Below are 112,729 nucleotides of genomic sequence, written 5' to 3'. Positions count from 1 at the left end.
AGCAACAACATATCTGAAACCTCGTCCATGATTTCATCTTGTACTTTCATGGTGTGATAACAGGTCAAAAACACCAGCAACATAAAAGCAATTACGCCTGCAATCACGCCACTCCATAGCGTTGTTTTGATCAGTTTCGACTGTAATGACAAAGATACGGGACGATTCATTATTTACTCACCCATTCGATAGCCCAAACCACGAATGGTTTTAATCAAAGTCGCACCGATTTTTTTACGCAACTGATAAATATAGACTTCAATGGCGTTACTTTCGATTTCCTCGCCCCATGCATAAAGCGATTCTTCAAGTTGTTCACGCCTTACAATCCGTTCAGGGTATTGCATTAATTTATATAAAATCTGGAATTCTTTCGCGGTTAAATCCACAATATGCTGATCTAGCAATACCGTTTTAGCATGGGTATCTAGTTTGAGTTGTTTCCATTCTAAAATATGGCTATTGGCACGTTGCTGAGAACGCAACTGGGCGCGTACGCGGGCAGAAAGTTCATCCAGACTAAAAGGCTTAACTAGATAGTCATTTGCCCCCAAATCCAACCCTGTCACCCGATCTTCAATCGTATCTTTGGCAGTGATAAAAATAACAGGCGTGATCGGCTGATGCTTGCGTAAAGCCACTAATACATCATCCCCTGTCGCTTTAGGTAAACCTCGATCTAGCAAAATACAGTCGTACTGGTGTTGTTCAATGGCGGCAATCGCATAATCGCCACGTTCAACCCAATCCACACGATAGCCATCCATTTCGAGCCATGATTTGATACTTTCTGCTTGGGAACAATCATCTTCTGCTATTAATATGCGCATGTGCGATCTCAAGTGCTTTATCATTAAATAGATCTGTTTTCACTATAAAGTAAAAAAACCGCAAATCTAAAATCAGACATGCGGTTTCTCTGGAGAAGAACGTTTAGGGTTTACTGTTAAAATTGAACGCTATCCACATCAATTTCAACACGTTTTGTCGGGATACGGTCAATATCAACTTCACCGATCAACGTTACGGTTGTAGTGGGAGAAATTGCACGACCTTGCCATAATTCATCATCAATATCGACTGTAATCGTACCAGTAGTATCTCTGAATTGATATTTTTCATCTCCCAAAGATTTAACCACCTGCCCTTTAAGCATTACAGGTGCATCATCTTTCATGGTCAAAGCTTGCTTCACACTTGTCACTTTTGTTGGCGCTAAAGCAGACTGATTAACAGGTGTCTGTGCAGATACATAACCCGTGGTTGCTAAAGTTGCAGCTAATAAGATATTACGCATCATATTCATTTTAATGACCTCATTGGTGTCGGTGTATCGAGTTGATTCATTCAATACGCATAAATTAAACAAACAAGATGAGGTGAATCTTAGGAAAATTTGCGCTTAGGCTATTTAGCTGAGTGGAACAACACGCAAAACCTCTTCTAACGTGGTAACGCCTTCAATCACTTTACGCGCACCTGCAATCCGCAATGGCTCTACACCTTCTTTTTTAGTTTGGGCGCGTAATTCATTTAAGGTCGCATGGGCACTAATTAAATGTTTAACTTCAGTACTTACAGGCATAAACTCATAAATACCAACACGTCCTTTGTAACCCGTGTTACGACATGCTTCACAGCCCACTGCACAATAGACAGTTTCAGGCATATCCATAATGTAATCAAAAGTCAGGTGTTCCCACTCCTGTTCATTAATCTGGGTTTGCACTTTGCAATGCGGGCATAACTTTCTGACTAGACGTTGTGCCAATACACCCAAAATGGTTGCGGCAGTCAGAAATGGCTGGACACCAAGATCATGCAATCGAGTTAAACTGGAGGGTGCATCATTGGTATGTAAGGTAGAAAGTACCAAATGACCTGTTAATGCTGCTTGTATCGCCATATTGGCGGTATCCTGATCACGTACCTCACCCACCATGATGATATCGGGATCCTGACGCATTAAAGCTCGGACACCATCGGCAAAACCAAGTTCAATGGCAGGATTAACCTGCATCTGATTAAAACTGGGTTCCAACATTTCAATCGGGTCTTCAATGGTACAGACATTAACCTGTTCAGTTGCCAATTGTTTTAACGATGAATAAAGTGTCGTGGTTTTACCTGAACCTGTCGGTCCCGTAACTAAAATGATGCCGTGACTATGCTGAGTGAGTGTATTCCAGTCATTGAGTAAACGTCCTTCAAATCCAAGTTGTTGGAAACTACGCACCAAAACTTCTGGATCAAAAATACGCATCACCATTTTTTCACCAAACGCAGTCGGCAAAGTCGAAAGACGTAGCTCTGTTTCTTGTCCTTTAGGTGTTCGGGTTTTTAATCGTCCATCCTGTGGTTTACGCTTTTCTGCAACATTGAGTCGTCCCAAAATTTTAATCCGCGCAATCACCGCAGTTAAAGTATTTGCAGGCATGTTATAAATGGTGTGCAAAACACCATCAATACGGAAACGAACCTTGCCTGTATCTTTACGTGGTTCAAGGTGGATATCACTTGCACCCTGTTCAAAAGCAAACTGTAACACCCAATCGACTAACTTGACGATGTGTTGATCATTGGCATCAGGGGTTTGCGTATCGCCTAATTGTAAAAGTGCTTCGACGCCTTTATTTTCCCGATCATAACTACCCGAATTTTGCGATGAATTGACCGCGCGACTGACCTGATAATATTCAACCAAATAGCGATGTAACTGTTCAGGATTCAAAATCACCCGTTCAATTTTTTTCGGACTCAAGCTACGCTCAAGATTGACCAACCAGTCTGTCATAAACGGTTGGTCTGTCCCAATTAAAACTGAATCTGCTGTCACACCTACCGCTAAGATTTTATTGCGTAAAGCAAACTCTTGTGACATCACCGACGTTAATTTACCAACATCAGCTTTTAGTGGATCAATCACATAAAATGCCAGCCCTGATTTTTCCGCAAGCCATTGACTTAAACGCGTGCTGTTTAATACTTTATCTGGTGATTGTTGGTCTTTAAGATTGAATTGGGCAATCCATTGAATCGGGTGCCATTTCAACTGATCTTTCTGACGATGTGTGGTTTGAATCAATAATTTATCACGCTCAGTGATGCGCCCATCTTTTAATAATTGTTCTAAACACCAAACCGTATCTATTTCAAAATTAAACTTCATTGTTATACCCCGAACACTCTACACAATATAGCAGAGTTCATTTGCAATGTATTTTTTAGTCTTTAAATTAGGGATATGCAGCCGCCCAAAATTGTTTTAAAGTGCCATAAAAAGCACCAATAAAATATCCAGATCATAGGCGGCTAAATGAGTTCAATTGCATTTAAAAACTTTCATGACGCAGGACAAGCAGTACTGCATTTTTTACGTCAAAAATTTGGCTTTGATTTATGGATGATCACACGTGTAGAAGGCAATGACTGGATCGTATTACAGGCCGAAGATCATGGTTATGATGTCAAACCTGGCCGCGTTTTTAATTGGGCAGATTCGTTTTGCTCACATATGGTACAAGGACACGCACCACGGATTGCGCCACGTTCTGAAGATGTTCCACTTTACGCTTCTGCACCTATTGCCCAACAAGTCAATATTAAAGCCTATATCGGACAACCTCTGGTTAAAGAAGATGGCAGTCTATTTGGCACTTTGTGCGCGATTGATCCAGAACCAAAGTCTGAAAAAATTATTGAAGATGGTGGTTTGGTTGAATTATTTGGTAATTTACTCAGCCATATTTTACAGCGTGAAATCCGCGAAAATGAACAAATTCGTTTACATGAACGCCTGCAAAATGAAGCTGTCATTGATGCCATGACGGGTGTCTATAACCGCCGCGGCTGGAATCAATTCATTTGTACAGAAGAAGAACGTTGTAAAACCTATGGACATCCTGCTGCTGTTTTCATGATTGATTTGAACGGCTTAAAAGCAATCAATGACCAACAAGGACATGCCGAGGGCGATCGTTTTATTGAACAAGCTGCTTTTATTTTAAGAAATTCACTACGTCAGGAAGATTTACTGGCACGTTTAGGCGGCGATGAATTTGGAATCCTGATACTGGGTTATGACCATGATCATCTGGAACAATTAAAACAACGCTTACTGGAACATTTGGCAGATGCTAAAATCAGTGCTGCAATTGGTTACGCGATGCGCCATCCAAGTCAGGGGCTGGAAGACGCATGTAAACACGCTGATCAGCAAATGTATATCCATAAGCAACAGTGTAAAGCAGACTAAAATAATGCTGCTCATTCAGTAAAATCAACAATCTCAATGTATTGTTCATTCACACTGAAACTAACATCAAACTGAGCAAATTTCATTTTATAAATCCGCTCAGGATCATCCTGATACGCAGGTCGTGGGTCAAGAGACAATACTTGTTCAAGCTCATCCACAATCTGAACCGTCAGTTTTTTCTCACCTAAATATTTTTGTCGTAGCGCATCAGCATCCGTTGTCCACATGACTTTTTTTCTCGCGGGTTCATGCTGTGCATAGCCACTTTGCGCATTTTCGATGGCATCTGAATAATGAATATAAGGTTTAATATCTAAAATAGGCGTTCCATTCAGTAAATCACTGCCTGTCACATAAATACGAAGTGTTTTGTCTATTTTTTCAATTGATTTAAATTGCACCACAGATAACCCAATCGGCGCAGGTCGATACATACTACGGGTCGCAAATACACCGATTTTTTTATTACCACCCAAACGCGGTGGGCGCACTTGCGGACGAAATTTTTCAAGCTCCTGCTGATGTTTATTGTCATGAAACTGCCAAATCAGCCATAAATGACTAAATTCCTCGATACCTTCAAATGCCAATGGATCATTATAGGGTTCATACATTTCAATATACGATTCGACTTGCACCAGATTAGGCTGGCGCGGAATACCAAACTTTTCACGGTAAGGCGAATGCATGCTGCCGATGATTGGCAAATTTACAGAATTCATCATCACTTTTTCTTATAAACACAATTAAATATATTCAGTTTATCGAGAATGATTTTAGATTAGAATAGCAACCTGTTTTCTTTTGATCGTGATTGAGACCTTTAATGGCTGCTTTTAACGTTGAACGCATCACCCATGTTCACCACTGGAATGACACTCTTTTTAGTTTTAAAACCACACGCGACACCGCACTGCGTTTTAAAAATGGTCAGTTCGTCATGATCGGGCTTGAGGTCAATGGCAAACCATTAATGCGTGCCTACTCAATTGCCAGTGCTAATTATGAAGAAGAACTTGAGTTTTTCTCAATTAAGGTTCAAGACGGTCCACTGACTTCGATTTTACAAAAAGTACAAGTGGGCGATGAAATTTTGATTTCTAAAAAGCCAACAGGTACTTTGGTACATGATGATATTAATCCAGGTAAAAACCTGTATTTTCTTTCTTCAGGTACAGGTCTTGCACCATTCTTATCGTTAATTCGTGATCCTGAAACTTATGAAAAATTTGAAAAAGTGATTTTGGTTCATGGTACACGCTGGATTAGTGAATTGGCTTACCAAGATCTAATTTTGAATGAATTACCAAATAATGAATGGTTTGAAGAATTAGACATCAAAAACAAATTGATCTACTACCCAACTGTGACACGTGAACCCTTTGAAAATGAAGGTCGTGTCACCACTGCCATTGAAACGGGTGCATTATTTGAAAAAATTGGTTTACCACCATTTAACCCAGAAACTGACCGTGCGATGCTTTGTGGTAGCCCACATTTCTTAACTGATGTAGCTGCACTTTTAGACAAAGCTGGTCTTAAAGAATCTCCGCGTATGGGCGTTTTAGGCGATTACGTAATTGAACGTGCATTCGTTGAAAAATAATCTGCCTTCATGACCAAAAAAACCGAGAAAAATTTCTCGGTTTTTTTATATTCATTATTTTTGAAGCTTTTTATTTTGAAAGATATCCACTAGATTTGGCGACTTGGTATTTGGCTGTTCATCTAAAAAGCTCCGCGCATATTCACCTAAATGTGCTTCCATCAATTGAATGGCTTTTTGCTCATCACCTTGCTCAATCGCCTGCAAAATTGCCTCATGTTCTTCAACCGAACACTGATTTGGTTTGGTTTCATACATCCCGATTAACAAGGAAGTTCTGGCAATTAAAGTTTGCAAATATCCTGTCACGATCGGATTATGATTGGCTTCACATAAACAAATATGAAAATCACCAGAAAGCTTAATCCACTCTTTAATTCAATGAAAGTACCAAAAAAGTTGCTGTATCCACCACCGAAATTATTGCTTTTTTTCCAGATCAAAACAATTTTGTCTGTAAGACAATATCAAGATTATTCAATATTAAATAAAAAACCCAAATTCTTAGCGAGAATTTGGGCTCATGATTCTATCTATAATCAAATAAAATTAATTTATCTTATTGATATTTATCCAAGTTGGTTTCTGGACCATCGCGAACAACCGCTTGTGCTTTATCAAAGCTCTCCATTAAGCACTTGTATTCTGGACATACATGATCAGCAAGAATTCCTGCAAAACGAGAACCTTCAGGTCGATTCCAAGTACGCATTAACTCAGCCACAATCGCAAAGGTATCTGTTGGAATTGCACCAGCTTGAGTCACACGTGCAATGGTTGTGTCAGTTGCTAATTTACTCCAGTTACCTGAAGCATCAATCACACAATAAACATTATATCCTTCCTGACGGGCGCTCACTGCCGGAAAAGCCAAACATACGCTGGTAAGCGTACCTGCAATAATCAGTGTTTTTCTACCAGTCTTTTTAACTTCATCTACAAATAATGGATTATCCCATGTATTAATTTGACCTGTACGTGGTACATAGACAGCATGAGGAGCATAATGATGTATTTCTGGAATTAATGGCCCATTTGGCCCATCAGGTACAGATGCCGTTGTAATAACGGGGATATTTAATAAGGATGCAGCCTTTGCAATGGCAATGACGTAATTGCGTAAGTCTGGGACCGGAACATCTCTTACTGTATTGAATAAACCACTTTGATGATCGATCAGTAAAATAACTGAATCGTCTGGATCTAACATTCCATTTGTAGCAGCCATAGATCACTCCTTATTCTTACGAAATTAAAAATGAAAACAATTATTTAGATTAATAATTTTTCATTTGATGACACAGCCAACAGTCTAGAATTAGTGTGGCTATCAACTGATGGTAATGTCAAAAAAGAATGATAAAAACTTAATTTAAGCTTAATTTTGTAAAGAAATATCAATTTATTTTAGGTATTACATGAATCATCAACCAAAAAATAAAATAATGATAAGACGAACAAAAAAAGCGATCTGTTGAATTCTCCAGATCGCTTCTAACTAATTTAACTATGCTGATAAGATTCAAGACTAGATCAATACATTGAATCTATAATTTAAGCTCACCAAAAGCAAAATTGGAAACCGACAAACCGCCCATAAATTGCTCTTCGTGATAATTACGTGCGGCTAATTCCTGTTCTGCGGCACCTACAGCCACCATCAATGGCAATAAATGCTCCTCACGAGGATGCGCAACGCGCGCCGCAGGAGCATGTTCCCAATCGTTCAATAATGCATTACGTGCATTGCCCTGATGCTCAACCACTGTTTCAAACAACCACTGATCAAAGGCACGTGAAGGCTCTGCCGCATGAGCATTGAACATACGCAAGTTGTGATAGCTGAGTCCACTCGCCACAATCAACACATTTTCATCACGTAACTGCGCTAAAGCACGTCCCATCTCGATATGTTGTTGCGGATTTAGTCCTTTTTTCAAAGACAACTGTACCACTGGAATATCCGCCGCAGGGTTGATGATCTGCATTGGCGAAAACATGCCGTGATCGTAGCCACGTTGTGCATCGGTCGCCACTGAAATATTCGCTTGTTCTAGCAATTCCACAACACGTTCAGCCAGTTCTGGTGATCCAGATGATTCATAACGTACCTGATAGGTATGTGCAGGAAAACCACCATAATCATAAATCATATCGGGTTGCGATGCCGTCTGAACTGTAAATTCTGGCGCTTCCCAATGCGCAGAAATCATCAAAATGGCTTTAGGTCGTACTACTACAGAATCTAACAAATCACCCAGTGATTGGGCCAGATTGGCATAAACCGTATTCAGATAATCAGGCATCCACGGCCATGGTCCACCACCGTGCGAGATAAAAAATACAGGCTGTCGATGATTTGCAATTTTCATGGATATTCCCTCAGGTTTTATTCAATCATTGTCTAATATTTAATAAGCATTATCAATGCAACAACAATAATAAAAACAGAACAATCAGATGCATTTTTAGAACGATTAATCCTGACTAATTTGCTAGGTTGAGCAAAACACTGAGTAATTTTAAAATAATCACTTATATTTACTATGCCTTTTCAATTGCCATGAAAACTGAGTTGCTCTCTCCTGCTGGATCACTAAAAAATATGCGTTATGCTTTTGCCTATGGGGCAGATGCAGTTTACGCAGGTCAACCGCGCTATAGTTTACGTGTTCGTAATAATGAATTTGATCATGACAACTTGGCTATTGGAATTCATGAAGCACATGCTTTAGGCAAAAAGTTCTATGTGGTGGTCAATATTCAGCCACACAATAGTAAACTCAAGAATTTTATCGCTGATTTAGAGCCTATTATCAAGATGCAACCAGACGCACTGATTATGTCTGATGCGGGTTTAATCATGTTGGTTCGTGAACATTTTCCACAGATGCCCATTCATTTATCGGTACAAGCCAATGCCATCAATTGGGCAACGGTAAAATTCTGGAAAGATTACGGTCTTACTCGTGTCATTCTGTCACGCGAACTTTCGATTGAGGAAATTGCGGAAATACAAAAGCATGTTCCAGATATTGAACTCGAAGTGTTTGTACATGGCGCATTATGCATGGCTTATTCGGGCCGTTGTTTGCTTTCGGGTTATATGAATAAACGTGATGCCAATCAGGGCGCGTGTACCAATGCCTGTCGTTGGGAATATAAAATTCATGATGCCTTGGAAAATGAAACTGGAGATGTGATTCCTACCCAGCAACTCGCCTCCACACACAGTTGCTGTCGTCCACAAGATCATCAAGCTCCGTTCACGCAACCCGTTTTGGTACAACGCAATGATGAGGAAATGTTTGCTGCTGAGGAAGATGAACACGGCACTTATTTTATGAACTCGAAAGATCTACGTGCGGTACAGCATGTAGAGCGTTTAAGTCAGATGGGTATTCACTCCTTAAAAATTGAAGGTCGTACCAAATCTTATTTTTATTGTGCGCGTACAGCACAGATTTATCGTAAAGCCATTGATGACACATTGGCGGGCAAACCTTTTGATCCAAGTTTGATGAAACTGCTCGAAGGTTTAGCAAATCGCGGCTACACCGAAGGTTTCTTGCGTCGTCATGTGCATAGCGATTATCAAAATTATGCTGATGGTTCTTCACATTTTGATTATCAGCAATTTTGTGGTGAAGTTCTGGAACGTAATGGCAATTATATCAAGATCGATGTCAAAAACCGTTTTGATGTCGGTGATGCATTAGAGCTCATGACCCCACAAGGAAACCTAAGTTTTGTCCTCAGTGAAATTTTGGACAATAAAGGTCAGCAAATCGAGAGTGCCAAAGGCTCGGGATATGTGGTTGAAATTCCATTAGATCCGAGTATTGATATCAAATATGCACTCCTGATTCGAAACCTACCGCATGCCACAGAACAGATTTCATCTTCTGCTTTGACATATGCTGCGGAGTAATAATGGCTTTATTGATCACATCTGAATGCATTAATTGCGATATGTGTTTGCCAGAATGTCCAAACACTGCAATTTTTGAAGGAAAACAGGTCTATGAAATTGATGCAAATCGCTGTACAGAATGTGTCGGGTTTTACCCTGAACCCACTTGTATTGCAGTTTGTCCGATCAACTGCATCATAGTGGATCCTGCACATATTGAAGATCAAACACAGCTCATGGATAAGTTTAAACAACTCAATATAATTTCGCATTAATTGAAAAATAAAAAAAAGGAACTTGACTGTTAGAGGATCAAGTTCCTATAAAATGAATTTTAGAATAAATCTAAATCTGAAAGCTCTTAAATATGAATGCCTTTAAATTGACAAGCCGTTAAATGAGAAAGCAAAACAGTCGAAATTGCTTTGCTTTCCATTATTTTGAAAGGCGCGTTTAACTATTCCGAATAATATAATCAAACGCTGACAAAGAAGCTTTCGCCCCTTCACCTGTGGCAATAATGATCTGCTTATATGGCACAGTGGTACAGTCACCAGCAGCAAATACACCTGCTACATTGGTTTCGTTACGCTCGTTGATAATAATCTCACCGCGTGGACTTAACTCGACTGATCCTTTCAAGAAGTCTGTGTTCGGCAATAAACCAATCTGTACAAAAATTCCTGATAGTTCAATGCTGTGTTCTGTCTCTGTAGCACGGTCTTTGTATTTCAAAGCGGTCACCTGAGCACCATCACCGACGACTTCTGTTGAAAGCGCATGGGTGATGACGCTTGCATTCGGCAAGCTATTTAATTTGTCCTGTAACACTTGGTCTGCACGAAGTTTGGTATCAAATTCAACCAAAGTCACATGCTCCACAATACCTGCCAAATCAATTGCCGCTTCAACACCCGAGTTACCGCCACCAATCACCGCGACTTTTTTGCCTTTAAACAATGGACCATCACAGTGTGGACAATACGCTACACCACGAGTCGCATATTCCTGTTCACCCGGAACGCCCATCTTTCTCCAGCGCGCACCTGTCGATAAAATCACGGTTTTCGATTCAACTTTGGCGCCATTTTCCAATTCAACTTCAACCAGACCTGAAGCAGTTTGATCGGCACCGACAATTTTACTGACACGTTGCAGATTCATGATATCGACATCGTACTCACGTACATGTTTTTCCATATCCGCAGCAAACTGTGGACCTACAGTTTTTTGTACAGAAGTAAAGTTTTCAATGTCCATGGTGTCCATGACCTGACCACCAAAACGCTCTGCGATCATGCCTGTGCGAATGCCTTTACGGGCTGCATAAATCGCCGCAGTACCACCCGCAGGACCCGCACCCACCACTAATACATCAAAAGCCTGTTTGGCATTAATTGCCGCTGCATCTTTTTCAGCAGCACCACTGTCCAGTTTTGCCACAATTTCTTCTAAGGTCATACGACCTTGGCCAATATGATTGCCATCTTGGAACACCATTGGAACTGCCATGATTTTGCGTTGTTCCACTTCATCTTGGAAGAAGGCACCATCAATCATGGTCGCAGTGGTATTGGGGTTATAAATTGCAATCAGATTCAGTGCCTGAACCACATCTGGACAGTTGTGACAGCTTAAAGATACAAATACATCAAAGTCTGCTTTAAGATTCAAACCTTTAATCTGGTTGAGCAGTTCATCAGAGACTTTCGGTGCATAACCCGAAGTTTGTAACAAAGCTAAGATCAATGAAGTAAACTCATGACCCATCGGTAAGCCCGCAAAGAACACACGTGGTTGTTCACCGACTTTGGCAATACCAAAACTTGGACGGCGTGTATTTTGACCATCAAAACGGGCCGTGACTTGATCAGAGAGTTCCGCAATTTCAGTGACTAATTCTTTGATCTTGGCAGCTTTGTCTGAATCATCCAGAGCAGCGACCAATTCGATAGGACTTTCTAAACGTTCTAAATAGGCTTTTAACTGAGTTTTGATATTTTGATCTAACATAATCAAGCTCCAAAGGAGTAAATTTTTAACTTGTTGAGAATATTACGATAAAACTTTAAATAGGTGAAACAGTATGTTTTTATGATTTTAATCGGTTTTACCGAACATAAAATCATTATTCACTTTTTTGCTCAATCCGCTCTGCTCGATTCTTAAGATTTAAGGCTAAAGCATAGGTCATCATTGCAATAAGTGCAGCCAATAAACTGATTCCCCAACATAAGAGTTTCACCATTTCAGAAAGTTGTTGAGCTTGATCCGCTTGTTTTTGAACACTTTGTGCCAATGGCGTGACTGCTTTCCCATAAAGTTGCTGCTGCATGATCCAAAGCTGTTCAGGTTTAAAGCCATATTCCATAAAATGCGGATCCTGACGTTCTTCACGGATCAAATGTGAAACATAAGGTAATGCTGTCTCTTTATCCACTGGTCGGTGTAATAAAGCAGTTTGCGCTAAAAGATAATCTTTCACTGCATCAGGTGTATCCACATTTTTCAACTCATGCGCGATTTGGCTTTGCTGAATACTTTGATCATAAGCCACCAATTCAGCATAAGCTTTGGCTTGATCACTAGTACGGTCATATTGCCAGTAAGTCAAACCTGACCAGATGAGAATAAATCCAATTAACCACGCCACAAAGCGTAAAATCAGTGAACGAAAACGTAACTGAAAAAATTTAAATTTTTTTAAAATTCGGACAAAAATAAAAGCGCCAAAAAATGCAGCAAAAATTTTTAAAAACAGCCAGCCGAACCATGACAGTAGATTGCTAAAATAATCAGACTGTTGATCCAGCAATAACTGATCAGCCATCGCCACAGGAATATGTAATTGTTCGACTTGTTGGCTCAAATCAAAAAAACTATAGACCAACGCCTGTTGAGTAAATGATGCAACCAACGCAATGATAAAAATCCCTGTTACCGTTAGACTCAACAGCATCACACGATGTTGACGCTTTTTGAGTTGGGTCAATCGAGACTGTATCGACTGAATATTCATCGGAGCATTTTCGATGGGTGGCAACCTACTCTCCTCATACTGTTTGACCTAAGAGTACCAATTTATTTACTGCTTTAAAGCAGTATCATGACTCGACTCAATGACCAGTTGATTTAAATTTTGCTGAAGTGTACGTAATCTCGTTGCCGCTTCATCGCGCTTTTGCATACCTTCTTTTTGAACTTGAATCACATCGTTAACCGTTTTAATGAGGGTATTTTGCACATGTTCAAGGGTTTCAATATCAATCACCGAACGTTGATTGGCTTTAGCTGTATCAACTGAATTTTGATGTAATAAATCAGCATTTCGACGCAATAAATCATTGGTTGCATCATCAATACTCTTTGCCAATTGCACGCTGTTTTTTTGTTCCTGTAAAGAAATTGCCAAACTGATTTGATTTTTCCATGCAGGTAAAGTGATATTTTTAATCGCATAAAATTTATCCACCAACATTAAATTATTGGACTGAATAATACGAATCATCGGCAAAGTTTGCATGGCAGACTGCTGTAGAACTTGTAAATCACTGACCCGTTTTTCTAAATTATTCGCAAGATGGTTCAGATCATAGATCTGCTGAGTCATTTGTTGATTCTGTTCTTGCTGATTTAATTGAGCAATCTGTTGCTGAATTTCCTGCTGTTTGATCTTACCCGCAGCAACATGAACACCAAGTTGTTTATATTCGTCTTGCACCGCATCAAACATTTTATCCAAAGTATTCACACGGGACTTTAGTCCGTTTTGGGATTGCTCAATTTCTTTGACCAAAGCATCGATTTGTTCTTTCGTGGTATTAAAATGTTGATCAAAACTTTGTTTGGCACCCTTAATTTTATTCAACAAACCGCCTAAAATCGGAATAGATGAGCCTTTCGGTTTATTCAAGATGCTCGATGTATTGAGTTGCTGGGCAACTTGAACTACTTCATTTAATTTTTGTCCTGTCGTATCCAGATCTTTATTTTGAACCAGATTCAGGAGTTCATCGGTGTAGGTTGAAGTCTTGGTCGCAATATCCTTACCATATTCAGAAACACTACTGTGCGTCATATCAGTCAATGTCTGATGTGCATCCATCACCTGAGCAAAATCTTCAGGCTGTAAACCTAGCTCTTTTAAGTTTAAACGCTCAAACTCTTGCTGCTGAAGCTCTGTAGATTGTTCGACCAGTATATTTTTATGGTTAGATTCGGATTGTGACATTATTCCACCCTATTTTTCTCTAATGATTTTTTTAAAGTATTCATCAATATTTCACGACTATGATCCAGCTTTTGCAATTCTGCAACTGAATTGCCTTGCATGCTCTGTTTGAGGTGATATTGCCAAGCAGGAATCAAGACTTGTTGCGCCTCCTTAAAACGATCTAATAAGGTAAAAGAAAGTTGCTCGGCCAATTGCATTTGCGTAATAGCGATATCATTACTCGCTTGCAAAGTTTGTAAGGTGTTTATTTTTTTAGATAATCGTTCTGCAAAATTATCCAGTGGATGTCGCTGCTGAATAAAAGCAGGATATTCCTGCAAAAATTCTTGAGCCGCAATGATATATTTCGCCATCTGTTCACGTAAACCTAGTACCTGTTGGACACGCGCCTGTGATTTTTGAATTTCGATTTGCAAGCGTTGACTTAAAAAACTGGCTTGATCAATCAGACGTTCCAATTCAGTTAAGTAATTCAACTGCCCATGATCATATTCGATATCAATGCCTAACCATTTTTGTAATGCATTAAATTTACGTTTCTTGAGCACTTTGTTAGATTGCGCTAACTTCTCAATCAATTGAGAAATGACCTTGCTCAATTCTTGATTGAGCTTGGGATCAACCCCATTGAGCAATACCGACTGCGATTGAATCAGCTGATCGGCATAATGATTGAGCTGATATTGATTATCCAGTAAAGGCACCAGATCATTGCGTTTGATCGCCAAAATTGCTTTTGGATCAACTTCAATCCGATCTAGCGGAATCAATAAATTAAATTGAGTCATAATCAACCAATATATTTTGTCAATTCATCATAGGCACAAATCGATATAGTGCAAAGTCTATTTTTTATATCAACATGATGATTTTATGTTAAATCTTAAATTTTTCATCTCACCATTTTGCAAATAGACATTAGACGTCTTTCATCAGTCCTTTTTATTTCTCCCTATTGAGAGAAAAATAAAAAGAGTTTAAACCATGAGAAAGCAGTCTATTACAGATATTTTCCTTCTCATTCAGGCTGATAAATGACTTTTTCAATTTTAATTTTCATCAATTGACCATCAGGCTGTGGCCATTCAATACTCTGCCCTTCTGTCAGTCCCAAGATCGCCGCACCCACAGGTGCCAAAATATTAACCTGACTTTTATCACCTGTAAAATCATGTGGATAGACTAAAACAATCTCAACAGAATCTGTTGAAGGTGCAATGGTGATACTCACTCGGGAGTTCATGGTGACCACATTTTTTGGAATATTTTCAGGATCAACCACTTCTGCTCGCGCCAGTTCATTTTCTAAATGCTGCATGGTCGAGCTTTGAGTCGTTTGATGTTCAAGCATCGTTTCTAAACGATGTAGATCTTGCGAGGAAATAATAATATTAGGCTGAGACATGTTATAAACTCCTTAAATCTATCAATTTTCAAAACAAATGACTTAAATATAATTTTATTGTTATATCAGAGTTTAGTTCTGATGATTAAAATATTCACAGATAAAAAAAGCTCCCTTGAGGGAGCTTCTTCTCAAGCAATTTGCTTAGTTAGCATATACAGGGAATTTTGCACATACTGCTTCAACTTTTGCTTTAACATCAGCGATGACGCCTTCATCACCTTTGCTATCTAATACATCCGCAATCCAGCCCGCTAAATCACGAACTTCGGCTTCACCAAAACCGCGAGTCGTCACTGCTGGAGTACCAATACGAATACCAGAAGTCACAAATGGAGAACGTGGATCGTTTGGAACTGCATTTTTATTGACCGTAATATTGGCGTTGCCCAACCATGCGTCAGCATCTTTACCTGTAATGTCTTGTTTAATTAAAGACAATAAGAATAAATGATTATCTGTACCGCCTGAAACCACATCATAACCACGTGAAATTAATACTTCAGCCATGGCTTGAGCATTTTTAACCACTTGTTGTTGATACGTTTTATATTCAGGGGCCATTGCTTCTTTAAAACAAACTGCTTTAGCTGCAATTGCATGTACCAAAGGACCGCCCTGATTACCTGGGAACACCGCAGATTGAAGTTTTTTCTCAATTTCTTCGTTTGCTTTAGCAAGGATTAGACCAGAACGTGGGCCACGAAGTGTCTTATGCGTAGTAGTCGTTGTCACGTCTGCGATTTGAACCGGACTTGGATAAACACCTGCTGCAACCAAACCAGCAACATGCGCCATATCAACAAACAAATAAGCACCAACTTTATCCGCGATATCACGGAAACGCTGCCAATCCACCACACGGCTATATGCAGAAAAACCTGCCACGATCATGCGTGGTTTATGTTCCAAAGCTAAACGTTCAACTTCTTCGTAATCAATCTCGCCAGTTTCAGGATTTAAACCGTACTGAATGGCATTATAAGTTTTACCAGAGAAGTTTACTTTTGCACCGTGAGTCAAGTGACCGCCATGTGCAAGGCTCATACCCAATACTGTATCACCTGCATTTAATAATGCTAAGTATACCGCAGAGTTTGCCTGTGAACCTGCATGCGGCTGAACATTGGCATAATCAGCACCAAAAAGTTCTTTAGCACGGTCAATGGCTAATTGTTCAATCACATCGACATATTCGCAACCGCCATAATAGCGTTTGCCAGGATAACCTTCTGCATATTTATTAGTCAGTTTTGAACCTTGCGCTTCCATCACCGCAGGAGAGCAATAGTTTTCAGATGCAATCAGCTCAATATGCGCTTCTTGGCGCGCGTCTTCAGCGTCAATTGCTTTGGCCAATTCTGGATCAAATTCAGAAAGAGAAATGTTGGCAAACATTAGCGAGGGTCCTATGAATTAGGGCTTTTAAGCCGTGCTAAGATTGGGCGCTATTGTAGCATGAACTTTAGGATTAAGCAGAATGAACTTTACTCAGTTTTAAATAAAAATGGCTCATGTGATATACATGAGCCATACGGCAGAACCATCATGATTTATTTGGAAAGCATCGTTCCAACATCTTGCACAATATTTGGAATATTTAACACATAAGCAGTCCCGTGATCCCATTTCACTGCATTACCATCATCGGTAATGTATTGAATAGCTGTACCCTTTTGCTGGGCTGAACCGACCAGTGTATTGGTCGCAATTCGCGGTACAGTAGTGTCATTACTGCCCTGATAAATGGTAATTGGCGACGTCACTTTAACCGTTAAAGGCTGACCATCTTTAGAAGTAAAGTTTTTCACCACTGGAATATTCAGGAAATTATCCTGAGTACGCCCATAACCATTCAAACTTCCAGTAGATTGAGCATATAAACCCATACTGCCAGCAAAGGCATTACCAATATCACCTGAACATTCTGTTTCTGCGTAGGTTTGGGCAATCTGCGCAGTTGGATCTTTAAAAACCTGAGTATATTTAAAATCTGGATTTGGATTACGCAATCCTGCGGTAATCAGTGCAGTAAAGGTATCCAAACTTGCATATACAGGAATCTGTGTAGTTACAGGTTGATTTGCAACTGAGGCTTCGCCCAAAGTCAAAATCAAATCAAGGTTAGATGCAGGTGCAACAGCAACGGTTCCCTTATAATCGAGCTTGGCCCGTGATGCATATTGAGCAGCGCCTAAAGCTGCTTGTCCACCTTGTGAATGCCCAACGGTCGCCCATTTATTATTTACTTTCTCTGTACACGACAAAAATAGATAACTCATTGAAATAATGTCACAATAATTGTTTTCTAACGACGAATACTATGATACATCTCAATGAGTTATATCTTATCTTAAACAAATCTCTAAAATGGAACAAGTCACATTTAAAGTGCTTTGCGCTCATCATGCTTGTGATTATTTTAAAGCAAACATGTAATCTTTCTTCTGCATCTAAAGCCTTGCCCATCAAGTGCTTACCACAATCATTTTATCGACGTATGCAGCGCTTCTTTGCAGGTCAGTATTTTGATTATCGTCAAATTTCTCAGTTGATTTTCAATATGTTTTCATTCGACCAAGTGCAACTGACTTTAGATAGAACCAATTGGAAATGGGGAAAACGAAATATTAATATCCTGATGCTCGCAATCGTTTATCGTGGAATAGCGATACCTATCCTTTGGACATTGCTTAATAAACGTGGAAATTCAGATACGAAAGAGCGCATTGCTTTGATTCAACGCTTTATAGCCATTTTTGGTAAAGACCGTATTGTGAATGTGTTCGCAGACAGAGAGTTTATCGGTGAGCAGTGGTTTACATGGTTAATTGAACAAGACATCAACTTCTGCATTCGTGTTAAAAAAACTTCATTGTCACCAATCATTTAGGAAAGAATCATAAAATTAGTGATTTATTTCGCCATCTTAAAGTTGGTCAAATTGAATGTCGTAAACGACGGATTTTGGTTGGTCGGGTGAAACTATATATAAGTGCACTACAGTTAGAAAATGGAGAGCTTTTACTCGTCGTTTCTCCTCAGTTTAATGCCAATGCTATTCAGGATTATGCATTACGCTGGGAAATTGAAACCTTATTCAGTTGTCTCAAAGGACGCGGGTTTAATCTTGAAAATACGCGCTTGACAGACCCTAGACGAGTGAAAAAATTGATTGCGGTGTTAGCTATAAGCTTCTGTTGGTGTTACTTAACGGGTGAATGGCAACATGATCAAAAAAAAGCGATAAAAATAAAGAAGCATGGACGACTCTCAATGAGTTTATTTCGCTATGGTTTAGACTATGTTCAAATGGCGATTCAGCGTTTAATTGGTTTTGGGAAAAAAGAAGAGTTTAAGGAAATTTTGGCAATTTTAAGAAGGCAGAATCCTGATAGGATAAGGGTTCTGTGAAATTTGTCGTGTACAGAGATTTACTTTACTGCCCAAATAATTTCGTGCAGCAACGACCGCATCGGTTATAGAAAATGCTTCACTTTTTACATTTAAAAATGGATGCAATTCCTGTCCGCTTGGCTCTCCCAAACCTTCATAGTCAGGTGCTACCACCACATAGCCTTTGGCAAGTAGTGCAGCAATCATCCCTTTAATATAATCATTCATTGCCGTGCGGCTTGGTGCGCATTTATCCGCAACGCCTGTTGTGCCATGCGCCCACGCAACAATTGGCCAACCTCCAACGGGTGCCGCTCCTTTAGGCGTGAAAACTAGCGCTGTCGCCTGCACTTCTTTATTATTAATCCCCAACATCTTATAAGTCATTACCAGACTTTCACCAGCAATAGCGCTCATATCAGTTAGACCATAGCTATCCGTGCGAACAACAGGGTTTTGAATATTATTTTCAGGAATATCTGAGGGTGGTTTAAAAAAATCATCCCAGTCATTGTCATCATTACAGGCTGATAAAAATAGAGTTAAACTGAGCGTAGAGACTGCGAGCAACGTCTTTTTCATTTTTTCTTATCCTTTTGAAGGTATTCAACATTCTTGTTGTTTTGCACAGTAATGCAATTTATAAATTATGCCTTGTTTAACCGTATAAACAAGACAGTTATACAAAGTGAAACATAACATTCATGAATACAGTTGAATCTTTTCACGATTTATCAGAGATGCTACATTTAACTTTTGCTGTCGCATCGAGATTATTCATTTAATGACTGCCATTATTCTGGACACCGAAACCCATACCCTCAATGGTTTACCGATTGAAATTGCTTACGCACCTGTAGAAGTTCATGCAGGAAAACTCAGTCTGGATAAAAGTCAGCTATTTGATCAGCTATATCAAGTCAATCAACCAATCTCCTATGCGGCTATGGCGGTACATCATATTTTAGAGTCCGATCTCGTCGATCAACCTTTATATAGCTCTTTTGAGTTGCCTGCTGATACCACTTATATTATTGGGCATAATGTTGATTATGATATGGCTGCCATCGCGCGCTGCGGTGTAGAAACACAAGATATTAAAGCGATTTGTACCTTAGCACTGGCACGAAAAGTCTGGCCACAGGCAGATGCGCATAATATTTCTGCTTTAATTTATCTGATTTCTAAAGGCAGCGATAAAGCACGAGAACTACTAAAAGGTGCACATCGTGCCGACGCGGATATCATTTTAACTGCGAATATCCTGATGCATATTGTGCATCATTTGAATATTCACAATATTGATGATCTTTATCTGGCATCAGAACAAGCACGTATTCCCACTAAAATTAATTTCGGCAAACATAAAGGTAGCTTGATCCAAGACCTCCCCCATGACTATATCAATTGGTTACTTCGTCAAGATGATCTTGATCCTTATCTCAAAAAAGCGCTAGAGAACACTCTCGTTTGAAACTAATTTTTTGATTTATAAGTTATTTCATATTAATGTAATTTTCTCGTTTTATGGTATCACCAATTTATAACAAGGGATAAATTGGGGATGTCTCATTATTATAAAACTGCGCAAGGTCATACTGCGCTTGAAAACCGTCAATTTAATCTGAATGTAAGACAACGACGCTTATTACTATTAATCGGCACTGAAGACTTTAATAAGTTAAGTGATCAGTTCAGGCAAAAAATTGCATCTCCTGAATTGCTAGAGCAACTTGAAGCAATGGGACTCATCCAAGCTCAAACGTTTTCGAGCTCTATCACCACGCCTAAACCAGACACTGAAATTCCACCATCCAGCAGTAGCACAGTATCTCGCCAGAATGAAGTCGCCAATATTCAAGACGCTATCAATCATCCAACTCGTCCTAGTCAAGAATATCGAGTTTCGGATGACTTGATTCAGCACCAACAAGTTGAAATTACCCCAATGGCAATAATGGCCTTTGACGAAATCAAAACTTTAATGGCAGAAACCTTATCCCGCTATTGTGGTTTACTGGCAAGACAACTTTTAGAACAAATTAAAAATGCAAGCAATGTTAAGCAGCTTAAAATTTGTCAAATGCAATGGATTACCCATTTACAGGAAACCCGCATTCCTCCTCAGCAATTGAATCAACAATTACAACAAGTTAATTTTGCCTTACAACATCTTCAGCTTGAGCAATAAACAGATTAACGCATCAGATAAATCGAAAAATTTAAAAACTATACTGTTTTTTCTAAAACTTCGACTGTTGAATGCACGATGACTGTGCCGTTCATAATTTTGCTACGCCTACGACTAAAGATTAAACCTATTTGATCTAATCCAAAGTATTATAGATACATATAATAAATATGATATATTTCTCAGCGTTATATAAGACTCCTTTCTTAAGTCGCTTTTATTTCTCCTACGGGAGACAAATAAAGCGGGTTTAAACAATGATGAAAGAGGTCTATAGGTTTAGCCCTTTAGCTCACTTCGGTGGGCTTTTTTTTGTCAACAAATCAGGCTTAGAAAACTTAAGTGAAGTAAATCCATTTTTTAATAGAAAAATCACCTATTTTTACCAGATCTAGGCTTATCTTAATTTCTAATGCATTCAATATCACCCGCCAAATATTTTTTATTCTTTCGCTCAAGCTCTAAAGGTGAATGTTTTTTTCAATTGCAAAACATGCCTAGCATTAGTAAGAAAAGATTAATAAAAGAAAATCTAAAACTCATACGTTTTTAATATCACAATATTATAAAAATACGAATTTACATATTCAATATATTTAATTATTATGATTAATAATAGGAAAACCACATCCAAATATAACACTTAAATATCAAAATAAAATAATTTCGGTTTACAACGTTATCAAACTTCAGATTTAGATTAATTTTCAACAAATAGTTGATATAAAAGTAAATTTATAATTATAAAAGCATTGATATTTTAGTTTTCTTGAGTAATATGCTTTTTATTAGTGCAATTTTTATTAAAATGCACCATCAAATGACGACCAATTTTCATATAAAAGGATTTATTTTATGAGAAACTCATCAGACAAATTTATTTATTTCAAAAACCAACCTTATTTAAATATAATTCAGACTTATTAATTTTTTAGTTCCAATTTAATTAATTTGGCATATTCATTGCAACAAAATTATTTAGTGATACTTAATTTTAGATTTTAGTATTTAAATACTGCATCTTCCTTAGTCACATTTAATAATGATCCAAAGATAATTTTTTGAGATCGGAATTTACTTTCCAGTCCTGTAAGGACGAGATCCATCATTTTCCTTGGTGAGTTAAGGGCAAATTTTAGATTCATCGAAATGATCAGATGAAAAGTAAAGAAATTGAAAGTTAGCATGATAACTGAACGTTTTATTGTAGCGTGATTCCTCCTACCACCAGTTAAAACGACTTATGCCATCTTTAACAATTTCTTATGTTTTCAATGTCATCACGATCGGAGTCTTTGTAAAATATTGAGATTGATATGAAACAAAAACGAATTAGCATTGCATGGCAAATTCTGATTGCACTTATTTTAGGTATTATTGTTGGTAGCATTCTGCACAATCAGCCTGAATATCAAGACTATATCGTTACGAATATTCTAAAACCCGCAGGCCAAATTTTTATTAGCCTAATCAAAATGATTGTCGTGCCTATTGTTATTTCAACTTTAATTTTAGGCATTGCAGGAATTGGTGATACCAAAAAGCTTGGCAGTATTGGTTTAAAAACTATTATTTATTTTGAAGTCATTACCACGGTTGCGATTATTGTTGGACTTCTTGCTGCCAATATTTTTCAGCCAGGTGCAGGTGTGGACATGTCTATGCTGCACAAAGTCGACATCACCAAGTTTGAAGCTACTACACATGAATATCAATCGCATGCGCATGGTTTCCTACAAACAATTTTAGGTCTTATTCCGACCAATATTATTGACTCGATGGCTAAAGCCCAGATGTTACCGATTATTTTCTTTTCGGTGATTTTTGGTGTTGGCTTGGCAAGTTTGCCCCACGAAACCAAACAACCTTTGCTCAATGTATTTAATGCGATTGCAGAAACCATGTTTAAAGTTACACATATGGTGATGCTATATGCTCCAATTGGTGTGTTTGCCTTGATTGCCGCCACTGTTGCAACATTCGGTTTTTCATCGCTTGTGCCTTTGTTTAAATTGGTGGTACTGGTTTATACCGCTATTTTGTTCTTTGCCTTTGTTGTTCTTGGATCAGTTGCAAAATTTTGTGGTTTAAATATTTTTAATATCATTAAACTGCTTAAAGACGAACTGATCTTGGCATTTTCAACGGCAAGCTCTGAAACAGTATTACCTCGTATTATTCAAAAAACCGAAGCCTACGGCGCTCCTCGTGCGATTGCAAGTTTTGTGATTCCAACAGGTTATTCATTTAATCTGGATGGTTCGACACTTTATCAAAGTATTGCTGCAATCTTTATCGCCCAACTCTATGGAATCGATTTAACGATTACTCAACAGCTTATTTTGGTGTTAACGCTCATGGTCACGTCCAAAGGTGTTGCTGGCGTACCAGGTGCTTCGTTTGTCGTATTGCTTGCGACTTTAGGTGTGGTTGGTATTCCACTTGAAGGTCTGGCATTTATTGCAGGTGTAGATCGTATCTTGGATATGGCACGGACTGCACTGAATGTTGTGGGGAATGCTTTAGCTGCATTGGTCATCAGTAAATGGCAAAAACAATATGATGCTGAAAAAGCAGAGAATTACATGTTATCGCTGAAACAAGTCTAAGCCTTTATCAGCCCGAAAAATCAAAAGAGTAACTGAGATCATCAGTTACTCTTTTTTTCGCAATTTTGATTTAAAACTTAAATATGAGTCCTTATAAGCCTATTCCAGTACATTGTGGATTTTTGCTGGCATCTATAGTGGACGGATCAACCGTGATATTGGTTTTGGCTGGCATTTTCAATTGGATAAAATTATAGACTTGTAGATTTCGACAAACGATAGCCTGTGTATGTGACGCATTCAGGACTGGATCAAGTAGAATACTCGTTGAACCCAAACCTTTTAAATTCGCAACCAAGGCTTCTGTCACAGGGTAAGGAACGTTGGTATCAGCTGTACCTTGAACAATATAAACTGGTTTATCTATACGTTTAGTCCCTGGTTGATTCGCAGCTAAAAAGTTTTGAACCGTTTGATTGGTTTTAAAGTTATTGGTATCCAGACCAGGATAATCCATGACTTTCTTATCTGGGTTATCGGTCATAAATTTGATAATGTCGGTTTTAAATTTATCAATCAGACTTAAACTCGAATCATCACTATCTAAACAAAGTCCATTTTCTCCAGTGGTGCCTTCTGCAAATTCAGCCAGTGGTTTCGCTCTTTCCTGAAAGATATCCCGATAATTAAATTGTGTTTCATATGCTTTGATTCCAACGCCTGTAAGCGCAGCATAAGCCAGTAAAGTCGCATAAGAATCCACTGACACACGATTGCCTAATGGCACGTTCGCAGTTATTTCTTTTTTCTCAATATCTGCCAATGCCGTAGGTGCAACCTCTAAAATAATTTTACCCAAACTTGATGCTGGTGCACCCGCAACAGCACCTTGATAGGTTGCATCAGCATTTGCATATTCAGCAGTCCCTAGCGATGCCTGCCCACCTTGCGATTGCCCCACTGACATCCAAGCACCATTAAGCTGAACTCCATAGTGATCTTTCGCAGCTTTTACTGCGGCAAGTGCCGATTTCGCCTCACTGCCCAAATTTAGATACGGATGAATACCTGATGTACCCAAACCTTCATAGTCTGGAGCAATCACCACATAACCTGCTGCTAATAGGCTTTCAGCCAATATTCTAAAGCGTAGATTGATTTTATTATTACTTGGCGCACAACTATCTCCAACACCCACTGTTCCGTGCTCCCAAACCACAACACGATAACCATCTGCGGGTTGAGAGACTTTTGGAAACATCACCATTGCAGTCGCTTTGACTGTTTTACCTTGGACATTGACCATATTATAGGTCATTACTTTAATCGATTTGGCACCTGTCACTTGGTCTTTACTATACGTAGATTCTGAAATATAACTTTGATCAGGATTAACCCCAACATAATCATCATTACTGTCATTACATGCGCTTAGCAATAAAGTTGTTGTTGAAAATGCAAGTGCTAAAGCAATTTTTGACCGTTTCATAAAATATCCTTTTTATGTTTTTAAGTATTTAATCTGCATGGTCTTACATGCATCTTTATTTATGCACAAAAAAAGTGCTCTGCATAGAACACTCTTTTACTAGATGGTCAATTTTTTAAAATGAATAAGCCATAAAAATTCCTAAAAATAGGATAACCCCCACCCAACGGTTATGCCGAAACGCCCAAAAACACATTTGAGGATCGCGAGTTCTGGTTTTTGACCATTGATAGAAATAGTCTGCGGCAACCAAAAACAAAGCGACAAGTCCCCACGGAAATAGAATATCTGCAAGGTAAAAAGAAGCACCAATCAATACAATACTTAAAAACTGTAATAAGGAAATAATTTCAATATCATAGCGACCAAACAAAATTGCTGTGGACTTTACGCCGATTTTTAAATCATATTCACGATCGGTAATGGCATATTGAGTATCAAAAGCCACTGTCCAACATAAATTGCCAAAATATAGTAACCAGCATGTCCAATCTAGCGGCTTACCCATCGCAGTAAATGCCATCGGGATACCCCATGAAAATGCCATACCTAAAACCACTTGCGGTAAATGGGTATAACGCTTCATAAATGGATAAATAAAAGCGAGTCCTAATGCCCCGAAAGCGCAGTAAAATGTCTCAATAGGTAAGAAAAACAACATACAAGCACTGGCTGCGACTAAAACTAAAAACACAGCAATGGCTTCTTTAGGTTGGATAATTCCTGTCGCAAGTGGTCTGGTCTTGGTTCGTTCTACATGACCATCCACTTCACGGTCTGCGAAGTCATTAATGGCACATCCAGCAGCACGCATAAAAATGGTGCCGAACATAAATGGTAATAAAATATGTAATGGTGGAATTCCTTCAGCAGCAATCCAAAGTGCCCACATCATTGGCCAGAAAACCAATTCAGTTCCAATCGGCTTATCAAAACGACATAAATAATAATAGGCTTCTAACCGTTGTCGCCAAGTGATGGATTGTACTGCTGCCATGACTTACCCCTGCTCGTTTTGTTTCTTTATAAAATTTTCAAATGTGGTGAGAAATGTTTCTTGGACAATAAATTTACAGCCATGCCAGACATAACAACTTTGTCGAGTCCAGCCATCTTCTAAATATATCACTCGGCGTTCACAAGCTGGATTTGTACGCTGGAATAAAAACTTTCCTATCGGCTTTGTACCGATATGCTGAAAAATTCTGGCTTTTTTTTGTAAGCTTAAAATTGGGAAAATACTTTTCGCTTTCACCCATGGCTCTGCTTCACAACCATAAAGTAAACTTTCACGTACCCATGCAGTATGTGCATGTGGCATGTTCATCCATTGACTATCAATAAAACTTAAACGCTGAAAATGTTCTTTGGTGGGGTCAACCCGAAACTGACCAGACGCTAAATCTGTTAATTGTTGGGTCAAAGAGCCTGATGCATACAACCATTTTTTTAATTCAGGAGTTAATATTTTTTCCTGCTTAAGTTTAGATGGTATGTTCGGCATAACAGGCTCACTTCGATCAGAAAACCTAGTGTAACCGAATTTTTGTTTCAAAAATGCTGTGTTTTTAAGCAACATTCTTTTATTCACAAAATTGTAATAAATTTCACTATTTGAGAATATTTTAATATATCATATAGGGCATTTATCACAGGCATAGCTTAAGACCATTATGATGAATGACAAATTCAGATTTATTTTGCTCTACGGTGGAATATTCTGGGGCTGTGGTTTTACTATTTTAATGTTGCTTTATCGCTATTTCTTTTTGAATCAACCAAACTTACCGATTACTGCCTTTGCGGTTTATTTTAGTATTTGCTTTATTGCAGGTCTGGTATGGGGAAGTTTAGTTCATCATGATATTCAAAAGAAAATAGTGAGTTAATGATTGTTAAAGAAAGTGTAAAAGCCAGTTTTCAAACTGGCTTTTGTGTTTTTAACATTTTAAAGATTAGGAGGCTGGTGTAGCCACTTTAGCGGGCACTCCACTATGAAACCTAAAGACATCATCAGGCGTCAAGATTAGATTTTTCTCCACTTCACGAATATGTTGAATACGCTGCTGAATATCTTCTTCGGGATTTTTCATTTTAGCCGTGGTCGCGACTTCCATTGCCAAGGCCAAATAATCTTCAAAGTGACGAGATTCAGATTTCAACAAATAACGATAGTAGCGCCCAAGCTCATCATCCACCAAAGGTGCCAGTGCATGGAAACGCTCACAAGAGCGCGCTTCTACAAATGCCCCGACGATCATGACGTCAATCAATGCTTCAGGCTCATAAGTTCGGATTTCTTTACGTAAACCACCCGCATAACGACCTGCACTCACGGCTTTCCATTCCTGCCCACGTTTTTTCATAAACTCAAGCACTTGCTCATAGTGCAGCATTTCCTCGCGAACCAGTTGTGCCAATTTGACTTGTAAATCGGTAAAAAAACTGTACCGGAACATCAGATTCATGGCCGTGCCTGCGGCTTTTTTTTCACAATTGGCATGATCTTGCATCAACAAATCAAGATGATTGATGGCTTCATCTAACCATGCTTGAGGTGTTTTGCAGCCTAAAAATGCAATGACTGGCTGCATGAGTTCATCATAGTTGGGATTTGACATGTTCAAAACTCTTAGCGTGCAGACTGTATTGCGGCTTTCATTTGCTGTACCGCTTGCGTCAAACCAACAAAAATACTCTCTGCGATAATGGAATGACCAATATTTAACTCATGAATCTGTGGAATCGCTGCAATCGGCGCAACATTTTCAAGATTCAAGCCATGTCCAGCATTAACAATTAAACCCTTATTTGCAGCATACTCTGCGCCCTGAATAATTCGGGCAAGTTCAGCTTGTTGCTCATCATCATTGGCAGCATCAGCATAAGCTCCCGTATGTAGTTCGATGGTCGGCGCGCCACAGGCAATCGCAGCATCAATTTGCGCCAAATCAGCATCGATAAATAAAGAAACTTCACAGCCAATTTCAGCTAAGGCTTGAGTCGCAGCTTTGACTTTTTCAAATTGCCCCACGACATCCAGTCCGCCTTCTGTTGTGACTTCCTGTCGACGTTCAGGCACAAAACACACATGATGAGGTTGAATTTCTTTGGCAAACTCCACCATTTCATCGGTCACAGCCATTTCTAAATTCATATGCGTTTTTAATAATGGGCGCATACGACGCACATCATCATCTTGGATATGACGTCGATCTTCACGTAAATGCAAGGTAATGCCCTCTGCACCCGCCTGTTCACAGACCAACGCTGCCTGAACTGGATCTGGATAAGTCGTGCCTCGTGCCTGTCTTAAGGTCGCAACATGATCAATATTCACACCAAGCAAAGCAGCCATAGATAAGTCCTGAAAGAAAATTTAAGAATGTGATTGTGTACTTTGTATCCAAAGCTGACGACTTTTTAAAGGTCGATCACCTAACAAAGAACTAATCATTTGACGGTATAGTTTACCCAATAATTGTAACTGTTCGGCAGAAAATTCTGCACCTTCTACATAATTCTGCATACAGCAAACCAACTCACCCGAAAGATTTGCAGCACTGCGACTCGCAACAGGCAAAAAACCCTCAGTTGCCTGAAATTGATAAGACATCACCTTACTAATTGCTTGCTGATTACAATCTACATAAAAATCGACTGCATAGCCTAATTCTTGCAATAACGCATGTTCAAACTGACGTAAAATTTGTCTTAAAAATAAAGCAGGTTGAGGATGTGTCGATAAAAGCTGTAATTGCGCCAGCGTTTTTTGATATTGAAGAAAAGTTTGCGGCATGGCCTCTTCTAAAGGACACAAACGCAACAGGATTTCATTCAAATAAAACCCTGCAAAAAAAGCATCACCATGAAAGAAAACAGGATGATTTAAAATTTCAAGTTTAGTGAAATTTTTTAAATCGCCTTTACCTGTCGCTTGTAAGGTAATGGGTTGATATTGTGGAGGTGGCGTTTGTCTGAGAATACCGTCCATACGACCATATTCTTCAGTAAACAAATGCACGATATGGCTTTTTTCACGATATTTACGATGATGAACTAAATAGCCATGAATGACTTCATTACGCATAAACGAAGTTAATCATCCTTTTTTTTCTCATCTTTTTCATCGTCGCCATCTGGAATGGCAGCACCCACAACAGCTGCTGTCCCTTTTACAACAGCTTTAGTGGTGCCATAAGCAACTTTGACTGGAACAGTCACGACTTTAGTAATACACCCTTGTAGCATCAGTACACAAGCTAAAGCACCCAAACAACGTATCATGACTGTCATTGCTTATTCTCTTTTTTTAAATATCGCTATAGCCTAAACTTTTGAGCGCACGTTCATCATCAGACCAGCCACCTTTGACTTTCACCCATAGTGTCAGCATGATTTTCTGTTCAAACATTTTTTCCATGTCTGTACGCGCTTCCATACCAATGCGTTTGAGTTTAGCGCCTTTGTCACCAATCACAATGGCTTTTTGTCCCGCGCGTTCCACAAAAATCGTGGCATCAATATAGGTACAAGCAGGTTTTAATCGACCTGTTTTTTCACTGATCGTTTCTTCTTCAGTTTTAAAGGATTCAATTTGTACCGTTAAATCATAAGGCAATTCTTCACCCAACTGACGCATGATTTTTTCACGGATAATCTCACTGGCCAGAAAACGCTCAGAACGATCGGTAATTTGATCCATCGAATATAACGGCGGTTGAAATGGCAAATATTTTTCAATCGTGTCACGTAAATGATCCAAATTTGCACCACGTAATGCAGAAACAGGTACAATTTCAGCAAAGTTCATGAGTTTTGCACGTTCACGAATCAATGGTAAAGCTTCATTCTTATTTTCAAAGGTATCTAATTTATTGATGACCAAGATCACAGGCATTTCTGCATTTTTCAGCTTTTCCAAAACCAGTTCATCGTTTTGAGTCCACTTTTGCGCATCGACTACAAATAAAACCAGATTGACATCACGTAATGCTGAATGCGCTGCACGATTCATCATTTTATTAATCGCACGGACTTCTTTTTTATGCATACCCGGCGTATCGACAAAGACCGCCTGTGACTTTTCACGTGAATCAATTCCCACAATTTTATGACGTGTGGTTTGTGGTTTACGTGAAGTAATCGATAGCTTTTGACCCAATAAATGGTTCATCAATGTAGATTTACCTACATTTGGTCGCCCAACAATCGCAACAAAACCGCTTCTAAAGTCAGCAGGAATGGTGACACCTTCGTCACTAAAGAATTGATCAATCAGTTGATTAGCCTGATTTTCATTGTCACGAATTTCAGGATTTTCATTTGAATCTGGATTGACTTGATCAGAATGCATGGACATGCAGGCTATTGCTCCAATAACTTTAATATTTCTGCCGCCGCTGCCTGTTCGGCAAAACGTCGGCTTGATCCCTCACCTACAATATTGGGTAGCCCCGCTACCGAACATTGCACTTTAAAATGCTGATGAGGTGCATCACCTTGAATATCTACAACCTCGTAAACAGGGAGAGGTTTTTTACGTGCTTGTAGATACTCTTGTAAACGCGATTTAGGATCTTTGAGCTGATCACTTGGCTCGATATGATCCAGATAAGGCGTATACCATTTTAAAACGATACTTTTTAATAACTCTAAATCACCACTGTCGACATAAATTGCTCCAATAATCGCCTCTACAGTATCGGCTAATATGGATTCACGGTGATGACCACCCGATTTTAATTCACCTGTGCTTAATATTAAACACCGGCTAAGTTTCAAATCGTTTGCAATTTTGCCTAAAGCTTCCTGTCGTACCAGTGTAGCACGCATACGGGTAAGCCGACCCTCATTTTCATGCGGATAGGTCTGATATAAATAATTGGCAATGATCATGCCAAGTAATGAATCGCCTAAAAACTCCAGACGCTCATAATTATGTTTGTGACTGACAGATCGGTGTGTTAAAGCAAGCTGAAGTAAATCAGCTTGCTGAAACTGGTAACCAATCCTGCTCGGTAATCGAGGATCACTTAGCTTGGACTGACCTTTGATCAAAACTTTTCTCGAATGTTAGAACTAAATCAATATTTAATAAGAAAGGTTTTCTTATTTCGTACTTCTTGCTGACGTTTAAACCATTGTTTGTGGTCACTTTGGCAATATCCTTGAAGCGTAAATCACGGATATTATTCATGTCCAAACGCTGATCCATTTGCATATCGAATTTGGCAGGTGTGATATCTGAAGCGCTATTTTGGATGAGCTCCTCAATTTGACTATCAATCACTCGGTCATCCCAATAAGCTGGCCAGATTGCAACGGCAGCCTTGACTGCCAGTGCAAATAAAATTACCCCAAATAAAATGGCTAAATACGAAGCGCCTTGTTGAGACTTACGCATTTGTAATATTCCTAATCGTGTTTTTAGTCAATTTTCCCATTTCGACTGAACGATGGAATCTTAAAGCCTGGCTCTTTATGCATCCAGATATAAAAAGCTCGACCTGTTAAGTTTTCCTCAGGAACGAATCCCCAAAAACGGCTATCTGCACTTTGGTCTCGATTATCGCCCATTGCAAAATAATGCCCTTTTGGAACAGTCACTTCCCAATATAAACCATCTTGATTCGAATATTTACCATTTTCTATATAATTGATGAACGGCGCTTGACGAGCAATATTCACCCCTTCAAGTTCACGCATTAGATGGGTGTGAGTTCCCAAGGTTTCTTTGTGATAAATCGAGGTTGGTGTATCCAAAATATCTTTTTCACGATGAAATTCGGTCGCAACTTTTGGTACTTTTTGACCGTTAATCGTCAACTCACCGTGATCATAGACAATATGATCGCCTGGTAAACCGACCACACGTTTAATATAACTAATCGTTGGTTGTGGTGGATAACGGAATACAATGACATCACCACGTTCAGGCTCTCCGACATCAATAATTTTCTTATTGATGATCGGCAAACGCACACCATAGTCAAATTTGTTAACTAAGATGAAATCACCTGTTTCTAGTGTTGGTACCATCGAATCCGAAGGGATATTAAATGGCTCGTACAAAAAAGAGCGCAAAATGAGTACCACCCCCAGCACAGGCCAAAAGTCATATGCCCATGTGATCAGAAAATTTTCATTTTCACGTCCTTTCGTTGCGCGCTGTTTAAGCACCAATTTATCGAGTAACCATACGATAAAAAATAACAGCGTGACTGGAACGAGAATCAAATTAAAATCAAAATCCACAAAACCTCACTCGCAGCTCAGCTGCTCGTTTTTCGGCAAGATAAAGCAATGCTTTACCTCATCTTATCTATCGACTTTTAATACAGCTAAGAACGCTTCTTGTGGGATTTCAACACTACCCACCTGTTTCATGCGTTTCTTACCTTCTTTTTGTTTCGCAAGTAATTTCTTCTTACGCGATACGTCACCACCATAACATTTCGCCAAGACGTTTTTACGCATCGCTTTAACAGTAGAGCGAGCAATCACCTGCGCACCGATCGCCGCCTGAATCGCCACATCAAACATTTGACGTGGAATCAGATCTTTCATCTTTTCAACCAGTGCAATACCACGATGACGCGCATCCTGACGGTGACAGATCATGGCCAAAGCATCGACCTTTTCACCATTAATTAATACATCAACCTTAACCAGAGATGAACTTTCAAAACGCACAAAGTTATAATCCAACGATGCAAAACCACGCGAACACGATTTCAATTTATCAAAGAAATCCATCACCACTTCTGCCATCGGAATTTCAAAAGTCACTGAAACCTGATTGCCTAAAAATTTCATATCCTTTTGCACACCACGACGTTCGATACACAAGGTCATGACATTGCCCAGATATTCCTGAGGAACAAGAATATGACATTCTGCAATCGGTTCACGCAAATCTTCAACCAAACTCCCATCTGGCATTTTAGATGGGCTGTCGATATAGATGGTATCGCCTTTTTTAGTTACAGCTTCATATACCACCGTAGGTGCAGAGCTAATCAGATCTAGATCATACTCACGCTCTAAACGTTCTTGTACGATTTCCATGTGCAGCATACCCAAGAAGCCGCAACGGAAGCCAAAACCAAGCGCATCTGAACTTTCAGGTTCAAAGAACAAAGCAGAATCATTAATTTGTAGTTTTTGTAATGCTTCTCGGAATGGTTCAAAATCACTGGAATCAATCGGAAATAAGCCTGCGTACACCTGTGGTTTAACCTTTTTAAAACCTGGTAAAGTCGCAACTTCAGGTGTTGAAGATAAAGTGATAGTGTCACCCACTGGCGCACCAAAAATATCTTTAATCCCTGCAATCACGAAACCAACTTCACCCGCTTCAAGGATATCTGTTTCGGTATGTTTCGGATTAAACACCCCCACAGAAGTTACAGGATGGACCTGACCTGTGGATTTGACCAGCATTTTATCGCCTTTACGAATACGTCCTTGCTTGATCCGTACCAAAGACACCACGCCCAAATAGTTATCGAACCATGAGTCGATAATCAAGGCTTGTAGCGGTGCTTCACGATCACCTTCTGGAGGCGGGATTACATCGACTAAACGTTCGAGTACACCTTCAACACCTAAACCAGTTTTCGCTGAACAGGTGGGTGCATCTGTCGCTTCAATCCCGATGATTTCTTCAATTTCATGAATGACGCGTTCAGGTTCAGCCTGTGGTAAATCAATTTTGTTTAAAATGGGAAGAACTTCTAATCCCTGCTCAATCGCGGTGTAACAGTTTGCAACTGACTGTGCTTCTACACCCTGCGCAGCATCGACGACCAATAATGCACCTTCACAAGCAGCAAGTGAGCGAGAAACTTCATAAGAAAAGTCAACGTGCCCTGGTGTATCAATGAAGTTCAGTTGATATTCCTGACCATTTGGATGCGTATAATATAATGTGACCGATGCCGCTTTAATGGTAATCCCACGTTCGCGTTCAAGCTCCATTGAATCCAAGACCTGAGCCTGCATTTCACGGTCTTGTAAACCACCACACATCTGAATAAAACGGTCAGCCAAAGTTGACTTGCCGTGATCGATGTGAGCAATGATCGAAAAGTTACGAATATTTTTGATATCAACGGATTTTTTAGCCGACGCCATAGATTACTCTGAAAAAAAGTACATCTCTAAATGCAATACTTCATACAGTATGCAAGATGTAAAAGGACTGTCCTAAATTGCTGCACAGTATAAGCAACCCCAGATTAAAAATATAGTGCGATCATTCTGCTTTTAAAACTATTCATGTAATCCTCACAAAATGCGCTCTAAGTATTGATGAAACCCTTTGAAAAGATTGAAGCAAAAGCAGATGAATCCGTTCGCTTAGTCATAATTCACGGTAAAATCGATCGGATTGATCTCCTGAGCTAAAGGTTGGTAGGTTTGGGTAAAGGTGGGTGACATGCGTTTTGGCCGACCTGTACTGATTTCAACACAAGCCCATTTAGTTTTCCCAACGAATAAGACACTTTGGTCTTTAGGACGATAAAACACGTACTGGCGGGATAAATACAAACTATCAATCGCATCAAGCCATGTACGCAATATGATTTCCTCTCCTTCAAAGGCAGCTTTTCGATACTGTACGTGGTGTTCTACAGCCACCATAGCATGATTCATTTCCAAATATTGTTTGAGACCCAAGCCTAATCGCTCGATATGTGCTGTTGCGACATCCTGCATCCACTGGACATATCTGACATTGTTCACATGCCCCAATTGATCAATATGCTCAGGATTTACCGTTAATTTTAAATCAAAAATTGCACTCATTTGCCAAAAGCTATTTGCATAAAAAAGTTACGCACATTTTACGTTACTTCCCAATCTGATTCATCTAGGATTTTATACATGATCCCAGCCTAGGTTTTTATGATGAGTAGCCTGAATATTTCAAAACAACATGCAGATGATATGTTTTATAAAAACAATCCATTTAAACCTAAATCCAATTTTATTTCTAAAGCAATAAATCCTACAGACAAACTTAACTTTGAAGATGAAGTCCAACTATATTTAGAAAAAAATCCAAACACTCAACATGTTGATATTATTTTACATGATTTAAATGGACATATTCGCGGAAAAAGAATTGATATTCATACACTAAAACAACTTCATAAGGGTTGTTACTTCCCACTTTCAATTTATGCGATGGATTTAGATGGAAAAGTCGTTGAAGAAACTGGACTAGGTAAATATATCGGTGAACCTGATTATTTATGTCTTCCCATCTTGGGAAGTTTAAAGCCTTGTCCCATTCAGCCTGAATCAAATGCTCAGGTTTATTTGACGATGCGAGAACAAGACGGGACTGCATGTGGTTATGAACCGCGTAATATCTTAAGCAAACTTTTGACAGAATGTAATGAACAAGACTACTTTCCCATCATTTCAGCGGAACTTGAGTTTTATTTATACCCATCAGATGCAAAAGCTGATGGATATACTTTTGCCAGTCAATGCTTTGATATGAACGCACCCGATGATTATCAAGCTCTACTCGATGAAATAGAACATATTGCCAATTTGCAAGGCATTCAAATTGTTTCGATTGTTTCAGAGTCAGCCGCAGGTCAATATGAAATAAATATTCCACATAGTGCCGATGTTTTAAAGATCTGTGATCAAGTAATGTCGCTAAAACGTATCGTTAAGCAAGTCGCCAAACACCATCATCTCCACGCCAGTTTTTTAGCCAAACCAGACCTGAACCAAGCAGGGAGCGGCATGCACTTTCATGTGAGTTTATGCAACTCACTTTTAAATAACTATTTTAGTTCACATGACCTTCATCAACCCTCTCCAACGTTGTTAAAAGCGATAACGGGGTTGATTGAACTTATGCCAGCATCTATGGCGATTCTTGCACCAAATATTAATTCCTACCGTCGCTTTCAAATCGGACAACACGTGCCGCTTGAAGCAAACTGGAATATTAATAACCGTAATGTCGCCATACGTTTGCCCTGTTCTGATCAACAAAATCAGCGTTTTGAATACCGTGTCGCAGGTGCAGATTGCAATCCTTATTTAACTGTTGCAATCATTCTTACTGGACTCCTTTACGGTCTTAACCATAGCCTAGAAATAAAAAAACCATCCCACTTATTAAAATACCCAGATAATCATATTTTTTTACCACTTAACCAGCTGGATGCACTTAATCAATTTAAACATCAATCATTTATTCAAAAAACATTAGGCAAAGATTTTTGTGAACTGTGGCATACATTAAAATTAGCGGAACATCAGTGTATTTATAATAAGATGACTTTATCTGAAAAAAATTGGGATATTTAATTACTTTAAATTTTTAAAATCCCTTTACAGCTTTATATCGTAAAGGGATTTTATTTTAAGATGAAAATAAAATATTTCATCATTATTTAGATGCTTTATTGTTTAGATACTTTTTATTTTCTTCCACATAGAGAAATAAAAAACACTTATCAAAGCAGCCTAATGATTATTTAATTCTCAAGCCCAACATCGCACGTTGTCCCTGACGAATAATAGAGACTCGTACCACTGTATTTTTAGGTAACGCAGCAACAGCTTTACTAAAATCACCTGTATTTAAAATACTGGTATTATTAATTTGAGTAATCACATCACCTGAAATAATATTGGACTGCGCAGCCAAGCCGCCACGTGTCACATCTTCAACCAAAATACCGCCACGAACATCCAGACGTGATTGTTCAGCTGCTGTCAGGTTTCGAATTGCCATTCCTAATACTGGACCATTTTGTTGCGTCGCACGCTCTGAGGTTGCTGGCGTATCATCTGGCGCAGTGGTTAAAGTCGCAGAAATATTACGAGGTTTGCCATCACGCAGTATTTCTAACTGAATCGTCTGTTTTGGCATGGTGCGATTCAAATAGTTTAATAAATCTGAGGTGCGTGAAATTGGGGAACCATTATATTTCATAATGATATCACCCGCTTTTAATCCCGCTTTGGCAGCTGGTGAATCTGGGGCAACCTGATTGATGAGCGAACCTTCTGGTCGCGGTAAGTTATAGGCATCAGCTAGATTACGATCGATATCCTGTAACATTACGCCTAAATACGAACGTGTGACTTTTCCTGTAGTTTTAAGCTGTTGTACCACATCCATCGCCACATCAATCGGAATGGAAAATGATAAGCCCATATATCCTCCCGTACCACTAAAAATACGAGAATTCACACCGACGACTTCACCGCGTTGGTTAAATAATGGGCCGCCTGAGTTACCCGGATTTAAAGCCACATCGGTTTGAATGAATGGAACTGAGGTTTCACCCTGCATATTTCGTGATTTGGCACTGACAATACCTGCTGAAGCAGAATAATCAAAACCAAATGGTGAACCAATGGCAAGCACAGGCTCACCCACTTTCAATTGATCAACATTGCCTATTTTCAAGGAAGGATAATTAGTTCCATCGACTTTAAGTAATGCCACGTCAGTACGCTCATCACTTCCAATCACTTTTGCATCAATTTCACGTCGATCCTGCAAGGTCACGGTAATACGTGAAGCATCTTCAACGACGTGATGATTGGTAAGTAGATATCCATCCTTACTAATAAAAAAGGCACTCCCGTATCCTACTTTTTCTTGTGGAGCCTGTTGTTGTGGAATGACGACTTGATTACCAAAAAAACGACGTAAAATCTCGGGCACTTGTTGCTGTAACAACTCTTCCTGAGTCATTTTTTTTACAACATTGACACTGACCACTGCTGGGCTGGCTTGCTCGACCAGACTTGAAAAATCAACAGGGGTTGCAGCATCCGCTTGTACAGCCGCCATGGTAAAAACCATAGCATACATTCCATTTTGTAAAGAGCGACTATTCATGTAACACGAACTCACACACTAGTTTTAGGTTAGACCCAATTGTTTTAGCACAACTTTTTCTATATTTCCGTAATAATATGTTTATTATTTCCAGAATAAAAAAATTGCGATTATTCCATTAAATTTTCTCTATTTTGATCATTCAAATTTTTAAAAACTGAAAGTTTATTGAAAATTCGACTTAGATTTAAGCATATAGAGTCTTGCCTTTTCTTAAAAAAAAGCGTGTTATTAGCAAACTTTTTGTAAATTAGCTGATGGACATGTCTGATTCAAACACAACTCATCATTTTGATGTGATCATTGTGGGGAGTGGCGGCGCTGGGTTAAGCCTTGCTTTGTCATTACCAAGTCATTACAACATTGCGGTTTTAGCGAAATCCTCCCTGACTGAAGCCAGTACTTTTTATGCACAAGGCGGTGTTGCAGCGGTACTAGATGAAACTGATTCTATTCAACAGCATATTGATGACACGATGATTGCAGGTGCACATTTATGTGAACTTGATGCAGTTAAACAAACAGTTGAAGGTGGTCGATCATCGGTTGATTTTCTGTTAAATCATGGTGTTGAATTTACCCTTGATGAAGAAGATCAGCTTCATCTCACACGTGAAGGCGGACATTCACAGCGCCGAATTATTCATGCAGCAGATGCAACAGGCAAAGCAATTTCTACCACATTGGTACAACGTGCCAAAGAACAAAAAAATCTGACTATTTTTGAAAATTACATCGCGATTGATGTCATTACATTACATAAACTAGGACGAAAAGATCAAAGTAATCGTGCTATTGGACTGTATGTGCTCGACGAAAAAACCGAAAAAGTGCATACCTTTTTAGCTCCATTTACCGCACTCGCCTGTGGTGGTGCAATGAAAGCTTATCTTTATACCTCAAATCCTGATATTGCCACAGGTGATGGGATTGCCATGGCTTATCGTGCTGGTTGTCGCGTGGCGAACATGGAATTTAATCAATTCCATCCGACCTGTTTATATCATCCGCAGGCGCGATCTTTTTTAATTACAGAAGCCATGCGGGGTGAAGGTGCATATTTACGCTTACCAGATGGTGAACGTTTTATGCTACGTTTTGATGAGCGCGCTGAACTCGCACCGCGAGATATTGTAGCCCGAACGATTGACCATGAAATTAAACGCTTGGGGATTCGCCATGTCTGGCTGGATATCACCCATAAACCTGCGGAGTTTATTCAGGAGCATTTTCCAACACTTTATACCCGCTTACTTGAACTGGGCATTGATATCACCAAAGATATGATTCCAGTGGTTCCAGCAGCACATTATACCTGCGGTGGTGTGGTGGTAGATGAACATAGCCAGACAGATATTGAAGGCTTATATGCCATCGGTGAAACCTCTTATACAGGTTTGCACGGCGCTAACCGTATGGCCAGTAACTCATTACTTGAATGTTTTGTCTATGGCATGAGTGCTGCGCAGGATATTCAAAACAAATTTGATTCCAATTTTAAATGGCCTGATGTTCCTACTTGGGATGAATCTCAGGTTACAGATGCAGATGAAGACGTTGTGATTTTACAAAACTGGGATGAATTGCGTTCGACCATGTGGAACTATGTGGGGATCGTGCGCACCACTAAACGTCTTGAACGTGCCCTACACCGCATCGAAATGTTAAAGCGAGAAATCACTGAATATTATCAGGATTATCGGGTCAGTAAAAATCTGATTGAACTGCGAAATTTAGTGCTTGTTTCAGAAATGATTGTACGATGCGCTATGCAACGTAAAGAATCTCGCGGTTTGCACTACACTCTAGATTATCCTGAACTCGGAACAGAGCTACGCAAAACGGTACTAACTCCGCCAAGTTTTGAAGTGGAACAACCTTTAGTGAATGTAGTTTAAGTTCAGAATCTCAATAAAAAACGCACGAAAGCTTTATGCTTTTCGCGCGTTTTTTTATATCGAAATGATTTATTGTAGATGACTTAATGCTTGCTCAAAAACCAATTCAGGCGATTGAGTTGCATCGAGACGTTTTACCCGTTCTGGATATAACTGATGTAACTGTTGATAGCCTTCACGCACACGCTGAAAAAATTCGACTTTTTCCTGTTCAAAACGATCTAAAGCACCACGTTCACGCGCACGTGACATGCCAAGTTCAATAGGCGCATCTAACCAAAACGTAATATCTGGCATTTGCGAGACAAAAGTTTGATTTAAAATCTTCAGTTTTTCTTTGCTTAAACCACGTCCCGCACATTGGTATGCATAACTGGCATCGGTAAAACGATCACTGAGCACTGTTTTACCTGCATTTAATGCGGGAACAATCACTTGTTCTAAATGCTGTGCGCGCGCTGCATAAATCAATAAAAGCTCTGTATCATGTGCCATTTTTTCTTCATGATTCACCGCGAGCAGCAAATCACGCACTCTTTCAGCCAAAGGCGTACCACCTGGTTCACGGGTCAGTACAATTTGCTCACCTTGTCTTTCAAAATGCTCATGAATCTTTCGAATGAGCGTGGTTTTTCCCACACCTTCCGTGCCTTCAAAGCTAATGAACATAATTTCTCCGTCGTTTTTGGATACGAGCTTGGGTTACACATGTTTGGGTTCTAATTCTGGGTATCCGTTTTTGATCTTAGCACGGACAAATAATCCTGAACTGCCTGATTATGTTGCTGCAAAGTTTCACTGAACTTGTGTCCACCATTACCTGTCGCAACAAAGTAAATATTTTTGGATTGGTCAGGATGCATCGCCGCTTCAATCGCTTTTTTACTCGGCATAGCAATCGGGGTGGGCGGTAAACCAGACATCGTATAAGTATTATAAGCGGTTGGGGTACGCAAATCCTGTCGGCTAATTTTGCCCTGATATTTATCGCCCATGCCATAAATCACAGTGGGGTCAGTCTGCAAGCGCATACCGAGTTTTAAACGGCGTACAAATACTCCAGACACTTGCTCAAGCTCACTGTCCAGACTGGTTTCTTTTTCAATAATGGACGCCATAATCAAGGCTTCATATTTATTTTGATAAGGTAAATCTGCCGCACGATTTTGCCATGCCTGATCTAAGGCTTTCATTTGATAATGATATAAATCGGTCAGAATTTTTTTATCGCTTTCACCTTTTGAAAAGAAATAAGTATTCGGTGCAAATAAACCTTCAGGATGCGAGTAAGGCAAATCCAATTCTGTTGCAATTTGTTGTTCAGGTAAATTAACAACTGTCTTGGTCACATACGGATCTTTTTTTAGATTTGCAATCAATTGCTTAAAGGTCGTTCCTTCAATCACTTGAACCCGAATCATTTGAGCATTTTCAGCATTGGATAGCATCACTAAAACTTGGCGAATACTCATGCCTTGAGGGACTTCATACACCCCTGCTTTCATGGTGTCATGTATAAAAAATTTCTGATAAATCTTGGGAATCAAAGGAACCGAAACTTGATTTTCTTTTGCCAGACGCTCAATAAAATGTGAATAAGTATCACCGTTAGCTACCACCAGTAATTCTTTTTTACCTTTTACAGGATAAGCCTTAAATAGATTCATCCATAGCAAACCAAATATCACAATGGCTACAATGCAAAATGCTACCAGCCATTTTCTATTTCTCGCAAAAAAACCGATTTTGTTTGGCGGTTTTTTCTTGTTTTTTGCTTTAGGCTTATTTGAAGGTTTTGACATATCAGTGAATCTGGTTCAGTTGAAGTGTATGAAAAAGATCTACACAAATTTGAGCATCTAAAGGTTTTCCATCTAAATGGGTCACGGCTTTCATCGGACTTAGTGCATTACAAAAAAACAGTGCCTGAATATTTGCAATCTCATCCATATCGATAAAACCATGAGCGACAGGCACATTGAGTTTTTCCATTCGGGATAAAATCTCAGCGCGCATCACACCGTGCACGCCATTATAACGAAGTTCGGGTGTAATCCATGTATCTTTTAAATAAATAAAGCAATTACTGCTCACGCCTTCAACAATCATCCCTTGTACATCTGTTACCAAAGCTTCTATCCATTGTTGTTGATCTGCTTCCTGTTTCAGTAACACCTGTTCTAGCCGATTCAATGTTTTTATCCCGACCAAATGCGGCATGCTCATCCCTATCACCTGATTTAACACCCCTGTTTGTATGAATTGAGGAGCAAATTCGGTGTGCGTTTGCGGATAAAACCAGACGTACACATCAGCATGTTGTTCTGGCAGACTATAACCGCGCTGCCCTACACCACGACTAATGATGATTTTAAGCGTGCCATTAAAAACATCCAATTGACTTTGCAATTTCGCTAAACTTTTTTCGATCAGTGATAGATCAGCCTTGAGATATAAATATTCACAGCTATTTTTTAAACGCAATAGATGCCGTGCTTTGAGCTCAAACTTTCCTTGATAAATACGCGCTGTAGTAAAGCATCCATCTCCATAATGAAATGCCCGATCTTGTAAATCCAATGCTTCCACTTGTTCTGCATTCTTAAAACACCACATCGCCAAACATCCCGTTGATTTCTCAGCTTAGTTTAAAAACACATAAGCTTTTTCTATTTCTTTTTTATTCATATAAAATTCATTTTTTATTATTTTTTATGGATAACAACTCGCAGTATGCTGCACGCATGTTCAAAACATTTCGATATATTTGAGGAAAAAAACATGCGTTTAGCACAATTAAAGGTGGGGATTCTGGCTGCATTGGTTTCAGTTTCGTCTTTTGCAGCAACAGATTTTTTAAACGTTTCATATGATCCAACACGTGAACTTTATGAAAATTTTAACAAAGAATTTGGCGCGTACTGGAAACAGCGTACTGGTCAGGATGTCAATTTTAAACAATCACATGGCGGTTCGGGTAAACAAGCTCGTGCGGTGATCGATGGTCTACAAGCAGATGTCGTGACTTTAGCTTTGGCCGCAGATATTGATGAAATTGCTGAAAAAGCAAAATTATTACCTGCGGACTGGCAAAAGAAATTTCCACAAAACTCCACCCCTTATACCTCGACTATCGTTTTTCTTGTCCGCAAAGGCAATCCAAAAGGCATTAAAGATTGGGGCGATATTGTCAAACCGGGTGTTGAAATTATCACGCCAAATCCAAAAACCTCAGGTGGCGCGCGCTGGAACTATTTAGCAGCATGGGCGTGGGCAAAGCATCAATATGGTTCCGATGCTAAAGCACGTGAATTTGTACGTCAGATTTATAAACAAACTAAAGTGTTAGACTCTGGCGCACGTGGTGCAACCACAACTTTTGCTGAACGTGGTATTGGCGATGTATTACTGGCTTGGGAAAACGAAGCCTACTTAGCACAGCGTGAACAACCGGGCAAATTTGACATCATCACCCCATCTCTTTCGATTTTGGCTGAACCACCCGTTGCGATTGTAGAAAAAAATGTGAAAAAAGATGGCAATGAAAATCTGGCCAAAGCCTATCTGAATTTCCTGTATTCACCAAAAGGACAGGATATTGCGGCGAAAAATTTCTATCGCCCACGCAATGCAGACATACTCAAACGCTATAGCAGCACCTTTAAGCCATTGAAACTGGTAACAATTGACAAAGAGTTTGGTGGCTGGACCAAAGTACAAAAACAACATTTTGATAATGGCGGCGTATTTGACCAACTCGTCAAAGAAAATAACGCCAAATAATCAACCTGTGATCGGGAGCAGCAACATGTTACATACAGTCATTGTACCGGGTGTTGGAGGAAGTGAATTTCAACACTGGCAATCATGGTTACAACGTGAATTGATCAACTGCTCTCGCGTCCAACAAAAAGACTGGAATCACCCAGTGTTAACTGAATGGGTGGAGCAACTCCTTGCAACTGTTCAGTTTATTGATCAACCGATTCAAATCGTGGCGCATAGTTTTGGTTGTTTGACCAGCGTTGCAGCCTTGGCTGAACATGCTGATCTGCGAAAAAAAGTTAAACATTTAACCTTAGTTGCACCTGCCAATCCTGCACGTTTTGGAGAAGCAGGATTTGCCCGCAACAGTGCGTATGATTATGCCAATTATTTTCATCAGTTAAAGATTGATGTACCAACCCAACTCATCATCAGTGAAAACGACCCATGGCTACACTTTGATGATGCCATGCGTCTGGCTCAGGCTTGGCAAGTTAAACCTGTCAATCTTGGGCAAGTGGGTCACATCAATGTGGCTTCAGGTTTTGGGCTTTTCCCAGAAATTTTTGATTATATCCTTCAGGAAAAACAGCCACAGCGAATCATGCCATATCGTGATCGATATTCATCGTTCAAATTTGCCATCTAGCTTTAGTTTTATCTTTTTTTAAATTTGCCTGCTATTTGGCAGGTGTACTCTTTTAGGAGTTCTCATGTCGCAGCGATCCCGAGTGCTGCCAGGATTTGGTCTTTCACTAGGTTTTACCCTAGCGTATTTATCACTCATTGTTCTTATTCCGCTTTCAGCCGTCTTTTTTAAATCCTTTGGTGTTGGCTGGGATGGTTTACTAGAAATATTGAGTTCAGAGCGAATCCTTAAGTCTTTGCAGCTGAGTTTTGGTACTGCTCTTATTGCAGCATTAATCAATGTCGTCTTTGGTTCTTTACTGGCGTGGTGTCTGGTGCGTTATACCTTCCCAGGGAAACGTTTCATCGATGCTCTGGTCGATTTACCATTTGCATTGCCTACTGCCGTGGCAGGTATTGCCCTGACTTCTTTATATGCCCCTAATGGCTGGATTGGTCAGTATCTTACACCGCTTGGTATTCAAGTGGCTTATACCTCCATCGGGATTACTATCGCCCTGATTTTTATTGGCATTCCGTTTGTAGTACGTACCGTGCAACCTGTGCTTGCTGACATTGAAACTGAATTGGAAGAAGCCGCTTCTGCATTGGGTGCCAACCGTTGGCAAATTGTCAGTAGAATTATTTTTCCGATCTTACTGCCAGCATTGCTTACTGGTTTTGCCTTAGCCTTTGCTCGCGGTGTAGGTGAATACGGCTCAGTGATTTTCATTGCAGGTAATCAACCGTTTAAAACTGAAATTGCTCCCTTAATGATTATTTCTCGACTTGAAGAATATGACTACCCCGCTGCGACCACAATTGCAGTCGTCATGTTAGTCATTTCATTTGTTATCTTATTGCTGATTAATCTGATTCAGGCGTGGGCAAGTCGTCGTACCGGGAGAACTGTAAAATGAGCTTAGTGACCAGCAGCAATGCACTGGCAATAAAATTGCAATCACGCGATTCGACCCGTGAACCGACTTGGGTGCGTTATACCCTTTTAACTATCGCCTTGATCTTTTTTTTAAGCTGTCTGATCCTGCCATTAATTTTGGTCTTTGTAGAAGCTTTCCGACAAGGGATCAATGTCTATTTTAATGCCCTGATTAATCCGGATACGTTATCGGCTGTAAAATTAACTTTACTCACTGCCGCAATTGCTGTGCCTTTAAATGTCGTGTTTGGAGTTGCAGCGGCTTGGGCTGTTGCTAAATTTCAATTCCGTGGTAAATCCATTTTAACCACCCTGATCGATTTACCATTTTCAGTTTCACCTGTCATTGCAGGTTTGATGTTGGTACTGATCTTCGGTATGCAAGGTTGGTTTGGCCCGTGGTTAATGGATCATGATATTAAAATTCTGTATGCCGTACCTGCGATTGTCCTTGCGACTGTGTTTATTACTGTCCCTTTTGTCGCGCGTGAGCTAATTCCACTCATGGAAGCACAAGGCACAGAAGAAGAAGAAGCAGCCATTGTACTGGGTGCTTCAGGTTGGCAAACATTCAGAAAAGTGACTTTACCCAATATTAAATGGGGACTGCTTTACGGTGTGATTTTGTGTAATGCCCGTGCTATGGGTGAGTTTGGTGCAGTATCCGTGGTTTCAGGACATATTCGTGGAGAAACCAATACCTTACCCTTACATGTAGAAATTCTATACAACGAATATACCTACAGTGCCGCATTTGCTGTGGCATCTCTACTGGCATTTTTGGCGATTATTACCCTGATTTTAAAAACATGGGTGGAAATACGTCAGGAAAAACAAAACAACCGAAATGATTCAGCAGTTTCTTGAGGAATGATCAATGAGTATTCAAGTTAAAAATATTGAAAAACACTTTGGTGCATTCCACGCACTCAAAGATATTTCTCTGGATTTTCCAGAAGGACAACTGGTTGCATTACTTGGACCATCTGGTTGTGGAAAAACAACGTTGTTACGCATTATTGCAGGTTTAGAATCCGCAGATTCAGGACAAGTTTTACTGGAAGGCAATGATGCCACCAACGTACACGTGCGCGAACGTCAAGTCGGCTTTGTATTTCAGCATTATGCTCTGTTTCGCCATATGACTGTATTTGACAATATTGCTTTTGGTTTACGGGTTCGCCCACGCACTACTCGTCCAAATGAAGCTGAAATCAAAAAACGTGTCACTCGTCTACTGGATCTAGTTCAGCTTGGTTTTCTGGCAGATCGTTATCCTGCACAACTTTCTGGTGGTCAGCGTCAGCGTATTGCCCTTGCCCGTGCTCTTGCTGTTGAACCGCGTGTCTTACTTTTGGATGAACCTTTCGGTGCACTCGATGCCAAAGTACGCAAAGAGTTACGCCGCTGGTTAAGAACATTACATGATGAACTGCATATCACCTCCATTTTCGTGACCCATGATCAGGAAGAAGCACTTGAGGTGGCTGATCAAATTATTGTCATGAATAAGGGCAATGTTGAACAAATTGGCTCACCTCGCGAAGTTTATGAAAAACCTTCGACACCATTTGTATTTGACTTTTTGGGTCAAGCGAATCGTTTCGATGCTGAACATCACAATGGCACTGTGCATATTGGTGAAAATAAAATCATTCTGCCTGCAACTGCTCATGCACCTCAAGGTAAAGTCATTGCTTTTGCCCGTCCAGATGAGTTACATATTCATGCCCAACCACATGAAAATAGTATTGAAGCTATTTTTGTACGTGAAATTTGGATTGCAGGAAAAGTGATTGCTGAATTACAGGATCGTCAAGGTCGTCTGATTGAAATTGCATTAAGCCCAGAAGAAGCAAGACAGCATCAATTTAGACCCAATCAAAGTGTTTGGGTGAGTGCGTCACAGCTTCATTTATTTGCCGATCAAGTCGCCTAGATTCAATTTGGGGATGCGATGCATCCTCAAAAGAGAGATAAAAGATTATGAATTTTCAACAATTAAGAATCATACGAGAAACGGTTCGTCAAAACTTTAATTTGACCGAAGCTTCGGCAGCGCTTTACACCTCGCAATCAGGGGTGAGTAAGCATATTAAGGATTTAGAGGATGAACTGGGTGTTCAGCTTTTCATTCGCAAAGGTAAGCGTTTACTGGGTTTAACCGAACCCGGTCAGTCACTATTGGGTATTGTAGAAAGAATGCTGGTCGATGCTGAAAATATTAAACGTCTAGCCGATGACTTTAATAAAGTCGATGAAGGTACATTGACGATTGCCACCACGCATACTCAGGCACGTTATGTGCTTCCACCCATTGTAAATCAGTTTAAAAAACTTTTTCCAAAAGTACATTTAGTTTTACAACAAGCGAGTCCGACAGAAATTTCTGAAATGCTGCTGCAAGGCGAAGCTGATATTGGCATTGCAACGGAATCTTTGACTACTGAAGAAAATCTAGCCAGTGTGCCTTATTACCAATGGGAACACAGTATTATTGTTCCCCAAAATCATCCACTTGCTCATGAAACAAAAATTTCACTGGAAGCTTTAGCTAACTTTCCAATTATTACCTATCATGGTGGATTTACAGGTCGCTCCAAAATCGACAAAGCTTTTGAAGATGCAGGGATCGATGTTGATCTAGTCATGTCAGCACTGGATGCAGATGTCATCAAAACCTATGTTGAGCTTGGCATGGGCGTTGGTATTGTCAATGATGTCGCCTATGACCGCGAGCGGGATTATCGTTTGAAACAAATTAAAACAGATATTTTTGGATTAAACACCACATGGATTGCTGTACGTAAAGGTCATTTGCTGCGTGGCTACGGGTATGAGTTTATTTCGCTGTGCTCACCTGAAGCAGATATCAAGGCATTGAAAAAAGTGGCTTATCCAGACGAATAATCAAATATGATAAGATTTCTTTCATCATGATTTAAAATCTTTTTATTTTTCTCTCTTAAGCAGAAATAAAAAAGACGGATGAAAGAAATCTAGGGTTATGAGTTAAAATGACATAAAAAAGAACCGCAAATTGCGGTTCTTTTTGTGAGAACTAAAACCAGATAAATACTTGGTTTTAGATTTTCTCGTATTAACGTTTGATAGAACGTGACATACCAGCAAAACGTTGTTTGAATTTGTCGATACGACCACCAGTGTCTACATTCTTCTGTTTACCAGTATAGAATGGGTGGCAAGCTGAACATACGTCAAGATAAAGAGTTTCTTTACCTAAAGCAGAACGAGTTTCAATCACGTTACCGCAAGAGCAAGTTGCAACTAATGTTTCGTATTTTGGGTGAATATCGGCGCGCATGGTCGATGACTCCTAATTGAAGAAAGGCTTAAGCTGTTATCGCAATTGATCACTCTCGACTTTCAATTCAAATGAATTATAAATCAAGGAAGGCTGGTTAACTAAATATAGACAACACAGCAGATCAACACCACAACAGACCATTTCTCTTGGCCCACCGAGACGAATCCGTCAGAGCTAAGCACAACAAGTGGGCATGATTATACGCTAAAAAATATCAGATAGCGAATTATTCCAGTGCTGTTTTGTCTTTTGATACGACTGGCTCATGTTTTTTCGACCAGTAATTTGCGATCACCCCACACACCATTAACTGAATCTGATGAAAGATCATAATAGGTAAAACAATCATACCCAAAGGCTGTCCGCTAAAAAGAATTTGTGCCATCGGTACACCACTGGCTAATGTTTTTTTCGATCCACAGAAGAAAATCGTAATTTGATCTGCTCGATTAAAACCAAGCCAAACAGGTACAAATAATCCTAAAAGCATAATAATGGTGAGTAAAATAGAACACGCCAATACCAAATAGAACAAGGTAAGTAAGTTCACCTGATGCCATAAACCCGCAACCACAGCACTACTAAAAGCGCCATACACCACCATCAAAATGGTGCCCTGATCAAACGCCTTTACAAGGCCCGGCACTTTTTTCATGTATGGAAAGATCCACGAGCGAAGCACTTGCCCCAAAATAAAGGGAACCAATAATAACAACGTGATCTGTATGATCGATGTAGTTGGATCGTAGTTATGTTTCGACTGACCAAAAATAAAAAAACTGACCAATACAGGAGTGATGAACATACCGATCAAATTTGAAAATGAAGCACTGCATACTGCGGCTGCAACATTGCCTTTAGCGACTGAAGTAAATGCAATCGAAGACTGAACCGTCGATGGTAAAAAACACATAAACAAAAAGCCCCAGTAAAGCTCTTGTCCCAATATCGGCAGTAAAAACGGTTTAGCCATCAAGCCCAGAATTGGAAATAGCACAAAGGTAAAAGCAAAAACCAGTACATGCAGTCGCCAGTGCATGACCCCTTCGACTATGGCTTCTCTTGACAGTTTCGCGCCATGTAAAAAAAATAAAATGGCAATCGCAACATTAGTTACCATTTCAAAAATACTGGCGGCATGTCCCGATACAGGAATAATACTTGCCAGAATCACCATCAGAATCAATAAAATGGTAAAACGATCAAACGCCAGTAATTTCAACATCGCATGACATCCCTAAGTCATTTATAACAAAGCCCGATAAATGAAATTTACCAGTAAGTAAATATTCATGTTACCGAGCTAACTTGATAAAACCAGTTTTCAAATGAAATGTTCAGTATTTATTTAAAAACTTAACTTTTAAATCAAAGATATACAATGGGTAATTATATGCATTTTCAATCTAATTGGACACTTTAAACTTTAAGTTAATCCATCAGACTTCTTCCATCAGTTCCTTTTATTTCTGCCTATGGGAGAAAAATAAAGAGGGTTAAACAATGATGAAAGACATCTATTCCTTTAGATTTAAATTAACTCACATAAAAACCCTGAGCCTTATGAGTTTATCTTTTCTGATTCAAGCATTTGGTGCTCTCTCAACAATTTGGCCACCCATACCACTAAAATTAAAATCGGAATTCCAATCAGCGTGGTCATGAGGAAAAATTTTGGATAACCGATATGGGTCACAATCGTCCCCGAATAACCTCCTAATAATTTAGGGGTTAAAGTCATCAACGAGCTAAAAATTGCATATTGAACAGCGGTAAACGAAACACTGGTCAAACTAGATAAAAATGCAATAAATGCTGCACCTGCAAGTCCTGAAGCCATATTATCCACAATAATCGCAAAATAAAGCCACTGCGAGCTATATGGCTTAATCACCTTGCCTTTTAGTTCTGTACTTGCTTTTGAATCCAACTGAACTGGCGCGATTGGATCGAGATCAATATCCAAAGTGCGTGACTGACTTGAATCAAGTAAAGAATAATGGCGTTGACTATGCATCAAAGCCTGACCTTGAGGTGAAATTGCCTCTACAGAAATCACTTTAGTTGCTGAGTTTTGTAAGGCTCGCTGATCGATAATCCCACTAAAAGTACCTGCGGAATCAAGTTTTGCCTTAAAGCTTTTTCCATCTAGCTTGAACACAATCGGGTGATCTGTACTTAACTGACTGGCATTGAGTCCAGAAACTTGACCTTTGACCACCACACTTTGTTTAAGTTCTTCTGCTGACAATTGATTATCACTGGTAATTGGTAAAATCTGAATTTGTGGCTGACCTACCTTAGCCGTTAAATAAGGTAAATCGACAGACGCTGAATCTGACTGACCTTGTGCGAACTGACTTTGAACAGTGATATGCTGACTCTCTAATAACGCTTGATTTGGAATCGAAAGCTTAAAGTAACCGACTTCATCAGGATGTGCCGTGTACTGATGCGATCCAACCTGAATCTGGATATCTGCCAAAGGCTGACCCGATTTCACCAAACCGATAAAAATCAGATTGGTCGAACTGGCGAGTACCGCACCGACGAACATTAGCTTCATAATATTCATGCGCTGTGCAAGTAAACCGCCTAGAAAACCACCAATCAGACTAAAAATAACGCCATAAACTTTCACGGCTTCCGCAATTTGTTCTTTACTAAAATTCAAGTCCTGATAAAAAACATTGGAAATGACACCCGCAATAATGTCCGAAATTCGATAAAAACCAATTAAAAGTAACAGCACTAATGCCAGTTTGACCCCATACCGTTTAAAGAAATCCAGTACTGGTGCGACCCATGTTTCCAAGGCCATTTGCTTGTTCACCACACCAGCATGCACCAGTAAATAACCAATCAATAAAGCACAGGCAGCAGCCGTTAAAAAGCGTAAAGCTTCCAAACCAAATAAAGCAGCATTATCCGTAACATTGGCAGCACTTGCGAGTAGATCGGTAACTTTGCCCGAATAAATATAAGTCACAACAAAAGTTGCCACTGCCACAAAAAATACAAACACCAAACGATAATAATCACTACGTTTATAGGTTTTATATACTCGATTGACCTGTGGTTCGCGCACCACAAGCGTGGTAATGATACCCACCAGCATCACGGCTGCCATGGTTAAATAGGTATATTTCCAAGCTTCATAGATATAGTTACCTTTGGATGTTCCAAGATAAGCAGCTAAAAACAAAGCCCCTGCACCTGCCACGATCATGCCAATGCGATAACCTGCGTTATAGGTCGATGCTAAAACTGTCTGCATTTGCGTTTCAGCAAGCTCAATCCGATATGCATCAATCACGATATCCTGTGTCGCTGCGGAAAAACCCAGTAACACCGCTCCTACCGCCATCTGAATCAAATAACTCTGACCAAGCGATGGATCAGAAAAAGCCATGATACAAATCGCCACGATAATGAGTAGCTGTGCAATCAGCAACCACGCACGACGGCGGCCTAAAGTTTTGGTCAAAACAGGAACTGGCAATTCATCAATCAATGGTGCCCATACAAATTTAAAGGAATAACCAAGTGCCGCCCAGCTAAAAAAAGTCACTGCGCTTTTATCAATGCCTGCTTCCCCAAGCCATAAAGATAGGCTTGAAAAAATGAGCAGGATGGGAATACCCGCAGAAAATCCCAGAAACAACATAATCAGGGCACGGCGATCAAGAAAGGCCGTAAAAGCGGCTTTCCATCCATTAGTTTGAGTGGTCATTCGGTTATTATTTTCCAAAGATTTTATAAAACAGCCTATTCAATCGTGTTATGTCCAAGCTTTCAATATTGTTTGTGAAAAGCTTGTCATTTAAATTGAGAAAAAATGCTGTGAAGCTTGATATTTTGCCCTAAACCTGTATACCTTTAAATCTTACCTCTAGTTTATTTTTTGGATTTCACCTGTGACCCAAAGACACGATCAAATGGCTTCAACATTATCTTCAACTTCAACCACAGCGACAACTCTAAAAAGCAATAATCTACCATCGGCATTTGAACGAGCAGAGATTCAAACGACATTAGAAAAGACCACATTAAAAGCTGAACAACTGACTCATATTACTAATCTGGACAAGATTCCATCGTCTACACGACGGATTAAACCGCTGAATAATTTTCTGGGCCAAGATCGTGCCCGTGCCTCTGTAGAGGCAGGGATTTCGCTACCTTATTCAGGCTATAATATTTTTGCCGTTGGAACCGCAGGTTTAGGTAAACGCACCATGATCAAGCGTTTGCTGCAACAACACGCCAAAAATATGCCAACACCTGATGACTGGGTATATGTGAATAACTTTAAAAATCCACGTCAACCACTTGCTTTAAGATTCCCAGCAGGTCAAGGACCAAAATTTCAAAATGCCTTGCATCAAGCTTGGCAAACCATTTTAAAACAACTTGAACGACGTTTCACCGCCGAAACCTATCACAATCGTATTGAACAGATTCGTCAGGAAACAGGTGATGAACAACAAGAAGCGTTGGTTGAGTTGACCAAAGAAGGCGAAACGCTGGATCTAAAACTGATTTCACGCAATGAAGAACATTGCTTTGTGCCTGTACATGTCAAAGATGATCAAGTTCAGGAAATGACTCAGAATGAAATCAATGCCCTTTCTACCAAGCAGCGCGCTGAAATCGCATCCAATATGCGTTATATGGATAAAAAGCTGGAACGTCTAGGATTGCATTTGGGCGATCTGGAAGACGATGCGCGAGATCAGGTATCTGAGCTGAATCGTGATATTGCCAAACAAGTGGTTCTACCGCGAATTGATTTATTGATCAAAAAAAATCAGAGCGTTGCGGGGCTAGACGATTTTTTACAGCGTTATGCTGAAGATATTATTCAAAATGTTGAAACGATTTTGGCGCAGGAAGAAGATGACTTTTCCCCTGCGCTGTTTAATCGAGTTCCTGCGCGCTATCAGGCCAATGCTATTGTTAGCAATAAGCCAAACGCTGGCGCACCTGTAATTTTTGAAGACTTCCCAACTCATTATAATTTGCTTGGGCACGTCGAGCAGTTAACTCAAAATGGGACCATCACCACAGATTTCACCTTAATTCGCCCTGGCTCACTGCACAAAGCCATTGGTGGTTTTTTGATGCTGGAAGCTGAACAGTTACTTGAACAACCCTATGCATGGCAAGGGCTGAAACGTGCACTGAAGTCTGGACAGCTCAAGCTTTCTTCACTTGAACATATGCTGACCTTAACGGGGAGCATTTCCATTGAACCTGCGGCAATTCCTTTAGAAATAAAGGTGGTATTGTTGGCGGAACCTGAAATTTATTATGAAATTTTAGAAGTTGAACCTGAACTTGGAAGTGTATTCAAGATTCGAGCTGACTTCACCGATACATTACAACGTAATGACAGCAATGAGCAGGCTTATATGCAACTCATTGCCGATTATGTACAAGTGGATAAGTTGTTGCCTTTTGATCGTTCAGCATTGTCTGCACTTTTAACAGATTCAAGCCGTCAGGCTGAAGACCAAAGCTCATTGTCTTTACATGCATCGACATTAGGCGATTTAATTCGTGAAGCTCATCATCATGCCTTTACCGCAGGTGACAAAACTGTTTCGGACAAACATGTCAACCAAGCCTTGCATCATCGCCAGTATCGCTTGGGTTATTTACGTGAATTGTACTGGCAAGATTTATCGCGTGGCACCCAATTGATTGAAACACAAGGTCATCGTCTGGGTCAGATTAATGCGCTGTCTGTCATTCATTATGCAGATGTCGAGTTTGGCCTACCTTCAAGATTAACTGCTTCAGTTTATCAAGGCGGTGGTGATATTCTGGATATTGAACGTAGTGTCGAATTAGGTGGATCGTTGCATGCCAAAGGTGTGTTACTGATGTCGAGTTTTCTAAAAGCGCATTTTGGTCGTTCGCAAATTTTACATTTTTCTGCGGCACTGGCGTTTGAACAAAGCTATGGACAAGTCGATGGTGACAGTGCAACAGTTGCAGAACTTTCGGCCTTAATTTCTGCGATTAGCCAGATTCCAATTGATCAATCATGGGCAATTACAGGTTCGATGAATCAATTGGGGCAAGTTCAACCGATTGGCGGCGTCAATGCCAAAATTGAAGGCTTCTATGATGCCTGTAAATTACAAGGTTTAACGGGTAAACAGGGTGTCATCATCCCTCGTCAAAACATGCAGCATTTGATGTTACGTCAGGATGTGATTGAAGCGGTTGAAGCAGGTCAGTTCCATGTTCATGCCATTGAAACTATTGATCAGGCTTTAGAAATATTGATGGCACGACCTGTAGGCATATTGGATAAAAAAGGTCACTATAGCAAAGGCTCTATTTACGCGGCAGTCATGGAACAACTCGAATACTGGCAAGCCATTGAAGATGGTGACGAGGTCGAGGACGAACCCAAAAAAAAGAAAAAAAAGAAGAAAAAGGCAAAAAATGAGGATCTAGAAAATGAAGCTGCGGTAGAAGAAGCTGCTGTTTTACATCCTGTATTTAGACGTCGAAAAAAATAAAATGATCCATAAAAAAACAAGCCTCATCATGAGGCTTGTTTTTTTTATCTGCTGAAAAATTTATCGTTTTGGTAGTGGAATATACTGTGAACTTTGATTTTGGTTTTTACGCTCACCCACTGTAACATCAAGAGTTGCAGTTTGACCGTTACGTTCTACTTCAAGTTTCACGGTCGTATTTGGCGCTTGTAAAGCCACATAATTAATTAAATGCGATGCTGAATTAATCACTTCGTCATTCACTTTTAAAATTTTATCACCTACTTTCACGCCTGCCTGATCCGAAGGCCCACCGCGCAATACATCAGCAACCACCACACCTGTTTGACGTGGGGCTAAAACATCATCCTGATCCTGATTGGGTGCAACCAGACTAATACCCAACCAACCCCGAATGACACGACCATCTTTTAAAATCGAATTAAGTACTTGCTGACATACCTGCGCAGGAATCGCAAATCCAATCCCGAGAGAGCCACCAGATTGAGAGAAAATTGCGGTATTGACCCCAATCAGATTACCTGCGACATCAATCAATGCCCCGCCAGAATTACCTGGGTTGATCGCTGCATCAGTCTGAATAAAATCTTCATAAGTGTTGATACCTAAATCTGAACGACCTGTCGCAGAAATAATACCTTGAGTCACTGTTTGTCCGACTCCAAATGGATTACCAATGGCGAGAACCACATCACCGACTTCATTACCACTGAGTTTAAACGGTAAAACAGGGAGTTTATCCAGATCAATTTTGATTACGGCTAAATCTGTATCTGGATCAGTTCCAATCACTTTGGCAACTGCACGACGACCATCATTCAATCCAACGACAATTTGATCCGCCTGCGCAATCACATGGTTATTGGTCAGAATATAACCATCAGGGCGGACAATCACACCAGACCCTAAACTATTTTCATTTTCCTGTTTCGGTTGCTGTGGCAATTGATTGCCAAAAAATTCACGAAAAACCGGATCATTCAATAAAGGATTTGCCGCTTGCTTTATTTTTTGGGTCGTAAAAATATTGACCACTGCTGGGGCAGCGACTTTCACAGCCGCACTATAAGAAACGACGCCACCTGCACGTGAAGTATCAATTAAAGGTTTGACATTTTCAGCAGGCATTTTGACCCCATCAGCAGCAATAGGCGCTTTCGGCTGATTAAGCTTTTGCCATGAAAGAAAACTAATAATGACAATGATGAGAAGTACCCACGGTAACCATGTAAAAGCACGACGCACGTTTACACCCTCTAAGTTTGATTTAATTTATTGAAGAAAAAAGAGTTTACTCATTGTAAAGCATAAGTTTATGGATAACTGAAAAACATAAAAAAGATTTGTCTAGCTTTAGTTACTATTAAAAATATGTTTTGATGAACTTGGTTAAATAGATTCAGAGTCAAGTGATTCATGGCAAACTTAGATGACATTATAAAGTGGTGCGACCAAACCCTACAAAGTGCGGAGTTTAAAGATTATGCACCCAACGGCTTGCAAATCGAGGGAAAACAAGAGGTCAAACGCATTGTTTCTGCGGTGACTGCTTCAGAAACCGCAATTGATGCGGCTATTGAGCTTGGTGCAGATTTACTCTTGGTTCATCATGGCTATTTCTGGAAAGGCGAACCCTACCCGATTACAGGAATGCGTGGCAATCGAATTAAAAAACTGATTCAAAATGATATTTCTTTAGTGGCTTATCATCTTCCTTTAGATGCTCATCCTGCTTTGGGTAATAACGCTGCAATTGCTGAGCTTTTGGGATTACATGAAATAGAAGCATTGGACAGTAACGAACGGCATCCTATTGGAAATATTGGTTACTTAAAAAAAGCCCTCACTCCTGAAGAATTTAAAAATAAATTACAACAGATCTTTGATTTTAATATCGTTCATTTAGCTGCACGAAAATCCAATATTCAAAAGGTTGGTTTTTGCACAGGTGGTGCACAAGACTTTATTCATAAAGCGGCGCTACAGGACTGTGATGCCTATATCTCTGGAGAAGTCAGCGAAAGGACTTTTTATGAAGCTCAAGAACTGAATGTGCATTATTTTGCTTGTGGGCACCATGCAACTGAGCGGTATGGGGTACAACGTTTGGCAAAAGCGTTATCCGACCAATTTTCACTCGAACACCATTATATTGAGTTGAATAATCCAATTTAAGACGTATTTATTACAGGTATTTATATATACGTATTAATTAAGGCTTTATTGTGTATTGTTATTTAAAACAATCACCTTTTGCATAAATAATCATTTACAATGAAGCCACTTAATTCTATTACCCAGCTAACGCAAGGAATTGGAACATGACAACCATTACTTTACCTGCATTACCTTATGCTTACGATGCACTTGAGCCACATATTTCTAAAGAAACTTTAGAATTTCACCATGACAAGCATCATCAAACTTATGTGACTAATTTAAATAACTTGATCAAAGGTACTGATCTTGAAGGTAAAACTTTAGAAGAAATCATCCAAGCTGCTGCGGGTGATGCATCTAAAGCAGGTATCTTTAATAACGCTGCTCAAGTTTGGAACCATACTTTTTACTGGAACTCAATTGCGCCAAATGGCGGCGGTAAACCAACTGGCGCAATCGCAGCTAAAATTGATGAAGCATTTGGTTCTTACGAAAAATTTGCTGAAGAATTTGCTAATGCAGCAACGACTCAATTCGGTTCTGGTTGGGCATGGTTAGTGGCTGATGAAGTGAATGGTAAACTTTCGATTACTAAAACTTCAAATGCTGATACTCCACTTGCACATGGTCAAGTTGCTGTGTTGACGATTGACGTTTGGGAACATGCTTACTATATCGACTACCGCAATGCACGTCCGAAATACATCTCTACTTTCCTTGAAAGCCTTGTAAACTGGGATTATGCAAATGCAAAACTTGCAGGTCAACCAGCAGGCGTAGAAAAATAAGTTTTTATTTTCTACAAAGCCGCCTAAGTTTTGAATTGCACCCCTAAAGTTGGACACATTCAGTCTAACTTGAAGGGTGCTTTTCTATGGCTAAATATTCTCCATTCATTAGCAAGTCTAAGAGCTGGTTTTAATGAAATGATTGACGCTTAAATCCAGTCAAACACCATACAAGCTTGATTGATACATGAATAAGATCATCACAAATAATACAAATTCTGATAAAGTAACCGCTTAATTTAACGGCTTAATTTTGGATAGAGTTACTCAAATGGGTTACCAAACGGTCAACCTTAAGCCAATAATTTAATATCTAATTAATTTTCAATAGGTTGCAATTACAATGTTGCTCATGATCGAAAAGAAGATCATATCTTAATTGGCATTCAACGACATTAAGAAAACAACAAATTAAATTAGAAATATAATTTCCATTATTAAATAACATTCATCTTCATTAAATGACATTAAGCAAATTTGTGAGTAACATTGTGCGTAACACTTTTTTGATGATTTTCTGGTTACTCACACAATGCTTAACGACACTAAGATCAAACAACTTAAGCCAAAAGATAAACCATATCGTGTAGCTGATCAGGGTGGGCTTTGCATTGAAGTTCGAGTAAGCGGCTTGAAATTCTGGCGGTTCAGATATCGCTTTCTTGGCTCTGCAAAAATGGTCACATTGGGTGAGTACCCTATTGTCACTTTGGCAACCGCACGCCAAAAAGCACTTGAACAGAAAGCCTTGCTTGATCAGAATATTGATCCATCAGAATACAAAAAAGAAGCTGTCGAACGAGCCAAAGCTCAAAAGCCGATCTCTTTCAAAGAAATTGCAAACGAATGGTTTGATAAACGTAAAGACAGCAGATCGGAAGGTTATCGCTTGGATGTAGAGAAATCGTTTCGCTTAGATATCTTCCCGGCTTTCGGAAACAAAGACATTAAGAAAGTAAACGCAGCGGATGTTCTGACAATGCAGGACTCGACGCTTAAACGAGTAAAGAAGCAAAAAAACCATGGCACTGGTGAGTCTACAGCAATCCGAAATAGGCAGATCGTTGGCCAAGTTTTTGACTACGCGGTAGCAACGCTTAGACGTGATAGCAATCCTATTTCATCTTTAAAAGGGACTATTGAGAAGCCACCCAAAGATGGTGCGCGCCCAATGACAAATGAAGAGATGTCCATGTTTCATGAATCTCTCAATAATTATAAAGGTGCTGCTACAACTAAGAATGCAATCAAGATAGCGATCTATACGATGATGCGTTCGATTGAAGTTGTGCGACTACGCTGGGATTGGATTGATTTTGATAAGATGCTGATAACCATTCCACCCGCATCTGTTGAGCAATTAAAAAAAGGTCAGCGCAACATTAAGATGAACCGAACTCACATGGTTCCCCTATCTCAACAAGTTTGTGACGTATTAAAGAGCCAGTACGAGCAAACAAAAAATGGTGACTTGGTATTTTCAAGCGTCTTTGATAAGTCAAAGCTAATGAACAAATCAACAATTAATTCAGCGCTAGATTCAATGGGGCTTAAAGAATTGACATGCCACGACTTCCGCGCCACAGCATCTACCATTCTACACAGTAAAAAGTATGACAGTGATCATATTGAACTACAGCTTGCACATGTCGATAAAAATACTATCCGCGGCACTTACAATCACTCACAGTATTTAGATGAGCGTAGAAAGATGCTGCAAGATTGGGCTGATATAGTCGATAGCTGGAGTCAATAATGCCCTACTACATCAAAAAGAATAATAGATATCTCACCCTCGAAAACATCACAAACGAGCATTACGATGATGAATACAATATCGTGAATGAAAGTTACACAACAGGCTTCAACTGGACTTTAGACACTGAGTACGCAAAGAAGTTTTACACTCACAATGAAGCATCAGACTATGTTTATCGCTTTAGACATGTATTGAAAGATATTCAGATTGTCCAAGAAAAGTTTTGAAAATAATTGATGGAAAAATAGCACTCATTAGAGTGCTTTTACGGCCAAGCATTGCTCAATCGCTCTGCATCAGCTGCGTGTTCATCAGCTTTTTGTGCCACGTTTCGATATTCTGTGATGCAACTTTCGAGTATGTCACTTGAGGAATCTGCGTATTCAATGACGGTTTCGCGGGAAGCTGCGGACAGACGTTGTTTTGCAATGCTGAGTTGCTTTGACAAGCTGTTAGCACTGGACTGAGCATCGCTAGCATCAGACTCAATTTGTTTAATTTTGGCATTGTAGTTTTGCTCCGCTTTTGTGATTTGTTCTGCCCAAACTTTTTCTTGTTGAGCAGCTTGAACTTTGGATTTTTCAGCTGCTAATTGTTGCTGAGTGATGTAGTTGGCGTGTAATCGCTTCTGATCTTTGATTTCAGCAGCTTGATGATTTTGAATAAACAAACAGATCAATAATAAAAAAGCGAGAACTGCAATGATGCATTCTCGCCAGTATTTAAGGACTAAATACAAATAACTCATGAGAACTCCTTGTAAGCATTCGCCAGCTTTATGTCATAATTATTCTTTGCATACTCCTTGCCGTTGTAACTCAGTGCAAAGTTCTTCCAGTCCTGATTTCGCAAATATTTATCAAGCCCATTAGTTTTAATGAAGCGGCACATTGCATCCAATTGACCAGCCTCATCTTTATACATTGCATTGATAAATGCTTGTAATGACGCATAGCCTAGATCTTTCCAGTGATACCCCATCACCTGCCCCAAACCCCATGATGCTGACTCGAGCGCGGAAGCTCGATCATACTGACAAGCTGCATTCAAACGACCATGTTGTGCAGAGTACAAACCATACCCTCCTGATGTTTTTGCACATAGATCTGGCCGTTCACGCATCACTTTGTCTGCTAAAGATGCTTTAGCATTTGCGATAAGACGTTGACGAAAAACGTGGCGTTCAAAAAGAACCACAGGTGTACCATCGGAATTAAAACCGCTTCCCTTAGCTTCAACTTTCATGACAGCTTGCAAGGCTGCTGTTGGTACATTGATGGCTTTGGCAGCTTCTGTGATTTGCTCTAATGTGATTCTTTTACTCATGGCACCTTGCCTCCGCTAATAATTGATTTCCAGATAAGAATGAATGTATCGATCGCTTTACCACCCAAGTGCCCCGCTATGCCCGCAATTGCTGCGATTAAAACAATAGGCATTTCCCAGTAAACACATAGAAGAACAGTGATGATTCCTGCAAAACCACTCGTAATCATTTCAGCTATAAGTCGAAAAACTATATATTTCAGTGGCTTTGGTTCTTTTGAATTGTTAAGCTTATCCATGAATTTCACTAAGCCTCCCAACATTGCTAAAACAACAATCCACCCATAAGTGATGATTGCTGTAACAACCTCTTTCAGTGCATCTTTATCCATTGTTTTTCCTAATTTTTGGCAATAAAAAAGCACCCGAAGGTGCTTTATGTTGTTGAGATTTAAACTTCTATTTGCACAGCATTTTATGCGCCCTATTAAAGCTTTCTAAGATAAATATTCTTAATCTTACTGTGTGATGCTGTAATTCCAACATCCCAAATCGCAGCACCGATTGTAATAACGCCATTTCTAGTGAAATTAGCAATGAATTTTGAGTCCGTAAATGGTGTTCCAGCTATACCATCTTTATACGTTGTCCAAACTCCTGCGACTCGTCTAACAACATATTTCACAAAGGTAGTTCCATCACGGGTTTGATCTGTCGGAGCAAAAGCATCCTTTTCCCCCGGACTCATAATCGCACACATAAACCTAGATGACGGGTTAAATTGCATTGATATAGCACCGCTAGACCACCCCGTTCCAACCCCAAATACACACGGATATGACCCGCCACCGTTCGCCATCAATGCTACTTCTATACCGAACTCAAAATTAGATGTTCCTAAGTTTAATTCTGTGATTCCTGTTGTATTGAAACGAATGTAACTTCCATCAGGAACATACAAATACCCATCTTGAATTACTGCGCTGCCTACTGTTGTTGCAACAAGATTGAACTTACCATGGTCATTCTTATCAGACGAAAACGGCATATTGAGCAAGTATGTTTGAGTTGACACAACTTTAATGTCACTCAATTTTTCAACACTATTTCTTACAGAACTGACAGCTACATAGTAAAGTTTATTTTCATCAATATCAGTGTCCACATAAGTTCGATCTGTATCAAGTATGACAGCCTTTGGGGTAGGCAATGTTGTAGATGTAAAAGGTGTTTCAGAGCAGTAGTAACGCTGCTCGTCCACAAGCCCTTCAAGCTCCCAATTTAACTCTAAACGATTAGTCATTTTTAAACTCAACTGTTAAGTTGTACGGTGCAGAGAAGACTTGCGACAATTCAAAAATATGCTCAAACGGATGTAAGCACTCATAGCCATCTCTCACTGTTTTTGCTGTTACTTCAATTGATCTAGTTTCAGCTTGCATTGATGAAATTGCTAAAGTGTAAGTGTTGGTTCCAGTCGCATCTATGTTGTGCGTCGCAATAAGCAGTTCATCTACATCAAGCTCTTTGATAGTCAGCATTGTTGAAGTGCCACTTTCAATTGTAACGCCACCATCAAACCAGCTAAGAATTTCCCCACCTGTTTGTTGCAGGCGATTACGATCAACCCAAGTTAAAATTAAATCAGTGTCAATCTCGGCAGGATAATACTCACCATTAATTTTTACATTCGCTGGTGGATAAGGTCGAATTGCACGTGCATTCATTTCTACAGATAAAGCTGTTGCATCACCCAATCTTTGAATCCCACTCGGCGTAGTCGTCAACACTTTCGCATTAATAACTTCACCCAATACATACTGCTCAGAATCAAAAGCACTAAATGAATCGTAGAAATAAAAAACCGCACCTTGCAAATGCGGTTTCGGTACTGTGTCGAGTGCTGCACGTTTGACAGTGAGAATCTTGGTCACATCATCATAACTTTGATAAACCATCAATTCTTCATCGCAAAGAATTAATGTGCCGATTTCAGCTTGACTGATCGCACTCACATCTTTAACAGTAAATGATGTGTCTAAATAACTGATGTCTTGATCAAGTACAGCGGTTGGGCAGTAATCAACAATCGAAGCTTGTTTATACCCTGTACCGTTATCTGTAAACAACAACGCATTGATCGAGTTATTTTGTGGTTTCTTTGTTGCAACCATTAAATGCCCAAAATCAGGATTATTACTTAGTTCAGTATCAACTTGGGACTGACCAAAACGCTGTACTGCTTCAAAATATGGCATTTCAAAAGCAATACTTTGGTTTGGTTGCGGCGATAATGCAACAGACGTTGACTGATCAACATTTATTGATGGGTAGTTAATAGATGAAAAAGGAATCACTTCAACCCAATCCAGCGTAACAGTATTATCTATCCCGTCGCCAAGACCGATTTTCATGATACGAACTGGCACTTCAAACATATTTTGATTGGGCCAAGTCAACTTCATGACATCATAGCGATTGATCTTGCGAGCATCATATTTGCCAGTTGTGAAAGAGCCTTTTCGTGTTGGTGTTGAAAGTTGTTTTAGCTTCCAATTTCCAACTAATTCAGCATTGCGACGATTCATAAAATAGGGAAAGTCTATCGTTTCAGCATTTGACTGACTAGATAATATAGAGCCAATTTCATCTAATGAAAATGATGAATCTTTAATATTATCTCGGTCATAATAATTCACATTAACCGAATTAATCATATCGTCGATATTCGCAACTTCAATATTAAAAGACTTGATATTGCTTTCATTAAAAACTTGGGCATTATCTAAATCTAACAAATCATCACGAAATAGAACGATTTCATACAAGCCAGTTTGACGATTGACACGTATCCCTGCTTCGATGTGATACAGCAGCTCATCTATTGCTTCTTTGCATGATTTCTCTGTAAATGCTCCTGAAACACCTAAGCCCTCATGCCAAATTCTTCTTGCTGCAAACTTAAAATTCTCATCATTAATCATTGACTCAGTCTTGTTCATTGCATTGTCATTTGTAATGATCTCTCTGATCTGATGAATAGGGTTTATATCAATTCCTTTGACCTGACTGGGTGCTTCTAGCGGTTCTTGATAAAATACAGCAGGAGATATCTCATGATTAAAATAGAAAGAACCGTCATCTTCTGGATATAGATCACACTTGATAACACCAGTGATTATTGCTGGAAGTTGAGCAGTGATTTCCCACATTACTGATCTTCCAGCAACAGTTGTTGAATATTCATTATCGCACTCTAGAGAGAATAATCCTGGAATAAATGGTCTATCACCCATATTCCCCATCCCAGCAGAAAGAATAAGCTTTAACAGTCCAGTACCGCCGAAAGACATTGAGAAATTATTTTCATATGGGATATTTACTTGGCGAAAACTATAATGACACAAACCATTCACCAATTCCAACTCCCGAATATCAGGTTCCAGTATCACTTCACTACATACAACACTGTCATTTAAATATGCTATTTCGCTCTCATTCCCACACGTGGCCCAATTACATGAAGATGATGCTGAAACAGTTCCCATTGGTGTTGGCTCAATTATAGTTGGCGCATTATTTCTCGCACCAATTTCACATACAATAATCTCATTGCCATCTTCATCCATATGGCTTTTATACCACTGCTCGCTTCCATCATCTTTAATACGAGTACGTTTAGGCCAGTACAACACTTCTTTCAGCATTCCCGACATCGATACGAGCTGAAAACCCTTGTCTATTGTGTACCCTTTAAAAACAACATAAGACAAATATGGAAAAGATGACACAAGTTCGCTGTCATGCTCAGCTAGATATGCATTTTGACGTATATATTCAGGTCGGCCAGTGTGAATTTCAATCATCCCCACCCAGCCACCCTCTTGCTTGTCACCGCCAAAAATATTAGGCATCGCAATACCTAAAGAAACATCCCCCTCTTTAAGTATGTCTTGATAAATCCTGTCTGATAAAATCCAGCCCCGATTATCAGGGTTGATATCTAATATTCGCTCAATGCAATTCCCGAGTGCAACTTGCAGACCAGCAAAATATTTATATCCGACTGTTTGTTTACTGCTTCCGCCCATTTCTAGCCACCTCTACAACTTGCAAAGCCATTGCATCGTCAGTTTTGATAAAAAATTCTTCATCTAAACCGTTTTTTAAAAATTCTTGAAAATCCCAACCTCTAGCCAAAAAAAATGCCCGCGTTCCACGAGAGCACATATTGGCTTTTCGTATATCAGACATGTAGATTTTCATTTCTTACCCCCTTTGACTTTAATCGCTTCCGTGCTTTCATTGCCTTTCCAAACAATGTTTCCATGTATATGTGGTGAGCCAAAGATAGAAGAAAATGACACCCCCTCGTCAGCAATAGAACCGTCTAATTGATTAGGTTCAGGTCTGTTTTTTTTCTGCATTTTTCGCATCGTGTAATACGAGTAAACAGCAGATGCAACTGAAAGAACAATCGCTACGATTGCAAACATAGCCACCTCACTTAATAATTTGATCGTTTACTGGGTTTGATGCAGGGATGTTTGGAAACCCCATAAATCGCAATGTATTATCAAAAACTGTATGACATGGGCCTGATCTTGTTTGGTCACAACCAGGGGCAATCATTACCACATCGCCAACTTTTAACCCAGGGTGTTCGCGTACAAGACTAATAGTTGTATTTTCGCTAAATCTAATACTTGTAAAAATTCCATCTCTATAAAGCGCGCCGCGACTAAAGTAATTTTCAGGATATGTTGAACTATCATTAATCGTAAAGCTGACAGTCAAGCGATCAATTGCAGTGACAGTGACTTCAACTGACCAATCTTCAATATTTAGACCACAAATACGATCATAAATCTTGTTTGAGCAGCTTTTTTGAAACTTGCGAGTAAGAATATTCTTGTTCTGTTGAGTCTCAGCAGTAGAACTCACAAGCGTCATTGTGTTTGCATCATCATCAAACTTTGGCTGAATTACTCGCCCAATATGAATGACTAGCGTCTCGCCCTTATACAGCTCAAGAATAGTCACAGTGACGCTTTTGAAGTAAATCTTGTTAATGAACAAAGCTTGTAGATCATCACCATCTGCATTCAAGATTTGCATGGGATACGGAAAAGTAATCTCAGTATCGCACTTATCAATATCCTCGTCTGTGATGTCGCTACGTCCCACAACCAACGGCAGATAAGTATGACCATTATGATCTACGGCCTTTGCAGCACTGGTGAAGTACCATGTCTTGTCACCATGCTTAAACTCAAACAGGTCTTTTTTAGACTTAAATAAATTCATCATGGCGTTAGCTCCACCACAGGCACGTTCGTTTCAACAATGCCTGCACCTTTAAAATTGAACTCAATCGCATCGCTATTCAGGCGAAATAATCGCTTCACTGGATTATTCTTATCACCCTCAAACATTTGCAAATAGAACGCATTCAACCGCCCGCGACGACGATAAAACCATTTTTTTAAGTCAATATATTCTTGAGGATTGCGCATGAGTAATCGCAATACAAACATTTTCTTTGCGCCCATCCAGTGCGTATATCCCCAAATATTCCCCATGCCGCCATCGACAATATTTTGATGTTGGCTGAATGAAACATCGAGATAATCCCCATTCAATAACACTTTCCAGTCGCAATAATCTTCACTATTAAACTGTTCAGGTGCGGCTGAAATGGGATATTCGATATTTTCTAGCACTCTAAACGTGACTTGTGGTTTAAATACCAGTGCATTCATTTGTGCTGTCATGTCGCCATCAATGATGCAAAGTCGCAACGGTTGAAGAATCGGGCTTGTGGCTTCAATTGCGGTATGAATGCGGAAGCCGTCGAAATATGTTGGCACTTCTTCAATGACTTCATAACGCCCGATTTCAGTCACTTGCACAGCAGCAAATGTATTATTCGACTTCACCAAAATGAATGAGTCAACGCCGACATTTAACAGGCTTGTATCGCAATCAATGAAATCACCATCAATATCAGAAACAGTCACTGTTTCAAGCATTTGCGGTATTAAATATTCAGCACGCAATTCATCGTAAAAGGTGTCAAACATGCCCTGAATTTCAGCTTTATACGCCAACATTGAATAATTGAAGGACTGTCGTGCTGCATCAATTAGCGGTATGCGTTCTTCCTCTGTCGCATCGAAACTTTGATGAACATCAGTCTTAAACTCATAACGTTCAGTTGTTTCAAGCAAAGGGCATTTTGTGAGCAAGATATAATCACGCTCATTTATAGTCACTTTCATAAATTGCTCACATAAAAAACCGACCTTGGATTGGTCGGTTTAAATACCTAGTTTTGTTCTGTTCCGTTTAATGATATTCATCACAATCTTTTCGCCCTGTGGTGCAGCTAAAGCATTGTAATACTCTGAGTCATCCCAACTATTCATTACACGAACATTTACCTGAGGTGATTCCATTGGTTGATTTTGAGCATTTGCCGCCTGACGATCACTTAGATAATTAGTAAGATCCTTATTCTGCTCTGGATTCAATACACGCTCACCGCCATCCAAAAGCCATGTTCCTTCTTTCGGGATATTGTCTATACCGTTGTGGGCCATGCCTGTAATGCTTGGCGTAAATGCCTGCAAGGCAGCTTGTAAGACACCAGTTTGCGCTGTAGCCATCCCTACAGCTGGCAGGTTGTATGGGAATGGGGCGGATGCCCAAGCAGCAGAAATAGCTGCATAGCCATTCATAATTACACTTGCTAAGTTTGCGCTTTTTTGTATTGCAACCATCGCAATATAAGCATCTGAACTTTCCCCGGCATATCCTTTAACAAGATCACCCATTGAACCAAAAACAGAACTCATAGCAGATAAGTTGCTTGAATATAGCTGCGTATTTAGCTCAATTTCCTTCTGATTATAGTCAGCGGTTATTTCTGACTTAGCTTTGAGATATTGCTCATGAGCTTGCAAAAGCTGTGCGTTACGATCATTCTCATCTTTGATTAAATTAATACCTGAAACTTGATTGTTATAAGCATCATTTAACCCACTCATGTCTGAAGAATATTGATTTTGCAAACTATACCGAGCATACGCATCCGGATTTTGTCTCTGCATTAGTGCTTGAGCTGCATTTTGACCGTATTGAAAAACACTGTCAGATGCTTGATTCAAAGTGCGAAATTGATCCATCTGGTTTGCTTGAAGTAACTTTTTACGGTTTTCATCAAGCAACTCACCATTTGCCAAAATTTCTTCACGTTCCCTTTGATATCGTTTGACTACAATTTCAGTTTCATTCAGATATGCCTCAAATGCAGATTGAACTTGCTCATCCTGTTCACGCCGAACAGCCGCAATTTCGAAATCGCGCTTACGCTGCAATCCAGATATTACCTTGGCTCGTTCCTGCTCGTTAATTTTTGTACTGGTTTTGGCCAGTTCAATTTGACGTGCATAGTAGTCTTCAAGCTGCTTTACCCGATCCGTTTCAAATGCAGTGAGATTTGCATAATCTTCTTCACGTTGAACTTTTAGCTGAGTTGCTTGTTCATTATACAAAGCTGTCTCTTGGGCCAATCGTGATTTTAATTCACTGGTTCCAGTATAGGCTTGTGTAATTTTCTCAACCCGATCCCGATGATCTTTAGCAAGTTTTTCAGCATCAGTGTAATATTGAGCATCAATTTCCTTGCGTTTGTCGTCCAGATCTTTTTGAGCTTGCGCCGCAAGAGCCTGTTGAGCCAATATGTCTGCCTGAGTCGGCATCAGAATTGAATTATCAACTGCGGTTTTCCCGTTTACACCAGCAAACCATTTTTGAAATCCTGGTACATACCCCGCAACCTCTTTCCGCTTATCTGAGGATAATCCTCCGTTCAAATAGGAATTTAAGCCATCAGAACCTGCGTTATATGCCATCAACGCATAATCTTGTGTACCAAATTTGGCTCTCTTTTTTGCTAAGTCTTTAGCTGCTGCCGTAGCTTGAGCTTCAATTGAACTATTTGCATTTAATCCATATTCACGTCTAAAAATAGATGTTGTCTGAAATAAGCCTTTGGCACCTGTAGGGCTAACAGCATTAGGATTTCCACCTGATTCCTGAAGAACTAGAGCCGCTAAAGTACCAACTGGCAACCCATATAAACCTTCAATTTGGGCAAAATTATTTGCCTTAGCGATGCCTTGAACTTTAGCAATCGCAGCCAATTCTGATTTATTAAAACTATAATTTTTGAGATTAAAGTTTTTCATTGTTGCATCAACAACTGACTGCGGCAACCCAACTTTAAATGCGTTTTCACCATTGGCGCTAGATTGAGCATCAGCTAAAGCATTAGCTTTATCAACTCCCATGCCACGCCCAACCAAGCTTTTTATATACAAGTCACGTGAAGCATCCTTCCTTAGTTGAGTGATATATTCTCGTTGTTTTTGAGTTAGCTTTTCCCAAGCACCTGCTGATTCATTTACAAGTTTTGTTTGCTCTCTCTGTGAGTTATTTGCTTCATCTGTTGCCACTTTTAATGAAGATACTACACTTTTTTGAGCATCCAGTTTAGCTTTGGCAGAAGTGGCGGCACTAGAGTATTTGACCATATTTGCATTATAAACATCAGTCACATCAGATAATGATCCGATTCGATTTGCCAATTCTTCCGCACTAATTCCACCTTGCAAAAACTCTTGTCGCCATGCCCTTATTTGATCTGCCGATTCTCCTTGTTTTAATACCGTTTCTGCCAAGCCACTTGCATAAGACGCAACCTGATTTTTTGCCGCCTCATAAGCCTCGGTGTCTGCCTCTAGGTCTTTTGCCGCATCATAAGCGAATGCTCGTTGCTTAGCTTGACTTAAGCTATTGTAATGATCCACTAGCTCACTGATAGATTTACCCTGCATATCAAACGCATCAGTAGCATCTTCTGTTTTGCGAGTCATTGCATAGTATGTGCCACCTGCAATAGCCACTTGCACGCCTAAAGCAATCAAACCCAATGGACCACCAACAAGGCTCAACATTGCCCCACCTAAGCCGCGAGTAACTGTAGTTAGAGTGATGGTTTCTCCTGCCATTCGTGCCAGAGCAACTTGGTAACGAGTATATTGAATAAGACTTGCAGCAGCCTGAGCGCCCGCAATACCGAATGCGGCAGCCAAACGAACACCAACCACCGTTGCTAAAGCAGTAGCACCCGCTTCAACTTTATCCCAGTTTTCAGCTATGGCCTCTATAACCGGAATAGCATCGTTAATTAATGTCGCCTGCAAGCCCTGCCACTGCAAATCTAAAAGTTGTAAATTAACTTTTGCTTCAGCAAGGCTTTTAACCATGTCGTCAGACATGATTGCGCCCGCATTTTTTGCGGCATCACCCCAGAACTTAAAGCCCTGACCATTCTTTTCTAACAATGGAATCAGTAGCGAAGAATCACTAATAATCTGTTCCATATAAAATTTCATGTCATTAGCTGATGCGCCTGCTTTTTCTAATGAATTATAGAAAAGCTGTAGCGCCTCTGGCCCTGATAATTTTTGAAATTGTTGGATCGTGACACCTATTCGTGGTGCAATGTTGGTGAAGAAGTCGGCTAATGGCCCACCACCTGTTTGTTGGAAATCGCCAATTCTGTCCTGCATATCTTTCATCTTGTCTGCAAAAGACTCAATCGAAATACCCGCAGTTTCAGCACCCTTAGCGTAATACTGAAATTGACTAACAGATGCATTGGCAAGCTTAGAGAATCTTTGAATATCATTGCCCGCATTAATCACCTTTTCACTATAAGCAACCATACCCGCAACAGATAGGCCGCCAACTGCAAGGCTCAATCCTTTTACCGCTATGGATGCAACATCCATTGATTCGGCTATGCCTTTTCCAGAATTTCGAGCCTGACGCTCTGCTTTGCTAAGTGGTTCGCTGAAACTTGCTGTTCTGGCAACAAGATCAAGTGTTAGGCGGCCTAATGATGCTGTTGCCATATCTACTTTCCTCTAGGCAATAAAAAACCCCGACTAGCGGGGTTTTACAAGTGATTATATCATTTCAACTTTTTATACATTAAATCCATCTCATTTAGTTTTTTATTAAAACCATTTAGGTTAATTGTATTATCTAAATAAGCTAAACTCGGCCATCGTTGAAATCTGGTCTTAATATTTTTACTACGCTTCATTGAATAGATAATAAAGTCTGGCACATCAAATATACCATCTTGGTTAGATGTGTATATATGATTTAAATATTCTGTTTTAAGAATAGCTTGCGTTCCAGGATAATTATTATCACCTATTTTGATAAAATACATATTTTCATTGCGAAACAACCAAAAACTATCTTTTTGTAGAATGCATAGTTTTTTATCGGTAATGTGGTCTATTTTGCATTCAACATGCCATTCATCAGCTAAAGCAGGCTTGCATAGGAAAATTAAAAAAATTAATAATACTTTTTTCACACCAAAACCCCATTAAGTAGACTTAATGAGGTTAGCTTAAAATTTTCTTAAATGAAAGGCTTGCCTATCGTGGTACTGGTTTTAGTGGCAGCTTCTTCAATGCTCTAGCTTGACTGTAAATCTCATAACCCATCATAAAGTTGTGTAGCGGTTCAAAGGCTTCACTAAGCTTAACTAAATCTACCACCCCATGATGCACAGTTTGTGGCAATACAACCAACTTACCTTTATTGATCGCCACGTAGTAGAACAGTCGCTCATCACTCAAGTCCTGATACTGCAATATTTCACTAAATCGAGCTGCTATTTCATGAGCCATTGGGTTTTGTAGTGTTGGATAGCGATGAGCCAGATTATCAACAAAAGACTGCAACTTTTCTAATGTTCCGCCATTATCTTGTTTTTCAGGCTTGGCTTTGATAGCCATTGTCTCCAAATAATGGACAGATTCAGGGAAATGAATTGCGAGTAACTCAGCGTATCGAGGAATCTTGAAGTGCCGGTTATGACGAGACCACATTTCAGCATAAATCTTGCGTTCACCTTTAGAGCGCCTATCTACAATTTCATGTAGCAATGCTTGTTGTTCAGGCGATATTGCTACTCGATGGTTAATTGCTTGACCTTTAGTCCAATAATCCCACAAAACATCATCACATTCGTTTTGATACATGATGACAGTATCACGTAACTCGGGTTTTACTTTGTTTGACTCTATTGAATACATGAAGGCTGGCAATTTTTTTAGTGCCATCATTATGACTTCGCGAGTTTGATTATCACCCAATAGCTGCGTTGTCATCTTGACAACGCAGGTCTTAAACTTTTGATTAAGCTTACGAAATTGAGTTGCCCAATCCAATCCCATGCCTTCAACAATGGGGCGCATTGGAATATATGGCTGACCTTCATGCTCTAGAATTAATAATTCTGCACTATGGAAAGGTACAGTGATTTGAGTTAGACTATTTGTAGTCATAAATAATTTCCTTTAGTTTGTGACAACTGAAAGCCCGTCCCGTCCAAGTTCTGGGCTTTTTTGTTGTCTATTGATTTCATGCTTTCGCACTCTGGTGGTTTAAATAAAATTCAACTGCCTTATTTACTAAATAATTCATTGAACGCTCTTCTTTTTTTGCATGGTCTTTTAAGTCTTCATGCAACTCATTTGACACTCGAACACGAACATCAATTGATTTTTTTCGACCTTCTTTCATTGTTTTCTCCTGATTACCCCAAAATGCCACACATTGTGGCTTTTAATAACTATAGCCACACTTTGTGGTAATGTAAATAGGTAAGTCAAATTATTTGCCACTTTTTGTGGCATGAGGGATTATGAGTAATCAAACTAATCACACAATCGTTAGATTAAGAGTTCCACCAGAGCTAAAAAACAAGATTGAAGAATCTGCTGAAAAAAATAACCGTTCGCAAAGTGCAGAGATGGTCGCCCGCTTAGAACAAAGCTTTGAGGCTCAGATTTCCCATGAATTTGAAATGCACATGATGGAAATTATGCTGAAAGAGCAGCAGGAAAAACTTAATAATCTAACGCAAGCGATTGATAATGTAACCAAACTTGTTTCTGGTCGCTGATTCATATCACCGCCCCACCCAACTATTTAAATAATCCTCTGCATCCATTTCAATCACTTTAGGCTTCTGTTCGTGGGGCATAAAGGCGAATGAGGTTAGCTTAAAAAGGGGCCGGTTACCACATTTCACTCATTAAAAAACCCGCCGAAGCGGGTTTCATTATTTTTAAACTATGCGTGATTCAATTCATTTATGATCTTTTCGCACATTTGAATTGATTCATTTGCAGTTTTTTCAGTAATCACTAAATCTAACTTATAATCCGCGTTAACTCTTAAAGTGTGAAAATTATTCAACCTAAAAGCAATTCCTTTGAGGATTCTGTTAGCTGGTCTGAGCTCTATCAATGTTTGTCTCAATGATGCATGGCTCCCACCTTTATAGGCATTGACTGGTATGCCTAAATTGTCAGCCTTAATTCTGACTTGATGATATGCGCAATAGTAACTTCTGCTTACAACCTGACGGTAATCTATTTCATTAATAGGTTCGAGTGTAATGATCTTTTTGGAAAAATTTAAGAACTCAATACTATCCACTTGCAAAATCCTTAAATTAAGCGGCCATAATCTTCAGATGTAAAGACTACAGGATATCTTAAAATATCGTCAAAATCATAATCATCAAGCAAACTTAGCTGTATTTCGTTCACACCATCATTGAGTTTTTCTATCATCTCTAAATCAAGATTTTTATTGAACAATATTGTTATGAAACCAGAATCAGTTTGTTCAGTAAAAGTTCCCAAATTTCCAATACAATTAGAGAAGAATAATGAATGTATTCTCGAATTTAAATCCCTATAAAGATTTAAATTAAAACCATTAATATTGAAAAACTTAATATTCTTTTCAATTGCTATCAGTGCTTCACTTGATGTTTTTATCTGATCTTGGTTAAATGATTTCATATCCTCCAACCTTTTATCATATATGAGAAAATTAGAAGCTGTTGACAACATCCACGAATAGTAAACCATAAGCCTACTGTATTCAAACGCTAGCCAAGAGAATTCAATAGCATCAATATATTTTCCATGTGAGACGCTTGCTATTGCCTTCAAGAAATAACATTGGGAAAGAATTTCGGAATCAACTGTTTGAGCTATGAGAGAATCAATCTCCTCTAATGCTAATTCGAATTTATTTTCATAGAGAAACAAAAAAGATTTGGCAAACTTGTACTCAAGGTAATCAACATTTTCCAGTTGATTAATCTTTCTTCTCCATGAATGAAGTTTGAACTCACTTGTAGTTTTCACTAAATTTGAGTTCATTTCATCAAATAATTGAGAATATACAGTCTTAGGAGTAGGATTCATTTCAACCTAATATTTTTTATCTTTAACAAAATTAAAAATTTACCGAATTACTAGGTTTTATATTAAAAACCAAATACATTAAAGCACATAAAAACTCTCACATATCTTGTAATAAGTGATGTTTTCATAGCTTTTCTCCTTTGACAAAACACCCAGTAGGTATGTTTCTGGGTATACATTTATGATATCGCTTACTATACCTATGCGCAACGTCTTTGATAAATATTTATTTTTATAAATGTCAATACTTGTAAATACTAACCACGTTAAATGTTGTCGCGAAGAATAACAAAAACATATTTTACAATAACTTATAAATGTAATAGGGTTTTACAAATTACAAAAATTGACCACTTTGCGAATAAAATGGAACACATAAAAGACTTCACCCGCCCTCAATACTCAGATCCTATCATAGATATGTCTGAATACTTTATCGAGAACCCTCAGTACAGAGTGATCAAGTACATTCCGATCAAGAACGGGATTCGGTGTTGGTATGTAGTGGTAAGCTAATTACCTACCAATCATACTGTTAAAGTAATCCTCGGCGCTCATCTCTATTGCTTTTGGCTGTTCTTCATGCGGCATAAATGCATAAGGGGAAATCTCTTTGCCGTTTTTACCCCGATTCGAATTTGCATAGAATGCCAGCGCATTTCCAATGGCCTGCTCTATTCTTCTACCAATATTCAGGCTTCCCCGGCGCTGGCGATAAGCTTTCCATATCGCCATTTCGGCAAGACTTATGTTTTTTTCGACTTCTTCGATACGGTTTCCACCGATTCCGTTGGCTGCAAGCTCGCAGAGGAGTTCGACTCGGTCAAGATCTTCGTCCGTGACTTTCCCATGAAGTTATTCACATCATCCGCAAGCTTATACAAAGCAGCAATAAATGAAGGATCAGAATCATACACTTCTTGATGAGAATCGAAGAATGGAGTGGCCTTTTCATCGATACAAATACTACCGATTAGCTGGCTTGCTTGTAATTGATCAGAATCAATCGATTTTAACTTGGATTTTTCAGGATCGTCGTAATTGATATCCCAATCAAAGGCTTTTGCTGCATCACGGCCAGCTTTAAAGCTCATGCGCTTGATAAAGACTTGGCCTTCAAGATCAACCACATCGTCAATCTGTAAGTCTTGATTTTTTGAGAGTTCTTTAAGCTCATCGATGTTTTGTGGTGTAACAACAACTGACCATTTCACTGTACGCTCAATTGGTGCGCCTGATTTTGTGATATTTTTCGCTTTTTTAAAATCAACTTTAGCCATTTTTATTCTCGAAAAAGTTTAGCCCCTTTCGGGGCGTTAATTAGGTTTTAGGGGTGAATGCAACAGTTGTTTCACGCTCTAGAGTTACGGTGTAACCAACTAAAGCATCAGCCTCAAAGGTTGGAACTGGTGTTGATAAACCACCTTTGAAAGACCACCATGAACGAGTTGTTGGAAGTGTGACTACACTACCTGTTGCCGTTGGTGCCGCTGTGCCTTCAGATGAACCAATGTAAAACTCTAATCCATCTTTCTTAGTTTCTGCCCATTCGATCAATTGAAGGTGTGATGCATTTTCAGTGTCTAAATTAAAACCTAGAGAGCCTTGAGCTGGATCAGCTAAACCCGTGAGATAAGATTTGCTTTGTGTTTCATCTAAGCATGTCTTTTCAATTCGAGTGGTTGAATCACCTCCTAAGTCGATTGCCGTTAGACATGCAAGTTGTGTAATGGTTGTTCCGTCGAATGCGTAAACATTCGTACCTTGAACGCGGACTTCTGCCATGAGTAGCTACTCCTCTTTTTTTGGCATAAAAAAAGCACCCGATTGGGTGCGTTGGTTGTAATATTTTATTTAATCAAATAAGCATGGTTGAATCTGTCGATCCACATTAGCAATCGCTGTTGTTAAACAGTCTCGTTGCTTCTTCCATGTTGCTAGACCTTTGCCACATGAACTAGCTATTTCTTTCTCACAATCAAGTTTTGCACTTAATGCTTCACGTTGCTGAATCAAAGCAAAATAGTCTGTTTGCAAAAGTGTTCGTGCTTCAAAGAATGCCTTAACTAATGCTTTTTTAAACTCTCGAACTCTTGGGCTATTTCTCATGTACGTCATAAGTAGTGTTGCCTGTTCTTCGTTCAATACGGCATATTGCGTATCACCACCACCATGACCACCTTGTAATCTTGGTCGCATTTCAAATGTGACCAAACCAAACTCAGAGAAATCTGATTTATAACTTCTTACAAGTTGAATAACCGACTTGTGCTGTAAACCTAAGCCAAGAGCAATTTGTAATGTTGTGGTTTTTGGTACACCTTTTTCAACATCTACGATTTTTAACTTTACATTTGCATTCATGATTAACTCCTAGAGTTGTGATTAACCTGTTTGTTGAATGCACTTGGAATAACAAACAGGCATAAAAAAACCTGCCATTGCTGACAGGTTCGGTTAAAAGTGGAACGGGTTGGTTGTGTGTTTTATCGAGTCAAAAACCAATTAGCATCAAATCCACGGCTAAATAGCTTTGTTTCGGTTTCATATCCGCTGATTCGTGGATTTAATATATAACTTTGGTTTTCTAGAGCTTTTCGGATTGCGTCACGGCCCTCGTAGGCGCGTTTTTGGTTAGTGTCATAGACCATTACTTGGTACATGATGTGATCGGTCTTTGCAGGGCAATCAAGGCTATTTTCAGCATTGCCGCCGACCTCTTGCCATACTGCATATGGTGTTGATGTTCCTATAGGCGCAATGTCTTCATAGATGCGAAGGTTGTCACCAAAGATGGCTTTGACCGCTGCATCCGCATTCAAAGTTTTGTATATAGGTAGATAAATCATAGGTTCGCCAATTCCTTATCTAGTTCAGCATCGAATACTTCTGCAAACTTATTTGTGACTTGCTGAATATTGTTTGCCAATGCAGGGCGCATGAATGGAACAGCAGTAACGCCTGATTTTCCGTACTCGATCCAGCGCCAATGTCGCGTATCACCACCGCTTGTTGGTTTTGGATTGGGATTTGAAAAAGATGCTCCACCATCCACACCAACTCGCATTACAATCTCATTGGGATTTCGAGTTTTACCAGCTGAAACTTTTATATTTTTGAAGATCTTCTCACTTGTTTCGGGATCATCAATTGCTTTAGCATTGTTACGAGCAGCATCACGTACGATATTCATTGCTTGTCGTGCAGCTTTACGAGCAATACTTTTTGTTCTTCGAGGATTAGCAAGTTTTTGAAGTTTACTTACCACATCATCAAGACCTCTAATCTCAACATCTACTCCTGCCATAGTTTTCTCCAAGTGTAAAAAACCACTCGGAAGTGGCTTTATAAAGTAGACATAAATACTATTATTTGATCTTCTATTGCTTTTAAGGCAAGACTTGGGGTTTCTCCAAATGCATAATAATCAGCATGGTCCTTAATGTAGTCAAAAGCTCTTAACGCATCATCATCACCCGCATCTAAATCATCAAATCTCTCCACAAATATTTCATGATCATCTCGGCAAACAGCAGCAGCCATCCAAGATTTATCTGATCCACCACCTCCATAGCGCAACCATCCAACCATAAAGACGTATCTTCCACTTACAAATGAATCAAACATTTTATTCTCCTTTAAACCACCTAAATTATGCACTATTTAGGCTTTTCCAAGCCTTGCCCCAACAAGAAAGTACAATAAATATTGCCTGTCTCATTATCATCAAGCGCTTGGCTTTGGATTGAAAAAGTTCGACCCTTCCAAATGACCTGCATCGTCGTGTTAATGTCTTCTCGATAGCGGATTTTCATTCGAGCAACCACTTCGGATTGATCAGCCTGAGCCGAAATTAAATCCTTAGCCGACAATGGTGTGACTTTAGCCCAAAGCTTTTTGTATTCTTGCCAAGAGCCTTCGATTTCAAAACCATCTTCATCTCGACCACCAGCAACGTAGTGTTGGATGGTGATGCGGTGTCGTAATTCACCTGCGTTCTGTCCCATAGATACCTCATACAGCAGTTGGAGTTCGATAAGGGAACAGAAGCGCTTGAACTGGTTGAGGCATGAAATTGCCATTCACTGGTGCATCAGACTCAGCATTGCGGTACTTGTCATAGAAACCAACGCAGACCAGAACAGCCAATTTAAATTCTTCAGGCGGTTCTGCATGATGAACTTCATCTGTATAACGAAAAACCGCTGATTCAGCGGCCTTTATGTAGATTTTTAGGTTGGTATCGTTGGAGTCATCATCGTAGCGTAGATGCTGTTTGACTTCTTCGAGTGTGACTAAGCTCATTCTGTCCACTCCTTAGCGCATAACTTAAAGTTTTTATGATCAAATTCGCCTAAATGATCGTTTTCAACATGCCACAATGAGCCATTTTTAGTGATGAACTGACCTTTTTGATACTGCACATCATCCTTAAATACGCCCTTATAGAGCGATTTAAGAGAATTATCGGACTGGTTTGAGCTTGAATCATTCTTGGTGAATGGATCATCTTTAGCATCACGCTTGGCAAGCGCTTCCAAATTGTAGTTTTGCTGTTGTAAATAAGGAGATTCACCACCTTTAACAGGCAAGTAACCTAACTTTTGTCTCGCCTCGTTGGGCGCAAAAATGCCTGCACTGATGCCATCTTTGAAGTATGCAATTTTACTTGATGAATCCATGCGGATTAGAACATCAAGATCAAGGAAGGCCTCAACACCATAAGAAGGTAAATCCAATCCCTCATCCAAAAGGTTTTCACGTGCTTCGATATAGGATTGAAGGCAATCTGAATAGTAGATTTCGTTCAGATCTGAAACTTTAGTTGCACCTTGAACATCAGTGACGCCAATTTTAAAAGGTGGCACATTAAATGCCGTACAAACAATACGAGCAGACATCCCAAGTTGTTCAATTAATTGGCTGTCTATCGCTGACATTGAAATGTTTACGTATTTTGCTCCATCGGACAAAAGACCAGTTTTACCCACATTGGCACCACTATAATTTGCATCCCATTTGGTTTTCACCTCTTGGGCTTTTGTTGCATCTAATGGTCCAGGCACCTCAATAACACCACCTGGTTTAGATCCATTGGCAAAAAAGTTTTTAGAGTTTCTGAGAATCGAAATACCCTGCTCAGATGCCAGACTACACGCCATGATTGGTGTTAATCCCACAAGCGGATGATAGAGCGCATTAATGCGGTCATGGATGATTTCAGAAGCGGGAATAATTACATTTTCTGTCTGTGCTAATCGGTCATTGGTAAGCTGATAAAACACATTTCCCTGATCATCAACAAGAACAGTCACAAGATCAGGGTTTAAAACAACCAATCGGTACAGCTCACCAAATACATCACGCATTTTAAAGACGTAGGTATTACCACGAAGCAACAGGCTTTGCGTCCATTGTTCATTAAATTGTTGCCAGTTTTGGTAATTATTCGGTTTTTGAAGTACGCGCTGTAATTCTTTTGGGGTTAAAGCATCAACTAAGACACCTTGCTGCTTCTTTTTTAACAGAACAGGCATCTTGCCAATGTCTTTAGAGATAAGGCTTACACAAGCAAATACCGCATAAAATGCAGTCATATCTTCGCGGGTAATTTCCTTGTTTTCTTGCCATGCACCAGAGTATGGCTCTGCCACAAATATGCTATTCCAACTTTGCCCCGAATTATGGACACTTTGATAGCTCTTTTTACCTCTCAACCAGTCATAAATGCCCATTTTTACCGCCTTATTCTTCAGTTTTTACGTCTTTTTTGGTGCGATTTGCAGCCTTTTTTGGTTCTTCATAAGGCTTTGCAACACCTGTTTTAATGATGATATTTGCCGCAAAATCTTCGACTTCTTTCACTTCGCCTACTTCGGCATCGTGCATAACCTGTAAATATTCAATTTTCATAGCTGTTCCCATAGCTCAACAGTGAGTTTTCATTGTTCAGATATGAAAACAGCCCCAATTAAGGAGCTGTTTTGGATCGATATACCGATTAAGGCGTGTAATCAATGTATGCCGCTGCAATGGCGCGACGTTTCGCCCAAGTGATGAACTTCTCTACACGAATGGCAAATTTGTTTTCTTGCCATAGGTTATGGGTTGTAGATCCATCAACAAGCGTTGCTTGATCGCTGTACGCCACATCAACACCACCGTCCTGAGCAACAAGCAATTCGCTCATTTTTACAAGAATGATCTTGTCGCCAATGGATTGTGACGTGATAACTGGAATACCCAGAAGCGAACGCGCTGCACCCGCAAAGCTCATGCCGTTGAAATATGTATTTCCAAGAGCATCACGAAGCAAAGCGTATTGCATTGCACGCGTTTCACTCATTAAGAAATACGCATTGTCAGTGGTAAGGTTTGCGGCAACAAATGTCGTGATAAGTTTTAACAAATCGGCTTCAATTGCTGCTGCCGTAGTGCCAGAAGGTTCAATTGCTGTTACACCATTCAGAATACCCGATGGAGTCACATCGGTTTGCGCTTGAGTACCAAGAAACGTGGTATCAATCAGCACTTTGGTTGCTTCAATCAAATCATTAAGCACAAGTTGATCAATTGCTGGATCGGCACGACGCAACAATTCTTGCGTATAAACTGTAATCGCAGCCAATTTATGCTCTTTGATTTCGATACTGTTGAATGTCGGGTTAGTTAAAGGCTTTTTAGCACCTTCACCCACCCAAGAAGCAGTACCACCGCTTAATTGCCCGTTAATTTTTACATTAAACGGAACAGCACGATAACCTTTCAACTTATCAAAGATGGTTGCATTACGAAGCAATTCTAAGAAATCGCCTTTATATGTGTCTTGCTGCACAAGTGGCGCAGCGAAACCAGCATCAGTAGTGGTACCCAAGGTGGCTTTTTCAACATATTGAACCACTGCTTCGTCATAACCTAATGCTTTTGCCGCATCAACGACAGTCATTAATCGACCTTGTTTTTGCTCATGACATGCAAGCATTTTTGCACGAGCAAATTGTGCGAAAGGCATCCCTTTAGGAAGATTGGATTTAACTTCAACCTTTGGATCAGCTTTTGGCTCAGGATCGCCTTTTGCAGATTTTTTTGCTTCCTCAGGATCATTACCTGCAACAGGCGTTGCGGCTTTTGCCGCTTTTTCAATCTCTGCAATTTGAGCTTCGGTACGTGCAATATTTTTCTTAATTGCCTCAATATCTTTTTCAAGAACCTGAATTTCTGCTTCAGTTGCTTCATCAGGTGTTGTGCCTGCTGCTGCTGATTTAGACAGTGCAGTTTGCATTGCTGCGTTTTTATCTGCCAATGCTTTGAGCAGCTTTGCTAAGTATTCTTTCATAGTTTTACTCCACCCTGTGTTGGGCTATTTAGTTTTACGATTACGTGTTTTTGTTCAGATGAATCGCCATCTGGAACGTTCTGAGGTTGTTTGCCCAACGCGGCTTTGTGTTCCTCAAATGCTTTTTTAAAATCTGTTTCGCTTTCGCGATTGCATGGAATGGTGACTAAGGAAAGTTCATAAAACTCCCAATCATTAAATTTTATGCCACCACCTTTGATCATTTCCGCGTCATCCCAATTTGGGAGAAACCCAACGGATAGACCCTTGATGAGGTTGTGTTTCAAGGACTGATAAGCCTCTTCAATTCGGGCTTTCAATGCGCCTTCTTCTTCTATCTTTGGAAGATGAATTTCAACCTCAATCCCTTTACTGGTCACTTTCACATCCGTGACATGACCAATTGGTGATTTATGGTCGTGGTGAAAAAGTAATGGCATTGGCAAAGTGAACTTAGCGCCTGTGGGAACCATGATGTCTTTTGCTCGATCCTGATTGGGTGTGCTTGCCACCCCTTTAAATGTTCGTTTTTCATCGTCTACGGCTTTGATTTCGAATGAGCCGAATGATTTGTGCAGAGCAGTCATAGCCCCTCCAAAATGCAAAAACCGCCAATTAAGGCGGTTATCTGTGAAATGTGTTTTATACGAAAAAGACGTTGTATTCTTTTGTGCTTGGCTCTGGGTTCATTGACATGAGAGCCACCGCATTAAACGTGGCAATCAGTGGGTCAATCTTGCCAATTCCTGAATCCTGCTTAGTGATTCTCATGCCGTTACCAATCATGACGACACGCGCATTACCTGCCGCCCATGTCATGAGTTGCTGCCCTGCATGGAATAAATTACCTTCTGCTAATTTGCGTTCAGTCGTTAAAATATAGGACATGAGTTTGTGTCCTTGTGGCACACCAAACATGGCACCCTCTGGTATCCCTGCTTCCAGTAATCCATCAAGCAAACCGCCTAACCCGAGTGGATCAAGCCCAATCTTATTAAGTTTGCCACTGTCATAAACTTTCTTGGCAATCGCTGCGAGCTGGTCAATATCATCACCCACACGCTCAACCACAGTTAAAGAATGTTCGGCTTGAAAGTCTTGATACTTCGGAATATTTTCCTTGCGGCGCTCTAAAGCTATTTTATTAGCCCATGCATGATTCCAAAGCCACCAGATACGTGGGTCTTTTTTAAGTCTGCCAAGTACAGCGAACCCCAGCAAATCGTCCAACCCACCGCCATCGATTCCCATTGTGATGACATCAGACTGTTCAATGATCTGATCTAATCCAAAGACGTGCTTTTGCTTGTTCCAGTATTCAGCACCAGCCCAACGATTGGCGCGTAGATTCATGCCGATTTCGATGTTTAAGTGCTTGGCCAAGAAGTCTCTAAGGGATTCTTCACCAGCATCCTTGACCTTTTTAAACTCTGAAATAAGATACTCAAGGTCTACGGACGCACCCAAGTTCGGGTTTGTGATATAGAAGTTTTCAGGATTTAAGTGTTCGCCCGCTTCTATCATCTTTTTAGGGAATTCATAGATTAAAGGCAGGAATTGTTTATCCTCTTTAATTCCATCCCTTACATCGCGGGCATAGTCTAAAAGCTGCTTGAATACACCGCATGGCACCTCATCTGACATAGTGGACAGGTAAATCACACAGCCTTCTGGACGCGATGCCAAACCTCCTTTTGCTTCACGGAACATTGATTCAGCATTGGCACGCTTACCAAATAGCCAAACTTCATCAATCAAAATGATTGAAGCCTTTTTACCTGCTGCTGCATTAGATTCCGCTGCGATGACCTTAAGTGTTGCACTTGTACCTAAGTGAGTAACTGTCTTTGTGTGCTCAGACACATTCATCATTTCGCTTAGTTCATCATCTGCCCGAATGAAGTCACGAATCGGGTTAAAGCTATTGTCAGCAACTTCTTTCGTGGGTGCCAAGATAATAAGTTCAGCAGAAAGGCGGTCATTCAGAATCAGTAAGAGAAGCATGATTGCTGCGGCAATCGTAGACTTAGTATTCTTCTTTGAGATCAGAAGGAAGAATTCTCGGATTAATCGACGCTTGGTATTTGGATCTAATGCACCTGCAATTGCCCGTACAAACTCCAACACCCATGGTAATGTGACATCACCCATCTTTGGGCTACCCATCACATCAACTAAGATCAATTCATTAAATATTCGCTCAGCAACATCGGCAACTTGTGGAAATAAAGGCTCACAAGGCATGAGCGACTTTTTAGCAACTATACGCTCCTCCCAGTCTGGGCAAGCGGTTGTCCATTCTGGGAGCATTGCGGTCATAAATTTACCTTGATATACAACCTATTTGATAGCCAACTGAGGGTGTGTCCATCCCCATGCTGCGCAACACAGTAGACATTACAATTGGCTATCAAATAAGAAACCGCCCTTAGGCGGCTATTGAATTGGTTTTACTTCGATATTTTGACTGTAAGCTTCTTTCCACACACTATTTACATGAACGAACCACTTTCCGCTCCTGTTTTTAGCATAAGCCCACCCAAACAGTGTTTTAGCAAGATGCGTTGCACCTTTTGGCTTCATGACCATAAATACCTCAACTTGGCAATTGGTTATTCAAAGTACCGAATTTGCCCGACTTCGTTGCAACCTTAGCAGCATCTTCTTTGGTTTCTTTCTTGCCCTTTTCGGCCACTTTGCCGTGGACGTATGGAAGGGCTGCTTGAGCTGCCCGTACACGTAGCGCCATGTCTTCGACTGGATCACTATAAACAGACTCTAAAAAAGCTAGCGGGTCTGCTAGATTCTTAGCTGCTTGAATAGTTGTATTGGTTGTTAACGGTTTAACGTCATGTTTAACAACTTGCTCAGGCGTGGCTTTCTCAAGCCGTTCAAGATAATCAATAACATCAGGATCTTTTGCTAATCTCGCACCTGCCGCAGATGCAGTGTTTTCAGGACATCCAGCTAAAATAGCAGCTTCCTTATTATTTTTACCTTTCTGTTTTGCGAGGGCAAATGCCTTCTTTTTTTCTGTTAAAGCCATATACCCTCCTTTAACATATTTTTGAAAACTGATTTTTTCTTATAAGTGAGCTGGGCGGTGGTGTCCGTAGCTTTTCAGCAAAAAACTTTTACCCTCCCCCCTGCCTGCTGAGATTTTACGCACCATTTTGATGCATATTTTTATTGGAATAATTTTCCACAAAATCATCCAGATCAATCGCTCGATCACGCAGTGCTTCTCTTGCATCACTTGGCAAGCGAGTATCGAACTGCATACCACGCATAAAGTTAGCAACTGATTCAAGTTGCTCTAATAATTCTTCATTGTTCATTGCCTACTCTCCCTCAACGTCTTCTCTTTATGACAAGGCACACATAACGATTGAAGATTACTTTCCTCATCACTGCCACCTTGAGCCACATTCACAATATGATCAAGCTCTAACTCCATTGTGACCACACCACAGCACTGGCACGTGTACTTATCTCTAAGGTGTATCTTTGCTTTGAGTCTGCGCCATGGGCGACCACCACGACCTGAACCCCAACTATTCTGTCTTGGTGTTCTCTGTGCCTGTAGTCTCGGCTTCAGTGTCTGTAACTTCATGATCGCCTACTATTCTCAATCGATCACCATCTATGATGAACTTTACGTTTAACTCAACATATCCATTTGGATGCGATTCAATGCTTAACCCTTGCTGAGACGCAAGTAATTCACCAGTAATTGCATCATGTAATGCTAGCGATCCTTTAGAACCTTGCGTTCGTTTTAATACCAGTCTTCTAGACATACTCACCTCAATCAATCGTTCTCGATCTTGGCAGTTCGTCTTCCTGTTCGCTTAGTTGCAACAGGAGTTCGTTGCTCTGTTCCAGTGCTGCCAGAATTATCTGATCCTTGTTCGCTATCTGCTGAATCAGTGTTGTGTTCTGCTCCACTATCTTCTGCATCAGCGCCAGTAATTCGCTTGATAGCTGCTGCTGTTCGTTCTTTTGCTCGTTCATATTGCTGTTTAATCCATTCACGCCTTTCTTCACATGATTTACATGTCATACCCTACTCTCCATCACCCACATCAAATCTTCAGGCGTTTCCAACCAACACCCCTGCTTATTACAAAACGCATGAATGTCATTTAGATACTCAGTGAATTGTTGAACACTTGCGTCTGTTGTGCTGATCAGTTCATTCAATCCTGATGCCACATATTGATACATTGGATGTTTCTGTTGTTTTAATACTTTGACTGCATCAAACGTATTTCGATACTGACCCACATCATCACGATAAAAGATGACAGATAGAAACTTTCGTTTGAAGAACAAATGCTCAGTGTCTTTATCAGAGCCTTGATGCTTTGCCCACTGTGTAAGCCATTTCCAGTACAAGCGGTTTTGCGCCTTACTGCGGTCATCTTCCTTCTGATCCACCCGAACAACAAGTGGCTTATTCTCGAAATTGGCTTTGGTGTAGTTTGTATGTAGGAATGCGATAACACTTGTAATTTGAGCATGATCTTTGATGACGAATGTTTGCGCTTTCATGCGTCACCTCAATAAAAAACCACCCGAAGGTGGCTTAAACTCTCAACTGTGGTTAAATTTTTTCAATAGAATAATCTCTATCTAAAATCATATCTTTACTAAACGTCTGTGCTGTATCATTGGCTTCATCATAGCTACCAAATACGCCTATTTGCCTAGCCAATCCTCTATCAGCGGTTGTTGTTACATCACCATCTTCACTTGGGATAAAATATTCATTACTGTCAAGCAGCTTTACTAAATAACCCATTTCACTCTCCAGCCTTTTAATATTGTTCTACGATCTACCTTTTCAATGGAAGTAACTTAATCTTCCATTCCCTTCCAAAGCGTGATTTTAGGTATTCTTCATATTCAGTCTTATCTCTTTCAAAAGTTTCCTGCGTTACTACTATTGCTATCCTTCCACCTGATATACCGTATCTGGTAACACCATTTTCTGCATCTTCTGATGTTGTGTTATTTGCAAGAAAAACCGTTGCTACGCCATCTTTTATTAACTGTTGTCGATTCCTTATTATTCTCGGGCATTTATTTTCAGGAATCTCAACCCCCACGACATATCCTTGTGTTGCCAATTCGCACCCCAAACAAATTAAAATTAATATTTAAAAAATATCTTCTTTTACCCTAATTAGCAACATCCTTTCAGTCTTTTCCAGCATCTTCACAAACCATTCTTTTGATTCTTCTCTACCCATCGTTTTGTATTGATCAAAATCACTATGGCAAGAATGACATAACGGAATTGTAAATTGATCATCTGCTTTAATCCCCTTACCCTTACCATGCTCGCCAAAATTTGAGTGCGCTGCCTGACTATTTGGATTACCACACTTCACACAAGGCAGCTTTCTAATTGCTGCTAGTCTTTTATGGTCTCGCATAGCGTTTGATATTGTGTTGAATGTTATTGATCTGCTTGTCTATATCGTGAATACGATGCTGACATGCTTGTTTGAACTGAAACGTTGAATTGAGATGATTAAGACTTTCTAGTTTCTCTTTGTCTTGATGCAATGATTCAAGATTCTTCTTTGCTTCGATTAAGTCCATACAATCACCAATTACACCAAACCAAATAAGCTGCAAATAACATCACAGCCAAATAAAACACCGTTTTGATTACGTTCTTAAACTGCTGACAATCTTCTTCAATTTGTTTGAGTTCTTCTTCGTCCATATCAACACCATTTAGTTACGTTTGCTTTATTGCATCGCAAATCGACATGACTAAAAATAACTAAGTTTGTCTGAAATAATTTCATTAATTTACCTATTAAAAACAATTATTTACTTTATTTCTTAGCTACGTTTGCTTTGTTCTTATTAACTTAGATGAAATGAGCTTTGCAAAGAGAGCCTTTACTGTGGTGTGAGGTATCTTATCATTTGCCTACCACATACTCTTTGTGCCCACCCACTTCTCTAAATTAGCGACATAAAAAAAGGTATGCACAATTGACACACCCTTGCCTTAGATTACGATATTGATCAGCTCGGCATCTGATCTACCGCTACTCAACACGACAAACATTTTAAAGTTAGCTATTGATCTGCTCTGTGTCTTTCAATTCCATTGGTTGGGGAGTCACCCACAATTTGAGGCTCTGAGGCTAACTCAATGTGTGACGAAATCACATTGGATTCAAACCGATTTATACGGCTGGTTTCTGCATCCCACCGTTTGCGCTTCTAGTTCACCATTCTTCTGGCAAACGTCACAAATCCAAGTTGCTTCTAAAGCTAACGATCTTTCATGAGTCGATCCTCAATAGATTACTTGTGCACGTCACAAGCACCTTTATAAATTTCAGACAACAAAAAAGCCCACCTTTCGATGAGCTTTAATGAGTTGGTCTCGGATAACAGTAATACGACCAGTATAGAAAAACTATACTCTAGTTTCCGAAATAATGGAATCCCTATACTTTCATATCTTTGTAAGTATTTTTTCTATACTTTTCCACAGCTTTAGCCGCTTCATCAATTGCGGATTCAATTGACATTGTCATAAGGTTTTCATAGCACTTCCATGTCTTTCTATAGCACTCCACACTCATTTGATTTGATCTAATGCCAGCATAAGCCAAACGCCCTTTAGCGGTGTAGTTATCTTCTAAATCAGGGTCTAATGCGAAATCCAATACCATCTTGGCTACCAACCAACCGAGATGATACATTGCAATGCCCTCTGGTTCTCGCTTCTTATCATTTACCGCATTCTTAATTAAGATATTTGCCAAATGTTGGCGAACAAACTCATAATCACTTTGAGATTTTCCCTCAAACACAATCAAAGCTGTTACTGACTTTGCTAACTGAGTATCCATTGAAGCAATAGCACCCAAGCGATCTTGATAATTCAATGGTTTCTCTCCTGTGCCACGAACACACGGTTCTAAACTTGGCGAACTCGCTGTTAAGCCATGAGTCAACCATTCAAACTGTTCAAACTTAGCTGCTACTGCATTCATACCTTCACCTCAAATACATAAATACTTTTTAATTTCTTGTATTGCTTCGTCCGCCCCAAAGCAGACTTTGCACAGATAACCCTGCGCCTCTAATCGCTGAATCATGATTTGCTGGCTTGGCTGCAACTTCCCTTTTTGTGCTTTCAATTCAATCCATAACCCATGAGCTTGACCATTAGAAACAATGAGCTGTAAATCTGGTACACCTGCCTTTACTCCCATCTTTTTAAGCTTCGTCGCTTCAATGATATTTCTTGACCCACCATTGGGAATGTGAAATAAATAATCACTCAACCGTCCGTCTTTGAACTTCACTCGATGCGCCCATGACATGACTGTGATTTGCTCTTGATCTTCGGTCGGCACACGATTGAACTTCTTAGAACGTGCAATCTTTTTTGATTGAATCCGTTGAGCATCTTTGAATGTGGTCATGCTTCACCCACTACCTTTTTAATTTCATGTATGCAAAACCTAAGTGCAAAAACACGCTGATCATTGCCTTGCTTTAAATTTTGCTCTTTCGCAATCTCCAACTGACTGACAAGTAGGCTTGCAGAATTTCTTAATTTGTCGTTTTCTAACTTTGCCTTGTACAACTCGTGAGCAAGACGATCTACTTCTAAAATCGCCTGTTCTCGTGTCAATTTTTGATCTACGAAACAAGCCCCGCCCGCATGACAATACCCATCACCACCACAGTGACCAAAGCCATGCTTGCAGCGCATTACAGCGTCAGTCCATATATTTGTGTCTTTGCTTAAAAGATCATGTTCGCATGGGATTTTGATTGCTTTCATGCTTAACGCCCTCAATTGCCCGCATTCCCTTTTTCATCATTTCAAATTGGGTTTTAGAGCATGGTGTTTTACGGTTTTTGATCAATCCGATCTTTGTGCTTGAGCAATTCATGTAATTCGCCAACTCCAAAGTTCGACCTAATTTCGCATCTAGCCAGTCACTTAATTCTTTCGCTTGTTCTTTGCTCAATCTCGGCATCTGAGTTTGAGTTTTAGCCCTGCCACGCAACTTGATTTCCCGATTATTAAATTTTTGCTTTGGCGCAATCTCCGAGAATCCCTGAAGCACTGTAATTTTGTTGCCCTGTGCTAACCATTCTTCTACTGTTGTTGTCATGGCTTATCTCCAAACAATCGCTTAGTTTTCTCGCTTGCAAAATATAATTTGTCGTGACCAACCCTTTTAAAGTAAAGCCACCCTGACTCGCTCAAAGACTTACAAAGTCTCTGCGCAGTGCGCTTACTAACACCAAGCTTAAGTTCAACTTCCTCGATGTTTAGGGCTTTATCTGTTTCAGCAAACTGACTCAAAACAAAAATAATATTGTCAAATATTTCTACGTAATTACTCATGCCGCACCTCCTTGATCTTCTTCCTTAATCCCCGCGAAACGACAAATATCTAAACGATCAATCGCACGAACCACACCACGCTTGCCGTGTCGGTTTTTAACAACACACAGCTCCGTAACACCTGTTGGAAGGTCTTCATTGTCTGAAATTGGATTAGCCAAAACAATCTGATCTGCATCTTGCTCAATCTGCCCAGATTCTTTGATGTCAGATGCCTTAGGTCTTTTGCTTTTTTCTGCATCACGGTTTAATTGCACAAGCGCAATTACTGGGCATTTAAACTCCTTGGCCATCGATTTGAGTTCACGGCTAATTGAGCTAACTTCTTGAAACCGATCTTTCTTGCTTGGATCTCGCACAAGCTGCAAGTAATCAATAACGATACAGCCAAGCCCTTTAAATCTGCGATCTGCTCGACGTGCATATGATCTGATTTCAGAAATTGACGGTTTTTGTTTGTCTTGAATCCATATTGGTAGTTTTTCGTATGAAGCCTTGGTAGCCGCATAATCTTTCATCAAACCATTGTAGAGTTCAGCATTGTGAATGTTGTTGTATGGAATCGCTCCTAACGCGCTGATCATGCGATTTGAAAGGGTTTCCTTATCCATCTCAGCAGACACAAACAAAACGCCTTTACGGTGGATTTTTGCAGTGTGGATTGCCAACATTTGAGCAAGTGTTGATTTACCCGATCCTGGACGACCACCCACAACACAGAAATGCCCTTTTTGAATCGTTCCTAGCAAATTATCCAGGTGAGCAAGATTGAATTGAACACCTGTATAAAGCTTTTTGTCTTTAGCTTCCGCTTTCTCGATCATCTGTTTTAGTGCGCTATCAATTGCATCCTCAAAGCTCACGCCATGGTCGTTTTGCTCATCACTATCGACTTGACCCAGTAGATTTTCAGCTTCTGCGAATACATCCACTTGCGTTGTGTCTTGTGCTAGTGCTGTGATGCGCTGACCGATAGTTTCAACTTGACGATGTGCTTTAAGTTTTTTAAGTTGACCGATGTAAGATTCGCAGTTGTAAAAACTACTTGGCGCTTCTGACATCAACTCAAGTAAATATTGCTCACCACCCATGAGGTGCAACACATTTCTTGATTTCAACCACTGCTCGACCATGACTGCATCGTAAGGCTTGTTGTTGTTCGCAAGATCAACAATTGCTTTGTAAATTTCCGTATGTCGTTCAGAGTAAAAACACCCTTCGTCTAGATCATTCCCTACCGTTTCCATTGAAAGCGCGGTTGTCATCAAAGCACTTAAAACAGCTTGTTCCATTGCAATGTTTTGAATACGACTGCTCATCACCACGCTCCATAATCAAGTTGTGAATCAGGGGTGGTTGGTGTTTCATTTGCTTGTTGTGGCTGTGGGAATAAGCCTATGAAACGATCAAGTTTTTCTGGCTCACGACAGATCAATTCGATGTCGGTATAACCGCCTTGAACGTGGTAATCAGACTTAGAGCAATTCAAGATTGCATGTTTGATGTCTTCAACCAGATAGCCATCAACAAGACGTGCTTGAATTTTTTTAGCTCGTTTATCAGAGAGAATCGTTTTTTCATTTTTACTGAATGTGGTTTTCCAGAACTCGAAAATCTCACATATATCTTTCTTAATATTTTCTTTCTTATTTGTTTCTTTCTTAGTAGCGCCATTTTCGGGGGTAGTCTCCCCTCCATTTTGGTGGGTACTCCCCATTCCATTTTCGGGGGTAGTCTCCCCTCCATTTTCGGTACTACCATCCATTTTGGTGGGTAGTTCAAACTCAGGATGAATGATTGAGAATTTATTAGTCTCGCCAGTTGATCTTTGCACAATAATCAACCCCAATTGTTCTAATTGACGAACAGAATCAGTCAAGGTTTTAAGCTTCTTAATACCTGTCTTTTCTTGAAGGAAATTAGATGTCAGTGACCAATTGCTGCGCGAAAATCCATCTGTAAAGCGACTAATAACGAAATAGCATTTTAAGGCGCTACCAGTCATTTCAGACACATAGCCCTTGTCCACCAAATAGTTTGGCGTTCTAGTGTATTTATCTTCCACTGGGGTCGCCTGCTTTAAATATTTATCTAAGTCAAAACCTATATTCATCACCCACCCCACGCAAAGTTAGCCAACTCAGCTTTAGCTTTCGCTACAGCAGACGCAGTTATGAGTGAAGGTTGACGTACATAAGCCTCAACCGCTTTTTGAAATAAACTAATCTTTCGATTTAGTTCAATGTCTGTTAAAATTTGATAGTTCATTTGATTTATCTCACTGAACATAAAGCCTGATCTTGTACATCAGGCTTTTTCTTTGTCTGAATCCCCGCAAATCCCTTCCAATCCCTCTGAAATACAAACCTCAGTAGAGATATCCCGCACTAAAGCTTTTAATCCCAAGCGCTCAAAAGATTTTGCTTGTAAATTAAGTACATGCCACTCACCCACAATTTCTTTTTCAAGAAGAAATGCGAGGTACTGAGCAAGGTCTTTACCCTTAATTTCAGCAAGTGTTTTTGCTCGTTCATGGATTTCAGGAGATAAACGAACATGCGTCGATTTCTTTTCCAGACTCATTTATGTGTCCTTATGCAGCAGTATTTCTTTGAATGTTTGGATTTAAAAAAAGATGTGGATACTCAAGCTTTACCTTTGCAGGTATGCCGCGCGTCATCCAGTTTTGTACCCGTTGTTTATCTTTGTAGCCAAGCAGCTCAGCCACTTTTGTTGAGCCACCTAGCTTTAAAAGAACTTCTTTATCAGCCTCGATAGTCATGGTTGCCTCAAATAAACATTTGTTTAATACATAGTAAACGGTGTGTTTACTAGTGTCAAATCATTTGTTTAACACAAAATGTTTACTTTTCTGGATAATATGCATAATGAACCAATTGGATTTTGAAATGACCACCGAGACCCTGCCTCACCCTTCTGTTATAAGGCTTTTGGAAGCGAGTGGGAGGACACAAGAAGAAACCGCAAAGTTAATCGATGAATCACCCCAAACAATTACTAATTGGAAAAGACGCGGTGTTTCTAAAGCTGGGGCCTTGAAAGCATCAAGTAAATTTAATGTTTCTGCGAACTGGATTCTTACTGGGATTGGGGAAAAAGAAAGTATCGATATAACAAAAGTTGTTGAGTGGGATTCAAACACACCTATTGATGACGATGAAGTAGAAGTTCCATTTTATAAAGAGGTTCTAGTTTCTTGTGGCTCTGGCTCTTTAGCGGAAATCATTGGCAATGAGACACGAAAGCTTAGGCTTAGTAAGGCAACCTTGCGTCAATATGGCGTAGAAAGCTCCAATGCCTATGCTTTAACAGCCTTTGGTGATTCCATGACTCCCGTGATAAACAATGGGGCTACAGTGTATGTTGATGTTGGGCGCACCAATATAATTGATGGAAAAATTTACGCCATTAATCATGGTGGATTATTTAAGTTCAAATTTTTATATAGGATGCCTAAAGGCGGCGTAAGAATAGTTAGTGCAAATAAAGATGAATATCCAGAAGAAATTTTAACAGCCGACGATATTATGGATCAGGATTTTAGTGTTGTAGCATATGCGTTTAATGTTCAAAATCCATTACCATAAGTTAAACATTTTGTTTTCTATTGACCGCCAAGTGCGGTCTTTTTTATGTTTTTGTTTATTAATAAGAAAACAAAAAAATAAACATTTGTTTAAATAATATGTTGACTAAAGTAAACGCTGTGTTTACTATGATCTCACAGACAAACAAAAAGCCCTTCTCGACTGGAAATCAAAAGGGCTTTACTCAAAGAGTGAGGTCATTATGACACAGAATTACGAAATTAAAAATCGCTGGACTGGTGAGGTCCTTTTCTCTTGTGAAATCCCTGACGGTATGGAATCTGGAATGATTGCACGTCATGCGGTTGAGACTGCTATTGCTGAGGGCGCGAATCTTGGGGGCGCGAATCTTCGGGGCGCGAATCTTGGGGACGCGAATCTTGGGGGCGCGAATCTTGGGGGCGCGAATCTTCGGGGCGCGAATCTTGGGGACGCGAATCTTGGGGGCGCGAATCTTGGGGGCGCGAATCTTGGGGGTGCGAATCTTTGGGGCGCGAATCTTGGGGGCGCGAATCTTGGGGGCGCGAATCTTGGGGACGCGGATCTTGGGGGTGCGGATCTTGGGGGCGCGAATCTTGGGGGTGCGAATCTTTGGGGCGCGAATCTTGGGGGTGCGAATCTTTGGGGCGCGAATCTTCGGGACGCGGATCTTCGGGGCGCGAATCTTGGGGGCGCGAATCTTGGGGACGCGGATCTTGGGGGTGCGGATCTTGGGGGCGCGAATCTTGGGGGTGCGAATCTTTGGGGCGCGAATCTTCGGGGCGCGAATCTTGGGGGCGCGAATCTTCGGGACGCGGATCTTCGGGACGCGAAAAATGCTCCGCTTATTATCCCAACCTTACGATGGCTTGTTTGCATTAATGGATTTGGTTACATGCGAATCGGCTGTCAAAACCACAAAGTAGAGCAATGGAAAGCTTTTACAGATCAAGAAATTAGTCGCATGGATAGTGATGCTTTGAAATTTTGGAATCAATACAAGGTCATGCTTTTGGCTGCTTGTGAAGCGCATGTTCATTCTGATGAGGAGGTTGATCAATGACACAAAACGAATTAATCGATCAATTGATCAAGAATCAAAATGAGAAGCGAGAAAAGCTTGCTTCATCATCATTTATAAATTTGCTTTCAATCGGCTTTGTTGTTCTGTTCTTCGCGTTCTTATCTGCTGTTTTTGTTTATAAGGCTGCTGATGAGATGGACTATCAAGAAGCGAAAGCTAAGGCTTATCAGGCGCAGTTTGCGGGAGATCAGAAATGAGTAAGAATCCAATCAAGATCATGTCATCAATACTAACAAATACAATTTATGCAGGTCGTGTAAACCCGAAAAATCAAATGTTTGTTGGTGAAAAAGAGGATGTTACAGACACGGCAGTTTCAGCGGTGGCTCAATATCTGCTGCATAAGGGTGTTGTTCTTGAGTTTCAATCTCGGGGTAAAAAATACCGCTTAGAGGTAAATGAGGTGTCAGAATGAACACTTACTATAAGCCTGAAGTTTTTGCTGCCTCATTTCCAGAACTTGCGCTTGCTGATGAATTTATAACTCAAGCGAATTTTGTCTACTTCACACTTGAAGTATCTGGCGATGGCTACCCTGTTTATGTATCTGGGGTGATTGAAGCATCTGAGAAAGAAGATTGCTTTGAATATAACGCTTCATCTGATCCGCAAAACGCAGTTGATATTGACTTTGATTATTTAGAGGTTGATACGCAATCACTGGCTTTGGTTGAGGATTTCTCGGAATACGAAGTCAGTAATGGGATGAAATTTAAGCTTACAGAAGCTCAAGCGCAAAAGTTGAATGAGTGGCTTAAAGAGCATGCGATTGAGCAGAAGACAAATCATTTAAAAGGATGTTTAGCATGAGTGAATTACAAGTTATTGAGCAAAATGCGATTGTTGCAGCATTCCAATCTCAAGGTGGTACAGACGCTTTATTTGAGCGTATCGCTGAACAGGCTCGCTCGGTTGTGCCTGATGTGACAACAAAAAAAGGGCGCGATGCAATTGGGTCATTGGCTGCAAAAGTAAGCTCAAGCAAAAAACTTGCTGAAAAATATGCTTTGGATTTGGTTGCTGACCAAAAAGCTCAAATCAAAATTGTAGATCAAGACCGTATTCAATTTTGCAAAAAAATGGATGCGCTACGTGATGAAATTCTTGCACCACGCGATGCTTATGAACAAGCTGAAAAGGATCGTGTAGCGAAGCATAAAAATTTCATCGCATCAATTTTTACCATGGGTGCATTTGAACAGTACGAAAACCGTGGTAGCGACTACATTAAGCAGATGTTTTCAAACATCGAAGATATTGTGATTGATTCTTCTTTAGAAGAATTTGAGCAAGAGGCCAAAATTGCCAAATTTGAAACACTTGAAAAGCTGCGCACTGCCCTTGCTGCTCGTGAAAAATATGAAGCTGAACAAGCCGAATTAGAACGCTTGCGTCAAGCTGAATTAGAGCGTCAGCAACGTGAACGTGACGAAGCTATTGCACGTCAGGCTGCCGAAAACGCGCGCATTGAAGCTGAAAACAAAGCTCAGGCTGAACGCGAACAAGCCGAAAAGTTAGCGCGTGAATTTGCTGAGCGTGAAGCACGTCTGAAAGCTGAAAAGGAAGCTGCGGAACTGCGTGAAGCTCAATTAAAGCAGCAAGCGATTGAACAAGCAAAACAAGCTGAGATTCAAAAGCAGCAAGCGATTGAAGCGGAACGCCTACGCATTGAAGCTGAACAAGCTGCAAAGATTAAGGCGGATCAAGAAGCGGAAGCAGTGCGTTTGGCAAATAAAGAACACATGCGCTCAATCAATCGCGAAATTCTAAACAAGCTTTGTGAAATAGGACTAGATGAAGGTCAAGCAAAAGCGGTCATTACTGCGATTGCAAATAATCAAGTTCCGCATGTTTCGGTTAAATATTAAGGATTAGAAGATGAATGCACCTGCAAATAACAATATTGTTCTAGCTCAAATGCATAAAGTGGCTGTGGCGTTTGACATGGTTGATGTGGATCCTGAACAGTTAAAAAAGACGTTAATTGATACTGTGTTTAAAGGCGCGAACGATGTGCAACTTGTCAGCCTTTTGATTGTTGCTAACCAGTACAAGCTCAACCCATTTACTAAAGAAATTTATGCATTCCCTGCTAAAGGTGGTGGAATTACCCCTGTTGTTGGGATTGATGGTTGGGCGCGAATTATTAATGACAATCCTGTTTGTGATGGTATCCAGTTTGAGCAAGATGATGAATCATGTACTTGCAAAATCTACCGCAAAGATCGATCACACCCTACTGTTGTGACTGAGTATTTGAGCGAATGCCAAGGCACATCTGAACCATGGAAAAAATACCCAAAACGCATGCTTCGTCATAAAGCGTTAATTCAGTGTGCGCGTGTTGCTTTTGGCTTTTCAGGTATTTATGACGAAGATGAAGCGCGACGCATAGATGATTGTCAAACTTCACAGGTTAAGACGGTTACATCTGACGTTCCAGATGGATACCAAGAGTTTGAGGATGAGCACTTGCCTACCCTGAATCGTGAATCGCAATACGGTTCAGAACGCCTTAAGAGTGCGTATGAAGCCCTTCCCCAAGGTTCACACAAAAACCACTTGTGGGCAAAGCATTCTGTCAACTTAAAAGGAATCGCGCAGTTTGCCGACCAAGCCTTATCCAACCAAGGAGAAACCTATGAACATTCTCCAGCGTAATGAAGATTGGTTTGCAGATCGTGTAGGCAAAGTGACTGCAAGTCGTGTCAAAGATTTGAATGCGAAGCCTATGAAAGGAAAAGCTTTAAATGCATTGGGTTTAACTATTCTTGCTGAGCGTCTTACTGGTGTTCAAAAAGAAATCCCAACCAGCTATAGCATGCAGTGGGGAATCGATAATGAACCCCATGCTATTGCAGCGTATGAAAATGAAACAGGTAATTTTGTGGATGGGACTGGTCTTATTGATCACCCTTTCATTGAAATGTTTGGTGCGTCACCTGACGGGCTTGTAAGTAATGATGGGCAAATTGAAGTTAAGTGCCCTGACACAACAACGCACCTTAATACGCTTCTGACTAGAAAGGTTCCTGATGAATATATTCCACAGATCACCAGTCAATTGTCTTGCACTCGTCGTGAGTGGTGTGATTTTGTGAGCTATGACCCACGATTGAAAGCAGAACTTCAGATCATTGTTATTCGTGTATTTGCAAAGGATTTGGATATTTCTGGCATGGAATCTGATGTTCGAGCATTTAATAAAAGCATTGATGAAGCAATCAAAAGCTTAGGGGTGGCGTGATGATCCTACCAGAACAGCTTTTAGAAAAATTCCTTGTCTTTAACTGCAACGCTGGATTTGCAGTTAAGGGCACAAGCAAAGGCTTGCAGCTAAGCCGTAAGAATCAAAAATCACTCTTTATAAGTCACAAGGGTGAAATGAATAAAGAAGCGCAAGAGCGTTACCAGTTAATGCTTAAGTTGTGGTTTAGGGATGGTCGCAAGTTTATGGACGATCTCAATACTGAAGTTAGACGAATTTATAGGATGGTGGCGAGATGGTTGATTTAGAGAAAGAAAGAAAGGCGTTTGAAGAACAATGGAGACTTTTAGGAGGTCATTTGCTATATGTTGAATGGTCAACTGACAATATGTACTCGTTATCTCCAGCTGCAAAAGTATTAAATAAAAATGATCAAATATCACTATTTAATACCATAAATACTGCATGGGGATTGTGGGTTGTTCAGGCTAAGCAGAATAAAACCGAAATCGACTCACTCAAAGCTGAAAACGCGGCTTTGAAAGAGAGGTTGCAAAAGATAGAGGATGGTGAGTTTGTGGTGGTGCCGAAATCAGAAATCGGAAACTACTATTTCGATGATAGTGAGTGCATTTACATTGATGAGCCTGATAGTTTTTTATCTGAATTAGATGTTGGTGAAGTTTGCGAAGTAAAGCGGCGAGATTATTTTGATCTACCAACTCAGTATGCAGCAAAAGTCTTCATAGATATTGACAATATTGAATGGAGGTTGTTTGAAAGCGAACTTGAGGCAGAAATTGCAGCAAATGAGTGTAAAGACAAGTTTTGGGGAGAGCAAGGAGATGGGGATGAGTGAAAAGAAGCCATATGTAGAAATTTATGCGCGAGATGGTTATTCACTCAAGATGAATATAGAAGATATTTCAGATGTTTATTTTGTAATTCTATTTTTGATGACCGCATTTATAAGAAAGTCAGATTCTGTAAGTGTTGTTGAAGAAGCTGACGGAGGTTGATGTGAGCAAAATAATTATTGAACAAAACATGCTTGAAAAGATTTACGACGAGCTTCAACAGTTGAAGAAACAAGTTACCATTACTGACGAACGTCGTGTCTCTATAAAAGAATTTGCACAACGCATGAAAATGACTGAAGTAACCTTTTATGATCGAATTAAGAAAGGTGAAATTGACCCGCCCCGTAAAGATGGGCGATATAGTTACTACCTTAACTCGTATGTGAATAAGGTAGTCACAAAGACATCAAATTCTGATAAAGTAGCCGCTTACACATAGCGGCTTTTTAATGTCTCATAATTCAATACTTTAACAATTGTGAGTAACTTTGTGAGTAACATTAATTAAACCACATTGCATAAATCAATTAAATCAATAGGTTGCAATTAAAATGCTTCTCATGATCGAAAAGAAGATCATATCTTAATTGGCATTCAACGACATTAAGAAAACAACAAATTAAATTAGAAATATAATTTCCATTATTAAATAACATTCATCTTCATTAAATGACATTAAGCAAATTTGTGAGTAACATTGTGCGTAACACTTTTTTGATGATTTTCTGGTTACTCACACAATGCTTAACGACACTAAGATCAAACAACTTAAGCCAAAAGATAAACCATATCGTGTAGCTGATCAGGGTGGGCTTTGCATTGAAGTTCGAGTAAGCGGCTTGAAATTCTGGCGGTTCAGATATCGCTTTCTTGGCTCTGCAAAAATGGTCACATTGGGTGAGTACCCTATTGTCACTTTGGCAACCGCACGCCAAAAAGCACTTGAACAGAAAGCCTTGCTTGATCAGAATATTGATCCATCAGAATACAAAAAAGAAGCTGTCGAACGAGCCAAAGCTCAAAAGCCGATCTCTTTCAAAGAAATTGCAAACGAATGGTTTGATAAACGTAAAGACAGCAGATCGGAAGGTTATCGCTTGGATGTAGAGAAATCGTTTCGCTTAGATATCTTCCCGGCTTTCGGAAACAAAGACATTAAGAAAGTAAACGCAGCGGATGTTCTGACAATGCAGGACTCGACGCTTAAACGAGTAAAGAAGCAAAAAAACCATGGCACTGGTGAGTCTACAGCAATCCGAAATAGGCAGATCGTTGGCCAAGTTTTTGACTACGCGGTAGCAACGCTTAGACGTGATAGCAATCCTATTTCATCTTTAAAAGGGACTATTGAGAAGCCACCCAAAGATGGTGCGCGCCCAATGACAAATGAAGAGATGTCCATGTTTCATGAATCTCTCAATAATTATAAAGGTGCTGCTACAACTAAGAATGCAATCAAGATAGCGATCTATACGATGATGCGTTCGATTGAAGTTGTGCGACTACGCTGGGATTGGATTGATTTTGATAAGATGCTGATAACCATTCCACCCGCATCTGTTGAGCAATTAAAAAAAGGTCAGCGCAACATTAAGATGAACCGAACTCACATGGTTCCCCTATCTCAACAAGTTTGTGACGTATTAAAGAGCCAGTACGAGCAAACAAAAAATGGTGACTTGGTATTTTCAAGCGTCTTTGATAAGTCAAAGCTAATGAACAAATCAACAATTAATTCAGCGCTAGATTCAATGGGGCTTAAAGAATTGACATGCCACGACTTCCGCGCCACAGCATCTACCATTCTACACAGTAAAAAGTATGACAGTGATCATATTGAACTACAGCTTGCACATGTCGATAAAAATACTATCCGCGGCACTTACAATCACTCACAGTATTTAGATGAGCGTAGAAAGATGCTGCAAGATTGGGCTGATATAGTCGATAGCTGGAGTCAATAATGCCCTACTACATCAAAAAGAATAATAGATATCTCACCCTCGAAAACATCACAAACGAGCATTACGATGATGAATACAATATCGTGAATGAAAGTTACACAACAGGCTTCAACTGGACTTTAGACACTGAGTACGCAAAGAAGTTTTACACTCACAATGAAGCATCAGACTATGTTTATCGCTTTAGACATGTATTGAAAGATATTCAGATTGTCCAAGAAAAGTTTTGAAAATAATTGATGGAAAAATAGCACTCATTAGAGTGCTTTTACGGCCAAGCATTGCTCAATCGCTCTGCATCAGCTGCGTGTTCATCAGCTTTTTGTGCCACGTTTCGATATTCTGTGATGCAACTTTCGAGTATGTCACTTGAGGAATCTGCGTATTCAATGACGGTTTCGCGGGAAGCTGCGGACAGACGTTGTTTTGCAATGCTGAGTTGCTTTGACAAGCTGTTAGCACTGGACTGAGCATCGCTAGCATCAGACTCAATTTGTTTAATTTTGGCATTGTAGTTTTGCTCCGCTTTTGTGATTTGTTCTGCCCAAACTTTTTCTTGTTGAGCAGCTTGAACTTTGGATTTTTCAGCTGCTAATTGTTGCTGAGTGATGTAGTTGGCGTGTAATCGCTTCTGATCTTTGATTTCAGCAGCTTGATGATTTTGAATAAACAAACAGATCAATAATAAAAAAGCGAGAACTGCAATGATGCATTCTCGCCAGTATTTAAGGACTAAATACAAATAACTCATGAGAACTCCTTGTAAGCATTCGCCAGCTTTATGTCATAATTATTCTTTGCATACTCCTTGCCGTTGTAACTCAGTGCAAAGTTCTTCCAGTCCTGATTTCGCAAATATTTATCAAGCCCATTAGTTTTAATGAAGCGGCACATTGCATCCAATTGACCAGCCTCATCTTTATACATTGCATTGATAAATGCTTGTAATGACGCATAGCCTAGATCTTTCCAGTGATACCCCATCACCTGCCCCAAACCCCATGATGCTGACTCGAGCGCGGAAGCTCGATCATACTGACAAGCTGCATTCAAACGACCATGTTGTGCAGAGTACAAACCATACCCTCCTGATGTTTTTGCACATAGATCTGGCCGTTCACGCATCACTTTGTCTGCTAAAGATGCTTTAGCATTTGCGATAAGACGTTGACGAAAAACGTGGCGTTCAAAAAGAACCACAGGTGTACCATCGGAATTAAAACCGCTTCCCTTAGCTTCAACTTTCATGACAGCTTGCAAGGCTGCTGTTGGTACATTGATGGCTTTGGCAGCTTCTGTGATTTGCTCTAATGTGATTCTTTTACTCATGGCACCTTGCCTCCGCTAATAATTGATTTCCAGATAAGAATGAATGTATCGATCGCTTTACCACCCAAGTGCCCCGCTATGCCCGCAATTGCTGCGATTAAAACAATAGGCATTTCCCAGTAAACACATAGAAGAACAGTGATGATTCCTGCAAAACCACTCGTAATCATTTCAGCTATAAGTCGAAAAACTATATATTTCAGTGGCTTTGGTTCTTTTGAATTGTTAAGCTTATCCATGAATTTCACTAAGCCTCCCAACATTGCTAAAACAACAATCCACCCATAAGTGATGATTGCTGTAACAACCTCTTTCAGTGCATCTTTATCCATTGTTTTTCCTAATTTTTGGCAATAAAAAAGCACCCGAAGGTGCTTTATGTTGTTGAGATTTAAACTTCTATTTGCACAGCATTTTATGCGCCCTATTAAAGCTTTCTAAGATAAATATTCTTAATCTTACTGTGTGATGCTGTAATTCCAACATCCCAAATCGCAGCACCGATTGTAATAACGCCATTTCTAGTGAAATTAGCAATGAATTTTGAGTCCGTAAATGGTGTTCCAGCTATACCATCTTTATACGTTGTCCAAACTCCTGCGACTCGTCTAACAACATATTTCACAAAGGTAGTTCCATCACGGGTTTGATCTGTCGGAGCAAAAGCATCCTTTTCCCCCGGACTCATAATCGCACACATAAACCTAGATGACGGGTTAAATTGCATTGATATAGCACCGCTAGACCACCCCGTTCCAACCCCAAATACACACGGATATGACCCGCCACCGTTCGCCATCAATGCTACTTCTATACCGAACTCAAAATTAGATGTTCCTAAGTTTAATTCTGTGATTCCTGTTGTATTGAAACGAATGTAACTTCCATCAGGAACATACAAATACCCATCTTGAATTACTGCGCTGCCTACTGTTGTTGCAACAAGATTGAACTTACCATGGTCATTCTTATCAGACGAAAACGGCATATTGAGCAAGTATGTTTGAGTTGACACAACTTTAATGTCACTCAATTTTTCAACACTATTTCTTACAGAACTGACAGCTACATAGTAAAGTTTATTTTCATCAATATCAGTGTCCACATAAGTTCGATCTGTATCAAGTATGACAGCCTTTGGGGTAGGCAATGTTGTAGATGTAAAAGGTGTTTCAGAGCAGTAGTAACGCTGCTCGTCCACAAGCCCTTCAAGCTCCCAATTTAACTCTAAACGATTAGTCATTTTTAAACTCAACTGTTAAGTTGTACGGTGCAGAGAAGACTTGCGACAATTCAAAAATATGCTCAAACGGATGTAAGCACTCATAGCCATCTCTCACTGTTTTTGCTGTTACTTCAATTGATCTAGTTTCAGCTTGCATTGATGAAATTGCTAAAGTGTAAGTGTTGGTTCCAGTCGCATCTATGTTGTGCGTCGCAATAAGCAGTTCATCTACATCAAGCTCTTTGATAGTCAGCATTGTTGAAGTGCCACTTTCAATTGTAACGCCACCATCAAACCAGCTAAGAATTTCCCCACCTGTTTGTTGCAGGCGATTACGATCAACCCAAGTTAAAATTAAATCAGTGTCAATCTCGGCAGGATAATACTCACCATTAATTTTTACATTCGCTGGTGGATAAGGTCGAATTGCACGTGCATTCATTTCTACAGATAAAGCTGTTGCATCACCCAATCTTTGAATCCCACTCGGCGTAGTCGTCAACACTTTCGCATTAATAACTTCACCCAATACATACTGCTCAGAATCAAAAGCACTAAATGAATCGTAGAAATAAAAAACCGCACCTTGCAAATGCGGTTTCGGTACTGTGTCGAGTGCTGCACGTTTGACAGTGAGAATCTTGGTCACATCATCATAACTTTGATAAACCATCAATTCTTCATCGCAAAGAATTAATGTGCCGATTTCAGCTTGACTGATCGCACTCACATCTTTAACAGTAAATGATGTGTCTAAATAACTGATGTCTTGATCAAGTACAGCGGTTGGGCAGTAATCAACAATCGAAGCTTGTTTATACCCTGTACCGTTATCTGTAAACAACAACGCATTGATCGAGTTATTTTGTGGTTTCTTTGTTGCAACCATTAAATGCCCAAAATCAGGATTATTACTTAGTTCAGTATCAACTTGGGACTGACCAAAACGCTGTACTGCTTCAAAATATGGCATTTCAAAAGCAATACTTTGGTTTGGTTGCGGCGATAATGCAACAGACGTTGACTGATCAACATTTATTGATGGGTAGTTAATAGATGAAAAAGGAATCACTTCAACCCAATCCAGCGTAACAGTATTATCTATCCCGTCGCCAAGACCGATTTTCATGATACGAACTGGCACTTCAAACATATTTTGATTGGGCCAAGTCAACTTCATGACATCATAGCGATTGATCTTGCGAGCATCATATTTGCCAGTTGTGAAAGAGCCTTTTCGTGTTGGTGTTGAAAGTTGTTTTAGCTTCCAATTTCCAACTAATTCAGCATTGCGACGATTCATAAAATAGGGAAAGTCTATCGTTTCAGCATTTGACTGACTAGATAATATAGAGCCAATTTCATCTAATGAAAATGATGAATCTTTAATATTATCTCGGTCATAATAATTCACATTAACCGAATTAATCATATCGTCGATATTCGCAACTTCAATATTAAAAGACTTGATATTGCTTTCATTAAAAACTTGGGCATTATCTAAATCTAACAAATCATCACGAAATAGAACGATTTCATACAAGCCAGTTTGACGATTGACACGTATCCCTGCTTCGATGTGATACAGCAGCTCATCTATTGCTTCTTTGCATGATTTCTCTGTAAATGCTCCTGAAACACCTAAGCCCTCATGCCAAATTCTTCTTGCTGCAAACTTAAAATTCTCATCATTAATCATTGACTCAGTCTTGTTCATTGCATTGTCATTTGTAATGATCTCTCTGATCTGATGAATAGGGTTTATATCAATTCCTTTGACCTGACTGGGTGCTTCTAGCGGTTCTTGATAAAATACAGCAGGAGATATCTCATGATTAAAATAGAAAGAACCGTCATCTTCTGGATATAGATCACACTTGATAACACCAGTGATTATTGCTGGAAGTTGAGCAGTGATTTCCCACATTACTGATCTTCCAGCAACAGTTGTTGAATATTCATTATCGCACTCTAGAGAGAATAATCCTGGAATAAATGGTCTATCACCCATATTCCCCATCCCAGCAGAAAGAATAAGCTTTAACAGTCCAGTACCGCCGAAAGACATTGAGAAATTATTTTCATATGGGATATTTACTTGGCGAAAACTATAATGACACAAACCATTCACCAATTCCAACTCCCGAATATCAGGTTCCAGTATCACTTCACTACATACAACACTGTCATTTAAATATGCTATTTCGCTCTCATTCCCACACGTGGCCCAATTACATGAAGATGATGCTGAAACAGTTCCCATTGGTGTTGGCTCAATTATAGTTGGCGCATTATTTCTCGCACCAATTTCACATACAATAATCTCATTGCCATCTTCATCCATATGGCTTTTATACCACTGCTCGCTTCCATCATCTTTAATACGAGTACGTTTAGGCCAGTACAACACTTCTTTCAGCATTCCCGACATCGATACGAGCTGAAAACCCTTGTCTATTGTGTACCCTTTAAAAACAACATAAGACAAATATGGAAAAGATGACACAAGTTCGCTGTCATGCTCAGCTAGATATGCATTTTGACGTATATATTCAGGTCGGCCAGTGTGAATTTCAATCATCCCCACCCAGCCACCCTCTTGCTTGTCACCGCCAAAAATATTAGGCATCGCAATACCTAAAGAAACATCCCCCTCTTTAAGTATGTCTTGATAAATCCTGTCTGATAAAATCCAGCCCCGATTATCAGGGTTGATATCTAATATTCGCTCAATGCAATTCCCGAGTGCAACTTGCAGACCAGCAAAATATTTATATCCGACTGTTTGTTTACTGCTTCCGCCCATTTCTAGCCACCTCTACAACTTGCAAAGCCATTGCATCGTCAGTTTTGATAAAAAATTCTTCATCTAAACCGTTTTTTAAAAATTCTTGAAAATCCCAACCTCTAGCCAAAAAAAATGCCCGCGTTCCACGAGAGCACATATTGGCTTTTCGTATATCAGACATGTAGATTTTCATTTCTTACCCCCTTTGACTTTAATCGCTTCCGTGCTTTCATTGCCTTTCCAAACAATGTTTCCATGTATATGTGGTGAGCCAAAGATAGAAGAAAATGACACCCCCTCGTCAGCAATAGAACCGTCTAATTGATTAGGTTCAGGTCTGTTTTTTTTCTGCATTTTTCGCATCGTGTAATACGAGTAAACAGCAGATGCAACTGAAAGAACAATCGCTACGATTGCAAACATAGCCACCTCACTTAATAATTTGATCGTTTACTGGGTTTGATGCAGGGATGTTTGGAAACCCCATAAATCGCAATGTATTATCAAAAACTGTATGACATGGGCCTGATCTTGTTTGGTCACAACCAGGGGCAATCATTACCACATCGCCAACTTTTAACCCAGGGTGTTCGCGTACAAGACTAATAGTTGTATTTTCGCTAAATCTAATACTTGTAAAAATTCCATCTCTATAAAGCGCGCCGCGACTAAAGTAATTTTCAGGATATGTTGAACTATCATTAATCGTAAAGCTGACAGTCAAGCGATCAATTGCAGTGACAGTGACTTCAACTGACCAATCTTCAATATTTAGACCACAAATACGATCATAAATCTTGTTTGAGCAGCTTTTTTGAAACTTGCGAGTAAGAATATTCTTGTTCTGTTGAGTCTCAGCAGTAGAACTCACAAGCGTCATTGTGTTTGCATCATCATCAAACTTTGGCTGAATTACTCGCCCAATATGAATGACTAGCGTCTCGCCCTTATACAGCTCAAGAATAGTCACAGTGACGCTTTTGAAGTAAATCTTGTTAATGAACAAAGCTTGTAGATCATCACCATCTGCATTCAAGATTTGCATGGGATACGGAAAAGTAATCTCAGTATCGCACTTATCAATATCCTCGTCTGTGATGTCGCTACGTCCCACAACCAACGGCAGATAAGTATGACCATTATGATCTACGGCCTTTGCAGCACTGGTGAAGTACCATGTCTTGTCACCATGCTTAAACTCAAACAGGTCTTTTTTAGACTTAAATAAATTCATCATGGCGTTAGCTCCACCACAGGCACGTTCGTTTCAACAATGCCTGCACCTTTAAAATTGAACTCAATCGCATCGCTATTCAGGCGAAATAATCGCTTCACTGGATTATTCTTATCACCCTCAAACATTTGCAAATAGAACGCATTCAACCGCCCGCGACGACGATAAAACCATTTTTTTAAGTCAATATATTCTTGAGGATTGCGCATGAGTAATCGCAATACAAACATTTTCTTTGCGCCCATCCAGTGCGTATATCCCCAAATATTCCCCATGCCGCCATCGACAATATTTTGATGTTGGCTGAATGAAACATCGAGATAATCCCCATTCAATAACACTTTCCAGTCGCAATAATCTTCACTATTAAACTGTTCAGGTGCGGCTGAAATGGGATATTCGATATTTTCTAGCACTCTAAACGTGACTTGTGGTTTAAATACCAGTGCATTCATTTGTGCTGTCATGTCGCCATCAATGATGCAAAGTCGCAACGGTTGAAGAATCGGGCTTGTGGCTTCAATTGCGGTATGAATGCGGAAGCCGTCGAAATATGTTGGCACTTCTTCAATGACTTCATAACGCCCGATTTCAGTCACTTGCACAGCAGCAAATGTATTATTCGACTTCACCAAAATGAATGAGTCAACGCCGACATTTAACAGGCTTGTATCGCAATCAATGAAATCACCATCAATATCAGAAACAGTCACTGTTTCAAGCATTTGCGGTATTAAATATTCAGCACGCAATTCATCGTAAAAGGTGTCAAACATGCCCTGAATTTCAGCTTTATACGCCAACATTGAATAATTGAAGGACTGTCGTGCTGCATCAATTAGCGGTATGCGTTCTTCCTCTGTCGCATCGAAACTTTGATGAACATCAGTCTTAAACTCATAACGTTCAGTTGTTTCAAGCAAAGGGCATTTTGTGAGCAAGATATAATCACGCTCATTTATAGTCACTTTCATAAATTGCTCACATAAAAAACCGACCTTGGATTGGTCGGTTTAAATACCTAGTTTTGTTCTGTTCCGTTTAATGATATTCATCACAATCTTTTCGCCCTGTGGTGCAGCTAAAGCATTGTAATACTCTGAGTCATCCCAACTATTCATTACACGAACATTTACCTGAGGTGATTCCATTGGTTGATTTTGAGCATTTGCCGCCTGACGATCACTTAGATAATTAGTAAGATCCTTATTCTGCTCTGGATTCAATACACGCTCACCGCCATCCAAAAGCCATGTTCCTTCTTTCGGGATATTGTCTATACCGTTGTGGGCCATGCCTGTAATGCTTGGCGTAAATGCCTGCAAGGCAGCTTGTAAGACACCAGTTTGCGCTGTAGCCATCCCTACAGCTGGCAGGTTGTATGGGAATGGGGCGGATGCCCAAGCAGCAGAAATAGCTGCATAGCCATTCATAATTACACTTGCTAAGTTTGCGCTTTTTTGTATTGCAACCATCGCAATATAAGCATCTGAACTTTCCCCGGCATATCCTTTAACAAGATCACCCATTGAACCAAAAACAGAACTCATAGCAGATAAGTTGCTTGAATATAGCTGCGTATTTAGCTCAATTTCCTTCTGATTATAGTCAGCGGTTATTTCTGACTTAGCTTTGAGATATTGCTCATGAGCTTGCAAAAGCTGTGCGTTACGATCATTCTCATCTTTGATTAAATTAATACCTGAAACTTGATTGTTATAAGCATCATTTAACCCACTCATGTCTGAAGAATATTGATTTTGCAAACTATACCGAGCATACGCATCCGGATTTTGTCTCTGCATTAGTGCTTGAGCTGCATTTTGACCGTATTGAAAAACACTGTCAGATGCTTGATTCAAAGTGCGAAATTGATCCATCTGGTTTGCTTGAAGTAACTTTTTACGGTTTTCATCAAGCAACTCACCATTTGCCAAAATTTCTTCACGTTCCCTTTGATATCGTTTGACTACAATTTCAGTTTCATTCAGATATGCCTCAAATGCAGATTGAACTTGCTCATCCTGTTCACGCCGAACAGCCGCAATTTCGAAATCGCGCTTACGCTGCAATCCAGATATTACCTTGGCTCGTTCCTGCTCGTTAATTTTTGTACTGGTTTTGGCCAGTTCAATTTGACGTGCATAGTAGTCTTCAAGCTGCTTTACCCGATCCGTTTCAAATGCAGTGAGATTTGCATAATCTTCTTCACGTTGAACTTTTAGCTGAGTTGCTTGTTCATTATACAAAGCTGTCTCTTGGGCCAATCGTGATTTTAATTCACTGGTTCCAGTATAGGCTTGTGTAATTTTCTCAACCCGATCCCGATGATCTTTAGCAAGTTTTTCAGCATCAGTGTAATATTGAGCATCAATTTCCTTGCGTTTGTCGTCCAGATCTTTTTGAGCTTGCGCCGCAAGAGCCTGTTGAGCCAATATGTCTGCCTGAGTCGGCATCAGAATTGAATTATCAACTGCGGTTTTCCCGTTTACACCAGCAAACCATTTTTGAAATCCTGGTACATACCCCGCAACCTCTTTCCGCTTATCTGAGGATAATCCTCCGTTCAAATAGGAATTTAAGCCATCAGAACCTGCGTTATATGCCATCAACGCATAATCTTGTGTACCAAATTTGGCTCTCTTTTTTGCTAAGTCTTTAGCTGCTGCCGTAGCTTGAGCTTCAATTGAACTATTTGCATTTAATCCATATTCACGTCTAAAAATAGATGTTGTCTGAAATAAGCCTTTGGCACCTGTAGGGCTAACAGCATTAGGATTTCCACCTGATTCCTGAAGAACTAGAGCCGCTAAAGTACCAACTGGCAACCCATATAAACCTTCAATTTGGGCAAAATTATTTGCCTTAGCGATGCCTTGAACTTTAGCAATCGCAGCCAATTCTGATTTATTAAAACTATAATTTTTGAGATTAAAGTTTTTCATTGTTGCATCAACAACTGACTGCGGCAACCCAACTTTAAATGCGTTTTCACCATTGGCGCTAGATTGAGCATCAGCTAAAGCATTAGCTTTATCAACTCCCATGCCACGCCCAACCAAGCTTTTTATATACAAGTCACGTGAAGCATCCTTCCTTAGTTGAGTGATATATTCTCGTTGTTTTTGAGTTAGCTTTTCCCAAGCACCTGCTGATTCATTTACAAGTTTTGTTTGCTCTCTCTGTGAGTTATTTGCTTCATCTGTTGCCACTTTTAATGAAGATACTACACTTTTTTGAGCATCCAGTTTAGCTTTGGCAGAAGTGGCGGCACTAGAGTATTTGACCATATTTGCATTATAAACATCAGTCACATCAGATAATGATCCGATTCGATTTGCCAATTCTTCCGCACTAATTCCACCTTGCAAAAACTCTTGTCGCCATGCCCTTATTTGATCTGCCGATTCTCCTTGTTTTAATACCGTTTCTGCCAAGCCACTTGCATAAGACGCAACCTGATTTTTTGCCGCCTCATAAGCCTCGGTGTCTGCCTCTAGGTCTTTTGCCGCATCATAAGCGAATGCTCGTTGCTTAGCTTGACTTAAGCTATTGTAATGATCCACTAGCTCACTGATAGATTTACCCTGCATATCAAACGCATCAGTAGCATCTTCTGTTTTGCGAGTCATTGCATAGTATGTGCCACCTGCAATAGCCACTTGCACGCCTAAAGCAATCAAACCCAATGGACCACCAACAAGGCTCAACATTGCCCCACCTAAGCCGCGAGTAACTGTAGTTAGAGTGATGGTTTCTCCTGCCATTCGTGCCAGAGCAACTTGGTAACGAGTATATTGAATAAGACTTGCAGCAGCCTGAGCGCCCGCAATACCGAATGCGGCAGCCAAACGAACACCAACCACCGTTGCTAAAGCAGTAGCACCCGCTTCAACTTTATCCCAGTTTTCAGCTATGGCCTCTATAACCGGAATAGCATCGTTAATTAATGTCGCCTGCAAGCCCTGCCACTGCAAATCTAAAAGTTGTAAATTAACTTTTGCTTCAGCAAGGCTTTTAACCATGTCGTCAGACATGATTGCGCCCGCATTTTTTGCGGCATCACCCCAGAACTTAAAGCCCTGACCATTCTTTTCTAACAATGGAATCAGTAGCGAAGAATCACTAATAATCTGTTCCATATAAAATTTCATGTCATTAGCTGATGCGCCTGCTTTTTCTAATGAATTATAGAAAAGCTGTAGCGCCTCTGGCCCTGATAATTTTTGAAATTGTTGGATCGTGACACCTATTCGTGGTGCAATGTTGGTGAAGAAGTCGGCTAATGGCCCACCACCTGTTTGTTGGAAATCGCCAATTCTGTCCTGCATATCTTTCATCTTGTCTGCAAAAGACTCAATCGAAATACCCGCAGTTTCAGCACCCTTAGCGTAATACTGAAATTGACTAACAGATGCATTGGCAAGCTTAGAGAATCTTTGAATATCATTGCCCGCATTAATCACCTTTTCACTATAAGCAACCATACCCGCAACAGATAGGCCGCCAACTGCAAGGCTCAATCCTTTTACCGCTATGGATGCAACATCCATTGATTCGGCTATGCCTTTTCCAGAATTTCGAGCCTGACGCTCTGCTTTGCTAAGTGGTTCGCTGAAACTTGCTGTTCTGGCAACAAGATCAAGTGTTAGGCGGCCTAATGATGCTGTTGCCATATCTACTTTCCTCTAGGCAATAAAAAACCCCGACTAGCGGGGTTTTACAAGTGATTATATCATTTCAACTTTTTATACATTAAATCCATCTCATTTAGTTTTTTATTAAAACCATTTAGGTTAATTGTATTATCTAAATAAGCTAAACTCGGCCATCGTTGAAATCTGGTCTTAATATTTTTACTACGCTTCATTGAATAGATAATAAAGTCTGGCACATCAAATATACCATCTTGGTTAGATGTGTATATATGATTTAAATATTCTGTTTTAAGAATAGCTTGCGTTCCAGGATAATTATTATCACCTATTTTGATAAAATACATATTTTCATTGCGAAACAACCAAAAACTATCTTTTTGTAGAATGCATAGTTTTTTATCGGTAATGTGGTCTATTTTGCATTCAACATGCCATTCATCAGCTAAAGCAGGCTTGCATAGGAAAATTAAAAAAATTAATAATACTTTTTTCACACCAAAACCCCATTAAGTAGACTTAATGAGGTTAGCTTAAAATTTTCTTAAATGAAAGGCTTGCCTATCGTGGTACTGGTTTTAGTGGCAGCTTCTTCAATGCTCTAGCTTGACTGTAAATCTCATAACCCATCATAAAGTTGTGTAGCGGTTCAAAGGCTTCACTAAGCTTAACTAAA

General features: G+C 39.8%; 132 protein-coding genes and 3 pseudogenes (1 of these 135 cut by a window edge). 37 read left to right on the top strand and 98 right to left on the bottom strand.

Translation table 11 applies throughout. From position 1 onward, the window contains the following. From I6L31_RS00670 to I6L31_RS00655, 4 genes are all read right to left on the bottom strand, one after another. Window positions 1-170, bottom strand: partial view of an ATP-binding protein gene (locus tag I6L31_RS00670; protein WP_005003742.1) — the 5' end (the start) only. The gene continues 1,189 nt to the left of window position 1, outside the view; only the first 170 of its 1,359 coding nucleotides appear in the window; its start codon is at window positions 168-170; the stop codon falls past the left edge of the window. Between the two features lie 3 nt (window positions 171-173). After that, window positions 174-830 carry a response regulator transcription factor gene (locus tag I6L31_RS00665; protein WP_005003739.1) on the bottom strand — a complete coding sequence of 219 codons (657 nt, stop codon included), beginning with the start codon at window positions 828-830 and terminating at the stop codon, window positions 174-176. Between the two features lie 116 nt (window positions 831-946). Next, the gene (locus tag I6L31_RS00660; RefSeq protein WP_005003738.1) at window positions 947-1,306 is read right to left on the bottom strand and encodes a NirD/YgiW/YdeI family stress tolerance protein; all 360 of its coding nucleotides are present in this window, start codon (window positions 1,304-1,306) and stop codon (window positions 947-949) included. 105 nt (window positions 1,307-1,411) lie between these two features. Beyond that, window positions 1,412-3,169 (bottom strand): GspE/PulE family protein, encoded by a 1,758-nt coding sequence (locus tag I6L31_RS00655; RefSeq protein WP_005003735.1) that lies wholly within the window; start codon window positions 3,167-3,169, stop codon window positions 1,412-1,414. Between the two features lie 147 nt (window positions 3,170-3,316). Between I6L31_RS00655 and I6L31_RS00650 the strand changes: the two genes are divergently transcribed. Continuing rightward, complete coding sequence (locus tag I6L31_RS00650) at window positions 3,317-4,255, top strand: sensor domain-containing diguanylate cyclase (RefSeq protein ID WP_005003734.1); 939 nt, start codon at window positions 3,317-3,319, stop codon at window positions 4,253-4,255. A gap of 11 nt (window positions 4,256-4,266) precedes the next feature. Here the strand turns inward: I6L31_RS00650 and tsaA are convergent, their stop codons facing one another. Then, complete coding sequence (gene tsaA / locus I6L31_RS00645; protein WP_005003732.1) at window positions 4,267-4,980, bottom strand: tRNA (N6-threonylcarbamoyladenosine(37)-N6)-methyltransferase TrmO; 714 nt, start codon at window positions 4,978-4,980, stop codon at window positions 4,267-4,269. A 104-nt stretch (window positions 4,981-5,084) separates the two neighbouring features. On the opposite strand from tsaA, the gene I6L31_RS00640 reads away from it, so the two are divergent. Next, on the top strand, window positions 5,085-5,864 hold the full coding sequence (locus I6L31_RS00640; RefSeq protein ID WP_004989772.1) for a ferredoxin--NADP reductase: 780 nt from the start codon (window positions 5,085-5,087) through the stop codon (window positions 5,862-5,864). Between the two features lie 54 nt (window positions 5,865-5,918). Here the strand turns inward: I6L31_RS00640 and I6L31_RS00635 are convergent. From I6L31_RS00635 to I6L31_RS00625, 3 genes and pseudogenes are all read right to left on the bottom strand, one after another. Beyond that, window positions 5,919-6,236 (bottom strand): annotated as a pseudogene (locus tag I6L31_RS00635) (GntR family transcriptional regulator); the annotation flags it as partial. Between the two features lie 187 nt (window positions 6,237-6,423). Continuing rightward, window positions 6,424-7,092, bottom strand: coding sequence for an isochorismatase family protein (locus tag I6L31_RS00630; protein WP_004989775.1), 669 nt, complete (start codon window positions 7,090-7,092; stop codon window positions 6,424-6,426). A gap of 319 nt (window positions 7,093-7,411) precedes the next feature. Continuing rightward, the gene (locus I6L31_RS00625; RefSeq protein WP_005003727.1) at window positions 7,412-8,236 is read right to left on the bottom strand and encodes a DODA-type extradiol aromatic ring-opening family dioxygenase; all 825 of its coding nucleotides are present in this window, start codon (window positions 8,234-8,236) and stop codon (window positions 7,412-7,414) included. A 191-nt stretch (window positions 8,237-8,427) separates the two neighbouring features. Between I6L31_RS00625 and trhP the strand changes: the two genes are divergently transcribed. Both trhP and I6L31_RS00615 read left to right on the top strand, forming a co-directional pair. Further along, window positions 8,428-9,795 carry a prephenate-dependent tRNA uridine(34) hydroxylase TrhP gene (trhP, locus tag I6L31_RS00620; RefSeq protein ID WP_005003723.1) on the top strand — a complete coding sequence of 456 codons (1,368 nt, stop codon included), beginning with the start codon at window positions 8,428-8,430 and terminating at the stop codon, window positions 9,793-9,795. Between the two features lie 2 nt (window positions 9,796-9,797). Continuing rightward, window positions 9,798-10,052 carry a YfhL family 4Fe-4S dicluster ferredoxin gene (locus tag I6L31_RS00615; RefSeq protein WP_005003720.1) on the top strand — a complete coding sequence of 85 codons (255 nt, stop codon included), beginning with the start codon at window positions 9,798-9,800 and terminating at the stop codon, window positions 10,050-10,052. A 178-nt stretch (window positions 10,053-10,230) separates the two neighbouring features. On the opposite strand, the gene ahpF is transcribed toward I6L31_RS00615, so the two are convergent. The 7 genes and pseudogenes from ahpF to I6L31_RS00580 form a co-directional block, all read right to left on the bottom strand. Next, window positions 10,231-11,790 (bottom strand): alkyl hydroperoxide reductase subunit F, encoded by a 1,560-nt coding sequence (gene ahpF, locus I6L31_RS00610; RefSeq protein ID WP_005003717.1) that lies wholly within the window; start codon window positions 11,788-11,790, stop codon window positions 10,231-10,233. Window positions 11,791-11,905: 115 nt separating this feature from the next. Beyond that, window positions 11,906-12,820, bottom strand: a complete 915-nt coding sequence (locus I6L31_RS00605; RefSeq protein WP_005003716.1) for a hypothetical protein — start codon at window positions 12,818-12,820, stop codon at window positions 11,906-11,908. Window positions 12,821-12,862: 42 nt separating this feature from the next. Beyond that, window positions 12,863-14,008 carry a toxic anion resistance protein gene (locus I6L31_RS00600; protein ID WP_005003714.1) on the bottom strand — a complete coding sequence of 382 codons (1,146 nt, stop codon included), beginning with the start codon at window positions 14,006-14,008 and terminating at the stop codon, window positions 12,863-12,865. Beyond that, entirely contained in the window at window positions 14,008-14,799 is a 792-nt protein-coding gene (locus tag I6L31_RS00595; protein WP_005003711.1) for a hypothetical protein, read from the bottom strand. Before I6L31_RS00595 ends, I6L31_RS00600 begins: the two co-directional genes overlap by 1 nt. Before the next feature lie 230 nt (window positions 14,800-15,029). Continuing rightward, window positions 15,030-15,416 carry a nucleoside diphosphate kinase regulator gene (gene rnk, locus I6L31_RS00590; protein WP_005003710.1) on the bottom strand — a complete coding sequence of 129 codons (387 nt, stop codon included), beginning with the start codon at window positions 15,414-15,416 and terminating at the stop codon, window positions 15,030-15,032. 144 nt (window positions 15,417-15,560) lie between these two features. Then, complete coding sequence (gene glyA, locus I6L31_RS00585; RefSeq protein ID WP_005003708.1) at window positions 15,561-16,814, bottom strand: serine hydroxymethyltransferase; 1,254 nt, start codon at window positions 16,812-16,814, stop codon at window positions 15,561-15,563. A gap of 155 nt (window positions 16,815-16,969) precedes the next feature. Next, window positions 16,970-17,665: pseudogene (locus I6L31_RS00580) on the bottom strand (alpha/beta hydrolase); the annotation flags it as partial. 74 nt (window positions 17,666-17,739) lie between these two features. Here I6L31_RS00580 and I6L31_RS00575 point away from each other — a divergent pair. Beyond that, window positions 17,740-18,830 (top strand): IS4-like element ISAba1 family transposase gene (locus I6L31_RS00575; protein ID WP_100607965.1). Its coding sequence is split into 2 segments (ribosomal slippage): window positions 17,740-18,280 and window positions 18,280-18,830, totalling 1,092 coding nucleotides; the frame shifts between segments, so codons are not numbered across the junction. Window positions 18,831-18,848: 18 nt separating this feature from the next. Here I6L31_RS00575 and I6L31_RS00570 read toward each other — a convergent pair. Beyond that, a pseudogene (locus I6L31_RS00570) lies at window positions 18,849-19,394 on the bottom strand (lipase family protein); the annotation flags it as partial. Window positions 19,395-19,596: 202 nt separating this feature from the next. Here I6L31_RS00570 and I6L31_RS00565 point away from each other — a divergent pair. The 3 genes from I6L31_RS00565 (at window position 19,597) to gltP (ending at window position 23,612) form a co-directional block, all read left to right on the top strand. Next, a complete protein-coding gene (locus I6L31_RS00565; protein WP_005003702.1) occupies window positions 19,597-20,286 on the top strand; it encodes a putative quorum-sensing-regulated virulence factor in 690 nt (229 codons plus the stop codon). A 90-nt stretch (window positions 20,287-20,376) separates the two neighbouring features. Further along, window positions 20,377-21,003 (top strand): hypothetical protein, encoded by a 627-nt coding sequence (locus tag I6L31_RS00560; protein ID WP_005003699.1) that lies wholly within the window; start codon window positions 20,377-20,379, stop codon window positions 21,001-21,003. Window positions 21,004-22,319: 1,316 nt separating this feature from the next. After that, window positions 22,320-23,612: a glutamate/aspartate:proton symporter GltP gene (gltP, locus tag I6L31_RS00555; protein ID WP_004989816.1), complete on the top strand. Its 1,293-nt coding sequence runs from the start codon at window positions 22,320-22,322 to the stop codon at window positions 23,610-23,612. 91 nt (window positions 23,613-23,703) lie between these two features. Here the strand turns inward: gltP and I6L31_RS00550 are convergent, their stop codons facing one another. The 3 genes from I6L31_RS00550 to I6L31_RS00540 all read right to left on the bottom strand — a co-directional run bounded on the left by I6L31_RS00550 (window position 23,704) and on the right by I6L31_RS00540 (window position 26,545). Further along, on the bottom strand, window positions 23,704-25,041 hold the full coding sequence (locus tag I6L31_RS00550; RefSeq protein WP_005003697.1) for an alpha/beta hydrolase: 1,338 nt from the start codon (window positions 25,039-25,041) through the stop codon (window positions 23,704-23,706). Between the two features lie 115 nt (window positions 25,042-25,156). Then, on the bottom strand, window positions 25,157-26,038 hold the full coding sequence (gene ubiA, locus I6L31_RS00545; RefSeq protein WP_004989822.1) for a 4-hydroxybenzoate octaprenyltransferase: 882 nt from the start codon (window positions 26,036-26,038) through the stop codon (window positions 25,157-25,159). A 3-nt stretch (window positions 26,039-26,041) separates the two neighbouring features. Beyond that, entirely contained in the window at window positions 26,042-26,545 is a 504-nt protein-coding gene (locus I6L31_RS00540) for a chorismate--pyruvate lyase family protein (protein ID WP_004989826.1), read from the bottom strand. Between the two features lie 169 nt (window positions 26,546-26,714). Between I6L31_RS00540 and I6L31_RS00535 the strand changes: the two genes are divergently transcribed. Beyond that, window positions 26,715-26,930: a hypothetical protein gene (locus tag I6L31_RS00535; RefSeq protein WP_004998453.1), complete on the top strand. Its 216-nt coding sequence runs from the start codon at window positions 26,715-26,717 to the stop codon at window positions 26,928-26,930. Between the two features lie 66 nt (window positions 26,931-26,996). Here I6L31_RS00535 and miaE read toward each other — a convergent pair whose 3' ends face one another. From miaE to I6L31_RS00485, 10 genes are all read right to left on the bottom strand, one after another. Then, window positions 26,997-27,662, bottom strand: a complete 666-nt coding sequence (gene miaE / locus I6L31_RS00530) for a tRNA-(ms[2]io[6]A)-hydroxylase (RefSeq protein WP_004989830.1) — start codon at window positions 27,660-27,662, stop codon at window positions 26,997-26,999. An 11-nt stretch (window positions 27,663-27,673) separates the two neighbouring features. Further along, window positions 27,674-28,399 (bottom strand): pyridoxine 5'-phosphate synthase, encoded by a 726-nt coding sequence (pdxJ, locus tag I6L31_RS00525; RefSeq protein ID WP_005003694.1) that lies wholly within the window; start codon window positions 28,397-28,399, stop codon window positions 27,674-27,676. Window positions 28,400-28,420: 21 nt separating this feature from the next. Then, window positions 28,421-29,131 (bottom strand): DNA repair protein RecO, encoded by a 711-nt coding sequence (gene recO, locus I6L31_RS00520; protein ID WP_004989833.1) that lies wholly within the window; start codon window positions 29,129-29,131, stop codon window positions 28,421-28,423. A gap of 8 nt (window positions 29,132-29,139) precedes the next feature. Beyond that, window positions 29,140-29,337, bottom strand: a complete 198-nt coding sequence (locus I6L31_RS00515; protein WP_004989834.1) for an NF038104 family lipoprotein — start codon at window positions 29,335-29,337, stop codon at window positions 29,140-29,142. A 16-nt stretch (window positions 29,338-29,353) separates the two neighbouring features. After that, window positions 29,354-30,397: a GTPase Era gene (era, locus tag I6L31_RS00510; RefSeq protein ID WP_104794619.1), complete on the bottom strand. Its 1,044-nt coding sequence runs from the start codon at window positions 30,395-30,397 to the stop codon at window positions 29,354-29,356. An 11-nt stretch (window positions 30,398-30,408) separates the two neighbouring features. Beyond that, window positions 30,409-31,101, bottom strand: a complete 693-nt coding sequence (rnc, locus tag I6L31_RS00505) for a ribonuclease III (protein WP_004989842.1) — start codon at window positions 31,099-31,101, stop codon at window positions 30,409-30,411. Next, the gene (locus I6L31_RS00500) at window positions 31,073-31,447 is read right to left on the bottom strand and encodes a DUF4845 domain-containing protein (RefSeq protein ID WP_005003689.1); all 375 of its coding nucleotides are present in this window, start codon (window positions 31,445-31,447) and stop codon (window positions 31,073-31,075) included. Before I6L31_RS00500 ends, rnc begins: the two co-directional genes overlap by 29 nt. A gap of 23 nt (window positions 31,448-31,470) precedes the next feature. Then, a complete protein-coding gene (lepB, locus tag I6L31_RS00495) occupies window positions 31,471-32,298 on the bottom strand; it encodes a signal peptidase I (RefSeq protein ID WP_005003687.1) in 828 nt (275 codons plus the stop codon). 63 nt (window positions 32,299-32,361) lie between these two features. Beyond that, window positions 32,362-34,179, bottom strand: a complete 1,818-nt coding sequence (lepA, locus tag I6L31_RS00490) for a translation elongation factor 4 (RefSeq protein ID WP_004989846.1) — start codon at window positions 34,177-34,179, stop codon at window positions 32,362-32,364. Between the two features lie 225 nt (window positions 34,180-34,404). Beyond that, on the bottom strand, window positions 34,405-34,854 hold the full coding sequence (locus I6L31_RS00485; RefSeq protein ID WP_005003683.1) for an acyl-CoA thioesterase: 450 nt from the start codon (window positions 34,852-34,854) through the stop codon (window positions 34,405-34,407). Between the two features lie 102 nt (window positions 34,855-34,956). On the opposite strand from I6L31_RS00485, the gene I6L31_RS00480 reads away from it, so the two are divergent. After that, window positions 34,957-36,384, top strand: coding sequence for a glutamine synthetase family protein (locus I6L31_RS00480; RefSeq protein WP_035272038.1), 1,428 nt, complete (start codon window positions 34,957-34,959; stop codon window positions 36,382-36,384). 166 nt (window positions 36,385-36,550) lie between these two features. Here I6L31_RS00480 and I6L31_RS00475 read toward each other — a convergent pair whose 3' ends face one another. Beyond that, the gene (locus tag I6L31_RS00475) at window positions 36,551-37,933 is read right to left on the bottom strand and encodes a DegQ family serine endoprotease (RefSeq protein ID WP_004989852.1); all 1,383 of its coding nucleotides are present in this window, start codon (window positions 37,931-37,933) and stop codon (window positions 36,551-36,553) included. Window positions 37,934-38,196: 263 nt separating this feature from the next. On the opposite strand from I6L31_RS00475, the gene nadB reads away from it, so the two are divergent. Next, window positions 38,197-39,831, top strand: a complete 1,635-nt coding sequence (gene nadB / locus I6L31_RS00470; RefSeq protein WP_005003677.1) for an L-aspartate oxidase — start codon at window positions 38,197-38,199, stop codon at window positions 39,829-39,831. A gap of 69 nt (window positions 39,832-39,900) precedes the next feature. On the opposite strand, the gene tmk is transcribed toward nadB, so the two are convergent. Genes tmk through pabC form a run of 3 tightly spaced genes read right to left on the bottom strand, consistent with a single transcriptional unit; the run spans window position 39,901 to window position 42,447 of the window. Further along, window positions 39,901-40,500 (bottom strand): dTMP kinase, encoded by a 600-nt coding sequence (gene tmk, locus I6L31_RS00465; protein ID WP_004989857.1) that lies wholly within the window; start codon window positions 40,498-40,500, stop codon window positions 39,901-39,903. Between the two features lie 50 nt (window positions 40,501-40,550). Further along, window positions 40,551-41,633, bottom strand: a complete 1,083-nt coding sequence (mltG, locus tag I6L31_RS00460) for an endolytic transglycosylase MltG (RefSeq protein WP_004989861.1) — start codon at window positions 41,631-41,633, stop codon at window positions 40,551-40,553. 1 nt (window position 41,634) lies between these two features. Next, the gene (gene pabC, locus I6L31_RS00455; RefSeq protein WP_005003674.1) at window positions 41,635-42,447 is read right to left on the bottom strand and encodes an aminodeoxychorismate lyase; all 813 of its coding nucleotides are present in this window, start codon (window positions 42,445-42,447) and stop codon (window positions 41,635-41,637) included. 165 nt (window positions 42,448-42,612) lie between these two features. Here pabC and I6L31_RS00450 point away from each other — a divergent pair, with 165 nt between their 5' ends. From I6L31_RS00450 to I6L31_RS00425, 6 genes are all read left to right on the top strand, one after another. Then, window positions 42,613-43,614, top strand: coding sequence for a sulfate ABC transporter substrate-binding protein (locus I6L31_RS00450; RefSeq protein WP_004989870.1), 1,002 nt, complete (start codon window positions 42,613-42,615; stop codon window positions 43,612-43,614). A gap of 25 nt (window positions 43,615-43,639) precedes the next feature. Then, on the top strand, window positions 43,640-44,245 hold the full coding sequence (locus tag I6L31_RS00445) for an alpha/beta hydrolase (protein ID WP_005003669.1): 606 nt from the start codon (window positions 43,640-43,642) through the stop codon (window positions 44,243-44,245). Between the two features lie 64 nt (window positions 44,246-44,309). Then, window positions 44,310-45,143, top strand: a complete 834-nt coding sequence (cysT, locus tag I6L31_RS00440; protein WP_004989876.1) for a sulfate ABC transporter permease subunit CysT — start codon at window positions 44,310-44,312, stop codon at window positions 45,141-45,143. Beyond that, window positions 45,140-46,030, top strand: coding sequence for a sulfate ABC transporter permease subunit CysW (cysW, locus tag I6L31_RS00435; protein ID WP_004989878.1), 891 nt, complete (start codon window positions 45,140-45,142; stop codon window positions 46,028-46,030). The genes cysT and cysW overlap by 4 nt, the downstream gene beginning before the upstream one ends. Window positions 46,031-46,040: 10 nt before the next feature. Further along, complete coding sequence (locus I6L31_RS00430) at window positions 46,041-47,102, top strand: sulfate/molybdate ABC transporter ATP-binding protein (RefSeq protein WP_005003667.1); 1,062 nt, start codon at window positions 46,041-46,043, stop codon at window positions 47,100-47,102. 47 nt (window positions 47,103-47,149) lie between these two features. Further along, entirely contained in the window at window positions 47,150-48,073 is a 924-nt protein-coding gene (locus I6L31_RS00425; RefSeq protein ID WP_004989883.1) for a CysB family HTH-type transcriptional regulator, read from the top strand. Window positions 48,074-48,263: 190 nt separating this feature from the next. On the opposite strand, the gene rpmE is transcribed toward I6L31_RS00425, so the two are convergent. From rpmE to I6L31_RS00410, 3 genes are all read right to left on the bottom strand, one after another. Continuing rightward, window positions 48,264-48,488: a 50S ribosomal protein L31 gene (gene rpmE / locus I6L31_RS00420; RefSeq protein WP_004989885.1), complete on the bottom strand. Its 225-nt coding sequence runs from the start codon at window positions 48,486-48,488 to the stop codon at window positions 48,264-48,266. 229 nt (window positions 48,489-48,717) lie between these two features. Further along, window positions 48,718-49,716, bottom strand: coding sequence for a bile acid:sodium symporter family protein (locus I6L31_RS00415; protein WP_005003666.1), 999 nt, complete (start codon window positions 49,714-49,716; stop codon window positions 48,718-48,720). A 336-nt stretch (window positions 49,717-50,052) separates the two neighbouring features. Continuing rightward, window positions 50,053-52,242, bottom strand: a complete 2,190-nt coding sequence (locus tag I6L31_RS00410) for an AmpG family muropeptide MFS transporter (protein WP_370684976.1) — start codon at window positions 52,240-52,242, stop codon at window positions 50,053-50,055. Window positions 52,243-52,429: 187 nt separating this feature from the next. Here I6L31_RS00410 and I6L31_RS00405 point away from each other — a divergent pair, with 187 nt between their 5' ends. Further along, window positions 52,430-55,027, top strand: a complete 2,598-nt coding sequence (locus I6L31_RS00405) for a Lon protease family protein (protein WP_370684979.1) — start codon at window positions 52,430-52,432, stop codon at window positions 55,025-55,027. 60 nt (window positions 55,028-55,087) lie between these two features. Here the strand turns inward: I6L31_RS00405 and I6L31_RS00400 are convergent, their stop codons facing one another. Then, window positions 55,088-56,272, bottom strand: coding sequence for a trypsin-like peptidase domain-containing protein (locus I6L31_RS00400; RefSeq protein ID WP_005003661.1), 1,185 nt, complete (start codon window positions 56,270-56,272; stop codon window positions 55,088-55,090). A 171-nt stretch (window positions 56,273-56,443) separates the two neighbouring features. Here I6L31_RS00400 and I6L31_RS00395 point away from each other — a divergent pair, with 171 nt between their 5' ends. The 4 genes from I6L31_RS00395 (at window position 56,444) to I6L31_RS00380 (ending at window position 59,961) form a co-directional block, all read left to right on the top strand. Further along, window positions 56,444-57,202: a Nif3-like dinuclear metal center hexameric protein gene (locus I6L31_RS00395; RefSeq protein ID WP_005003660.1), complete on the top strand. Its 759-nt coding sequence runs from the start codon at window positions 56,444-56,446 to the stop codon at window positions 57,200-57,202. A gap of 146 nt (window positions 57,203-57,348) precedes the next feature. Next, window positions 57,349-57,975: a superoxide dismutase gene (locus I6L31_RS00390; RefSeq protein ID WP_004989896.1), complete on the top strand. Its 627-nt coding sequence runs from the start codon at window positions 57,349-57,351 to the stop codon at window positions 57,973-57,975. A 532-nt stretch (window positions 57,976-58,507) separates the two neighbouring features. Beyond that, the gene (locus tag I6L31_RS00385) at window positions 58,508-59,731 is read left to right on the top strand and encodes a tyrosine-type recombinase/integrase (protein ID WP_004989903.1); all 1,224 of its coding nucleotides are present in this window, start codon (window positions 58,508-58,510) and stop codon (window positions 59,729-59,731) included. Then, on the top strand, window positions 59,731-59,961 hold the full coding sequence (locus tag I6L31_RS00380; RefSeq protein ID WP_004989905.1) for a hypothetical protein: 231 nt from the start codon (window positions 59,731-59,733) through the stop codon (window positions 59,959-59,961). The genes I6L31_RS00385 and I6L31_RS00380 overlap by 1 nt, the downstream gene beginning before the upstream one ends. Before the next feature lie 38 nt (window positions 59,962-59,999). Here I6L31_RS00380 and I6L31_RS00375 read toward each other — a convergent pair whose 3' ends face one another. The 13 genes from I6L31_RS00375 to I6L31_RS00315 all read right to left on the bottom strand — a co-directional run bounded on the left by I6L31_RS00375 (window position 60,000) and on the right by I6L31_RS00315 (window position 72,676). Beyond that, window positions 60,000-60,482, bottom strand: a complete 483-nt coding sequence (locus tag I6L31_RS00375) for a hypothetical protein (RefSeq protein ID WP_005003659.1) — start codon at window positions 60,480-60,482, stop codon at window positions 60,000-60,002. Further along, on the bottom strand, window positions 60,479-61,060 hold the full coding sequence (locus I6L31_RS00370; protein WP_005003657.1) for an N-acetylmuramidase family protein: 582 nt from the start codon (window positions 61,058-61,060) through the stop codon (window positions 60,479-60,481). The genes I6L31_RS00375 and I6L31_RS00370 overlap by 4 nt, the downstream gene beginning before the upstream one ends. Beyond that, entirely contained in the window at window positions 61,057-61,392 is a 336-nt protein-coding gene (locus tag I6L31_RS00365; RefSeq protein WP_005003655.1) for a phage holin family protein, read from the bottom strand. Before I6L31_RS00365 ends, I6L31_RS00370 begins: the two co-directional genes overlap by 4 nt. A 95-nt stretch (window positions 61,393-61,487) precedes the next feature. Continuing rightward, on the bottom strand, window positions 61,488-62,303 hold the full coding sequence (locus I6L31_RS00360; protein WP_005003653.1) for a hypothetical protein: 816 nt from the start codon (window positions 62,301-62,303) through the stop codon (window positions 61,488-61,490). After that, window positions 62,296-65,091, bottom strand: a complete 2,796-nt coding sequence (locus tag I6L31_RS00355) for a phage tail protein (RefSeq protein ID WP_005003651.1) — start codon at window positions 65,089-65,091, stop codon at window positions 62,296-62,298. Before I6L31_RS00355 ends, I6L31_RS00360 begins: the two co-directional genes overlap by 8 nt. Then, window positions 65,075-65,266, bottom strand: coding sequence for a hypothetical protein (locus I6L31_RS00350; RefSeq protein WP_005003649.1), 192 nt, complete (start codon window positions 65,264-65,266; stop codon window positions 65,075-65,077). Before I6L31_RS00350 ends, I6L31_RS00355 begins: the two co-directional genes overlap by 17 nt. Next, the gene (locus tag I6L31_RS00345; protein ID WP_005003646.1) at window positions 65,263-65,496 is read right to left on the bottom strand and encodes a hypothetical protein; all 234 of its coding nucleotides are present in this window, start codon (window positions 65,494-65,496) and stop codon (window positions 65,263-65,265) included. Before I6L31_RS00345 ends, I6L31_RS00350 begins: the two co-directional genes overlap by 4 nt. Before the next feature lie 7 nt (window positions 65,497-65,503). Further along, window positions 65,504-66,310 carry a phage BR0599 family protein gene (locus tag I6L31_RS00340; protein WP_005003645.1) on the bottom strand — a complete coding sequence of 269 codons (807 nt, stop codon included), beginning with the start codon at window positions 66,308-66,310 and terminating at the stop codon, window positions 65,504-65,506. After that, entirely contained in the window at window positions 66,307-67,281 is a 975-nt protein-coding gene (locus I6L31_RS00335; protein WP_005003642.1) for a hypothetical protein, read from the bottom strand. The genes I6L31_RS00340 and I6L31_RS00335 overlap by 4 nt, the downstream gene beginning before the upstream one ends. Window positions 67,282-67,320: 39 nt before the next feature. Beyond that, complete coding sequence (locus I6L31_RS00330; protein ID WP_005003640.1) at window positions 67,321-70,983, bottom strand: transglycosylase SLT domain-containing protein; 3,663 nt, start codon at window positions 70,981-70,983, stop codon at window positions 67,321-67,323. A 59-nt stretch (window positions 70,984-71,042) separates the two neighbouring features. Then, window positions 71,043-71,459, bottom strand: coding sequence for a hypothetical protein (locus tag I6L31_RS00325; RefSeq protein WP_005003638.1), 417 nt, complete (start codon window positions 71,457-71,459; stop codon window positions 71,043-71,045). Window positions 71,460-71,523: 64 nt separating this feature from the next. Then, on the bottom strand, window positions 71,524-72,438 hold the full coding sequence (locus I6L31_RS00320) for a phage antirepressor N-terminal domain-containing protein (protein ID WP_005003637.1): 915 nt from the start codon (window positions 72,436-72,438) through the stop codon (window positions 71,524-71,526). A 76-nt stretch (window positions 72,439-72,514) separates the two neighbouring features. Further along, a complete protein-coding gene (locus I6L31_RS00315) occupies window positions 72,515-72,676 on the bottom strand; it encodes a toxin-antitoxin system HicB family antitoxin (RefSeq protein WP_005003635.1) in 162 nt (53 codons plus the stop codon). Between the two features lie 121 nt (window positions 72,677-72,797). Between I6L31_RS00315 and I6L31_RS00310 the strand changes: the two genes are divergently transcribed. Continuing rightward, complete coding sequence (locus I6L31_RS00310) at window positions 72,798-73,058, top strand: Arc family DNA-binding protein (protein ID WP_005003633.1); 261 nt, start codon at window positions 72,798-72,800, stop codon at window positions 73,056-73,058. Between the two features lie 170 nt (window positions 73,059-73,228). On the opposite strand, the gene I6L31_RS00305 is transcribed toward I6L31_RS00310, so the two are convergent. The 37 genes from I6L31_RS00305 to I6L31_RS00130 all read right to left on the bottom strand — a co-directional run bounded on the left by I6L31_RS00305 (window position 73,229) and on the right by I6L31_RS00130 (window position 92,901). Then, window positions 73,229-73,597: a HEPN domain-containing protein gene (locus I6L31_RS00305; protein ID WP_005003629.1), complete on the bottom strand. Its 369-nt coding sequence runs from the start codon at window positions 73,595-73,597 to the stop codon at window positions 73,229-73,231. Window positions 73,598-73,608: 11 nt separating this feature from the next. Beyond that, complete coding sequence (locus tag I6L31_RS00300; protein WP_005003628.1) at window positions 73,609-74,379, bottom strand: hypothetical protein; 771 nt, start codon at window positions 74,377-74,379, stop codon at window positions 73,609-73,611. 516 nt (window positions 74,380-74,895) lie between these two features. Continuing rightward, window positions 74,896-75,114 (bottom strand): hypothetical protein, encoded by a 219-nt coding sequence (locus I6L31_RS00295; protein WP_005003626.1) that lies wholly within the window; start codon window positions 75,112-75,114, stop codon window positions 74,896-74,898. An 11-nt stretch (window positions 75,115-75,125) separates the two neighbouring features. Beyond that, window positions 75,126-75,659 carry a phage tail assembly chaperone family protein, TAC gene (locus tag I6L31_RS00290; protein ID WP_005003624.1) on the bottom strand — a complete coding sequence of 178 codons (534 nt, stop codon included), beginning with the start codon at window positions 75,657-75,659 and terminating at the stop codon, window positions 75,126-75,128. Between the two features lie 40 nt (window positions 75,660-75,699). Then, window positions 75,700-76,164: a phage tail tube protein gene (locus I6L31_RS00285; protein WP_005003620.1), complete on the bottom strand. Its 465-nt coding sequence runs from the start codon at window positions 76,162-76,164 to the stop codon at window positions 75,700-75,702. A 69-nt stretch (window positions 76,165-76,233) separates the two neighbouring features. After that, window positions 76,234-76,743, bottom strand: a complete 510-nt coding sequence (locus I6L31_RS00280; RefSeq protein WP_005003617.1) for a Rha family transcriptional regulator — start codon at window positions 76,741-76,743, stop codon at window positions 76,234-76,236. 122 nt (window positions 76,744-76,865) lie between these two features. Continuing rightward, a complete protein-coding gene (locus I6L31_RS00275; RefSeq protein WP_005003615.1) occupies window positions 76,866-77,228 on the bottom strand; it encodes a DUF3168 domain-containing protein in 363 nt (120 codons plus the stop codon). Beyond that, window positions 77,225-77,686 carry an HK97-gp10 family putative phage morphogenesis protein gene (locus tag I6L31_RS00270; RefSeq protein WP_005003613.1) on the bottom strand — a complete coding sequence of 154 codons (462 nt, stop codon included), beginning with the start codon at window positions 77,684-77,686 and terminating at the stop codon, window positions 77,225-77,227. The genes I6L31_RS00275 and I6L31_RS00270 overlap by 4 nt, the downstream gene beginning before the upstream one ends. 38 nt (window positions 77,687-77,724) lie before the next feature. Then, window positions 77,725-78,006, bottom strand: a complete 282-nt coding sequence (locus tag I6L31_RS00265; RefSeq protein ID WP_005003610.1) for a hypothetical protein — start codon at window positions 78,004-78,006, stop codon at window positions 77,725-77,727. A gap of 32 nt (window positions 78,007-78,038) precedes the next feature. After that, window positions 78,039-78,386, bottom strand: a complete 348-nt coding sequence (locus I6L31_RS00260; protein WP_005003608.1) for a phage head closure protein — start codon at window positions 78,384-78,386, stop codon at window positions 78,039-78,041. 7 nt (window positions 78,387-78,393) lie between these two features. Further along, window positions 78,394-78,684: a head-tail connector protein gene (locus I6L31_RS00255; protein WP_005003607.1), complete on the bottom strand. Its 291-nt coding sequence runs from the start codon at window positions 78,682-78,684 to the stop codon at window positions 78,394-78,396. Continuing rightward, window positions 78,681-80,114 carry a phage portal protein gene (locus I6L31_RS00250; RefSeq protein ID WP_005003604.1) on the bottom strand — a complete coding sequence of 478 codons (1,434 nt, stop codon included), beginning with the start codon at window positions 80,112-80,114 and terminating at the stop codon, window positions 78,681-78,683. The genes I6L31_RS00255 and I6L31_RS00250 overlap by 4 nt, the downstream gene beginning before the upstream one ends. 10 nt (window positions 80,115-80,124) lie before the next feature. Continuing rightward, window positions 80,125-80,292 carry a hypothetical protein gene (locus I6L31_RS00245; protein WP_005003601.1) on the bottom strand — a complete coding sequence of 56 codons (168 nt, stop codon included), beginning with the start codon at window positions 80,290-80,292 and terminating at the stop codon, window positions 80,125-80,127. A gap of 88 nt (window positions 80,293-80,380) precedes the next feature. Beyond that, a complete protein-coding gene (locus tag I6L31_RS00240; protein WP_005003599.1) occupies window positions 80,381-81,715 on the bottom strand; it encodes a phage major capsid protein in 1,335 nt (444 codons plus the stop codon). Further along, window positions 81,712-82,302, bottom strand: coding sequence for an HK97 family phage prohead protease (locus I6L31_RS00235; protein ID WP_005003597.1), 591 nt, complete (start codon window positions 82,300-82,302; stop codon window positions 81,712-81,714). Before I6L31_RS00235 ends, I6L31_RS00240 begins: the two co-directional genes overlap by 4 nt. A 55-nt stretch (window positions 82,303-82,357) precedes the next feature. Next, window positions 82,358-84,034, bottom strand: coding sequence for a terminase large subunit (locus I6L31_RS00230; protein WP_005003595.1), 1,677 nt, complete (start codon window positions 84,032-84,034; stop codon window positions 82,358-82,360). A 277-nt stretch (window positions 84,035-84,311) separates the two neighbouring features. Then, complete coding sequence (locus I6L31_RS00225; RefSeq protein WP_005003590.1) at window positions 84,312-84,761, bottom strand: terminase small subunit; 450 nt, start codon at window positions 84,759-84,761, stop codon at window positions 84,312-84,314. Between the two features lie 115 nt (window positions 84,762-84,876). Further along, on the bottom strand, window positions 84,877-85,053 hold the full coding sequence (locus tag I6L31_RS00220) for a hypothetical protein (protein WP_004997277.1): 177 nt from the start codon (window positions 85,051-85,053) through the stop codon (window positions 84,877-84,879). Further along, the gene (locus I6L31_RS00215; RefSeq protein ID WP_005003587.1) at window positions 85,050-85,328 is read right to left on the bottom strand and encodes an HNH endonuclease; all 279 of its coding nucleotides are present in this window, start codon (window positions 85,326-85,328) and stop codon (window positions 85,050-85,052) included. The genes I6L31_RS00220 and I6L31_RS00215 overlap by 4 nt, the downstream gene beginning before the upstream one ends. Beyond that, a complete protein-coding gene (locus I6L31_RS00210; protein WP_004997275.1) occupies window positions 85,270-85,515 on the bottom strand; it encodes a hypothetical protein in 246 nt (81 codons plus the stop codon). The genes I6L31_RS00215 and I6L31_RS00210 overlap by 59 nt, the downstream gene beginning before the upstream one ends. Window positions 85,516-85,526: 11 nt before the next feature. Further along, window positions 85,527-85,778: a hypothetical protein gene (locus I6L31_RS00205; RefSeq protein WP_005003583.1), complete on the bottom strand. Its 252-nt coding sequence runs from the start codon at window positions 85,776-85,778 to the stop codon at window positions 85,527-85,529. Continuing rightward, window positions 85,775-86,269: a hypothetical protein gene (locus I6L31_RS00200; protein ID WP_005003580.1), complete on the bottom strand. Its 495-nt coding sequence runs from the start codon at window positions 86,267-86,269 to the stop codon at window positions 85,775-85,777. The genes I6L31_RS00205 and I6L31_RS00200 overlap by 4 nt, the downstream gene beginning before the upstream one ends. 52 nt (window positions 86,270-86,321) lie before the next feature. Continuing rightward, window positions 86,322-86,519: a hypothetical protein gene (locus tag I6L31_RS00195; protein WP_005003574.1), complete on the bottom strand. Its 198-nt coding sequence runs from the start codon at window positions 86,517-86,519 to the stop codon at window positions 86,322-86,324. A gap of 34 nt (window positions 86,520-86,553) precedes the next feature. After that, window positions 86,554-86,847, bottom strand: coding sequence for a hypothetical protein (locus tag I6L31_RS00190; protein WP_035272031.1), 294 nt, complete (start codon window positions 86,845-86,847; stop codon window positions 86,554-86,556). 30 nt (window positions 86,848-86,877) lie between these two features. Next, a complete protein-coding gene (locus tag I6L31_RS00185; RefSeq protein WP_005003573.1) occupies window positions 86,878-87,156 on the bottom strand; it encodes a DUF968 domain-containing protein in 279 nt (92 codons plus the stop codon). Beyond that, window positions 87,143-87,325: a hypothetical protein gene (locus tag I6L31_RS00180; protein WP_035272029.1), complete on the bottom strand. Its 183-nt coding sequence runs from the start codon at window positions 87,323-87,325 to the stop codon at window positions 87,143-87,145. The genes I6L31_RS00185 and I6L31_RS00180 overlap by 14 nt, the downstream gene beginning before the upstream one ends. A gap of 4 nt (window positions 87,326-87,329) precedes the next feature. Continuing rightward, window positions 87,330-87,452 (bottom strand): hypothetical protein, encoded by a 123-nt coding sequence (locus I6L31_RS18420; RefSeq protein ID WP_260564124.1) that lies wholly within the window; start codon window positions 87,450-87,452, stop codon window positions 87,330-87,332. A gap of 742 nt (window positions 87,453-88,194) precedes the next feature. Further along, a complete protein-coding gene (locus tag I6L31_RS00175; RefSeq protein ID WP_005003572.1) occupies window positions 88,195-88,746 on the bottom strand; it encodes a hypothetical protein in 552 nt (183 codons plus the stop codon). A gap of 9 nt (window positions 88,747-88,755) precedes the next feature. After that, a complete protein-coding gene (locus I6L31_RS00170; RefSeq protein ID WP_005003571.1) occupies window positions 88,756-89,181 on the bottom strand; it encodes a VRR-NUC domain-containing protein in 426 nt (141 codons plus the stop codon). Beyond that, window positions 89,178-89,474, bottom strand: a complete 297-nt coding sequence (locus tag I6L31_RS00165; RefSeq protein ID WP_228128602.1) for a hypothetical protein — start codon at window positions 89,472-89,474, stop codon at window positions 89,178-89,180. The genes I6L31_RS00170 and I6L31_RS00165 overlap by 4 nt, the downstream gene beginning before the upstream one ends. 40 nt (window positions 89,475-89,514) lie before the next feature. Continuing rightward, entirely contained in the window at window positions 89,515-89,883 is a 369-nt protein-coding gene (locus I6L31_RS00160; protein ID WP_005003569.1) for a hypothetical protein, read from the bottom strand. Beyond that, window positions 89,880-90,119 carry a helix-turn-helix domain-containing protein gene (locus I6L31_RS00155; protein WP_005003568.1) on the bottom strand — a complete coding sequence of 80 codons (240 nt, stop codon included), beginning with the start codon at window positions 90,117-90,119 and terminating at the stop codon, window positions 89,880-89,882. Before I6L31_RS00155 ends, I6L31_RS00160 begins: the two co-directional genes overlap by 4 nt. After that, window positions 90,116-91,438, bottom strand: coding sequence for a replicative DNA helicase (locus I6L31_RS00150; RefSeq protein ID WP_005003567.1), 1,323 nt, complete (start codon window positions 91,436-91,438; stop codon window positions 90,116-90,118). The genes I6L31_RS00155 and I6L31_RS00150 overlap by 4 nt, the downstream gene beginning before the upstream one ends. Then, window positions 91,438-92,232 (bottom strand): hypothetical protein, encoded by a 795-nt coding sequence (locus I6L31_RS00145; RefSeq protein ID WP_005003562.1) that lies wholly within the window; start codon window positions 92,230-92,232, stop codon window positions 91,438-91,440. Before I6L31_RS00145 ends, I6L31_RS00150 begins: the two co-directional genes overlap by 1 nt. Then, the gene (locus I6L31_RS00140; protein WP_005003561.1) at window positions 92,232-92,387 is read right to left on the bottom strand and encodes a hypothetical protein; all 156 of its coding nucleotides are present in this window, start codon (window positions 92,385-92,387) and stop codon (window positions 92,232-92,234) included. The genes I6L31_RS00145 and I6L31_RS00140 overlap by 1 nt, the downstream gene beginning before the upstream one ends. Before the next feature lie 39 nt (window positions 92,388-92,426). Further along, window positions 92,427-92,702 carry a hypothetical protein gene (locus I6L31_RS00135; protein ID WP_005003560.1) on the bottom strand — a complete coding sequence of 92 codons (276 nt, stop codon included), beginning with the start codon at window positions 92,700-92,702 and terminating at the stop codon, window positions 92,427-92,429. 10 nt (window positions 92,703-92,712) lie between these two features. Beyond that, on the bottom strand, window positions 92,713-92,901 hold the full coding sequence (locus tag I6L31_RS00130; protein ID WP_005003559.1) for a hypothetical protein: 189 nt from the start codon (window positions 92,899-92,901) through the stop codon (window positions 92,713-92,715). A 106-nt stretch (window positions 92,902-93,007) separates the two neighbouring features. On the opposite strand from I6L31_RS00130, the gene I6L31_RS00125 reads away from it, so the two are divergent. The 14 genes from I6L31_RS00125 to I6L31_RS00060 all read left to right on the top strand — a co-directional run bounded on the left by I6L31_RS00125 (window position 93,008) and on the right by I6L31_RS00060 (window position 101,052). Continuing rightward, on the top strand, window positions 93,008-93,727 hold the full coding sequence (locus tag I6L31_RS00125; RefSeq protein WP_005003557.1) for a LexA family transcriptional regulator: 720 nt from the start codon (window positions 93,008-93,010) through the stop codon (window positions 93,725-93,727). Between the two features lie 202 nt (window positions 93,728-93,929). After that, the gene (locus I6L31_RS00120) at window positions 93,930-94,769 is read left to right on the top strand and encodes a pentapeptide repeat-containing protein (RefSeq protein ID WP_219349270.1); all 840 of its coding nucleotides are present in this window, start codon (window positions 93,930-93,932) and stop codon (window positions 94,767-94,769) included. Further along, window positions 94,766-94,987, top strand: coding sequence for a hypothetical protein (locus tag I6L31_RS00115; RefSeq protein ID WP_004997230.1), 222 nt, complete (start codon window positions 94,766-94,768; stop codon window positions 94,985-94,987). Before I6L31_RS00120 ends, I6L31_RS00115 begins: the two co-directional genes overlap by 4 nt. Then, window positions 94,984-95,205, top strand: a complete 222-nt coding sequence (locus I6L31_RS00110) for a DUF7446 family protein (RefSeq protein ID WP_004997228.1) — start codon at window positions 94,984-94,986, stop codon at window positions 95,203-95,205. Before I6L31_RS00115 ends, I6L31_RS00110 begins: the two co-directional genes overlap by 4 nt. Next, window positions 95,202-95,600 carry a hypothetical protein gene (locus I6L31_RS00105; protein WP_005003550.1) on the top strand — a complete coding sequence of 133 codons (399 nt, stop codon included), beginning with the start codon at window positions 95,202-95,204 and terminating at the stop codon, window positions 95,598-95,600. The genes I6L31_RS00110 and I6L31_RS00105 overlap by 4 nt, the downstream gene beginning before the upstream one ends. After that, window positions 95,597-96,658, top strand: a complete 1,062-nt coding sequence (locus tag I6L31_RS00100; RefSeq protein WP_005003548.1) for a hypothetical protein — start codon at window positions 95,597-95,599, stop codon at window positions 96,656-96,658. The genes I6L31_RS00105 and I6L31_RS00100 overlap by 4 nt, the downstream gene beginning before the upstream one ends. Before the next feature lie 10 nt (window positions 96,659-96,668). Then, window positions 96,669-97,451: a phage recombination protein Bet gene (bet, locus tag I6L31_RS00095; protein WP_005003546.1), complete on the top strand. Its 783-nt coding sequence runs from the start codon at window positions 96,669-96,671 to the stop codon at window positions 97,449-97,451. After that, entirely contained in the window at window positions 97,432-98,037 is a 606-nt protein-coding gene (locus tag I6L31_RS00090; RefSeq protein ID WP_005003544.1) for a lambda exonuclease family protein, read from the top strand. Before bet ends, I6L31_RS00090 begins: the two co-directional genes overlap by 20 nt. Next, window positions 98,037-98,306 carry a hypothetical protein gene (locus tag I6L31_RS00085; protein ID WP_005003542.1) on the top strand — a complete coding sequence of 90 codons (270 nt, stop codon included), beginning with the start codon at window positions 98,037-98,039 and terminating at the stop codon, window positions 98,304-98,306. The genes I6L31_RS00090 and I6L31_RS00085 overlap by 1 nt, the downstream gene beginning before the upstream one ends. Next, complete coding sequence (locus tag I6L31_RS00080) at window positions 98,294-98,857, top strand: hypothetical protein (RefSeq protein WP_005003539.1); 564 nt, start codon at window positions 98,294-98,296, stop codon at window positions 98,855-98,857. Before I6L31_RS00085 ends, I6L31_RS00080 begins: the two co-directional genes overlap by 13 nt. Further along, on the top strand, window positions 98,850-99,017 hold the full coding sequence (locus I6L31_RS00075; RefSeq protein ID WP_155237296.1) for a hypothetical protein: 168 nt from the start codon (window positions 98,850-98,852) through the stop codon (window positions 99,015-99,017). Before I6L31_RS00080 ends, I6L31_RS00075 begins: the two co-directional genes overlap by 8 nt. Window positions 99,018-99,045: 28 nt before the next feature. Beyond that, the gene (locus tag I6L31_RS00070; RefSeq protein ID WP_035245739.1) at window positions 99,046-99,297 is read left to right on the top strand and encodes a helix-turn-helix transcriptional regulator; all 252 of its coding nucleotides are present in this window, start codon (window positions 99,046-99,048) and stop codon (window positions 99,295-99,297) included. A gap of 301 nt (window positions 99,298-99,598) precedes the next feature. Further along, window positions 99,599-100,822 carry a tyrosine-type recombinase/integrase gene (locus tag I6L31_RS00065; RefSeq protein WP_004989903.1) on the top strand — a complete coding sequence of 408 codons (1,224 nt, stop codon included), beginning with the start codon at window positions 99,599-99,601 and terminating at the stop codon, window positions 100,820-100,822. Next, window positions 100,822-101,052 (top strand): hypothetical protein, encoded by a 231-nt coding sequence (locus I6L31_RS00060; RefSeq protein ID WP_004989905.1) that lies wholly within the window; start codon window positions 100,822-100,824, stop codon window positions 101,050-101,052. The genes I6L31_RS00065 and I6L31_RS00060 overlap by 1 nt, the downstream gene beginning before the upstream one ends. A gap of 38 nt (window positions 101,053-101,090) precedes the next feature. Here the strand turns inward: I6L31_RS00060 and I6L31_RS00055 are convergent, their stop codons facing one another. From I6L31_RS00055 to I6L31_RS00005, 11 genes are all read right to left on the bottom strand, one after another. Continuing rightward, window positions 101,091-101,573, bottom strand: coding sequence for a hypothetical protein (locus I6L31_RS00055; RefSeq protein WP_005003659.1), 483 nt, complete (start codon window positions 101,571-101,573; stop codon window positions 101,091-101,093). After that, complete coding sequence (locus tag I6L31_RS00050) at window positions 101,570-102,151, bottom strand: N-acetylmuramidase family protein (RefSeq protein WP_005003657.1); 582 nt, start codon at window positions 102,149-102,151, stop codon at window positions 101,570-101,572. The genes I6L31_RS00055 and I6L31_RS00050 overlap by 4 nt, the downstream gene beginning before the upstream one ends. Beyond that, on the bottom strand, window positions 102,148-102,483 hold the full coding sequence (locus I6L31_RS00045; RefSeq protein ID WP_005003655.1) for a phage holin family protein: 336 nt from the start codon (window positions 102,481-102,483) through the stop codon (window positions 102,148-102,150). The genes I6L31_RS00050 and I6L31_RS00045 overlap by 4 nt, the downstream gene beginning before the upstream one ends. A 95-nt stretch (window positions 102,484-102,578) precedes the next feature. Next, entirely contained in the window at window positions 102,579-103,394 is an 816-nt protein-coding gene (locus I6L31_RS00040; protein ID WP_005003653.1) for a hypothetical protein, read from the bottom strand. After that, the gene (locus I6L31_RS00035; protein WP_005003651.1) at window positions 103,387-106,182 is read right to left on the bottom strand and encodes a phage tail protein; all 2,796 of its coding nucleotides are present in this window, start codon (window positions 106,180-106,182) and stop codon (window positions 103,387-103,389) included. The genes I6L31_RS00040 and I6L31_RS00035 overlap by 8 nt, the downstream gene beginning before the upstream one ends. After that, on the bottom strand, window positions 106,166-106,357 hold the full coding sequence (locus tag I6L31_RS00030) for a hypothetical protein (RefSeq protein WP_005003649.1): 192 nt from the start codon (window positions 106,355-106,357) through the stop codon (window positions 106,166-106,168). Before I6L31_RS00030 ends, I6L31_RS00035 begins: the two co-directional genes overlap by 17 nt. Next, complete coding sequence (locus I6L31_RS00025; protein WP_005003646.1) at window positions 106,354-106,587, bottom strand: hypothetical protein; 234 nt, start codon at window positions 106,585-106,587, stop codon at window positions 106,354-106,356. The genes I6L31_RS00030 and I6L31_RS00025 overlap by 4 nt, the downstream gene beginning before the upstream one ends. Window positions 106,588-106,594: 7 nt before the next feature. Beyond that, a complete protein-coding gene (locus I6L31_RS00020) occupies window positions 106,595-107,401 on the bottom strand; it encodes a phage BR0599 family protein (protein WP_005003645.1) in 807 nt (268 codons plus the stop codon). After that, window positions 107,398-108,372, bottom strand: a complete 975-nt coding sequence (locus I6L31_RS00015) for a hypothetical protein (RefSeq protein ID WP_005003642.1) — start codon at window positions 108,370-108,372, stop codon at window positions 107,398-107,400. Before I6L31_RS00015 ends, I6L31_RS00020 begins: the two co-directional genes overlap by 4 nt. 39 nt (window positions 108,373-108,411) lie before the next feature. Then, window positions 108,412-112,074 carry a transglycosylase SLT domain-containing protein gene (locus tag I6L31_RS00010; RefSeq protein WP_005003640.1) on the bottom strand — a complete coding sequence of 1,221 codons (3,663 nt, stop codon included), beginning with the start codon at window positions 112,072-112,074 and terminating at the stop codon, window positions 108,412-108,414. Window positions 112,075-112,133: 59 nt separating this feature from the next. Then, entirely contained in the window at window positions 112,134-112,550 is a 417-nt protein-coding gene (locus I6L31_RS00005; RefSeq protein ID WP_005003638.1) for a hypothetical protein, read from the bottom strand. Between the last annotated feature and the right edge of the window lie 179 nt (window positions 112,551-112,729).

This window comes from Acinetobacter septicus (assembly GCF_019355975.1).
GTDB classification, from domain to species: Bacteria; Pseudomonadota; Gammaproteobacteria; order Pseudomonadales; family Moraxellaceae; genus Acinetobacter; species Acinetobacter ursingii.
Note: the sequence above shows the minus strand (reverse complement) of the source record. Positions and strands in the feature narration are given on the sequence as shown.

What these genes read in the sequence shown, in the direction of transcription:
- I6L31_RS00665 (WP_005003739.1), bottom strand. Translation starts at nt 830, where the DNA reads ATGCGCATATTAATAGCAGAAGATGATTGTTCCCAAGCAGAAAGTATC.
- I6L31_RS00660 (WP_005003738.1), bottom strand. Translation starts at nt 1,306, where the DNA reads ATGAATATGATGCGTAATATCTTATTAGCTGCAACTTTAGCAACCACG.
- I6L31_RS00655 (WP_005003735.1), bottom strand. Translation starts at nt 3,169, where the DNA reads ATGAAGTTTAATTTTGAAATAGATACGGTTTGGTGTTTAGAACAATTA.
- I6L31_RS00650 (WP_005003734.1), top strand. Translation starts at nt 3,317, where the DNA reads ATGAGTTCAATTGCATTTAAAAACTTTCATGACGCAGGACAAGCAGTA.
- tsaA (WP_005003732.1), bottom strand. Translation starts at nt 4,980, where the DNA reads ATGAATTCTGTAAATTTGCCAATCATCGGCAGCATGCATTCGCCTTAC.
- I6L31_RS00640 (WP_004989772.1), top strand. Translation starts at nt 5,085, where the DNA reads ATGGCTGCTTTTAACGTTGAACGCATCACCCATGTTCACCACTGGAAT.
- I6L31_RS00630 (WP_004989775.1), bottom strand. Translation starts at nt 7,092, where the DNA reads ATGGCTGCTACAAATGGAATGTTAGATCCAGACGATTCAGTTATTTTA.
- I6L31_RS00625 (WP_005003727.1), bottom strand. Translation starts at nt 8,236, where the DNA reads ATGAAAATTGCAAATCATCGACAGCCTGTATTTTTTATCTCGCACGGT.
- trhP (WP_005003723.1), top strand. Translation starts at nt 8,428, where the DNA reads ATGAAAACTGAGTTGCTCTCTCCTGCTGGATCACTAAAAAATATGCGT.
- I6L31_RS00615 (WP_005003720.1), top strand. Translation starts at nt 9,798, where the DNA reads ATGGCTTTATTGATCACATCTGAATGCATTAATTGCGATATGTGTTTG.
- ahpF (WP_005003717.1), bottom strand. Translation starts at nt 11,790, where the DNA reads ATGTTAGATCAAAATATCAAAACTCAGTTAAAAGCCTATTTAGAACGT.
- I6L31_RS00600 (WP_005003714.1), bottom strand. Translation starts at nt 14,008, where the DNA reads ATGTCACAATCCGAATCTAACCATAAAAATATACTGGTCGAACAATCT.
- I6L31_RS00595 (WP_005003711.1), bottom strand. Translation starts at nt 14,799, where the DNA reads ATGACTCAATTTAATTTATTGATTCCGCTAGATCGGATTGAAGTTGAT.
- rnk (WP_005003710.1), bottom strand. Translation starts at nt 15,416, where the DNA reads ATGTCTCAGCCTAATATTATTATTTCCTCGCAAGATCTACATCGTTTA.
- glyA (WP_005003708.1), bottom strand. Translation starts at nt 16,814, where the DNA reads ATGTTTGCCAACATTTCTCTTTCTGAATTTGATCCAGAATTGGCCAAA.
- I6L31_RS00565 (WP_005003702.1), top strand. Translation starts at nt 19,597, where the DNA reads ATGACTGCCATTATTCTGGACACCGAAACCCATACCCTCAATGGTTTA.
- I6L31_RS00560 (WP_005003699.1), top strand. Translation starts at nt 20,377, where the DNA reads ATGTCTCATTATTATAAAACTGCGCAAGGTCATACTGCGCTTGAAAAC.
- gltP (WP_004989816.1), top strand. Translation starts at nt 22,320, where the DNA reads ATGAAACAAAAACGAATTAGCATTGCATGGCAAATTCTGATTGCACTT.
- I6L31_RS00550 (WP_005003697.1), bottom strand. Translation starts at nt 25,041, where the DNA reads ATGAAACGGTCAAAAATTGCTTTAGCACTTGCATTTTCAACAACAACT.
- ubiA (WP_004989822.1), bottom strand. Translation starts at nt 26,038, where the DNA reads ATGGCAGCAGTACAATCCATCACTTGGCGACAACGGTTAGAAGCCTAT.
- I6L31_RS00540 (WP_004989826.1), bottom strand. Translation starts at nt 26,545, where the DNA reads ATGCCGAACATACCATCTAAACTTAAGCAGGAAAAAATATTAACTCCT.
- I6L31_RS00535 (WP_004998453.1), top strand. Translation starts at nt 26,715, where the DNA reads ATGATGAATGACAAATTCAGATTTATTTTGCTCTACGGTGGAATATTC.
- miaE (WP_004989830.1), bottom strand. Translation starts at nt 27,662, where the DNA reads ATGTCAAATCCCAACTATGATGAACTCATGCAGCCAGTCATTGCATTT.
- pdxJ (WP_005003694.1), bottom strand. Translation starts at nt 28,399, where the DNA reads ATGGCTGCTTTGCTTGGTGTGAATATTGATCATGTTGCGACCTTAAGA.
- recO (WP_004989833.1), bottom strand. Translation starts at nt 29,131, where the DNA reads ATGCGTAATGAAGTCATTCATGGCTATTTAGTTCATCATCGTAAATAT.
- I6L31_RS00515 (WP_004989834.1), bottom strand. Translation starts at nt 29,337, where the DNA reads ATGACAGTCATGATACGTTGTTTGGGTGCTTTAGCTTGTGTACTGATG.
- era (WP_104794619.1), bottom strand. Translation starts at nt 30,397, where the DNA reads ATGCATTCTGATCAAGTCAATCCAGATTCAAATGAAAATCCTGAAATT.
- I6L31_RS00500 (WP_005003689.1), bottom strand. Translation starts at nt 31,447, where the DNA reads ATGCGTAAGTCTCAACAAGGCGCTTCGTATTTAGCCATTTTATTTGGG.
- lepA (WP_004989846.1), bottom strand. Translation starts at nt 34,179, where the DNA reads ATGGCGTCGGCTAAAAAATCCGTTGATATCAAAAATATTCGTAACTTT.
- I6L31_RS00485 (WP_005003683.1), bottom strand. Translation starts at nt 34,854, where the DNA reads ATGAGTGCAATTTTTGATTTAAAATTAACGGTAAATCCTGAGCATATT.
- I6L31_RS00480 (WP_035272038.1), top strand. Translation starts at nt 34,957, where the DNA reads ATGAGTAGCCTGAATATTTCAAAACAACATGCAGATGATATGTTTTAT.
- I6L31_RS00475 (WP_004989852.1), bottom strand. Translation starts at nt 37,933, where the DNA reads ATGAATAGTCGCTCTTTACAAAATGGAATGTATGCTATGGTTTTTACC.
- nadB (WP_005003677.1), top strand. Translation starts at nt 38,197, where the DNA reads ATGTCTGATTCAAACACAACTCATCATTTTGATGTGATCATTGTGGGG.
- tmk (WP_004989857.1), bottom strand. Translation starts at nt 40,500, where the DNA reads ATGTTCATTAGCTTTGAAGGCACGGAAGGTGTGGGAAAAACCACGCTC.
- mltG (WP_004989861.1), bottom strand. Translation starts at nt 41,633, where the DNA reads ATGTCAAAACCTTCAAATAAGCCTAAAGCAAAAAACAAGAAAAAACCG.
- pabC (WP_005003674.1), bottom strand. Translation starts at nt 42,447, where the DNA reads ATGTGGTGTTTTAAGAATGCAGAACAAGTGGAAGCATTGGATTTACAA.
- I6L31_RS00450 (WP_004989870.1), top strand. Translation starts at nt 42,613, where the DNA reads ATGCGTTTAGCACAATTAAAGGTGGGGATTCTGGCTGCATTGGTTTCA.
- I6L31_RS00445 (WP_005003669.1), top strand. Translation starts at nt 43,640, where the DNA reads ATGTTACATACAGTCATTGTACCGGGTGTTGGAGGAAGTGAATTTCAA.
- cysT (WP_004989876.1), top strand. Translation starts at nt 44,310, where the DNA reads ATGTCGCAGCGATCCCGAGTGCTGCCAGGATTTGGTCTTTCACTAGGT.
- cysW (WP_004989878.1), top strand. Translation starts at nt 45,140, where the DNA reads ATGAGCTTAGTGACCAGCAGCAATGCACTGGCAATAAAATTGCAATCA.
- I6L31_RS00430 (WP_005003667.1), top strand. Translation starts at nt 46,041, where the DNA reads ATGAGTATTCAAGTTAAAAATATTGAAAAACACTTTGGTGCATTCCAC.
- I6L31_RS00425 (WP_004989883.1), top strand. Translation starts at nt 47,150, where the DNA reads ATGAATTTTCAACAATTAAGAATCATACGAGAAACGGTTCGTCAAAAC.
- rpmE (WP_004989885.1), bottom strand. Translation starts at nt 48,488, where the DNA reads ATGCGCGCCGATATTCACCCAAAATACGAAACATTAGTTGCAACTTGC.
- I6L31_RS00415 (WP_005003666.1), bottom strand. Translation starts at nt 49,716, where the DNA reads ATGTTGAAATTACTGGCGTTTGATCGTTTTACCATTTTATTGATTCTG.
- I6L31_RS00405 (WP_370684979.1), top strand. Translation starts at nt 52,430, where the DNA reads ATGGCTTCAACATTATCTTCAACTTCAACCACAGCGACAACTCTAAAA.
- I6L31_RS00395 (WP_005003660.1), top strand. Translation starts at nt 56,444, where the DNA reads ATGGCAAACTTAGATGACATTATAAAGTGGTGCGACCAAACCCTACAA.
- I6L31_RS00390 (WP_004989896.1), top strand. Translation starts at nt 57,349, where the DNA reads ATGACAACCATTACTTTACCTGCATTACCTTATGCTTACGATGCACTT.
- I6L31_RS00385 (WP_004989903.1), top strand. Translation starts at nt 58,508, where the DNA reads ATGCTTAACGACACTAAGATCAAACAACTTAAGCCAAAAGATAAACCA.
- I6L31_RS00380 (WP_004989905.1), top strand. Translation starts at nt 59,731, where the DNA reads ATGCCCTACTACATCAAAAAGAATAATAGATATCTCACCCTCGAAAAC.
- I6L31_RS00375 (WP_005003659.1), bottom strand. Translation starts at nt 60,482, where the DNA reads ATGAGTTATTTGTATTTAGTCCTTAAATACTGGCGAGAATGCATCATT.
- I6L31_RS00370 (WP_005003657.1), bottom strand. Translation starts at nt 61,060, where the DNA reads ATGAGTAAAAGAATCACATTAGAGCAAATCACAGAAGCTGCCAAAGCC.
- I6L31_RS00365 (WP_005003655.1), bottom strand. Translation starts at nt 61,392, where the DNA reads ATGGATAAAGATGCACTGAAAGAGGTTGTTACAGCAATCATCACTTAT.
- I6L31_RS00360 (WP_005003653.1), bottom strand. Translation starts at nt 62,303, where the DNA reads ATGACTAATCGTTTAGAGTTAAATTGGGAGCTTGAAGGGCTTGTGGAC.
- I6L31_RS00355 (WP_005003651.1), bottom strand. Translation starts at nt 65,091, where the DNA reads ATGGGCGGAAGCAGTAAACAAACAGTCGGATATAAATATTTTGCTGGT.
- I6L31_RS00350 (WP_005003649.1), bottom strand. Translation starts at nt 65,266, where the DNA reads ATGAAAATCTACATGTCTGATATACGAAAAGCCAATATGTGCTCTCGT.
- I6L31_RS00345 (WP_005003646.1), bottom strand. Translation starts at nt 65,496, where the DNA reads ATGTTTGCAATCGTAGCGATTGTTCTTTCAGTTGCATCTGCTGTTTAC.
- I6L31_RS00340 (WP_005003645.1), bottom strand. Translation starts at nt 66,310, where the DNA reads ATGATGAATTTATTTAAGTCTAAAAAAGACCTGTTTGAGTTTAAGCAT.
- I6L31_RS00335 (WP_005003642.1), bottom strand. Translation starts at nt 67,281, where the DNA reads ATGAAAGTGACTATAAATGAGCGTGATTATATCTTGCTCACAAAATGC.
- I6L31_RS00330 (WP_005003640.1), bottom strand. Translation starts at nt 70,983, where the DNA reads ATGGCAACAGCATCATTAGGCCGCCTAACACTTGATCTTGTTGCCAGA.
- I6L31_RS00320 (WP_005003637.1), bottom strand. Translation starts at nt 72,438, where the DNA reads ATGACTACAAATAGTCTAACTCAAATCACTGTACCTTTCCATAGTGCA.
- I6L31_RS00315 (WP_005003635.1), bottom strand. Translation starts at nt 72,676, where the DNA reads ATGAAAGAAGGTCGAAAAAAATCAATTGATGTTCGTGTTCGAGTGTCA.
- I6L31_RS00310 (WP_005003633.1), top strand. Translation starts at nt 72,798, where the DNA reads ATGAGTAATCAAACTAATCACACAATCGTTAGATTAAGAGTTCCACCA.
- I6L31_RS00300 (WP_005003628.1), bottom strand. Translation starts at nt 74,379, where the DNA reads ATGAATCCTACTCCTAAGACTGTATATTCTCAATTATTTGATGAAATG.
- I6L31_RS00295 (WP_005003626.1), bottom strand. Translation starts at nt 75,114, where the DNA reads ATGGCGATATGGAAAGCTTATCGCCAGCGCCGGGGAAGCCTGAATATT.
- I6L31_RS00290 (WP_005003624.1), bottom strand. Translation starts at nt 75,659, where the DNA reads ATGGCTAAAGTTGATTTTAAAAAAGCGAAAAATATCACAAAATCAGGC.
- I6L31_RS00285 (WP_005003620.1), bottom strand. Translation starts at nt 76,164, where the DNA reads ATGGCAGAAGTCCGCGTTCAAGGTACGAATGTTTACGCATTCGACGGA.
- I6L31_RS00280 (WP_005003617.1), bottom strand. Translation starts at nt 76,743, where the DNA reads ATGAATGCAAATGTAAAGTTAAAAATCGTAGATGTTGAAAAAGGTGTA.
- I6L31_RS00275 (WP_005003615.1), bottom strand. Translation starts at nt 77,228, where the DNA reads ATGATTTATCTACCTATATACAAAACTTTGAATGCGGATGCAGCGGTC.
- I6L31_RS00270 (WP_005003613.1), bottom strand. Translation starts at nt 77,686, where the DNA reads ATGGCAGGAGTAGATGTTGAGATTAGAGGTCTTGATGATGTGGTAAGT.
- I6L31_RS00265 (WP_005003610.1), bottom strand. Translation starts at nt 78,006, where the DNA reads ATGTTTGATTCATTTGTAAGTGGAAGATACGTCTTTATGGTTGGATGG.
- I6L31_RS00260 (WP_005003608.1), bottom strand. Translation starts at nt 78,386, where the DNA reads ATGGGACAGAACGCAGGTGAATTACGACACCGCATCACCATCCAACAC.
- I6L31_RS00255 (WP_005003607.1), bottom strand. Translation starts at nt 78,684, where the DNA reads ATGAGCTTAGTCACACTCGAAGAAGTCAAACAGCATCTACGCTACGAT.
- I6L31_RS00250 (WP_005003604.1), bottom strand. Translation starts at nt 80,114, where the DNA reads ATGGGCATTTATGACTGGTTGAGAGGTAAAAAGAGCTATCAAAGTGTC.
- I6L31_RS00245 (WP_005003601.1), bottom strand. Translation starts at nt 80,292, where the DNA reads ATGAAAATTGAATATTTACAGGTTATGCACGATGCCGAAGTAGGCGAA.
- I6L31_RS00240 (WP_005003599.1), bottom strand. Translation starts at nt 81,715, where the DNA reads ATGAAAGAATACTTAGCAAAGCTGCTCAAAGCATTGGCAGATAAAAAC.
- I6L31_RS00235 (WP_005003597.1), bottom strand. Translation starts at nt 82,302, where the DNA reads ATGACTGCTCTGCACAAATCATTCGGCTCATTCGAAATCAAAGCCGTA.
- I6L31_RS00230 (WP_005003595.1), bottom strand. Translation starts at nt 84,034, where the DNA reads ATGACCGCAATGCTCCCAGAATGGACAACCGCTTGCCCAGACTGGGAG.
- I6L31_RS00225 (WP_005003590.1), bottom strand. Translation starts at nt 84,761, where the DNA reads ATGGCTTTAACAGAAAAAAAGAAGGCATTTGCCCTCGCAAAACAGAAA.
- I6L31_RS00220 (WP_004997277.1), bottom strand. Translation starts at nt 85,053, where the DNA reads ATGAACAATGAAGAATTATTAGAGCAACTTGAATCAGTTGCTAACTTT.
- I6L31_RS00215 (WP_005003587.1), bottom strand. Translation starts at nt 85,328, where the DNA reads ATGAAGTTACAGACACTGAAGCCGAGACTACAGGCACAGAGAACACCA.
- I6L31_RS00210 (WP_004997275.1), bottom strand. Translation starts at nt 85,515, where the DNA reads ATGTCTAGAAGACTGGTATTAAAACGAACGCAAGGTTCTAAAGGATCG.
- I6L31_RS00205 (WP_005003583.1), bottom strand. Translation starts at nt 85,778, where the DNA reads ATGACATGTAAATCATGTGAAGAAAGGCGTGAATGGATTAAACAGCAA.
- I6L31_RS00200 (WP_005003580.1), bottom strand. Translation starts at nt 86,269, where the DNA reads ATGAAAGCGCAAACATTCGTCATCAAAGATCATGCTCAAATTACAAGT.
- I6L31_RS00195 (WP_005003574.1), bottom strand. Translation starts at nt 86,519, where the DNA reads ATGGGTTATTTAGTAAAGCTGCTTGACAGTAATGAATATTTTATCCCA.
- I6L31_RS00185 (WP_005003573.1), bottom strand. Translation starts at nt 87,156, where the DNA reads ATGCGAGACCATAAAAGACTAGCAGCAATTAGAAAGCTGCCTTGTGTG.
- I6L31_RS00180 (WP_035272029.1), bottom strand. Translation starts at nt 87,325, where the DNA reads ATGGACTTAATCGAAGCAAAGAAGAATCTTGAATCATTGCATCAAGAC.
- I6L31_RS18420 (WP_260564124.1), bottom strand. Translation starts at nt 87,452, where the DNA reads ATGGACGAAGAAGAACTCAAACAAATTGAAGAAGATTGTCAGCAGTTT.
- I6L31_RS00175 (WP_005003572.1), bottom strand. Translation starts at nt 88,746, where the DNA reads ATGAATGCAGTAGCAGCTAAGTTTGAACAGTTTGAATGGTTGACTCAT.
- I6L31_RS00170 (WP_005003571.1), bottom strand. Translation starts at nt 89,181, where the DNA reads ATGACCACATTCAAAGATGCTCAACGGATTCAATCAAAAAAGATTGCA.
- I6L31_RS00165 (WP_228128602.1), bottom strand. Translation starts at nt 89,474, where the DNA reads ATGCGCTGCAAGCATGGCTTTGGTCACTGTGGTGGTGATGGGTATTGT.
- I6L31_RS00160 (WP_005003569.1), bottom strand. Translation starts at nt 89,883, where the DNA reads ATGACAACAACAGTAGAAGAATGGTTAGCACAGGGCAACAAAATTACA.
- I6L31_RS00155 (WP_005003568.1), bottom strand. Translation starts at nt 90,119, where the DNA reads ATGAGTAATTACGTAGAAATATTTGACAATATTATTTTTGTTTTGAGT.
- I6L31_RS00150 (WP_005003567.1), bottom strand. Translation starts at nt 91,438, where the DNA reads ATGAGCAGTCGTATTCAAAACATTGCAATGGAACAAGCTGTTTTAAGT.
- I6L31_RS00145 (WP_005003562.1), bottom strand. Translation starts at nt 92,232, where the DNA reads ATGAATATAGGTTTTGACTTAGATAAATATTTAAAGCAGGCGACCCCA.
- I6L31_RS00140 (WP_005003561.1), bottom strand. Translation starts at nt 92,387, where the DNA reads ATGAACTATCAAATTTTAACAGACATTGAACTAAATCGAAAGATTAGT.
- I6L31_RS00135 (WP_005003560.1), bottom strand. Translation starts at nt 92,702, where the DNA reads ATGAGTCTGGAAAAGAAATCGACGCATGTTCGTTTATCTCCTGAAATC.
- I6L31_RS00130 (WP_005003559.1), bottom strand. Translation starts at nt 92,901, where the DNA reads ATGACTATCGAGGCTGATAAAGAAGTTCTTTTAAAGCTAGGTGGCTCA.
- I6L31_RS00125 (WP_005003557.1), top strand. Translation starts at nt 93,008, where the DNA reads ATGAACCAATTGGATTTTGAAATGACCACCGAGACCCTGCCTCACCCT.
- I6L31_RS00120 (WP_219349270.1), top strand. Translation starts at nt 93,930, where the DNA reads ATGACACAGAATTACGAAATTAAAAATCGCTGGACTGGTGAGGTCCTT.
- I6L31_RS00115 (WP_004997230.1), top strand. Translation starts at nt 94,766, where the DNA reads ATGACACAAAACGAATTAATCGATCAATTGATCAAGAATCAAAATGAG.
- I6L31_RS00110 (WP_004997228.1), top strand. Translation starts at nt 94,984, where the DNA reads ATGAGTAAGAATCCAATCAAGATCATGTCATCAATACTAACAAATACA.
- I6L31_RS00105 (WP_005003550.1), top strand. Translation starts at nt 95,202, where the DNA reads ATGAACACTTACTATAAGCCTGAAGTTTTTGCTGCCTCATTTCCAGAA.
- I6L31_RS00100 (WP_005003548.1), top strand. Translation starts at nt 95,597, where the DNA reads ATGAGTGAATTACAAGTTATTGAGCAAAATGCGATTGTTGCAGCATTC.
- bet (WP_005003546.1), top strand. Translation starts at nt 96,669, where the DNA reads ATGAATGCACCTGCAAATAACAATATTGTTCTAGCTCAAATGCATAAA.
- I6L31_RS00090 (WP_005003544.1), top strand. Translation starts at nt 97,432, where the DNA reads ATGAACATTCTCCAGCGTAATGAAGATTGGTTTGCAGATCGTGTAGGC.
- I6L31_RS00085 (WP_005003542.1), top strand. Translation starts at nt 98,037, where the DNA reads ATGATCCTACCAGAACAGCTTTTAGAAAAATTCCTTGTCTTTAACTGC.
- I6L31_RS00080 (WP_005003539.1), top strand. Translation starts at nt 98,294, where the DNA reads ATGGTTGATTTAGAGAAAGAAAGAAAGGCGTTTGAAGAACAATGGAGA.
- I6L31_RS00075 (WP_155237296.1), top strand. Translation starts at nt 98,850, where the DNA reads ATGAGTGAAAAGAAGCCATATGTAGAAATTTATGCGCGAGATGGTTAT.
- I6L31_RS00070 (WP_035245739.1), top strand. Translation starts at nt 99,046, where the DNA reads ATGCTTGAAAAGATTTACGACGAGCTTCAACAGTTGAAGAAACAAGTT.
- I6L31_RS00065 (WP_004989903.1), top strand. Translation starts at nt 99,599, where the DNA reads ATGCTTAACGACACTAAGATCAAACAACTTAAGCCAAAAGATAAACCA.
- I6L31_RS00060 (WP_004989905.1), top strand. Translation starts at nt 100,822, where the DNA reads ATGCCCTACTACATCAAAAAGAATAATAGATATCTCACCCTCGAAAAC.
- I6L31_RS00055 (WP_005003659.1), bottom strand. Translation starts at nt 101,573, where the DNA reads ATGAGTTATTTGTATTTAGTCCTTAAATACTGGCGAGAATGCATCATT.
- I6L31_RS00050 (WP_005003657.1), bottom strand. Translation starts at nt 102,151, where the DNA reads ATGAGTAAAAGAATCACATTAGAGCAAATCACAGAAGCTGCCAAAGCC.
- I6L31_RS00045 (WP_005003655.1), bottom strand. Translation starts at nt 102,483, where the DNA reads ATGGATAAAGATGCACTGAAAGAGGTTGTTACAGCAATCATCACTTAT.
- I6L31_RS00040 (WP_005003653.1), bottom strand. Translation starts at nt 103,394, where the DNA reads ATGACTAATCGTTTAGAGTTAAATTGGGAGCTTGAAGGGCTTGTGGAC.
- I6L31_RS00035 (WP_005003651.1), bottom strand. Translation starts at nt 106,182, where the DNA reads ATGGGCGGAAGCAGTAAACAAACAGTCGGATATAAATATTTTGCTGGT.
- I6L31_RS00030 (WP_005003649.1), bottom strand. Translation starts at nt 106,357, where the DNA reads ATGAAAATCTACATGTCTGATATACGAAAAGCCAATATGTGCTCTCGT.
- I6L31_RS00025 (WP_005003646.1), bottom strand. Translation starts at nt 106,587, where the DNA reads ATGTTTGCAATCGTAGCGATTGTTCTTTCAGTTGCATCTGCTGTTTAC.
- I6L31_RS00020 (WP_005003645.1), bottom strand. Translation starts at nt 107,401, where the DNA reads ATGATGAATTTATTTAAGTCTAAAAAAGACCTGTTTGAGTTTAAGCAT.
- I6L31_RS00015 (WP_005003642.1), bottom strand. Translation starts at nt 108,372, where the DNA reads ATGAAAGTGACTATAAATGAGCGTGATTATATCTTGCTCACAAAATGC.
- I6L31_RS00010 (WP_005003640.1), bottom strand. Translation starts at nt 112,074, where the DNA reads ATGGCAACAGCATCATTAGGCCGCCTAACACTTGATCTTGTTGCCAGA.